Annotated in this window: 128 protein-coding genes and 1 pseudogene; 16 read left to right on the top strand and 113 right to left on the bottom strand. The window is 36.9% G+C overall.

Translation table 11 applies throughout. The features are described from left to right. Positions 1-326 (top strand): IS3 family transposase (locus tag BMX63_RS14025; protein WP_143060161.1); only part of this gene is annotated, 326 nt, incomplete at its 5' end. 92 nt (positions 327-418) lie between these two features. Here the strand turns inward: BMX63_RS14025 and nth are convergent. From nth to BMX63_RS13940, 17 genes are all read right to left on the bottom strand, one after another. Next, entirely contained in the window at positions 419-1,087 is a 669-nt protein-coding gene (gene nth / locus BMX63_RS14020) for an endonuclease III (RefSeq protein WP_093136791.1), read from the bottom strand. A 16-nt stretch (positions 1,088-1,103) separates the two neighbouring features. Next, positions 1,104-1,790: a DnaD domain-containing protein gene (locus BMX63_RS14015; protein ID WP_093136789.1), complete on the bottom strand. Its 687-nt coding sequence runs from the start codon at positions 1,788-1,790 to the stop codon at positions 1,104-1,106. Positions 1,791-1,940: 150 nt separating this feature from the next. Beyond that, positions 1,941-3,236 carry an asparagine--tRNA ligase gene (asnS, locus tag BMX63_RS14010; RefSeq protein WP_093136787.1) on the bottom strand — a complete coding sequence of 432 codons (1,296 nt, stop codon included), beginning with the start codon at positions 3,234-3,236 and terminating at the stop codon, positions 1,941-1,943. A 15-nt stretch (positions 3,237-3,251) separates the two neighbouring features. Beyond that, on the bottom strand, positions 3,252-4,439 hold the full coding sequence (locus BMX63_RS14005; protein WP_093136785.1) for a pyridoxal phosphate-dependent aminotransferase: 1,188 nt from the start codon (positions 4,437-4,439) through the stop codon (positions 3,252-3,254). Then, positions 4,439-4,990, bottom strand: a complete 552-nt coding sequence (locus BMX63_RS14000) for a cell wall elongation regulator TseB-like domain-containing protein (RefSeq protein ID WP_143060167.1) — start codon at positions 4,988-4,990, stop codon at positions 4,439-4,441. Before BMX63_RS14000 ends, BMX63_RS14005 begins: the two co-directional genes overlap by 1 nt. Next, positions 4,944-5,117 (bottom strand): YpmA family protein, encoded by a 174-nt coding sequence (locus BMX63_RS13995; protein WP_093136781.1) that lies wholly within the window; start codon positions 5,115-5,117, stop codon positions 4,944-4,946. The genes BMX63_RS14000 and BMX63_RS13995 overlap by 47 nt, the downstream gene beginning before the upstream one ends. A gap of 302 nt (positions 5,118-5,419) precedes the next feature. Then, positions 5,420-6,220 (bottom strand): ComEC/Rec2 family competence protein, encoded by an 801-nt coding sequence (locus tag BMX63_RS13990; protein ID WP_093136779.1) that lies wholly within the window; start codon positions 6,218-6,220, stop codon positions 5,420-5,422. A gap of 57 nt (positions 6,221-6,277) precedes the next feature. Further along, complete coding sequence (gene dinG / locus BMX63_RS13985; protein WP_093136777.1) at positions 6,278-9,022, bottom strand: ATP-dependent DNA helicase DinG; 2,745 nt, start codon at positions 9,020-9,022, stop codon at positions 6,278-6,280. A 108-nt stretch (positions 9,023-9,130) separates the two neighbouring features. Continuing rightward, positions 9,131-9,517 carry an aspartate 1-decarboxylase gene (panD, locus tag BMX63_RS13980; protein ID WP_093136776.1) on the bottom strand — a complete coding sequence of 129 codons (387 nt, stop codon included), beginning with the start codon at positions 9,515-9,517 and terminating at the stop codon, positions 9,131-9,133. A 28-nt stretch (positions 9,518-9,545) separates the two neighbouring features. After that, positions 9,546-10,415: a pantoate--beta-alanine ligase gene (gene panC, locus BMX63_RS13975; protein ID WP_093136774.1), complete on the bottom strand. Its 870-nt coding sequence runs from the start codon at positions 10,413-10,415 to the stop codon at positions 9,546-9,548. Then, positions 10,412-11,251: a 3-methyl-2-oxobutanoate hydroxymethyltransferase gene (gene panB, locus BMX63_RS13970; protein WP_093136773.1), complete on the bottom strand. Its 840-nt coding sequence runs from the start codon at positions 11,249-11,251 to the stop codon at positions 10,412-10,414. Before panB ends, panC begins: the two co-directional genes overlap by 4 nt. Further along, positions 11,248-12,252: a biotin--[acetyl-CoA-carboxylase] ligase gene (locus tag BMX63_RS13965; protein ID WP_245732837.1), complete on the bottom strand. Its 1,005-nt coding sequence runs from the start codon at positions 12,250-12,252 to the stop codon at positions 11,248-11,250. Before BMX63_RS13965 ends, panB begins: the two co-directional genes overlap by 4 nt. Beyond that, positions 12,216-13,421, bottom strand: a complete 1,206-nt coding sequence (locus BMX63_RS13960) for a CCA tRNA nucleotidyltransferase (RefSeq protein WP_093136769.1) — start codon at positions 13,419-13,421, stop codon at positions 12,216-12,218. The genes BMX63_RS13965 and BMX63_RS13960 overlap by 37 nt, the downstream gene beginning before the upstream one ends. A gap of 92 nt (positions 13,422-13,513) precedes the next feature. Beyond that, positions 13,514-14,647, bottom strand: a complete 1,134-nt coding sequence (gene bshA / locus BMX63_RS13955; RefSeq protein WP_093136767.1) for an N-acetyl-alpha-D-glucosaminyl L-malate synthase BshA — start codon at positions 14,645-14,647, stop codon at positions 13,514-13,516. Positions 14,648-14,680: 33 nt separating this feature from the next. Next, positions 14,681-15,076 carry a methylglyoxal synthase gene (mgsA, locus tag BMX63_RS13950; RefSeq protein ID WP_093136765.1) on the bottom strand — a complete coding sequence of 132 codons (396 nt, stop codon included), beginning with the start codon at positions 15,074-15,076 and terminating at the stop codon, positions 14,681-14,683. Between the two features lie 12 nt (positions 15,077-15,088). Next, on the bottom strand, positions 15,089-15,883 hold the full coding sequence (gene dapB / locus BMX63_RS13945; RefSeq protein WP_093136764.1) for a 4-hydroxy-tetrahydrodipicolinate reductase: 795 nt from the start codon (positions 15,881-15,883) through the stop codon (positions 15,089-15,091). Further along, positions 15,876-16,232, bottom strand: a complete 357-nt coding sequence (locus tag BMX63_RS13940) for a nucleotide pyrophosphohydrolase (protein WP_093136762.1) — start codon at positions 16,230-16,232, stop codon at positions 15,876-15,878. The genes dapB and BMX63_RS13940 overlap by 8 nt, the downstream gene beginning before the upstream one ends. Positions 16,233-16,518: 286 nt before the next feature. Between BMX63_RS13940 and BMX63_RS13935 the strand changes: the two genes are divergently transcribed. Beyond that, positions 16,519-17,388, top strand: coding sequence for a YitT family protein (locus BMX63_RS13935; protein WP_093136800.1), 870 nt, complete (start codon positions 16,519-16,521; stop codon positions 17,386-17,388). A gap of 80 nt (positions 17,389-17,468) precedes the next feature. Here BMX63_RS13935 and BMX63_RS13930 read toward each other — a convergent pair whose 3' ends face one another. From BMX63_RS13930 to BMX63_RS13705, 48 genes and pseudogenes are all read right to left on the bottom strand, one after another. After that, entirely contained in the window at positions 17,469-18,146 is a 678-nt protein-coding gene (locus BMX63_RS13930) for a zinc metallopeptidase (RefSeq protein ID WP_093136799.1), read from the bottom strand. Positions 18,147-18,209: 63 nt separating this feature from the next. Next, entirely contained in the window at positions 18,210-18,995 is a 786-nt protein-coding gene (locus tag BMX63_RS13925; protein WP_093136761.1) for a sporulation protein YpjB, read from the bottom strand. A gap of 65 nt (positions 18,996-19,060) precedes the next feature. After that, a complete protein-coding gene (lhaT, locus tag BMX63_RS13920) occupies positions 19,061-19,639 on the bottom strand; it encodes a lipoprotein heptaprenylglyceryl N-acetyltransferase LhaT (RefSeq protein WP_093136759.1) in 579 nt (192 codons plus the stop codon). Between the two features lie 74 nt (positions 19,640-19,713). After that, on the bottom strand, positions 19,714-20,478 hold the full coding sequence (locus BMX63_RS13915; protein ID WP_093136758.1) for a menaquinol-cytochrome c reductase cytochrome b/c subunit: 765 nt from the start codon (positions 20,476-20,478) through the stop codon (positions 19,714-19,716). Between the two features lie 31 nt (positions 20,479-20,509). Further along, on the bottom strand, positions 20,510-21,184 hold the full coding sequence (qcrB, locus tag BMX63_RS13910; RefSeq protein ID WP_093136756.1) for a menaquinol-cytochrome c reductase cytochrome b subunit: 675 nt from the start codon (positions 21,182-21,184) through the stop codon (positions 20,510-20,512). Positions 21,185-21,187: 3 nt separating this feature from the next. Next, positions 21,188-21,703 (bottom strand): ubiquinol-cytochrome c reductase iron-sulfur subunit, encoded by a 516-nt coding sequence (locus tag BMX63_RS13905; RefSeq protein ID WP_093136754.1) that lies wholly within the window; start codon positions 21,701-21,703, stop codon positions 21,188-21,190. A 171-nt stretch (positions 21,704-21,874) separates the two neighbouring features. Further along, a complete protein-coding gene (locus BMX63_RS13900; RefSeq protein WP_093136753.1) occupies positions 21,875-22,342 on the bottom strand; it encodes a DUF2487 family protein in 468 nt (155 codons plus the stop codon). Between the two features lie 251 nt (positions 22,343-22,593). Beyond that, positions 22,594-23,145 (bottom strand): ReoY family proteolytic degradation factor, encoded by a 552-nt coding sequence (locus BMX63_RS13895; RefSeq protein WP_245732836.1) that lies wholly within the window; start codon positions 23,143-23,145, stop codon positions 22,594-22,596. 35 nt (positions 23,146-23,180) lie between these two features. Beyond that, the gene (locus tag BMX63_RS13890) at positions 23,181-24,434 is read right to left on the bottom strand and encodes a tetratricopeptide repeat protein (protein WP_093136749.1); all 1,254 of its coding nucleotides are present in this window, start codon (positions 24,432-24,434) and stop codon (positions 23,181-23,183) included. Positions 24,435-24,449: 15 nt separating this feature from the next. Then, entirely contained in the window at positions 24,450-25,304 is an 855-nt protein-coding gene (locus BMX63_RS13885; protein WP_093136748.1) for a hypothetical protein, read from the bottom strand. 66 nt (positions 25,305-25,370) lie between these two features. After that, complete coding sequence (aroA, locus tag BMX63_RS13880; protein ID WP_425441491.1) at positions 25,371-26,663, bottom strand: 3-phosphoshikimate 1-carboxyvinyltransferase; 1,293 nt, start codon at positions 26,661-26,663, stop codon at positions 25,371-25,373. A 23-nt stretch (positions 26,664-26,686) separates the two neighbouring features. Beyond that, positions 26,687-27,787 (bottom strand): prephenate dehydrogenase, encoded by a 1,101-nt coding sequence (locus BMX63_RS13875; protein WP_093136746.1) that lies wholly within the window; start codon positions 27,785-27,787, stop codon positions 26,687-26,689. Positions 27,788-27,803: 16 nt separating this feature from the next. Beyond that, complete coding sequence (hisC, locus tag BMX63_RS13870) at positions 27,804-28,886, bottom strand: histidinol-phosphate transaminase (RefSeq protein WP_093136744.1); 1,083 nt, start codon at positions 28,884-28,886, stop codon at positions 27,804-27,806. Positions 28,887-28,901: 15 nt separating this feature from the next. Beyond that, the gene (aroH, locus tag BMX63_RS13865) at positions 28,902-29,264 is read right to left on the bottom strand and encodes a chorismate mutase (RefSeq protein WP_093136742.1); all 363 of its coding nucleotides are present in this window, start codon (positions 29,262-29,264) and stop codon (positions 28,902-28,904) included. Continuing rightward, on the bottom strand, positions 29,261-30,349 hold the full coding sequence (gene aroB / locus BMX63_RS13860) for a 3-dehydroquinate synthase (RefSeq protein ID WP_093136740.1): 1,089 nt from the start codon (positions 30,347-30,349) through the stop codon (positions 29,261-29,263). Before aroB ends, aroH begins: the two co-directional genes overlap by 4 nt. Beyond that, positions 30,350-31,513, bottom strand: a complete 1,164-nt coding sequence (gene aroC, locus BMX63_RS13855) for a chorismate synthase (protein WP_093136738.1) — start codon at positions 31,511-31,513, stop codon at positions 30,350-30,352. It abuts the gene before it with no gap. A gap of 303 nt (positions 31,514-31,816) precedes the next feature. Continuing rightward, positions 31,817-32,590 (bottom strand): CheR family methyltransferase, encoded by a 774-nt coding sequence (locus BMX63_RS13850; RefSeq protein WP_093136736.1) that lies wholly within the window; start codon positions 32,588-32,590, stop codon positions 31,817-31,819. 131 nt (positions 32,591-32,721) lie between these two features. Next, positions 32,722-33,168, bottom strand: a complete 447-nt coding sequence (gene ndk / locus BMX63_RS13845; RefSeq protein ID WP_093136734.1) for a nucleoside-diphosphate kinase — start codon at positions 33,166-33,168, stop codon at positions 32,722-32,724. A gap of 86 nt (positions 33,169-33,254) precedes the next feature. Next, positions 33,255-34,229, bottom strand: coding sequence for a heptaprenyl diphosphate synthase component II (gene hepT, locus BMX63_RS13840; protein WP_093136732.1), 975 nt, complete (start codon positions 34,227-34,229; stop codon positions 33,255-33,257). Between the two features lie 29 nt (positions 34,230-34,258). Then, positions 34,259-34,972 (bottom strand): demethylmenaquinone methyltransferase, encoded by a 714-nt coding sequence (locus tag BMX63_RS13835; RefSeq protein ID WP_093136730.1) that lies wholly within the window; start codon positions 34,970-34,972, stop codon positions 34,259-34,261. 4 nt (positions 34,973-34,976) lie between these two features. Further along, a complete protein-coding gene (locus BMX63_RS13830) occupies positions 34,977-35,753 on the bottom strand; it encodes a heptaprenyl diphosphate synthase component 1 (RefSeq protein WP_177167323.1) in 777 nt (258 codons plus the stop codon). 78 nt (positions 35,754-35,831) lie between these two features. Beyond that, positions 35,832-36,062 (bottom strand): trp RNA-binding attenuation protein MtrB, encoded by a 231-nt coding sequence (mtrB, locus tag BMX63_RS13825; RefSeq protein WP_093136726.1) that lies wholly within the window; start codon positions 36,060-36,062, stop codon positions 35,832-35,834. Positions 36,063-36,205: 143 nt separating this feature from the next. Continuing rightward, entirely contained in the window at positions 36,206-36,478 is a 273-nt protein-coding gene (locus tag BMX63_RS13820; protein ID WP_177167322.1) for an HU family DNA-binding protein, read from the bottom strand. Between the two features lie 424 nt (positions 36,479-36,902). Then, positions 36,903-37,064: a hypothetical protein gene (locus BMX63_RS18125; RefSeq protein WP_177167321.1), complete on the bottom strand. Its 162-nt coding sequence runs from the start codon at positions 37,062-37,064 to the stop codon at positions 36,903-36,905. 32 nt (positions 37,065-37,096) lie between these two features. Next, positions 37,097-37,447, bottom strand: coding sequence for a hypothetical protein (locus BMX63_RS13815; RefSeq protein ID WP_093136723.1), 351 nt, complete (start codon positions 37,445-37,447; stop codon positions 37,097-37,099). 166 nt (positions 37,448-37,613) lie between these two features. Continuing rightward, a pseudogene (locus tag BMX63_RS13810) lies at positions 37,614-37,883 on the bottom strand (transposase); the annotation flags it as partial. Between the two features lie 124 nt (positions 37,884-38,007). Next, positions 38,008-39,486, bottom strand: coding sequence for a stage IV sporulation protein A (gene spoIVA / locus BMX63_RS13805; protein ID WP_093136721.1), 1,479 nt, complete (start codon positions 39,484-39,486; stop codon positions 38,008-38,010). Between the two features lie 264 nt (positions 39,487-39,750). Then, on the bottom strand, positions 39,751-40,497 hold the full coding sequence (locus tag BMX63_RS13800; RefSeq protein ID WP_093136720.1) for a hypothetical protein: 747 nt from the start codon (positions 40,495-40,497) through the stop codon (positions 39,751-39,753). Between the two features lie 23 nt (positions 40,498-40,520). Beyond that, positions 40,521-40,697, bottom strand: a complete 177-nt coding sequence (locus BMX63_RS13795) for a DUF2768 domain-containing protein (RefSeq protein ID WP_342733161.1) — start codon at positions 40,695-40,697, stop codon at positions 40,521-40,523. Between the two features lie 285 nt (positions 40,698-40,982). Then, a complete protein-coding gene (locus BMX63_RS13790) occupies positions 40,983-41,246 on the bottom strand; it encodes a stage VI sporulation protein F (RefSeq protein ID WP_093136717.1) in 264 nt (87 codons plus the stop codon). A 65-nt stretch (positions 41,247-41,311) separates the two neighbouring features. After that, complete coding sequence (locus tag BMX63_RS13785) at positions 41,312-42,349, bottom strand: NAD(P)H-dependent glycerol-3-phosphate dehydrogenase (protein WP_093136715.1); 1,038 nt, start codon at positions 42,347-42,349, stop codon at positions 41,312-41,314. Positions 42,350-42,365: 16 nt separating this feature from the next. Beyond that, entirely contained in the window at positions 42,366-43,676 is a 1,311-nt protein-coding gene (gene der / locus BMX63_RS13780) for a ribosome biogenesis GTPase Der (RefSeq protein WP_093136714.1), read from the bottom strand. 183 nt (positions 43,677-43,859) lie between these two features. Beyond that, on the bottom strand, positions 43,860-44,453 hold the full coding sequence (locus BMX63_RS13775) for a YphA family membrane protein (RefSeq protein WP_093136712.1): 594 nt from the start codon (positions 44,451-44,453) through the stop codon (positions 43,860-43,862). A gap of 56 nt (positions 44,454-44,509) precedes the next feature. Continuing rightward, on the bottom strand, positions 44,510-45,532 hold the full coding sequence (gene fni / locus BMX63_RS13770) for a type 2 isopentenyl-diphosphate Delta-isomerase (RefSeq protein WP_093136710.1): 1,023 nt from the start codon (positions 45,530-45,532) through the stop codon (positions 44,510-44,512). Between the two features lie 15 nt (positions 45,533-45,547). Next, positions 45,548-46,690, bottom strand: a complete 1,143-nt coding sequence (gene rpsA / locus BMX63_RS13765) for a 30S ribosomal protein S1 (protein ID WP_093136708.1) — start codon at positions 46,688-46,690, stop codon at positions 45,548-45,550. A gap of 82 nt (positions 46,691-46,772) precedes the next feature. Next, positions 46,773-47,363 carry a lysophospholipid acyltransferase family protein gene (locus tag BMX63_RS13760; RefSeq protein WP_093136706.1) on the bottom strand — a complete coding sequence of 197 codons (591 nt, stop codon included), beginning with the start codon at positions 47,361-47,363 and terminating at the stop codon, positions 46,773-46,775. 19 nt (positions 47,364-47,382) lie between these two features. Continuing rightward, the gene (gene cmk, locus BMX63_RS13755; protein ID WP_093136704.1) at positions 47,383-48,054 is read right to left on the bottom strand and encodes a (d)CMP kinase; all 672 of its coding nucleotides are present in this window, start codon (positions 48,052-48,054) and stop codon (positions 47,383-47,385) included. A 279-nt stretch (positions 48,055-48,333) separates the two neighbouring features. Further along, positions 48,334-48,492, bottom strand: coding sequence for a DUF5359 family protein (locus BMX63_RS18120; RefSeq protein WP_177167319.1), 159 nt, complete (start codon positions 48,490-48,492; stop codon positions 48,334-48,336). Between the two features lie 22 nt (positions 48,493-48,514). Beyond that, the gene (locus BMX63_RS13750) at positions 48,515-49,204 is read right to left on the bottom strand and encodes a flagellar brake protein (RefSeq protein ID WP_177167318.1); all 690 of its coding nucleotides are present in this window, start codon (positions 49,202-49,204) and stop codon (positions 48,515-48,517) included. Positions 49,205-49,311: 107 nt separating this feature from the next. Further along, complete coding sequence (gene ypeB / locus BMX63_RS13745) at positions 49,312-50,652, bottom strand: germination protein YpeB (protein WP_093136700.1); 1,341 nt, start codon at positions 50,650-50,652, stop codon at positions 49,312-49,314. 15 nt (positions 50,653-50,667) lie between these two features. Further along, positions 50,668-51,573 carry a spore cortex-lytic enzyme gene (gene sleB, locus BMX63_RS13740; protein ID WP_093136698.1) on the bottom strand — a complete coding sequence of 302 codons (906 nt, stop codon included), beginning with the start codon at positions 51,571-51,573 and terminating at the stop codon, positions 50,668-50,670. A 118-nt stretch (positions 51,574-51,691) separates the two neighbouring features. Beyond that, on the bottom strand, positions 51,692-52,381 hold the full coding sequence (gene prsW, locus BMX63_RS13735; protein ID WP_093136696.1) for a glutamic-type intramembrane protease PrsW: 690 nt from the start codon (positions 52,379-52,381) through the stop codon (positions 51,692-51,694). Positions 52,382-52,464: 83 nt separating this feature from the next. Next, positions 52,465-53,427 (bottom strand): asparaginase, encoded by a 963-nt coding sequence (locus BMX63_RS13730; RefSeq protein ID WP_093136694.1) that lies wholly within the window; start codon positions 53,425-53,427, stop codon positions 52,465-52,467. A gap of 11 nt (positions 53,428-53,438) precedes the next feature. Next, entirely contained in the window at positions 53,439-54,425 is a 987-nt protein-coding gene (locus BMX63_RS13725) for a YpdA family putative bacillithiol disulfide reductase (RefSeq protein ID WP_093136692.1), read from the bottom strand. Between the two features lie 92 nt (positions 54,426-54,517). Continuing rightward, positions 54,518-55,798: a Glu/Leu/Phe/Val family dehydrogenase gene (locus tag BMX63_RS13720; RefSeq protein ID WP_093136690.1), complete on the bottom strand. Its 1,281-nt coding sequence runs from the start codon at positions 55,796-55,798 to the stop codon at positions 54,518-54,520. A gap of 270 nt (positions 55,799-56,068) precedes the next feature. Beyond that, on the bottom strand, positions 56,069-56,641 hold the full coding sequence (locus BMX63_RS13715; RefSeq protein ID WP_093136688.1) for a genetic competence negative regulator: 573 nt from the start codon (positions 56,639-56,641) through the stop codon (positions 56,069-56,071). Between the two features lie 79 nt (positions 56,642-56,720). Beyond that, positions 56,721-57,512 carry a metallophosphoesterase gene (locus BMX63_RS13710; protein ID WP_093136686.1) on the bottom strand — a complete coding sequence of 264 codons (792 nt, stop codon included), beginning with the start codon at positions 57,510-57,512 and terminating at the stop codon, positions 56,721-56,723. A gap of 241 nt (positions 57,513-57,753) precedes the next feature. Beyond that, positions 57,754-58,392 carry a CBS domain-containing protein gene (locus BMX63_RS13705; RefSeq protein WP_093136684.1) on the bottom strand — a complete coding sequence of 213 codons (639 nt, stop codon included), beginning with the start codon at positions 58,390-58,392 and terminating at the stop codon, positions 57,754-57,756. 146 nt (positions 58,393-58,538) lie between these two features. Here BMX63_RS13705 and BMX63_RS13700 point away from each other — a divergent pair, with 146 nt between their 5' ends. From BMX63_RS13700 to BMX63_RS13690, 3 genes are read left to right on the top strand one after another with little or no spacing between them, the layout of a single operon-like run. Continuing rightward, positions 58,539-58,763 (top strand): spore coat associated protein CotJA, encoded by a 225-nt coding sequence (locus tag BMX63_RS13700; RefSeq protein WP_177167317.1) that lies wholly within the window; start codon positions 58,539-58,541, stop codon positions 58,761-58,763. Next, positions 58,756-59,019 (top strand): spore coat protein CotJB, encoded by a 264-nt coding sequence (locus BMX63_RS13695; protein WP_093136679.1) that lies wholly within the window; start codon positions 58,756-58,758, stop codon positions 59,017-59,019. The genes BMX63_RS13700 and BMX63_RS13695 overlap by 8 nt, the downstream gene beginning before the upstream one ends. Before the next feature lie 24 nt (positions 59,020-59,043). After that, positions 59,044-59,613 (top strand): manganese catalase family protein, encoded by a 570-nt coding sequence (locus tag BMX63_RS13690; protein WP_093136677.1) that lies wholly within the window; start codon positions 59,044-59,046, stop codon positions 59,611-59,613. Between the two features lie 393 nt (positions 59,614-60,006). Here BMX63_RS13690 and BMX63_RS13685 read toward each other — a convergent pair whose 3' ends face one another. The 4 genes from BMX63_RS13685 to BMX63_RS13670 are packed head-to-tail and all read right to left on the bottom strand — an operon-like array spanning position 60,007 to position 63,520. Next, positions 60,007-60,336, bottom strand: a complete 330-nt coding sequence (locus tag BMX63_RS13685) for a hypothetical protein (protein ID WP_093136675.1) — start codon at positions 60,334-60,336, stop codon at positions 60,007-60,009. Then, on the bottom strand, positions 60,308-60,922 hold the full coding sequence (locus BMX63_RS13680; RefSeq protein WP_245732835.1) for a CPBP family intramembrane glutamic endopeptidase: 615 nt from the start codon (positions 60,920-60,922) through the stop codon (positions 60,308-60,310). The genes BMX63_RS13685 and BMX63_RS13680 overlap by 29 nt, the downstream gene beginning before the upstream one ends. Then, a complete protein-coding gene (locus tag BMX63_RS13675; protein ID WP_245732834.1) occupies positions 60,919-62,463 on the bottom strand; it encodes a RecQ family ATP-dependent DNA helicase in 1,545 nt (514 codons plus the stop codon). Before BMX63_RS13675 ends, BMX63_RS13680 begins: the two co-directional genes overlap by 4 nt. Positions 62,464-62,476: 13 nt before the next feature. Then, the gene (locus BMX63_RS13670) at positions 62,477-63,520 is read right to left on the bottom strand and encodes a YpbB family protein (protein WP_093136673.1); all 1,044 of its coding nucleotides are present in this window, start codon (positions 63,518-63,520) and stop codon (positions 62,477-62,479) included. 180 nt (positions 63,521-63,700) lie between these two features. On the opposite strand from BMX63_RS13670, the gene BMX63_RS13665 reads away from it, so the two are divergent. Then, on the top strand, positions 63,701-63,949 hold the full coding sequence (locus tag BMX63_RS13665; protein ID WP_093136671.1) for a ferredoxin: 249 nt from the start codon (positions 63,701-63,703) through the stop codon (positions 63,947-63,949). A gap of 78 nt (positions 63,950-64,027) precedes the next feature. Here the strand turns inward: BMX63_RS13665 and BMX63_RS13660 are convergent, their stop codons facing one another. From BMX63_RS13660 to BMX63_RS13590, 15 genes are all read right to left on the bottom strand, one after another. After that, the gene (locus BMX63_RS13660; protein ID WP_093136669.1) at positions 64,028-64,858 is read right to left on the bottom strand and encodes a hypothetical protein; all 831 of its coding nucleotides are present in this window, start codon (positions 64,856-64,858) and stop codon (positions 64,028-64,030) included. Further along, a complete protein-coding gene (gene sigX, locus BMX63_RS13655) occupies positions 64,845-65,384 on the bottom strand; it encodes an RNA polymerase sigma factor SigX (protein ID WP_093136667.1) in 540 nt (179 codons plus the stop codon). The genes BMX63_RS13660 and sigX overlap by 14 nt, the downstream gene beginning before the upstream one ends. A gap of 229 nt (positions 65,385-65,613) precedes the next feature. Beyond that, positions 65,614-67,371, bottom strand: coding sequence for an ATP-binding protein (locus tag BMX63_RS13650; protein WP_093136665.1), 1,758 nt, complete (start codon positions 67,369-67,371; stop codon positions 65,614-65,616). Further along, complete coding sequence (locus tag BMX63_RS13645; RefSeq protein WP_093136663.1) at positions 67,371-68,087, bottom strand: response regulator transcription factor; 717 nt, start codon at positions 68,085-68,087, stop codon at positions 67,371-67,373. The genes BMX63_RS13650 and BMX63_RS13645 overlap by 1 nt, the downstream gene beginning before the upstream one ends. 45 nt (positions 68,088-68,132) lie before the next feature. Further along, on the bottom strand, positions 68,133-69,317 hold the full coding sequence (ccsB, locus tag BMX63_RS13640; protein ID WP_093136661.1) for a c-type cytochrome biogenesis protein CcsB: 1,185 nt from the start codon (positions 69,315-69,317) through the stop codon (positions 68,133-68,135). A gap of 24 nt (positions 69,318-69,341) precedes the next feature. After that, positions 69,342-70,970, bottom strand: coding sequence for a cytochrome c biogenesis protein ResB (gene resB / locus BMX63_RS13635; RefSeq protein WP_093136659.1), 1,629 nt, complete (start codon positions 70,968-70,970; stop codon positions 69,342-69,344). Between the two features lie 15 nt (positions 70,971-70,985). Next, complete coding sequence (gene resA, locus BMX63_RS13630) at positions 70,986-71,534, bottom strand: thiol-disulfide oxidoreductase ResA (RefSeq protein ID WP_093136657.1); 549 nt, start codon at positions 71,532-71,534, stop codon at positions 70,986-70,988. A gap of 68 nt (positions 71,535-71,602) precedes the next feature. Further along, positions 71,603-72,337: a pseudouridine synthase gene (locus BMX63_RS13625; protein WP_093136656.1), complete on the bottom strand. Its 735-nt coding sequence runs from the start codon at positions 72,335-72,337 to the stop codon at positions 71,603-71,605. 71 nt (positions 72,338-72,408) lie between these two features. Then, positions 72,409-72,942: a spore maturation protein gene (locus tag BMX63_RS13620; protein ID WP_093136654.1), complete on the bottom strand. Its 534-nt coding sequence runs from the start codon at positions 72,940-72,942 to the stop codon at positions 72,409-72,411. Further along, positions 72,939-73,532, bottom strand: a complete 594-nt coding sequence (locus BMX63_RS13615) for a nucleoside recognition domain-containing protein (RefSeq protein ID WP_093136652.1) — start codon at positions 73,530-73,532, stop codon at positions 72,939-72,941. The genes BMX63_RS13620 and BMX63_RS13615 overlap by 4 nt, the downstream gene beginning before the upstream one ends. Further along, positions 73,532-74,590, bottom strand: a complete 1,059-nt coding sequence (locus BMX63_RS13610) for a D-alanyl-D-alanine carboxypeptidase family protein (protein ID WP_093136792.1) — start codon at positions 74,588-74,590, stop codon at positions 73,532-73,534. Before BMX63_RS13610 ends, BMX63_RS13615 begins: the two co-directional genes overlap by 1 nt. A gap of 214 nt (positions 74,591-74,804) precedes the next feature. Further along, a complete protein-coding gene (locus BMX63_RS13605; protein WP_093136650.1) occupies positions 74,805-75,689 on the bottom strand; it encodes a superoxide dismutase in 885 nt (294 codons plus the stop codon). 235 nt (positions 75,690-75,924) lie between these two features. After that, positions 75,925-76,308, bottom strand: a complete 384-nt coding sequence (locus BMX63_RS13600) for a hypothetical protein (RefSeq protein ID WP_093136648.1) — start codon at positions 76,306-76,308, stop codon at positions 75,925-75,927. A 66-nt stretch (positions 76,309-76,374) separates the two neighbouring features. Continuing rightward, positions 76,375-76,965 (bottom strand): SMC-Scp complex subunit ScpB, encoded by a 591-nt coding sequence (gene scpB, locus BMX63_RS13595; RefSeq protein ID WP_093136646.1) that lies wholly within the window; start codon positions 76,963-76,965, stop codon positions 76,375-76,377. Between the two features lie 22 nt (positions 76,966-76,987). After that, positions 76,988-77,737 (bottom strand): segregation/condensation protein A, encoded by a 750-nt coding sequence (locus BMX63_RS13590; RefSeq protein ID WP_093136644.1) that lies wholly within the window; start codon positions 77,735-77,737, stop codon positions 76,988-76,990. Positions 77,738-77,891: 154 nt separating this feature from the next. Here BMX63_RS13590 and BMX63_RS13585 point away from each other — a divergent pair, with 154 nt between their 5' ends. Further along, positions 77,892-77,990, top strand: a complete 99-nt coding sequence (locus BMX63_RS13585) for a YjcZ family sporulation protein (RefSeq protein ID WP_093136643.1) — start codon at positions 77,892-77,894, stop codon at positions 77,988-77,990. 119 nt (positions 77,991-78,109) lie between these two features. Then, entirely contained in the window at positions 78,110-78,580 is a 471-nt protein-coding gene (locus BMX63_RS13580; protein WP_093136641.1) for a DUF309 domain-containing protein, read from the top strand. Here BMX63_RS13580 and BMX63_RS13575 read toward each other — a convergent pair. The 23 genes from BMX63_RS13575 to BMX63_RS13465 all read right to left on the bottom strand — a co-directional run bounded on the left by BMX63_RS13575 (position 78,575) and on the right by BMX63_RS13465 (position 97,749). Further along, the gene (locus tag BMX63_RS13575; RefSeq protein WP_093136639.1) at positions 78,575-78,949 is read right to left on the bottom strand and encodes a GNAT family N-acetyltransferase; all 375 of its coding nucleotides are present in this window, start codon (positions 78,947-78,949) and stop codon (positions 78,575-78,577) included. The genes BMX63_RS13580 and BMX63_RS13575 overlap by 6 nt on opposite strands. Positions 78,950-79,316: 367 nt before the next feature. Beyond that, complete coding sequence (locus tag BMX63_RS13570; RefSeq protein ID WP_281242759.1) at positions 79,317-79,760, bottom strand: site-2 protease family protein; 444 nt, start codon at positions 79,758-79,760, stop codon at positions 79,317-79,319. A gap of 85 nt (positions 79,761-79,845) precedes the next feature. Continuing rightward, positions 79,846-80,277 carry a peptidylprolyl isomerase gene (locus BMX63_RS13565; protein ID WP_093136635.1) on the bottom strand — a complete coding sequence of 144 codons (432 nt, stop codon included), beginning with the start codon at positions 80,275-80,277 and terminating at the stop codon, positions 79,846-79,848. Between the two features lie 344 nt (positions 80,278-80,621). Then, complete coding sequence (gene lysA, locus BMX63_RS13560; RefSeq protein ID WP_245732833.1) at positions 80,622-81,911, bottom strand: diaminopimelate decarboxylase; 1,290 nt, start codon at positions 81,909-81,911, stop codon at positions 80,622-80,624. A gap of 117 nt (positions 81,912-82,028) precedes the next feature. Then, complete coding sequence (locus BMX63_RS13555; protein WP_093136631.1) at positions 82,029-83,501, bottom strand: spore germination protein; 1,473 nt, start codon at positions 83,499-83,501, stop codon at positions 82,029-82,031. Positions 83,502-83,523: 22 nt separating this feature from the next. Next, the gene (gene spoVAE / locus BMX63_RS13550; RefSeq protein WP_093136629.1) at positions 83,524-83,874 is read right to left on the bottom strand and encodes a stage V sporulation protein AE; all 351 of its coding nucleotides are present in this window, start codon (positions 83,872-83,874) and stop codon (positions 83,524-83,526) included. Beyond that, complete coding sequence (gene spoVAD, locus BMX63_RS13545; RefSeq protein WP_093136627.1) at positions 83,875-84,888, bottom strand: stage V sporulation protein AD; 1,014 nt, start codon at positions 84,886-84,888, stop codon at positions 83,875-83,877. Positions 84,889-84,902: 14 nt separating this feature from the next. After that, positions 84,903-85,352 (bottom strand): stage V sporulation protein AC, encoded by a 450-nt coding sequence (gene spoVAC / locus BMX63_RS13540; protein WP_093136625.1) that lies wholly within the window; start codon positions 85,350-85,352, stop codon positions 84,903-84,905. 17 nt (positions 85,353-85,369) lie between these two features. After that, a complete protein-coding gene (locus BMX63_RS13535; protein ID WP_143060168.1) occupies positions 85,370-85,774 on the bottom strand; it encodes a stage V sporulation protein AB in 405 nt (134 codons plus the stop codon). 1 nt (position 85,775) lies between these two features. After that, positions 85,776-86,390 (bottom strand): stage V sporulation protein AA, encoded by a 615-nt coding sequence (locus BMX63_RS13530; RefSeq protein ID WP_093136621.1) that lies wholly within the window; start codon positions 86,388-86,390, stop codon positions 85,776-85,778. A 317-nt stretch (positions 86,391-86,707) separates the two neighbouring features. Next, complete coding sequence (sigF, locus tag BMX63_RS13525; protein WP_093136619.1) at positions 86,708-87,463, bottom strand: RNA polymerase sporulation sigma factor SigF; 756 nt, start codon at positions 87,461-87,463, stop codon at positions 86,708-86,710. 16 nt (positions 87,464-87,479) lie between these two features. Further along, on the bottom strand, positions 87,480-87,917 hold the full coding sequence (gene spoIIAB, locus BMX63_RS13520) for an anti-sigma F factor (RefSeq protein ID WP_093136617.1): 438 nt from the start codon (positions 87,915-87,917) through the stop codon (positions 87,480-87,482). Continuing rightward, positions 87,914-88,267 (bottom strand): anti-sigma F factor antagonist, encoded by a 354-nt coding sequence (gene spoIIAA / locus BMX63_RS13515; protein WP_177167315.1) that lies wholly within the window; start codon positions 88,265-88,267, stop codon positions 87,914-87,916. Before spoIIAA ends, spoIIAB begins: the two co-directional genes overlap by 4 nt. A 114-nt stretch (positions 88,268-88,381) precedes the next feature. After that, positions 88,382-89,554: a D-alanyl-D-alanine carboxypeptidase family protein gene (locus tag BMX63_RS13510; RefSeq protein WP_093136613.1), complete on the bottom strand. Its 1,173-nt coding sequence runs from the start codon at positions 89,552-89,554 to the stop codon at positions 88,382-88,384. Between the two features lie 369 nt (positions 89,555-89,923). Next, positions 89,924-91,222, bottom strand: a complete 1,299-nt coding sequence (locus tag BMX63_RS13505; protein WP_093136611.1) for a pyrimidine-nucleoside phosphorylase — start codon at positions 91,220-91,222, stop codon at positions 89,924-89,926. 28 nt (positions 91,223-91,250) lie between these two features. Continuing rightward, positions 91,251-92,066, bottom strand: coding sequence for a purine-nucleoside phosphorylase (locus BMX63_RS13500; protein ID WP_425441490.1), 816 nt, complete (start codon positions 92,064-92,066; stop codon positions 91,251-91,253). A 12-nt stretch (positions 92,067-92,078) separates the two neighbouring features. Then, positions 92,079-93,260 carry a phosphopentomutase gene (gene deoB, locus BMX63_RS13495; RefSeq protein ID WP_093136607.1) on the bottom strand — a complete coding sequence of 394 codons (1,182 nt, stop codon included), beginning with the start codon at positions 93,258-93,260 and terminating at the stop codon, positions 92,079-92,081. A gap of 100 nt (positions 93,261-93,360) precedes the next feature. Next, complete coding sequence (gene xerD / locus BMX63_RS13490) at positions 93,361-94,248, bottom strand: site-specific tyrosine recombinase XerD (protein ID WP_093136605.1); 888 nt, start codon at positions 94,246-94,248, stop codon at positions 93,361-93,363. Positions 94,249-94,251: 3 nt separating this feature from the next. Further along, a complete protein-coding gene (locus tag BMX63_RS13485) occupies positions 94,252-94,470 on the bottom strand; it encodes a DUF4227 family protein (RefSeq protein WP_093136603.1) in 219 nt (72 codons plus the stop codon). A gap of 227 nt (positions 94,471-94,697) precedes the next feature. Further along, positions 94,698-95,159 (bottom strand): ferric iron uptake transcriptional regulator, encoded by a 462-nt coding sequence (gene fur, locus BMX63_RS13480; RefSeq protein WP_093136601.1) that lies wholly within the window; start codon positions 95,157-95,159, stop codon positions 94,698-94,700. Positions 95,160-95,265: 106 nt separating this feature from the next. Then, the gene (gene spoIIM, locus BMX63_RS13475; protein WP_093136599.1) at positions 95,266-95,907 is read right to left on the bottom strand and encodes a stage II sporulation protein M; all 642 of its coding nucleotides are present in this window, start codon (positions 95,905-95,907) and stop codon (positions 95,266-95,268) included. A 120-nt stretch (positions 95,908-96,027) separates the two neighbouring features. Beyond that, a complete protein-coding gene (locus tag BMX63_RS13470; RefSeq protein WP_093136597.1) occupies positions 96,028-97,200 on the bottom strand; it encodes an endonuclease Q family protein in 1,173 nt (390 codons plus the stop codon). Between the two features lie 3 nt (positions 97,201-97,203). Next, positions 97,204-97,749, bottom strand: a complete 546-nt coding sequence (locus tag BMX63_RS13465; protein WP_093136595.1) for an NUDIX domain-containing protein — start codon at positions 97,747-97,749, stop codon at positions 97,204-97,206. Positions 97,750-97,870: 121 nt separating this feature from the next. On the opposite strand from BMX63_RS13465, the gene BMX63_RS13460 reads away from it, so the two are divergent. Then, positions 97,871-98,791, top strand: a complete 921-nt coding sequence (locus BMX63_RS13460; RefSeq protein WP_093136593.1) for an aldo/keto reductase — start codon at positions 97,871-97,873, stop codon at positions 98,789-98,791. Between the two features lie 325 nt (positions 98,792-99,116). Here BMX63_RS13460 and BMX63_RS13455 read toward each other — a convergent pair whose 3' ends face one another. Together BMX63_RS13455 and BMX63_RS13450 are read right to left on the bottom strand one after the other, a co-directional pair. Beyond that, positions 99,117-99,638, bottom strand: a complete 522-nt coding sequence (locus BMX63_RS13455) for a YbaK/EbsC family protein (protein ID WP_093136591.1) — start codon at positions 99,636-99,638, stop codon at positions 99,117-99,119. A gap of 176 nt (positions 99,639-99,814) precedes the next feature. After that, the gene (locus BMX63_RS13450) at positions 99,815-101,095 is read right to left on the bottom strand and encodes a Y-family DNA polymerase (protein ID WP_093136590.1); all 1,281 of its coding nucleotides are present in this window, start codon (positions 101,093-101,095) and stop codon (positions 99,815-99,817) included. Between the two features lie 192 nt (positions 101,096-101,287). Here BMX63_RS13450 and coaA point away from each other — a divergent pair, with 192 nt between their 5' ends. Then, positions 101,288-102,217 carry a type I pantothenate kinase gene (gene coaA / locus BMX63_RS13445; RefSeq protein ID WP_093136588.1) on the top strand — a complete coding sequence of 310 codons (930 nt, stop codon included), beginning with the start codon at positions 101,288-101,290 and terminating at the stop codon, positions 102,215-102,217. A 135-nt stretch (positions 102,218-102,352) separates the two neighbouring features. Here coaA and BMX63_RS13440 read toward each other — a convergent pair whose 3' ends face one another. The 3 genes from BMX63_RS13440 to BMX63_RS13430 all read right to left on the bottom strand — a co-directional run bounded on the left by BMX63_RS13440 (position 102,353) and on the right by BMX63_RS13430 (position 105,838). Beyond that, positions 102,353-103,138 (bottom strand): SDR family NAD(P)-dependent oxidoreductase, encoded by a 786-nt coding sequence (locus tag BMX63_RS13440; protein WP_093136586.1) that lies wholly within the window; start codon positions 103,136-103,138, stop codon positions 102,353-102,355. A gap of 12 nt (positions 103,139-103,150) precedes the next feature. Continuing rightward, a complete protein-coding gene (locus BMX63_RS13435; RefSeq protein WP_093136584.1) occupies positions 103,151-104,116 on the bottom strand; it encodes an MBL fold metallo-hydrolase in 966 nt (321 codons plus the stop codon). A 93-nt stretch (positions 104,117-104,209) separates the two neighbouring features. Beyond that, entirely contained in the window at positions 104,210-105,838 is a 1,629-nt protein-coding gene (locus BMX63_RS13430; protein ID WP_093136582.1) for a M20/M25/M40 family metallo-hydrolase, read from the bottom strand. An 84-nt stretch (positions 105,839-105,922) separates the two neighbouring features. Between BMX63_RS13430 and BMX63_RS13425 the strand changes: the two genes are divergently transcribed. The 5 genes from BMX63_RS13425 (at position 105,923) to BMX63_RS13405 (ending at position 111,797) form a co-directional block, all read left to right on the top strand. Further along, complete coding sequence (locus BMX63_RS13425; protein ID WP_093136580.1) at positions 105,923-106,696, top strand: glycerophosphodiester phosphodiesterase; 774 nt, start codon at positions 105,923-105,925, stop codon at positions 106,694-106,696. A 111-nt stretch (positions 106,697-106,807) separates the two neighbouring features. Then, positions 106,808-107,827 (top strand): NADPH dehydrogenase NamA, encoded by a 1,020-nt coding sequence (gene namA, locus BMX63_RS13420; protein ID WP_093136578.1) that lies wholly within the window; start codon positions 106,808-106,810, stop codon positions 107,825-107,827. A 59-nt stretch (positions 107,828-107,886) separates the two neighbouring features. Next, positions 107,887-108,801, top strand: a complete 915-nt coding sequence (gene rnz / locus BMX63_RS13415; RefSeq protein ID WP_093136576.1) for a ribonuclease Z — start codon at positions 107,887-107,889, stop codon at positions 108,799-108,801. A gap of 12 nt (positions 108,802-108,813) precedes the next feature. Then, on the top strand, positions 108,814-110,190 hold the full coding sequence (locus tag BMX63_RS13410) for an aldehyde dehydrogenase (protein WP_093136574.1): 1,377 nt from the start codon (positions 108,814-108,816) through the stop codon (positions 110,188-110,190). 314 nt (positions 110,191-110,504) lie between these two features. After that, a complete protein-coding gene (locus tag BMX63_RS13405; RefSeq protein WP_093136573.1) occupies positions 110,505-111,797 on the top strand; it encodes an NCS2 family permease in 1,293 nt (430 codons plus the stop codon). Between the two features lie 30 nt (positions 111,798-111,827). On the opposite strand, the gene BMX63_RS13400 is transcribed toward BMX63_RS13405, so the two are convergent. Then, complete coding sequence (locus tag BMX63_RS13400; RefSeq protein ID WP_093136571.1) at positions 111,828-112,421, bottom strand: class I SAM-dependent methyltransferase; 594 nt, start codon at positions 112,419-112,421, stop codon at positions 111,828-111,830. Between the two features lie 174 nt (positions 112,422-112,595). On the opposite strand from BMX63_RS13400, the gene BMX63_RS13395 reads away from it, so the two are divergent. Beyond that, positions 112,596-113,312 carry a phosphoadenylyl-sulfate reductase gene (locus BMX63_RS13395; RefSeq protein WP_425441492.1) on the top strand — a complete coding sequence of 239 codons (717 nt, stop codon included), beginning with the start codon at positions 112,596-112,598 and terminating at the stop codon, positions 113,310-113,312. Positions 113,313-113,459 lie beyond the last annotated feature (147 nt).

The raw sequence follows: 113,459 nt of genomic DNA, 5'->3' as shown, positions 1-113,459 counted from the left end.
CAAAAGATTGCCCCTATCGAACTACTATACACTCTGATCAAGGCTGGGGTTATCAAATGAAGAGGTATGTAAAGAAACTAAAAGATAATGGTATCTTTCAAAGTATGTCCCGAAAAGGAAACTGTCTAGATAATTCACCAATGGAGAATTTCTTTGGGCTAATGAAACAGGAAATGTATTACGGTAAAGTTTATAAATCATTTGAAGAGCTTAAGCAAGCAGTAACTGATTATATTTTTTACTATAACAATGAACGGATAAAAGCAAAATTGACTGGCATGAGCCCGGTGGAATACCGTCTGCATACCAGTCAACTAGCTGCTTAAATATTTTGGTCTAACTTTTAGGGTTCAGCACACACAAAACAATTGTGTCAGTCCTTTTTATGGTTTGGAAAGAAGTTGTAAAACGTAAATTCTTATTCCTTTGTTTCTGCTCTTTCCTTTCTTTTCATCCTTTTCTGCCCTTCCCTACACACCTCTAACAACGGGCAAATTTCGCACTGCGGATTTTGCGCCTTACAATGATACCTGCCGAAGAAGATCATGCGATGATGGGTATCCCCCCACTCGTCTTCAGGAACTTTTTGCATCAACGTTCTTTCAACTTCAAGTACAGAATCCTTCCATCGACAAATCCCTAATCGCTTCGACACTCGTTCTACATGGGTATCAACAGCAATGGCCGGCTTATTAAAAGCAACGGAAATGACAACATTGGCCGTTTTTCTCCCCACACCTGGAAGATTCACTAACTTTTCATGTTCATCAGGTACTTGTCCATCATATTGCTCAATTAAAATTTCACAGAGTTTACGAATATTTTTGGATTTATTACGATATAAACCGATTCTTCGGATATCATTTTGCAATTCTTCCAACGTAACAGCTAAATAATCCTCTGGCGTTTTGTATTTTTTAAACAAATCTTCTGTCACTTTATTAACTAATGCATCTGTACATTGTGCAGATAAGACCACTGCGATTAGCAGCTCGAATGGATTAGAATGCGTCAATTCACATTTAGCCTCTGGAAACATTTCCGCCATCTTATCTAAACAAAAACGAATTTGTTTCTTTGTAAGCATCTCATCCCTCCTCTCCCTATTCACCATCTTCTAGCCAATTATAATAAACGGATGTGTCACGTTTTTTCTTCTTTTGAGTACCTGCTACCTGATTGGAATTTTGACGGAAGGATTGACTCACTTTTCGGGCATCCTCAACGGTTTTCACACCCTTTTTTCTCCATTCAATAAGTATTCGGTCTACATAACGGAAATTTAATTTTCCCATTAATACAGCCTCACGAAGAGCAGCTTTAATAAGAGATGGGGCTAAGTTATCTTCATCCAGCCAATGATTAATAGTCTCAATTTCGATCGGTGATAAGGCCCGCCCAAACTCCTGCTCGAACAAATAAAATAACTTACCTTCGTGTTCACCTTCTTCTTCATTCTGCTGAACAGGTTCATAGATTTTATTCCATACTGGCTCTAAAGAATACCATTCATAAATGACATCATCCTCCTGGTGCTGTTCGATTTTTATCAAATCTTTTTGCATAAGCTTTTTCAGCATCTGGGCAAGTTCCTGTTCATTAATGGTCATATGTTCACTTATCGCCTGAATGGAAGGTAAACGATTTCCCTCTAACTGAAGTCGATATATTTGCAGAATTACGACAAGCTCGCCTTCTGTCATCCCTAATGATGTATAGTTAAGTAAAATACTTTTAGGTAATGTCATTTGGTCAAAAAGCAACTGATAAAAAGATGAATTCTTTTGCATGATTATCCCACCTTACTATTATTATAGCATCTAAGCTTGTCGAATCATGTATGAAACGTTTTGTGGGAAAAATATGTCCAATCATATAAGTACATAAAAAGCTCCCTGTCATAAAGGGAGCCTCTTACCGAATTTTTCCTCTTTTAGGCATCATGGATACAAACGATTTAACAAGCGTGGGAATGGGATGGTTTCACGCACATGTTCGATTCCTGCAATCCATGCTACAGTGCGTTCTAAGCCAAGTCCAAATCCAGAATGAGGTACACTTCCATATTTTCTTAGCTCTAAATACCATTCATAGGCCGGTCCGGTTAGTCCATGTTCCTTATAACGCTGCTCCATCAACTCTAAATCATCAATTCGTTGTGATCCCCCAATAATTTCACCATACCCTTCTGGCGCAATTAAGTCGGCACATAAGACTACATCTGGATTGTCTGAATCAGGTTGCATATAAAATGCTTTTAATTTGGTTGGGTAATGGGTAATGAATACTGGCTTATCAAAGCTCTCTGCAATTGCCGTTTCATGCGGTGCACCAAAGTCATCGCCCCATTCTACATCATCAAATCCCTGCTCCTTCAAAAAGCTTAGTGCATCATCATATGTAATTCTCGGGAAGGGTGCTTTAATATTTTCAAGCTTAGAAATATCACGCTCAAGGGCTTGTAATTCCATCTTACAATTCTTTAATACAGCTTGTACAATATAAGACACATACTGTTCTTGCAGTTCCAGACTTTCTTCATGCTCCATAAAGGCCATTTCAGGCTCAATCATCCAAAATTCAATCAAATGTCTGCGCGTTTTGGATTTCTCAGCACGGAAGGTGGGACCAAAGGAAAATACCTTTCCAAATGCCATAGCTGCTGCTTCCATATAGAGCTGTCCACTTTGTGATAAATACGCATCTTCATCAAAATACTTCGTGTGAAATAATTCTGTTGTACCTTCTGCAGATGCCCCCGTTAAAATGGGTGGATCCACTTTAACAAAACCCTGCTGGTTATAAAACTCATAGGTTGCACGAATAATTTCATTTCTGATTTTCATGATGGCATGTTGTTTTTTAGAACGTAACCATAAATGGCGATGATCCATTAAAAACTCTGTTCCATGATTTTTTGGAGTAATTGGATAATCTACAGCCTCATGTATGAGCTCAATATGGTTCACCTGTATTTCATAGCCAAGCGGAGAACGAGTATCCTCCACAATGATTCCTGTCACATACAATGAGGACTCTTGTGTTAATTGTTTTTTAGCTAAATCAAAAATTTCTTCCTCTACATCAGATTTGACAACGACGCCTTGAATAAAGCCTGTACCATCACGAAGCTGTAAAAAGGCAATTTTACCACTCGATCGTTTGTTAGCCAGCCATGCTCCAATGGTTACTTCTTCTCCTACATGTTTATATACTTGATTAATTGTCGTCTTCATGACGCTTCCTCCTAATTATGCTGTTTGATGTTTTTCAATAAAACGTTTAATACGTTTAGCCGCTTCCTCCAATTGATCTAATGAGGTTGCATAAGATAAGCGAACATTATCGGGTGCACCAAAACCAGAACCGGGTACTAATGCAACTTTTTCTTCTTCAAGCAGGGCCTCAACCCAGTCAAATACCTCATCATATCCACATGCATTAGCAGCTTCTTTAACGTTTGGAAACAGATAAAAAGCACCTCTAGGTTTTACACAGCTTACACCAGGCAATTCTGTTACCCAGTTATAAAGTTTATTCAACCTCTCCGCAAAGGCGTTCTTCATTTTGTTTACCTCTTCTTCAGAAGCTGAATAAGCTTCAAGAGCTGCATATTGTGAGATGGAGGCTGGATTAGATGTTGAATGGGAAGCAAGGTTTGTCATCGCTTTAATTAACGTTTCATTACCTGCTGCGTAACCAATTCTCCATCCAGTCATCGAATGAGATTTTGATACACCATTAATAATGATCGTAGCTTCTTTTAAGGTTTCCGAAAGCTGTGCAATAGAAGTATGCTCTTCATTACCATAAATCAATTTTTCGTATATTTCATCCGAAACAATGGTTATATTATGTTTAAGACAAACTTCACCTATGGCTTTTAATTCATCCTTTGTATAAATGACACCTGTTGGATTACTAGGAGAATTTATAATAAGGGCTTTTGTTTTATCGGTCACAGCTTCTTCTACTTGTTCAGGTGTCAGCTTAAAATCATTCTGCTCTTTGGCTTCAACAATCACAGGTTTTCCTTGTGCAAGCTTTACTTGTTCAGGATAACTAACCCAGAATGGTGCCGGCACAATCACTTCATCACCTGGATTTAATAAGACTTGAAATAAGGTAAATAAAGCGTGTTTGGCGCCAATTGTCACAATGATTTCATTTTCGTTATAGTCAAGATTCTGGTCCCGTTTAAATTTAGCTTGAATGGTGTGTTTTAGTTCTGGAAGTCCACCTGATGGGGTATATTTCGTCTTCCCTTCATCCATGGCCTGTTTGGCTGCAGTTAAAATATGTTCAGGAGTATTAAAATCCGGTTCACCAGCTGCCAGACCAATTACATCGTGACCTTCTTTTTTTAACGCCTTCGCTTTAGCTGTTATCGCCAATGTACTCGATGGTGTTAAACTCTGTACACGATCTGCTAATTCCATTAAGATAATTCCTCCTCTTTATGATTCCTCAGCTTTACTTGCTCATATAAATCCCCATTTTCAAATAAGTACGTTTCAAAAACATATTGATTTTCAGTATTCTCATAAACGATTTCCCAGATGACATGCCCATCTTCTATCCCCGGGGTGATACTTACTAATTTACAATCTTGACATTGTTTTTTCCAGTCTGACGACATTTCTTCTTTACTCATTCCGTCCTTGATATCAACATATGTAGTTTCTACATCATCACCAGTTGGGACAAATGCCATTCCCCTACTCTCTTCATCTGTAGTCCCAATAGCCACATCATAAGTGTTTTCTCCATTATAACGAACCATTTTTTCAATTTGTTTAATCGGTGTTTCCTGAAGTGCAATTTGTCTGGATTGTTTAAAAGTCGTTTCTTTACCCTTCATTGCTGTACTATACACATAGAAAAAAGAACAGGCAATAATTAAGAAAAGGATGAAAACAATAAGGGCAATGAAGCGAACCAGTCTACGTCTGGTAAATAGTGAATACTGCTGTGTCTTCATCATCTTCATCCAAAGCTAATCCAAACATTAAATCCTTTTCTTTGAGGGTTCGATTTAAACAATCCACCATTTTATATAAATTATCTGTTTTCGCAATACGTAAAGTAGACAATGTCTCAAGGTTTGATTCAGCCATAGAGTACCTCCTTAACCATCCAAAAGCCTTATATAGAAATTTTTGTACAGTATATCATCATACGATGAGTCCCAAACTAATGAATGTCTGAAAGCTTACTTCGTTATATATTATAACAATAATTTTCAGTCGCAAAATAGCTAATTAAATATTTCCCAATAAAATTTTCCTAACCCATACCAAAATGATGCAAAGGAATCCATTACCAAAGATGAATGAATCGTGTTAACGAAACCTTCCGTTAACACGAGTCTTTTCTTTTAAAGAAGCACATTGTGCTGAATGTAATTTGCTCCACTGTTTTATTCACGTACAAACTCATAATCAGATGGAGTAAAAATAATTTGTACGGTCCCGACCCTTTTTAGATGATATACGTCAATCCACAATTCCGTCATACGCTCTATTAAACCGGCATGAAGCTTTTTATCCTTTAAATCATAAATAATCGCAATATGCGGATCCAACTGGTCCAAAAGCTCTCCACTCGGGAAGTTTTTCTCAGCATAGTCAGGGATTTTAATAATCTCGGTTTGAATAGGTAATTCCTTAATTATGTCTTCAATGGCCTCATTTCCTTCTGACATAAAAACCATGGAATTCTTACCAAACGTTATATAAAAAGACATATTCTCAGCTTGTTGATTCACTTTCAGCACTTTAAAAATTAAACCTGGGCTCGGTTCGTATGTTTGCCCCTTTTCCCATTTCTCCGTTTGTATATTACTTGTCTGTATATTAACACAGGGCTGATTGGTGGAACTTACAACATTTGTCACATTGTACTTATCAATAATGACATCTGTATTTCCACAGGACGTCTCCCTTTTATTCGTCAAAATTAAGTAATCAATTTGTTGAACCTCAAGCTCATCTAATTGACTAACCAAATCCTCTTCACTTTCTTTAGATCCGGTATTAATTAGAATTTTCTTATCTCTCCCAGTAGTGATAAGAAGGGATTCACCATCAGTAAGATGGAAAAAGGTGAATTTCACTTCATCTTCAGATAAAGTTCTTTCCAAGGCTGTTAAAGTTTGGGATGGCACCCATAAAATTACCACAGCCATAAATAGTGTTAACACGAGTCTTAAAATCTGCATATCCTTTCACATCCCATCATCAGTATCCAAGAATAGAATGTGTAACTTTCCGTTAACTTATGAAAACCATTCACGTGCATGGTCTAATAATGTCTGTGCATCATTATATAAAAAAGACGCTTGTGGAATGGACTCAATAAAGTATTTTCCATATTTAGCTTTCATTAAACGACCATCACAAACAAAAACAATCCCTCTATCCTTACTGGATCGTATTAACCTGCCAAACCCCTGCTTAAAACGAATAACTGCATTTGGTAAGGCAAGCTTCATAAAAGGATTCTCTCCTTCTTCTTTTAAAGCTTCTGCCCTTGCACTGTAAACAGGGTGATTAGGAGGTTCAAATGGCAGTCTAACAATGACAACTGATGATAAATCCTCTCCAGGAATATCAATTCCCTCCCAAAAAGAACTGGTACCAAGTAAAATAGCTTTATCGAAGGATTGGAAGTTTTTTTGAAGTCTGGACCTGCTTCCACTTGATATTCCCTGACTTATAATCATAAAATCATCCTGATCAAAGAAACCCTTTAACAATTCATGAGTTTTCTTTAACATTTGATAGGAAGTAAATAAAACGAGCATACGGCCATTTGTGATTTTTGCCAGTTCATAAATGTTGTAACTAATAGCTGACAAAAAATCCTCTTCTTTGTCCTTATTAATTTGAGGAAGATCATTTGGTATCAATAATTGAACCTGTTCCTTATAGGAAAAAGGAGAAGGGAATTTTTTCGTTACCACATCGTTCCTGTTCAAACCATTCCTTTCCAATATATAGTTAAAGGAATTTTTAATGGTAAGGGTCGCACTTGTTAGTACAACACTTGTCTTTTCCTCATAAAATTTTTCTTTTAATAATGAACCAACATCGATGGGCTCACAATATAAATATACTGCGTTTCTGGCTCCTTTAGCTTCAATTTCAATCCACTTTACCATTGATGTTTCATCGTCATATAAGAATAAATTAAGATTCATGATTAGTGTCTCTATCTGTTCCATTTTTCTTTTCACTTCGTCTTCTTTTTCTTCATCGTTATAAGCTTCATGAGAGACTTGTTTTTGTTTATCAAGTTTTACCAGAATATCCTTTAAACTAAAAACAAACCGTGATGCCAAATCCTTTAAGTAATTGAAAGTATCCTCTTTTAATTCAGTACGTTGAAATAATGATTGAATCCGACCGATGTCATTATATGATGTTTGTTTTCTTTGTTGCTGTACTAAATCAAAGAAGTATCGAAAAAGATAATCAGCATGTTCTTTTGACTCTGTGATAAGCTGTATTGAATCTGAATCTTCCAATATTTCTTCTAATTCATTTAGCAAGTACTGAATAGAGACATAATCCACATGCATACCAAAATGTCTAGATGCTGTACGTTCCAGATGATGTCCTTCATCAATAACGGCATACTGGTACTCAGGAAGAAACTCATAATCATGAACAATATCTGTACATAATAGAGCATGGTTTGTAATGATTAGATGAGCCTTTTGTGCACGTCTTCTTATCCGTTGATAATAAGTACGTGAAAACCATGGAGATTTTGGATCAAGTGTACGTTCTGCCTCTGCGCTTATACGTCGCCAAAATATTTGGCCACTTGAAGGTAAATGCAATTCATCAACATCCCCTGTGTCCGTTTCAGTAATCCAAACTAATAACAGGGCTTTCGTTAAAATTACATCATAATTATCGTCCCAGGGGGATTTTTCTAGTTCCTGTTCAAACTTTTTCAGGCTTAAATAGTGACTCTTTCCTTTTACAATAAGTGCATCAAATGAGACAGGAATAATCTTTTCTAATAAAGGAATTTCCTGCTCCAGCAGCTGAGCCTGGAGATGGGTTGTATATGTACTAATTACAACACGTTCATCATTCTGTAGGGCCATAAACAAACTTGGAAGCAGATAAGCCAGTGTTTTCCCCGTGCCTGTTTCTGCTTCAATTAAGGCATGCTTCTCCCTTTGAAAAGAATCAAACAGCATTTCCGCCATTTCCTTTTGTCCAGGACGTGACTCATATTGGTCCATAGCCTCCTTCAGCTTTCCATCAGAATCAAAAACCTCGTCTAAAAACTCTCCAAATGATGGATTCCACTCATGTTCCTCCCGACCTGGTTTCTTTTGCTTTTTCAGTGCAAGTCCTCTATAAACCTCAATATGATGATTTTCCTCTTCAAGTACATATCTTTTATTCTCTACCCATTTCCTAAATAAAGTATAAAAATCACTATTCAATTTCGCCTCAAGGTTTAAAAGCTTCTCGAGCGTTTCCTCAGGCAGTTTACGGGCTTTATCCAATAGTTTAAGAAGAACTTCAGCTGTTACATAGGCATCAGAAAGGGCACGATGCGGGCGCTGATGCTGTATACCAAAATACTCTGCTAACTGTGATAATTTGTATCCTGTAGCTCTTGGAGCCATGATTCGAGCAAACTCTACAGTATCTATCACTTTCTCATTTATCGGGGAAAATCCCGCATCCATTAAAGCCTCATTTAAAAACCCTAAATCAAATTGGACATGATGGGCCACAAAGTATGCATCTGAACATAACTCAATAATATCAGGAGCAATCTCAGAAAAAGATGGAGCAGTTGTTACTTGATCATCTGTAATCCCTGTTAAATGGGATATAAATAATGGGATTTCCTGATTTGGCTTCACATATGTTCCGTATTGTTGTTTTACGATGCCGTCCGCAACGACAACAATACCTACTTCAATAATCTGATCACCTTTTGTAGGATTTTGACCCGTGGTTTCTAAATCAACTACTGCAAATTTCGTCATGAAGTCACCTTCTTACTTTACATACAGAGCACATTCTACATTCATTACGATTATTTAAAAAAATAACTCCCACAAATGCGGGAGCTTTAATGAATCGTTTAGTAAAAGCTAGTTAATACTTGTTAAAGGTGGTTCTGCATGCCTGATTTCATCAATTTCATTATTTTCGTTCATGATTGCAATCACTGGCTGGTGATTGTCAAGCTCACGATCTGATAGAACAGCATATGAAATAATTATAATGACATCATCCTTTTGAAATTGTCTGGCTGCAGCCCCATTTAAACAAATAACACCACTGCCTCTTTCTCCAGAAATGACGTAGGTTTCGATTCTGGCTCCATTATTGTTATTTACAATTTGAACTTTTTCATGTGGTAAGATCCCTACTTTTTCTAAAATACTTTGATCAATCGTTACACTGCCAACATAATTTAAATTGGCTTCAGTAACCCGTGCACGATGGATCTTCGCATTCATCATGGTGCGAAACATGATTATTTCCCCCTAAAACCTTATTCATTTATTCGGTAAAACTTAAATCACCATTTTCCTCTAAGATTACATTATCAATCAGACGCGCTTGATTAAAATAAACAGCTGCCGCAAGGATAACGCGCTGATTCACAGTGTTTATATCCTCTAATTTTGGATAGGTTAATAAATCAACGTAGTCAATTTTACCATGAGTATACGATTTTATGAACTGGGAAACTTCGTTAACAATAATTTCTTTTCGTTTTTCTCCTGCTCTTATCAAGTCCTGTCCCTTTTGTAATCCTTGATAAATATATTTCGCTTTTTCCCGCTCCTCTTCAGATAGATAGACATTACGACTGCTTTTAGCTAAACCATATTGTTCTCTGACTGTAGGAATTCCCCTTAACTCAATAGGAAAATTAAAATCTTCTACTAATGCATCAACAACAGCAAATTGCTGGGCATCTTTGAGGCCAAAATAAGCACGATCAGGTAACACGATATGAAATAATTTTGTCAATACTGTAACAACACCGTCAAAGTGACCTTCGCGGGATTTGCCGCATAATACATTGGCCCGTCTTGCCATGGTTAAACGTAAAGACATTGGCATTGGGTACATTTCGTCTACAGTCGGAATGAAGACAACATCCACCTTTTCTTCTCTTGCAACCTGCTCGTCATGTTCTTCATCACGAGGATAGCGTTCAAAATCTTCATTTGGACCAAATTGAAGGGGATTCACAAAAATACTCGCAACTAAAATATCATTCTCTTTTCTCGCTGAGCTTAAAAGTTTTCTGTGTCCCTCATGCAAGTATCCCATCGTTGCTACAAAACCAATGGACTTATTCTCTTTCTTACATTGCAATGCAAGCTGTTGCATCTCATTTATCGTACGTATAACTTTCATTTTTCTTTTCCTCCATAAAGAGAGGGTATTTCCTCTTCATCCATCTCATAGACATTTTCTTTTGATGGAAAGACCTCATCTTTCACTTCATTTACATATTGTGTTATGGATGACTGAAACCAATCATTGGCATTTCCATAAGGCTTTACAAATTTAGGTAAACGGTCAACGCCGTATTTAAGGATATCGTGGAAAACAAGGACTTGTCCATCACAAAATTTTCCTGCACCAATCCCTATCGTCGGTATGGATACATGTTCCGTAATTAGTCTGGCTAATGGTTCAGGTACACATTCAAGAACTAAAGCCATGGCACCAGCTTCTTCAACCTTCTTAGCATTTTCAATGAGCTCTTCAGCATCTTTCTTGTTTTTCCCTTGAATTCGGTAGCCGCCTATCACGTTCACAGTCTGTGGGGTAAGGCCTAAATGGCCAACCACAGGGATTCCGGCATGTGTTAATTGTTCAATAGTGTTTAATACTTCTCCGGCACCTTCAATTTTTAAAGCCTGTGCACCTGTTTTCTGAAATAATCTTTGCGCATTCTTCAACGTTTCTTCTTTGGAAATATGATAAGACATAAATGGCATGTCAACGACAACGAACGTATCATCCGCACCACGTTTTACAGCCTTGCCGTGATGAATCATATCCTCCATCGTAACTGGTATTGTAGAATCATAGCCAAGAACGACCATTCCTAATGAATCGCCAACCAATATAGTATCTACTCCAGATTCTTGTGATAATTTAGCTGAAGGATAATCATAGGCTGTAATCATTGTGATTTTTTCCTTGTTTTCCTTCATTTTTTGCAGCTTGGCACGTGTTTTCATTCTTCCTTCCCCCGCTTCCAGTCAATTTCAGCTGAATAAAGAACTCTACGGTTTTGTGTTTGATCCTCAACAATCAGTGCTCCATCATCTTGTATACCTACTAATAAAGCATCCCACTTCTGATTTCTCGTTTTTACGGTAATCGTTTCTCCCATTCGATAAGCGGCTTCTTCCCAATGAGACTTAACAGCAGAAAAGCCTTGCTGAATGTATTGGTCATATATTACTTCTAGTTCTTTTAGTATAGACTGAATTAACGTTTCTCTTTTAAATGTTTCTCCAGTTTCTAATTTTAAAGAAGTAGCGATTTCCGTTAGCGAATCAGGGATATCTGTTTGATTTTGATTAACATTTATCCCCATTCCAATGATTACATATTCAATTAAATCCTGCTCGGCTTGCATTTCAGTTAAAATACCAGCAAGCTTACGGTTATGTAAAAAAATGTCATTCGGCCATTTGATTTTTGCATCTACGTGACAAACAGATTTTAGCATTCTTGTAATCGCGACTGCACTCGCTAATGTTAATTGAGGAGCTCGCTGTGGTTCAATATTTGGCCTTAATATAATGCTCATCCAAATTCCTTTTCCTTTTTGAGAATGCCAGGGGCGATGTAATCTTCCTCTCCCCTTTACTTGTTCATCTGCCACAACAACTGTACCATGAACAGCACCATCCCTAGCCAACTGATGAGCGATGGACTGTGTGGAATCCACCTGATTCCTATAATACATCTTTTGACCTAACCATACCGTACGCAAATCCCATTGAATGGTATTGACACTCATTTCTTCTGGAAAAGATACAATTCGATAGCCCTTTCTGGAAACTGCCTCGATTTCATATCCTTCCTGTTCAAGAGCTTTCATGTGCTTCCAAATCGCAGCACGGGAAATACTAAGTTCGTCGGAGAGTCTTTGGCCAGATATAAAAGAATCCTTTGCATCTGCTAACAGGGTGATTAACTTTTTTCTTGTCGATTCCATTTTTTCACCCATTCCTTTATTTGTTGTTTATCATTTGGTAATGAACCATTTATAACCTGCTTTTCAATTCTTTCGATAAATGTACGTAACCATGGACCAGGTTTCTCGTCAGGAAGAAGTGCTAAAATTTCATGGCCATTTATAGCCAGCTCATCTCTATTTTTTATAGGTAAAAGCTTATAGTCATGTTCTACTTCTCCTATCGATAGACTTGAATGGGCGTCTAATATAAGCACTAAATGAACAAACTCGGGTATCATATCGGGGGTTAATTGATATAAAGTCTCCGGTTTTAAGCCCTGATGTTGATAATAGTGATAAACCCGTGTTAGTTGATGACATCTATTTTTTACCGATTTTGAGAGTTTCCAAAGCTTACACCATTCATCAATAGAGACCTCCTGATGCAGCAAATGCATGCACGTAATGGCCTCTGGTAAGGAATGAAATGGCGTTGATATTCTATTTAAACATGCTTCAATAAGAGAATCATGATCTTTAAAAATCGGTAATGATCGCCCAATTTCTGTCTTAATCAGAATTGACAATGCCTGATGAATGTATGAACCTTTCCAAAGCTTTTCCATTTCTGCAGCTATTCGTTCAACGGCTATATTTCTTAATAAGTGTTGATTACGAATGATAGCCTCCTCTGCAGATAATCCAAGTTGAAATCCAATCTGGCTTACAAATCGCAGGGCTCTCATCATTCTAAGTGGATCTTCACAGAATCTTTCATCCGCATCACGAACGGTTTCTATTCTTTTTTCTCTTATATGTGTTTGACCCAGGTAAGGATCAATACATTTTCCGTTTCTATCCATAGCAATAGCATTCATTGTAAAATCACGTCTCGACAAATCTAACTCAATATCTTTTACAAATTCGACTGTTTCAGGGTGACGAAAATCCTGATAATCACTTTCTGTACGAAATGTGGTTACTTCGAATGATTGGTTATTGTACCTGACTAATATCGTCCCATGTTCAATCCCAATCGGTATCGTCTTTTGAAATAATTCCTGCACTTGCTTGGGTGTTGCACTGGTAGCGATATCCACATCATCGATAGGACGGTTCAGGAGACTATCACGGACAGCTCCTCCGACAAAATAGGCTTGAAACCCTTCTTGTTCAAGTCGTTCTAATATAGGGAGTGCATCTTTAAATGGTGGTTTCATACCTCATCATCTTCCTTCTGTAAACAGGGATACTTTCATGTATCTATTCACTGATTTGCACATATATCCAGCCTGATTGTTTTGTAAAAATTTTACTGAGAAGAATCGATTAATTCATGGTATAGCTGTTCATATTGTTCAACAATACGACGTGAAGAAAACTCACATTGCACCCGCATTAAAGAAGCCTTGGAAAATTGTCTCCATAGGTCTTGGTCAGACAAGAGTTTTACAGCCTTTTGGCTTATCATATCAACGTCTGTTACTTGACATATATAGCCTGTTTCGCTATCTTTAATTACTTCTGGCATGCCGCCTGTGTTGGTCCCAATACAGGGTACACCACTTGCCATTGCTTCCAGTAATACAAGACCAAAGCTTTCCTTTTCAGATAAAAGTAACTTAAGATCTGCAATAGATAATAGCTCTGCTACATTTTCCTGTTTTCCTAAAAAGATGACATCATCTTCAATGCCGAGCTCTTTCACTAACTCACGAACCGTAACATAGTCTGGACCATCTCCTATTAGTAGAAGCTTTGAAGGCATTTCTTTAACGATGTTCGCAAATACCCGGATGACATCAGGAACTCTTTTTACTTTTCTAAAGTTTGATATATGAATGACAACTTTTTCATAGTCTTTAATCCCCAGATCTTCCTTCAGTTTCATATCCGTATTTTCTTTATATTCCCGTTCATCTACGAAATTATAAATGACATTCATGTCCTTCTTTACACTAACGATTTCCTCTGTCTGCTTTTTCAAACTTTCAGATACCGTTGTTACACAGTCTGATTCTTCAATACCATATCGAATAATATTTTTCAGACTTAAATCTACACCCAGTACAGTTATGTCAGTACCATGAAGCGTTGTGACAATCTTCACATCACGTGTGGCCATTTGTTTTGCTAAAATGGCGCACACAGCATGTGGTACCGCATAATGGACATGTAATATATCTAATTGCTCCTGATCAATCACATCAGCCATCTTACTTGACAAGGCTAAATCGTAAGGCGGGTGCTGAAAAATAGGATAATTGTTAATCTCCACTTCATGGAAATAAATGTTTGAATATAATTTTGTTAATCGAAACGGCATGTTTGAAGAGATAAAATGAATTTCATGTCCTTTTTCGGCTAATAACTTTCCTAGCTCAGTCGCAATAACACCTGAGCCTCCAACGGTCGGGTAACACGTAATTCCTATTTTTAATCCCATTTTCCTCACCCTATCTATGCTGTCTTTTCTTCTTTACTTTACAATCTCACGCCACTGAAAATCACCACGATCAAGTCCATGAATAAGAATTTCTGCTGCTGCAATATTGGTTGCCAAAGGTATTTTATAAACATCACAAAGACGAAGCAATGCACTAACATCTGGTTCATGAGGCTGTGCGGTTAATGGATCTCTAAAGAAAATAACAATATCCATCTCCTGTTCAGCAATCATGGCTCCGATTTGCTGATCACCTCCGTGTGGACCTGATCGAAAACGGTGAACAGGCACGCCTACTTTTTCTATAACCTGTTCACCAGTAGTTCCTGTTGCATAAAGTTCATGTTTTTCAAACACAGTCTTATATGCCAATACAAAATTTACAAGCTCATTTTTCTTCTTGTCATGGGCAATCAAAGCAATTTTCAATGGTATTCCCCTCTATTCCAATAAATTTTCTAAACCATAAACGAACATATTGATATTTTGCACTTCATCTACAGCTAGTTTGACACCACTCATAAAGGATTGGCGATGATAGGAATCATGTTTAATGGTTAATCCCTGTCCAGTTCCGCCAAAAATAACTTCCTGGTGAGCAATTAAACCAGGTAATCGTACACTATGTATTCTCATTCCATCCTCATTAGCACCGCGGGCTCCTGGTAATGTTTCTTTTTCTTCCGGATGTCCTTGAATTTTACTTGATCTTACTTCTTCAATCAGCTGAGCCGTTTTCACAGCCGTACCTGATGGCGCATCTAATTTCTGATCATGATGCTTTTCAATGATTTCAACATCAGGGAAATATTTTGCCGCCCACTTAGCAAATTGCATCATTAATACTGCACCAACAGCAAAATTGGGAGCAATGACTGCACCCAGCTCTTTTTGCTCTGTTAATTGTTGTATTTCATCTAATTGTTCACTTGTAAAACCACTTGTTCCCACAACCGGTCTTACCCCATTTTCAAGCGCTAAGCGTGTATGCAAATAGCCAACTTCTGGTGACGTTAAATCAATTAATACATCAGCTTTTAATTCCTGAAAAGCCTGTTGAGGTTCTGCATAAATACGAGCATCTAAATTTGGAAGATTTTCAAGGTCATTAATATTCATGCCATCATGTTTTCGATCAATACAACCCACTAATTCATAATTCTCTGTTCGTTCAATTAATCGTAATGCTTCACTACCCATTTTACCACGTGGTCCTGCTACAATAATGTTAACCATTTTGTTCACCGTCCTGTATGTCTTTTTTCGTCCATCTGTCTTTATCTCTTGTTTCGAATTTACTCATAGCTGTATCAAACGATTTTCCCAAATCAATGTTTAAAGAATTGGCAAAACATGCCATGACAAAGAGTAAATCTCCTAGCTCCTCTTCCACTGTATTTTCTTCTTCAGTTTTCTTTTTAGGCTTTTCACCATAATAATGATTTATTTCTCTTGCCAACTCTCCTGTTTCTTCTGTTAATCTTGCCATCAAACTTAATGGTGAAAAATATCCTTCTTTAAATTGAGATATGTATTGATCGACTCGCTTTTGGATTTCCTTTGTTGTATATTCGATATTAGACATACAATTCCCTCTTTCAAAACTTTGTCACATTCATGGTAGCTAAACTCACCAAATTTGACAAATCTTTTAGCTTATAAGAAGAGCGGAGGCGACTGGTTAGGTCCAACTGTATAAGGAGAATACACGGAGTGGCACGCTTTTCGCCACGGAATGGCTTTGGCTTATGTCCACCCAGGAGCCGGAGTTAGACAACAAAAACCGGAAACCGACTGAACATGGTTTGCTCCAATGGTTATCATTTCCTATAATGAGTGTTGGTGACAATGAAGAAAATGAGGTGACTCCCATGATTAACGGGATTAAGGCAAAAAATATTTTATTCATTTTAATAGGCTCAGCCATTTTTTCCTTCGGTATCGTTCACTTTAACATGCAAAATAATTTAACTGAGGGTGGATTTACTGGTGTTACACTCCTATTATATTATCTCTTTAACTGGGATCCTGCAGTTATGAATATTCTATTAAACATTCCTGTGTTTATCGTTGGCTGGAGACTATTAGGAAGAATTACATTTATTTATACAATAATTGGTACAATTGCTGTATCAATCTTTTTATGGATCTTTCAAATCCATACCTTTACCTTTTCACTTGAAAATGACATGACACTTGCAGCGTTATTTGCGGGAACCTTTATAGGTGTGGGCTTAGGGATTATCTTTCGTTATGGAGGTACTACTGGCGGAGTTGATATTATAGCACGACTCGCTAATAAATATATTGGATGGAGCATGGGAAGAGCTATGTTTCTCTTTGATGCATTTGTTATTTTTTCCTCCATTGTTTTATACCTGGAACCGATTGAGGGTATGTATACGTTGGTGGCGGTTTTTATCAGCGCTTGGGTAATTGACTTTCTTCAGGAAGCTGCATATACAGCTAGAGGAGCAACCATTATCTCTGAAAACAGTCAACAAATTGCTGATAAAGTTTTAAAAGACATGGATCGGGGTGTTACGGTTTTAGAAGGTCGTGGGAGCTATACTGGCTCTAAACGAGACGTTTTATATTGTGTGGTAGCCCGAAATGAAATTGTACGATTAAAAAACATTATAAACGCAATCGACCCACATGCTTTCGTGGCTCTGAGCTCCGTACACGATGTCATGGGAGAAGGATTTACCCTTGACGAAGATAAAAACCCGATTAAATAAAAGTTATTGTTTTCGTTAAACAAGAGCTTATAAACCAAACAAAAGCCCTGGTGCTGATTTTCACAGTACCAGGGCTCTGATTATTCTTCATTCATTCCAACGAAAAGTAATACGAATCGCAAAAGCTCTAACAAGGCTGTTATAGCTGCTGCTACATAAGTTAAAGCAGCTGCATTAAGCACTTTTTTTGTTTCCCGATATTCATTGTTTCTAATGACTCCAGTAGAAACTAATTGGTCCATTGCTCTTGAAGAAGCGTTATACTCTACAGGTAAAGTTACTAGTTGGAATAAAACAGCTGCTGACATAAATACAATACCCGTTAAAAGCAAGTTTGCTGAATACATGATTGCACCAGCAATAATAAGAATATATGACAAGTTCGAGCCTAAATTAGCTACAGGCACTATTGCATGTCTAAAGCGTAAAAACGCATATTCTTCAGCATCTTGAATCGCATGGCCAACTTCATGTGCTGCAATAGCTGAAGCTGCCTGAGATTGCCCATGATAGTTATCTGTTGATAAACGAACCGTTTTAGATCTAGGGTCGTAATGGTCCGACATAACACCTCGAACCTCTTCTATCTTAACATCAAACAATCCATTTTCATCAAGTATTTTCCGTGCTACCTGCGCACCAGTCATCATTGAAGAATTTTGGATTTTGGAATGTTTTTTATATGCTCTCTTCACTTTTGATTGGGCCCATAAAGGTAATATGAGAAGGATAGCAAAGTAAATCAGAAATCCACCCATGCCTGCCATTAACAACTCTCCTCCATTAGAATATTTCTATATGGTCAATTATAGTCAATAAGATTACAAATCGTCAACTTTTTTGATTTTTTTCTCTTTCTTTTCACCCTTATATTTTCTAAAACCTACATAAAATAATGTAAAAACAATCACACCACCAACAGTGAAGATTAACCAGGCAAGGGAAGCATCATCATCCTTTTGCTTATCAACAGGTGTTTCCAATGTTTCAAAAGTTTGGAGCATAACATTCAGCGCATGAAGCATATCCTCTTCATTCTGTATTTGATTTAAGTTTATAAATTGTTCATCAAGCTGGGACCAAACCTTCGTATCCTGCTTAATTTTAATGGCAGGGTAAATTATACTATAAAAGTCCATAACCTGATAAAATTCCGTTTGTAATTCTCTTGATTCACTTTGTAAGCCGTTCGTAATTTGATCTGTCAATTGATTTTCCCATTTAACAACCATTTCACTGTTAGGATTTTTAGCACTTTCCATCATTAAAACAAAAGCTAGTACCTTGTCCATTTTCAGCTCATGATTCTCAATACTGGACTCCAGATGTCTTATCGTGTTTTCTGTTACATCTAAAACGTATGCAAGCTTTTCTTCAGATAGTGATAAATGGCCCGTATTAAGAGCGGTCTTGATCTGATTTAATTGCTCTCTTGCTGCTTCATACTTATTTGCATCAGCAAGCTCATAAACTGTGTAAACTTCTTCCAGTAAATCATAGGCTTGTCCTTCTTGATGATGAGCAAATATAGGTATTGACATCGCTGTTAATAAAATAATTAAAAAAATCAGTACAGGTAACTTCGGTTTTTGATTTTTCACTAACATAATACTTGTCCCCTCTCCTCACACACTTCTAATAAACCCTATGCAAGAAAGAGGAATTTTATAACTTATATCTGACGAATCGTTTTTCTTACATTTATGAAATAAACCAGTCCAATTGAGAAGAGGCTTAACCAGAACGTAAAATATCCAACTTCTTTTATGTGTACCATTAAATCTCCATAAATTGGCATCATTTCAAATACATAATCAATCACATCATTATGTAAAGTCCATATGGCAGCCACCATTAGATGTCTTAATCTAATTTTATAAAACGGGGAATAAAGAATGGCTTGTACAGCCATAGCCCCATGAGACAAAATAAGCATGTAAGCAACAGGGCTTAGCGATTCATTCATTAAAAAAGTTAATAAATTCATAACAACAGCCCAAATACCATACTTCACTAATGTAACAAAGGCTAAAGCTTCTATATAAGGAGCGTTTTTATTGATAATAAAAAACAACAAAACAATAACAAAAAAGAGACTGGCCGTGGGACTGTCTGGTACAAAAATTAAAAATATATCAGGAGTTATAGCTAATTGGCTTCCATACCATATATACCCATAGATTGTCCCCAGCAAATTAATGGTAAATAATAATAGCAAAAACCGTTTGTCCATAAACAACATTTTATACATTGAAACATAACTCCTTATGCATAAAGGAAGCTGACTTTAGAAGTCAGCTTCCTTACTATCGATTTCGTAAGCTTTTATTCTTCGCCTAAGCCAGCAATAAAATCAGCTAGCTTCTGAAGTTCTTCATCAGAACCTTCAAATTGACCTGCTGGCATGGAACCAATTCCATTTTTTGCAATATCCTTAATTTCATCAGCAGAGTGTTCGGTACCAATTAATGAAGGTCCGCTAACACCCTCTAAGTTTTCACCATGACAGGACATACAGCTTTGGTCTGAATAAACTTGATACCCTTCACTTTCCTTATCAATTTCAACGTCCTCAACGATTTTATTTTGCTCTGCACGAGTTTCCCAGTCAACATGACTTGAAGCTTCCCAAGTTAAGAAAAAGACAGCCACAATCGCTATAAGCATTAAACTCGTTGCAACCGGACGTCTTGTCGGTCTGCGTTCAGGACCTCGATCTAAAAATGGAGCAAGGAGTAATCCGCCAAAAGCAAGTCCTGGAATAACAACAGTACCGATGACAACATAATCACCACTAGCAAATGGATATTTTAATAGTTGATATAAAAATAAGAAATACCAGTCAGGTAATGGAATGTATCCTGGTGTAGATGGGTCAGCCATTTTTTCAAGTGGAGCAGGTGCCGCCACTGTCAAACATAAAAACCCAACAAGGAAAACAGCTCCAGCAAGCCATTCCTTCAGTAAAAAGTTAGGCCAAAATGGCTCCGTTCGTCCAGGATATTCGGAATAATCCTTTGGTATATGGCGATCATCATTCTCGCGAACACGTGAATCGCCTACAAACTTCATACCTTTTCCTCTATGCACTGGAAATCCCTCCTTTTCCTTCTATTGATTCTTACAATGGTCCAGAAATACCTTGGCGACGAATCATGATAAAGTGAACAGCCATTAATACAAATAATGCAGCAGGAAGGAAGAATACGTGTATGGCAAAGAACCTGGTAAGCGTTTGCGCTCCTACAATATGAGGGTCTCCTGCCAGTAGTATTTTTAAATCCTCTCCGATAAACGGTACACTTTCTGCAATTTGCAGGGTAACTTCTGTTGCGAATAATGCTTTGTTATCCCAAGGTAATAAATATCCAGTTAAACCAAGGGCTAACATAACAAAGAACAATAGAACACCAACAATCCAGTTTAATTCACGTGGTTTCTTATATGCCCCTTGGAAGAATACACGTAACGTATGTAAAAATAGCATAACGATAACAACACTAGCACCCCAGTGATGCATCCCGCGAACAATTTGTCCATGTGCAACCTCTTGTTGCAGATAAAAAACTGAGTTCCAAGCATTTTCAATATCAGGCACGTAATACATGGTTAAAAACATTCCGGATAATATTTGAATTACCGTTACAAAGAATGTTAAACCACCAAAACAATAAACAAATGCAGAAAAATGATGAGCAGGGTTTACATGCTCTGGAACTTCATGGTCCGCAATATCACGCCAAATAGGTGTTATATCAACACGCTCATCTATCCAGTCATAAATCTTTTGCAGCATGTATTACGCCTCCTCTCTTGGTATGGATTTGCCTAAATAAAGAATTCCGTTTTCAATTTTTTGTTCATAAACGCTTAAAGGTGCGGTTGGTGGAGTATTTGGTACGTTTACACCATCTTTTGTGTAAAGTCCACCGTGACATGGGCAATAGAAATGGTCCGGATGATCTTCATTAGAGTCCCAACCAACAATACATCCTAAATGGGTACACGTAGGATCAAGGGCTATAATACTGCCATCCTCCTGTTTGTAAACCCATGCAACTTTTTCAACGGTTGATTCATACCATGCATCAACTTGTTCAACTTTAAATGTGACTCTTTGGGGTTCGGTCGTAATATCCTCTTCAGCAATTTCTGCTGAAACGAAATCTCCACCTGCTTCAGGTTGCAAAACAGGATCAATAGCAAAACGAACCATTGGAGCCAACATTCCAGCAGCCATAAATCCACCAACACCGGTTAGTGTATAATTTAAAAACTGCCGGCGGGAAACTTGTTTATTCTTGTCTTCACTCATTTAGTTTTTCCCCCCTCTACTCATGTATTTCAAGCATTAAGGTCGTTAAAATTATACATGTTTACTAGGACATTACAATGATAGCGCAATCTGGAAATCTGGTCAATCAAATTCACGATTTTGTACGACTTTGTTCAAAAATGATTAGAAAATTGGGGATTTTTATCGTTTTCATTCTACCCAATAAGTTTGAATTAAATCCGTAACCTGCTCCATCTGATCCACTAAAAGCTTCTGGGTTTCTTCGCTATTCAAATCACCATCCTTCATTACTGGTACCCAGAGCAAGTGCCCTCCTAAACCTTTTTCGAATTTCTTCCATTTGGAATCAAATGTTAAATAAAAAACATACTTAAAGGGCTGCTTGCATATTTCTTCATAAAAAGAATTCAGTCGTTCCATTTCATTTTCCAAATTTGATGATTTTGTATATGTATAAGAGGGTAAACGAAAAATTCTCCCCTTATACTCACGTTCCACGCGGTCCACAAATAAATCCATCACTTCATTTTGATACGTCAAAGAAGTTAGCTCATCATCAGTACTCCCCATCGAAAAGGGAACTAAGGGTATGATGGCTGTATCAATATATTCCTTTGCTTTTACATACTGCTCTATATCCTGCTTCTTCCACTTCATACCACACACCCCTATACATATATTTTCTACTACATTTTACTAAAACTATTCATAAAGATAAACATTTTTTAAGCCTCTGTTAAACATAGGATTCATTTCCTCTCCAGTTAACTATGTCTACCCAGGTCAGGAGCCGCAGCTGGACAAAGAAAAGCGGAGGCGACTGATTAGGACAATATTATTTCTTAGACACCCTTTTTAAATATAAAAATTCCAGACATTAAAAAGACTACCCTTATAGGATAGTCCCCTCAAACATGTGACGTTTCATCTGATAATTGATGAAGCTCTTTAATCAATTGATGAAATCTTTCTTTATCCCCTTCATCTAATGCCTGATCAATTTCCTCCTGAATCTTCTTTAATTGAAATTCATAAATCATTCGATTTAATAAATTTTCTGCTTCTTGCTGGTCTTTTTCTGTAATAAAATAATCATTGGGTAAATAAGGATTTTCTTCAAGTACACCTGCATAACGATAGGACTGATTGGCATTTTGAAAGTTCAGCTGAATATAAATTGTTTCGTGATCATTTAACCGGATATCATGGAATGATTTTTCAGGATCAGATGTCATGACTTGTTCTTTATAAAAACGAAAAGGAGGATCATCGACACATTTGCTTGATATGATAACTCCTTTCGGACATAATCTGGCTTCTTCAACAAAATGAACATTTTTGAGAACGCGCTCGTGATTCATCAAATAATTTAAAATCCAGACACTTTCTCTTCTTTTCAATTGATAGTTATTTAAAAACCAATTAATAAATCTCTTTTTTTGAAGAACAGATACAGTCATGAACGAAACCCCTCCTTCCATTTCGGTCCGTCAGCTTACTGGTTTAAACGGAGCACAAATTCCTCCACATATGTGTCAGACGGTTCAATAGATAAGTATTTTGAAAGCACCTCTTTGGCTTCTTTCATCCTCCCTTCTTCAACTAACATATATCCATATTCCTTCAAGAAGTCTGCATCATTTGTAAATGCATTATATGCTTCCTTATAGTTGTTTAATGCTAAATCATATTCCTCTAATTCATAATATGCCTTGGCTAACTCCCATTGATACAAGGGATCGAGCTCATCTTCCTGTTTTAAATTTTCTAATAAATCTTTAATATTCTCATGATCTTCCTCATTCTTATACAGTTCAACTAATGCAACAACAGCTTCCTTATATCCTGGATCAATGGCAATCGCTTCTTGTAAATCTTCAAAAGCCTCATCCAGCTTTCCCAGTTGATTGGCAATCTGTCCTGAAAAGAATAGGAGCTCTTTATTTAATTCATCCTCTTTTAAGCCTTTTTTAGCCGTTTCATAAGCCTTCTCAAGCAGTCCTTCTTGCTCATAGGCCTTTGCTAATAGAGAATATACAGATTGATAATAAGGGTCAGCCTCTAATACCTTTTCCCACATATTGATGGCGATGTCCATTCTTTCGGATTGATAGGCTGTAAAACCATAGCGGAACAGAATATCCGGCGAGTCTGTCTGATCGCTTGTTTGAAAGTATTCTAAAGCCTTTTCCCAATCTCCAATGAGAGCTAGAGCTTCAGCTAACCGGTGCTCAACATTGACATCATTATAGGTAGTGTCACCTTTCAACGCTTTTTCATAATGAGGAATGGATTTTTTATATTCACCACTTACAAAAAATAATTCTCCTAAAGCAAAATCAATCACTGGTTCATTCGGCAGGATTTGCTTGGCTTCTAAAAGCTTATGTTCAGCTACCTCATACAGTCCTTGTGACTGATATAAATCAGCTAATTCCATTAAAGATGGAATATAGTAGTCATCGTCCTTATCAAATTGATTTAGAATCTCAATTGCTTGATCATCTTGTTCTTTATCAACATAAATTTCCGCTAAATATAGCTTAAGTTCACCCTCTTTTGGGTATTTATCCATCAATTGCAGAAACAGCTTTTCAGCCTGTTCTAAGAGTCCCCATTGATGATAAAGAAGTGCAATATTAAACCTTTCATCATCATTTGCCTCTGACTCATATGATTGCAGTAATTTTAATCCTTTCTCTGTATTTCCCTGTTCTACTTGCTGTCTTGCTTCTTCAATGATATGCATTGTAAAACCTTCTTTCTAAAACCTTTGTTTCAATCGAGGCTGTATTGTATGGTTACAAAATTCACCGAATCCTTTTTGATCATAAATGGTTTGATTTAATTTTACCACGTTCCCCCTAATAACTGAAATATACGGGGCTTGAACTTTACGACAATATTCCCTTTTTTGATTACGGTTAACATATAAATTAAAATCTGTGTCCCTGTATAGGTTAATTTCGCCTTTCTTTCTGGAAATTCCTGTCTGGTTAAGGGTGTCTTTTGATAACGGATTAGTTGATATCATTTCGGGGAGTACTTGAAAGGAAAAGTGATTTAACTCCTGCATCATGAATTTGGAAAGAGGGTGCTCCATACAACCAATTGGAATCCTGACTAACGTCTGCATTTGATTTAACCATCCCCATTGGATATCTTTAAGATCACGGGGATGTTCTGCATACACAAGAATGAAAGGGACATGCTGGAGTCCAAAATACCGAATCATATCGGGGGTTAAATATTTGATGTTAACTTTAGGAACAACCAAATAATCAATCGCAATGCCTGATAATTCGTCGCTATAATTATGAAAATCACGCTTCCAATCCATGTGGGGGCGTAAATCGATTGCAGAAATGACAAGAGAGGTTCCTTGATATAAATATCTTCTGACATGATGATCTTGTAAAGACTTTTGGTTTAATGGAAATTCTATATCCACATAAACTTTACCCGGACTCATTTTGAAAACATTTACTTGTATTTTTCTATTTGGCATCCAATCAAGAGAACGAGCAGGGAGAAAAAGGTTTTTCGTAAACACGATTTTCTTCCTTTTCCATTCACCTTCTTGATGAACCATCATATTTTCAAAATAAAAAGCCTTCACATTTTGCCTCCCTTTTTGTGGTTGATACAAAATATGAAGACTTCTTCATTTTTATACGACATTACGTTACAATGGACGACTTAAATTTTGTAAATCCTCAAAGAAGTTAGGATAGGATATGCTTATACAGTTTGGATTTTCAATTTCAACAGCTTCATTTGTAATGAGAGAAGCAATGGCTTCCATCATCCCAATACGGTGATCTCCATAAGAAGAAACCGTTCCCCCTTGTAATTTTGCTCTTCCCTTAATCTTCATTCCATCCTCTAATTCGATAACGTTTGCTCCCAATGTATTTAAGACCTGTACAATGGTTTTGATACGATCAGTTTCTTTAAATCGTAATTCTTTAGCATCTTTTATGAGCGTTTCTCCCTCTGCCTGTGTGGCTAATAGTGCCAGTAAAGGGATTTCGTCAATGACCCTAGGTATCATATTCCCTGAAATGGTTATTCCCTTCAAATTACTGGACTGAACATGAATGCTTCCTACTGGTTCATCACCTATATACTTTGTTGTTTCAACTTGAATATCTGCTCCCATTTCTTCCAGTACATCAATAATTCCGGTTCTTGTTGGATTTAACCCGACTTCTGCAATCGTGATATCACTATGTTCGGCTAGCAAGGTTCCGGCAATATAGAAACTGGCAGAGGATATATCACCTGGTATCGATAATTCTGTACCTTGTAAGCTCTGATGACCATTAATAGAAATTCGATGATTTAAACGGTCAATTTTTCCTCCAAAAGCTTTAATCATCCGTTCAGTGTGATCCCGAGTTGGAATTGGCTCAATAACAGTTGTTATACCATTAGCAAATAATCCTGCCAGTAGTACGGCTGACTTTACTTGGGCGCTATTTACAGGTAATTCGTATTCGATTGGTGAAAGTGTCCCGCCTCTGATACTCATGGGCAACTGCCTGCCATTACTACGGCCATCTGTTCGAGCTCCCATTTGTTGTATAGGCATGGTTACCCTGTCCATTGGTCGTTTTGATAATGAATCGTCACCAGTTAACACGGAATGAAAAGGCCGTCCGGCTAAGACGCCTAATAACAATCTTGCCGTTGTTCCTGAGTTTCCAAAATGGATAGTATCATGAGGCTCGGTAAAATAATGAGCTCCCTTGCTATCAATAGTAACCGTTTGTCCGTCCTGATGTACGTCGACTCCCATTTGTTGAAATGCTTTTATCGTACGAAGGCAATCTTCCCCGGACAAGAAATCATGAATGACTGTTTTTCCTGTAGAAAGGGCACCAAAAATAACAGCTCTGTGGGACATAGATTTATCACCTGGTACTTTAATGTCCCCTTTTAACGCCATATCTTTCAGATGAATGGTTTTTTTCAACTTCACCACACCTTTTTCTATCGTTATTCTTCAAGTGATACTTCATATCCATTGTTCTCCAATACTTTCATTGCTGTCCACTGCTCTTCTTCTGTCTGTAAGGTTACACGAAGCACTCCGGTCATGTTTTCTCTTATTTCAAGAATATTAATATTAATAATATTAACCTCATTCTCGGCTAATTTTTTCATAACCTTATATAATTCCCCAGGTCTATCATATAAATCAACAAAAATATCGTAAAAGTTTGGCAGTGCACCTTTCTTCTTTTTCGGCAATCCATCCCGGTACGTTTTAGCCAGATCCAGGTATTGATGCACATCTTCATGGTTATTGGAAATAAGCAGTTCTCTTACATTTTTCATCTCGTCAATCCACTCTGATAGAAATTGAACCATCTCACCCTTATTTTGGAATAATATATCTTCCCATAAATCCGGATTACTGGAGGCTATTCTTGTAATGTCTCTAAATCCCCCTGCAGCCAGTTTGGGGATAAAAGGATACTCATCCTGCCAATTTCTCGCCTGATGAACGAGAGAGGAAGCAATTAAATGCGGAAAGTGAGAAACAATGCCAGTCATTTTATCATGCTCTTTCTCACTTAGTTCGATAAAATAACTTTTAGTAGGTTTCAATAAGTCTTTCAGTATCTGAATCTGTTTATCGAGTCCAGATGTAACTGGAGTTAAAATATAATAAGCATTTTCAAATAAATGACTTTTGGCTGCCTCAATACCATGTTTATGAGAGCCTGCCATAGGATGTCCACCTATAAATTTTACAGATGAATTCGTTAATTCTTTAGCTACATCCATAATAGGTTTTTTCACAGATGAAACATCGGTTACGATTTTCTCTGTTTGGAGATCTAAAGCATTAAGACGTTTTATATAGTCCAATGTAATTTGAATATGTGTGCCTAAAATAATGACATCCGCCTGATGAACGCCTTGTTCAAAAGAAGGGGCTTCTTCATCGATAATATGATATTTCAATGCATAACGGGTGGTTTCTGAATTTGAATCAAGTCCGATTATGATGGTTTTCGGCTGATTCATTTTAATATTTTTGGCTAAAGAAGCACCAATTAGTCCCAGTCCTACGATGAAAACTCTACTCATCTTTCCTTGACTCTCCTTATTCTAAACATTTTGATAGCACATTCATAAATTCTTTCATATCTTCTTCTTTACCAATCGTAACGCGAATACTCTGTTCAATACCTAATAATTCACCAGCTCTTACAATAAAGCCTTCATCTAATAATTGATCTGATACGTCCAGTCCGGATTTAGGCAGGTGTATTAGTAAAAAGTTTGTCTCAGATGGGTCATAGGCAAGATAATATTGTCTACAAAAAGCTTCCACTTGCCCTTGAATCTTTCGATTTTGCTGCCGGACCTTTCGAATATAATCCTGATCCTCAAGGGCATTCAACGCTGCATATTGACCAATTGACGTTACGTTGAAGGGGCCTCTAATCGTATTTAAATGACGAATGACTTCTTGGGAACTAATACCATAACCCACACGAAAACCTGCTAATCCGTAAGCCTTTGAAAAGGTTCGTAAAATCATGATATTTTGATAGTTTTCTAGTAACGATAAAGAGTCAGGATAATCATCTGCCATAACATATTCGTAATAAGCTTCATCCAATACAATTAATACATGCTCAGGGCATTGCTTGATAAAAGAGAGTAATTGCTCCTCATTAATATAACAACCAGTCGGATTATTGGGCGTACATAACCACACAATCCTGGTGAAATCATCAATAGCTTCCAACATTTGGTCTAGCTGATGATATCCATTCTTAACAGGTATTTCCCGAACTTCTGCTCCTTCAATAACAGCATGATGTTTATATTGGGGAAATGTAGGATGTGCCATTACTGTATTGGAGCCATTTTCTAAATAAGTACGGCAAAGCATCTGAACAATTTCATCTGATCCTGCGCCAAAAATAAGCTGATCCCTATTTACATCTAAATGGTCAGAAACACGTTCTCTCAGTTCTCTTGCATAACCATCTGGATATAGTTGAAAATCCTGTCCAAACTCACGCAATTTATCGAGCACCAGTGGCGAAGGTCCATACACATTCTCATTTGATGCAAGCTTTACAATTTTAGAAAGACCGCGCTCTTTTTTGACCTCATTAATGGTCTTTCCCGGTTTGTATGGTGTAAGTGATGGAATGATGTCTTTTGTTCTCATGATAGATAGCCTCCTCTACTTAATTAAATCAGGACGCAATTGTTTGGCTTCACCATGATAAATATGATGAATGTCCTGTTGCTTCCGCTCTGTACGAGCTGTAACCATTACTCGAATACATTTTTCTAAGGCATTCGGAACGGGAATTTCTGTGGTACACATTACGGGTACATAAGTCCAGCCATTAATCATTCGCATGCCTTTGGCCGGAAAAGCAGCATTCAGGTCTGGTGTAACAGAAATTAACACTGATACAATATCCTCAGGGTAAATTTCATTTTTTTCAGCAACATCCAATAATAAATCCCTTGTTGCGATATGAATTTCTTCTGCCTCATTTGCAGACACTGTGGCAGCTCCTCTAATTCCCCTGATCATTCAATCACCTCATTTATAAAGGTTTTTAATTCAGAAAGTAAACGGTTTTCATTAATGGTATATAGCTCTGGCATACCAACATCCTTTAACAAAACCATACGTATTTGTCCACTTTGATTTTTCTTATCCACTTTCATCCGTTCGATTAATGATTCAATTTGTAGATCTTTTACCATATGTAATGGATAGGCTAGTTGTTTCAGCCAGTTTTTAAAGCGGTTATTTGAAAATGATAGTGATAAATGACTCTCACTTACCTGAAGGGCAAACAACATGCCAATGGCCACCGCTTCACCATGGGTAATACTCCCGTATCCCGCTTCAGCTTCTATCGCATGCCCTAAAGTATGGCCAAAATTTAAATGGCTTCTTATTCCTTTTTCCTTTTCATCCTGTTCAACAATATGTGCTTTTATCTTGATCCCATTGTAAAGAGCATCTTCTAAAATTTTCTGATTGATGGTTTCTAGCGTTTGAACATGCTCCATCAATTGGTTAAGCATGTTTTTGTCTGCAATTAATCCATGCTTAATCACCTCAGCAAAACCGGATCTTTTCTCAACTAAAGGCAGCGATTTAATCGTAGATAGATCATATATAACCCCTTTTGGTGCATGAAAGGCACCGATTAAATTTTTTCCTAATGAATGGTTTATAGCAACCTTCCCTCCCACACTGCTGTCATGAGCCAAAATCGTCGTCGGGACTTGTATATAGTCAATCCCCCGCATAAATGTAGCTGCAACAAAGCCAGTCAAATCTCCTACTACGCCACCCCCTAATGCTACTATTAGTGACTTTCGATCTAACCCTTTTTTAATAGCATCGGTTTGCAGTTGTTCAAATACATCCAGTTTTTTAGACTCTTCTCCTGCTGGAACAGTAAAAGAATAGACTTGTTTCGCATGCTTCTGCAGATCACTTATTACTTCGTTTAAATACCCAAGTTGTTCGACATGACGATCTGTTACAATTAAAATTTTGTCATAAGAGTTGGGTAAATATTTCGACACTTCAAAGCGTAAATCTGGACCTATATAAACGTTATAGGTCCATTGACTGGAGTTAACTTCTAAGGTTCTCATCTAAAATCCCCTTATTTCATCACGATATTGCTGGACAGCTTCCTTTAATTTTGGAAATTGATCATGTGGAAATTGTTCCAGGAGTGTGCGGGCAACCTCCCAGGCTACTACATGCTCCATGACAACAGAAGCAGCTGGTACCGCACATGAATCAGACCTTTCAATACTCGCCTTAAAAGGTTCCTTTGAATCAATATCAACACTTTGAAGTGGCTTATATAGGGTTGGAATAGGCTTCATGACTCCACGTACAACAATAGGCATTCCGGTAGTCATTCCACCTTCAAATCCCCCTAACCGATTCGTTCGGCGATAATAACCTCTCTCCTCATTCCATAGAATTTCATCATGGACTTCACTGCCATTTTTCCGTGCAGCTTCAAAACCAATCCCGAATTCAACACCTTTAAACGCGTTAATACTGGTAACTCCACCTGCAATACGAGAATCTAATTTTCGGTCATAATGAACATATGAACCCACTCCCGCAGGCATACCTTCTACGACCACTTCACAAACGCCTCCAATGGAATCACCGTCTTTTTTCGCTTGATCAATCGCATCCTTCATGGGCTGTTCGACCTTTTGATCCAGAGTCCGAACAGGGGAATTTTCAGACACTTCTGCTTTCTCCTGGCTGGACATTTCCACATCTTCAGCACGTATGCCTGCAATTTCCTTCACATAGCCAACCACATGTATATCTAGTTCTTTTAAAATCTTTTTCGCTAAGCTTCCTGCTGCCACTCGTGCAGCTGTTTCTCTGGCTGATGAGCGCTCCAATACATTTCTCATATCCCGATGTCCATATTTTAAAGCACCATTTAAGTCCGCATGACCTGGTCGAGGTCTTGTGATTTGTCTTTTCACTTCTTGCGTATCGTCTATTGGATCTTCCCCCATAATATTTTCCCAATGCTTAAAGTCATCATTCTCTATCACAAAGGATATTGGGGAACCTAGTGTATATCCATGACGAACACCGCTTTTAATCTCTACTAAGTCCTTTTCGATTTTCATTCTTCTTCCACGGCCATATCCTTTTTGTCTTCTTAATAAAGATTCACTTATATCACTTGATAAAAGAGGTAAATTTGCCGGAACCCCTTCAACAATTGTTGTCAACTGTTTTCCGTGTGATTCTCCTGCCGTTAAATATCGCAAACTAAACCCTCCAATTATGTATACGTCTGTATTTTTATTACTATATCATACACAAACTGATTTGTGTTTGGTTCCTTAAGATATTTTTTAGAAAAACGATGAAAATTATATATTTTATCGTTTTACAAGTTTTTAACATACCTTGTTTTGTTGCTTATTGAATAAAGTGAGATGAGCTAAGGTAGGAAATATAAGTTTCTAGCTGGAATAGTTTGCGATAAACAAATACACTTTTAAAAAACAATAATCTTTATGAAAAGAGCCAATAAAAAAACACTTGAAGCTAAGTCAAGTGTCTTTCATTTAATTCTGTTTTTTGTAAAAAAAGGTATCAACGGTTTGTAGTTGATATTGTTTAGGATTAAAAATCTGTTCTGTACTGCCCACAAACAGTACCCCGTTATCATCCAATGCATGGCTGAATTTTTGATAGATTTCTCCTTTTGCTTTTTCTGTAAAATATATAAGTACATTACGACAAACGATTAAGTCGAATCCCTCACTATAGGTATCCTTTAATAAATTATGCTTTTTAAACGTAATAACTCTCTTTAATGCGGGATCAATTGTATACACATCATTGCTTTCTGTAAAAAACTTTTGCTTTATATCTGAGGGTACTTCCTTTACTGATTTATTTAAATACACGCCTTTTTTGGCTACATTAAGTGCATTTTCATCGAGGTCCGTAGCTAAAATATCTATATTTGATAATGAAGTGTGCTGACTCAGAATCATAGCAATAGTATAAGGCTCTTCTCCAGTAGAGCAGGCAGCACTCCATATTTTAAGACGTTTTTTTCTGCTTAAAAGGTTGGGGATTATTTTCTGATCTAGAATATCCCACCTCTTTTTATTTCGATAAAATTCAGATACATTAATCGTTATGCGATCGAGAAATTCATTGAAATATTCACGGTTATCAACAATAAGGGTGTAATAGTCTGCAAATGAATGACAGCCGCGTTTTTCTTTTAATGAAGATAGCCTTCGCTTCATCTGCTTCTCTTTATACAATGATAAGTCTATCCCCGTCTTTTTATTTACACACTCCATAAATTGTTCGAAATCCCCCATACTCCTTCTCCTTCTATATATAAAATGAACCTTTTTTGAGCAAGGTTCTCTTATCCGCTATAAATAAAATACATAAAACAGGGCTCCCTGAAAATGAAAGAAGGCCAGTGTGCGCTACTGGCCTGTTCAAACTAGTAAATCCACTTTTGATTATCTTTGGTAAACGATAAAATCTCATCATTCTCGAAAAACAGCTGAATTTCACGTTCTGCACTCTCCGGTGAGTCAGAACCATGAATGATATTTTTTCCAACGGTTAATCCGTAGTCACCACGAATCGTACCTGGCGCTGCCTCTTGTGGATTGGTTTTCCCCATCATCTGTCGGGCGGTTGCAATCACATTCTCACCTTCCCAAACCATAGCAAAAACAGGGCCTGAGGTGATAAAGTCAACAAGTTCCCCAAAGAATGGCTTATCCTTATGTTCACCGTAATGTTTTTCTGCCTTTTCATTAGAAATGTTCATTAATTTTGCACCCGATAGTTGAAATCCTTTTTTTTCAAACCTTGTTACGATTTCTCCAATAAGATTTCGTTGTACCCCATCTGGTTTAATCATTAGAAAAGTTTTTTCCATTATTACACCTCTTTTTATAATAGATAGTGAAAACGCTTCAAGCCGTTAAAATTTTATCAAATTTTATGTTTTTTGACAATTCTTCTTTAATAGCTTCTTCGGCCAATATATTTCGCAATATCTGTTAATGCTTTTTTCGCCTTGGACGACGGAAATATTTCCAGCTGTTCATAAGCCTTTTGTAGATATAACTCACTTACCTGAAATGACTTTTTAATGGCATCAGATTGTTTAATTTCCTGTACAATGTTTGCAAGATCTTCGTGTTCCTGCTGCTCTCGGAATCGCTCAAAGCTTTTGGCCAGTCTTTGTTTAAAAGAAGGTTCTTTTAATTTATATAATACTGGCAACGTTATATTTCCTTGAAATAAGTCACTTCCAGCAGGCTTCCCTAATTTTTCGGGTGTGGCAGTAAAATCTAAAATATCATCAATAATTTGATAAGACATTCCTATGTAATAACCATATTTCGCTAAAGCCTTCTCATACTGTGCTGGAGCATTTGCAACAATGGCGCCTAAATGACAGCTGCTTGCAATCAGCAGTGCGGTTTTGCGCTTAATACGCCTTAAATAATTTCTGAAATTCTGATTAAGATTATATTGATCCTTCAACTGCTCAATCTCACCTTGAGCCAGTTCAACGATAGTCTTTGAAAGTTTTTGATGAGCCCGAGTATTTTGTATGTATGAAAGAATTTCAAGAGCCCGGGCAAACATATAATCTCCTGTATACATCGATACACGGCTATCCCATTTTGCATTAATGGTTTCATGGCCTCTTCGCAATTCAGCATTATCAATGACATCATCATGTACAAGGGAGGCCATGTGCATTAGTTCAAATGAGGAAGCAACATGTTTTATTTTATCAAAATCATAATGACCGAATTTAGCGGACAGCAAAACAAAAACAGGACGAATTCGTTTTCCGCCTGCTTTTAATAACTGTGTAGATGCTGCACGTAAAACGGGGTGGTCTGCTTTTACTGTATTTAATAACTCCGATTCGATTTTATCTAAATCATCATCTAAAAATTTGTAAGATAAAGGTAGTTTCATATGATTCACCTGTAATTATAAATATCAATTCATTTTGTTGGTTTTATTCCTAGATGCATGGCTGCAACTCCGCCAGTATAACTTTTGATTTGGATATGGGTCAAACCTGCTTCTATAAATAATTCTTTTAGTGCCTTTCGATTAGGAAAATCTTTTGCAGATTCATGCAGCCAAGCATATTCATTATAGCTTTTGGCAAAGATCTTTCCAAAAAGCGGCATGATAAACTTAAAATAAAAATAATATAATTGCCTATATACGGGGATGGTTGGTTGTGAGGTCTCTAAACAGACTACTTTTCCTCCTGGTTTAACCACTCGTGTCATCTCTTTAAGTACATGTAAGTAATCAGGTACATTTCGTAACCCAAACCCGATTGTTACATAATCAAAGGAGTGATCTTCAAACGGAAGGTTCATAGCATCTCCATGCTTAAAAGAAATTTGAGGAAGGTTATTTTGATCTAATTTATCTTGAGCAATGGAAAGCATATTTTGGCTAAAATCGATACCTATCACTTGTCCTGCTTTTCCGACTATATCTCCAAGGGCAAAAGTCCAGTCTCCAGTACCGCAGCATACATCCAGTGCTTTATCCCCTGGTTTTACATCCATTCTTTTCATTACGTCTTTACGCCAGGCTTTGTGTCTTTGAAAAGAAATGACAGAGTTCATCACATCATATTTATCATAAATCTTTTCAAATACGTTGTGGACTTTTTCTGCTTTTGAGCGCTGATCCATATCTCTATCCTTCCCCCAATAGTATTCCTTGTTTCAATGATAATTCTTTAAGTTCTTTCATTAAATAGGATTTTAATGCCTGAACTTCTGAAGGTAAATCATGAATTAAGGCTTCTAATTTAATCATTATTCTTGGAATCATGTTTTCAACCATACGAATGACATCATGCTCCGTGTATCGCTGACTGAGCAGATTCAGGACTACAGACTTCTTTTCCTTTTGATATGTATAAAGCTCCATCATTAATCGCTTCATTAATAGCCAGTTCTGAATGACCTCATTATACTCATTAATATTAAAATATTGACAGACATGAATGATAAGTGCTGATTCGACTTCTTTCAATTCCTCTACTAAATGATTGATGGAGTGACCATCACTGTAATAAATCACCATTTTTCGTTCATTAATGCTACGAATGGCACTTGCCAGGACGGCAATAAATTCTATATTTTCCAAGTTGGATAAAATTTCATAAAACTTGCCACTATATAGGTCACCTACAAGTACATTCATTTGCTTTCGCGGGATTATTTGATTTTGTTCAATTGAGTGAATCGGTACAAAATCGTGTATATCAAGTGCAGTTTGAACAAACATAATAGCTTGAATATACTTCTCTTTTTTATCATCTGTCATATAAACAGAACCACATAAAATTGTATCTAAAAACAAAATTTTATCCTCGGAAAAAACAGCTTTCTGATTTGTGCTTTCAAATGATTTATCTGAAAAATGATTCAATTGCTCTTTTACTCTCTGTATTAATTTGGGATCCAAATCAATCACCTTGACACTTTCTTACAGAACACCTCATGCTGCGTTTTTATTGCCAAACTCTGTCGGATAAGTTTGTCTTTATTCTTCCTCTGTCTTGACCTCGCCATGACTGGTTTGAACAATAGCTTTTCCCCGAACTTTCACCGCAGAAGTGTGTTCGGTAAACTGGGCAATCATCACTTCTCCTTTATCCAACTTTTCAGAGTGATGAAAACGAGTATCTGAACCTCTAGTTAATCCATTTACATTTACTCCATCTTCTAAAGCCTTTATAACAAAAAAATCCGAACTAGAAGAACTTGTACTCATGTTATGCAGTTCCTCCTCATAAACATTTTAAGGTATGTTCATATTTTAACATTATCATTCCCTATAATCTATTGAAAAATGTTAAAAGAGACATAAAAAAAAGAGGGCAAAAACCCTCTTTTTTTCACAGCCCTATGTATAGCTTATTTCACAGCATCCTTAAGGGCTTTCCCTGGTTTGAATGCAGGAACTTTGCTAGCTGGGATTTCAATTTCATCACCAGTTTGTGGATTACGTCCTTTACGAGCAGCACGCTCACGAACTTCAAAGTTACCAAATCCAATTAGTTGGACTTTATCACCATCAGTTAATGAATCAGTAATGGATTCAAATACTGCATCTACTGCTTGTGCTGCATCCTTTTTGGAAAGATCACTTTTTTCAGCAACTGCATTTACGAGTTCTGTTTTGTTCATATCTTTCACCTCCTCCCAAATGCAAACAATCGAATGAATAAAAGGAATTTTAAAATTCCAATTATCCCATTTGTTAACAATTTTCATACATTTTATACATGTAAGTCATTCAAATGTGATGACAAGCCCTATCATAACCGAATTTTCGAGGAATTTCAATACAATAAGGCAAAATTCTTCTAAATGTGATTTATTTTCCTATCAAATCCGGTATGAAAGATTACTTGCATCTTACCATACGTGGCCAGGCCTTTTCAATAGAAAATCCCTTTTCTCATGCGACTTTTAACGTTTTCATGTTTCTATTAAAATTAAAGTTAAATAATGATTCTGGGCAAAATAAAAGCTGTGTTAAATTTTAATGTTGATATTTTAAAAAAAATTTTGGAAAGCCTAAAATATCAGGGTTTCCTTTTGTTTATATTTAGTTTTCAAACGGAATGTTCTTTTCTACTCCGCTCTGTACAAGAACTACGCTCTCTACTTTTTTAGACATTTCTTTATCAATTTGGATTACAAATGTTCTCGGTGTTGCATCAGTAGTGCATTCATCTTGTCGTTCTAAATAAGACATAGGCACTGTCATAGTATTGTTTTCAGAGCTTAATTCAACCTCTCTTATTGTGTAGGGACAACCTCCAGACTCATGAACTCCAATGAAAAAACGTCTTTCTCGGTAAAGTTAACGTTTGGTATTTTATTTTCAAATCCATATAAGTTCCATGTTTGTTCGAATTCTGATTGATTAACCTCTTTTCTTACCAAGTATTGAAACAAAGGTGTTGTTTCTCTTTCAAATGCAATCTCATGAAAATTAGTAGGCAACGTCTTTTCACTTGCTACCAGACCTTCGTAAATTTGTTCATTTTCAGTATTAGACTGTTTTGTATCATTTGTGTCATTACTACAACCAAATAGTAGCAACGACAAAAGCAAAGCAAGAGCAAGTAATGATTTAGAGATTTTCATATGATATTCTTCCCCTTTAAATAGACGGCAATTGTTTATAAAAGAAAGTTTCACAGGTTAAAGGTTACAAGTTTAACTTAGATAAACGTAAACTATCATAAGTATCTGTTATTTCAAATACAAATGATGATAATAAGAACTCTTTGATATTGTGTTTAGTGCCTTCATTTGTAGTATCGGTGAAGATTTTACTGCAAGCCTTGCAACGATAACGTTGGAGACCATTGTATTTTCCAAATCGAACAACGTGTTCCGACGTACAGTGAGGACATTCAAAACCTTCTTTGAAGCGAGTCTCCCGCATCTCCTCGATTAAACGACCACCAACGGAGGATGTAGGTTCAACATAGCGTTTTACCCATTGATACACTTTTTCCTTTTTAATATGCGTTCGTTTATCAATGTCCTTTAACAATTCGCTAAACGTACTGTTCAACCTTAAAACCCCCGAACGTTTGTTCTCATATTAATTATACTAAGATTTCGAGAAGGTATCAAAAATATCAACATTTACCTTTAACAGAGCCAAATAAAAAAAGCGGCACATTCTGCCGCTTTTTTTATAAAATAATTGCTATTAAGCCACCGCTGCCTTCGTTTATAATTCGTTCCAATGTTTCTTTCAATTTATATCGTGCATTTTCCGGCATTAGGGAGAGCTTAGCCTGAATACCCTCTCTAACAATGGAACTTAATGATCTGCCAAATATATCAGATTTCCAGATCGATAATGGATCCTCTTCAAAATCCTGCATTAAGTATCTCACTAATTCTTCACTTTGCTTTTCTGTCCCAATGATTGGAGCAAACTCAGATTCCACATCAACCTTTACCATATGAATGGAAGGTGCAACGGCTTTCAGTCTCACTCCATACCTTGAACCTTGTCGAATGATTTCGGGTTCATCTAAAACCATGTCTTCCAGTGTAGGGGCTGCTATACCATAGCCTGTTTGCTTCACCATGTTTAGGGCTTCAGAAACTTGATCGTACTCGCGTTTTGCAGTAGCAAAATCCTGCATTAATTCCAATAAATGATCTTTTCCTCTAATTTCTACACCAACAATCTCTTTTAATACATGATCATACAATTCATCAGGTGCCTGGAGATCAATTTCAGCGATACCATCTCCCATCTCCATCCCTGCCAATTGAGCTTGATCTACGAAATCATAGTCATAGAAGTGCCCAACAACCCGGTCAACATCACGAAGACGTTTAATATCTTTAACTGTATCCTGAATCGCTTCTTCATAACGCTGTTTTAACCAGTGTTCATCCTTTAGTACCATGACCCAGCTAGGTAAATTTACATTCACTTCTAATACTGGGAATTCATATAAAGCTTCACGTAAAACGTTATAGACATCGTGTTCTCGCATATTTTCTACACTTACAGCAACAACAGGAATATCATAATGTTCCTTCAATTCTTCTCTAAGCAGTTCAGTCTCCTGCGAATGAGGGTTAACACTATTTAGTACCATAATAAACGGTTTTCCTACTTCCTTTAGCTCATTCACAATTTTTTCTTCTGCTTCTACATAATCATCACGTGGAATATCTCCAATCGAGCCATCCGTTGTAACCACAACACCAATTGTGGAATGCTCCTGTATTACCTTTCTTGTTCCAATTTCGGCTGCTTCAGGAAATGGAATTGGCTCTTCGTACCATGGTGTATTAATCATTCTTGGTCCATTCTCATCTTCGAATCCTTTAGCTCCATCAACGGTATATCCTACACAGTCAACAAGACGTACATTCACATCTAATCCTTCCTCAACATTGACTGTTACCGCCTGGTTAGGAATGAATTTGGGTTCTGTTGTCATAATGGTTCGACCAGCTGCACTCTGAGGCAATTCATCCTGTGCTCTTGATTTTTCACCTTCATCCTGTATATTGGGTAAAACAACAAGATCCATAAATTTCTTTATGAAGGTTGATTTACCCGTCCGAACAGCTCCTACAACTCCCAGGTAAATATCTCCGTTTGTGCGTTTCGATATGTCCTTAAAAATATCGACTCTTTCCAAGTGATCCCCTCCCGATACATGAACTTCACTCCTTGAATCATACAAAACACGAATACAATTCTTTAACACTAAAAGTCTATGATGTTGTCCTATCAAAATATGACTAAAACATTTAAGAAAACGTAGTGTAAGGGTATGTAATATAAATAAGATGGATGAAGCCCTCTTCCCTTCCTGCTTCAGCATTTTTATTCGCTTTAAAACAGCAGGCACGATACACTATATTCTTGCTCATAAAAAAAGATACCTATAATAGGCATCTTTTTATGAATTATTATCATTCTTTTCATCGTTTACAGTTGATTGAAATACAGGCTCATCATCCTGAATTGTAAATGGCATGGAGTATGCCGGTACAAAAGGATAATGTTCAGCTAAAAGATAGCGAATATCATCTCCGGTCTTGTAATCATGCTCATATTCTTGTATGACTTGATATAAATCCTTTCGATAATCAATGACTAATTCACCATTCGTATCCATGTAAATGGGCAGGTTTTGACCTGTATATGGACTTTTAACAACTGGCGGCTGTTCCAGACCCAGTTTATCTATATCAATCTTATACAGGCCTGAGGCTACATCTTCACCAAACGGCGGATAAATATGTTCGTTTCGATAGACTTCTAATTTGAAGCTTAGTTCCCTTAATGTTTCTGATAATCGTAAATCCACTAATTTTACCGTCGCCTTCGTTTCCGGATGGATTATCACATATTGATAATGACCACCTTGCTCAAAAGCATTTCCGGGTGTAGAAGATAAATAACCATTTTGCTTCAAGGTCTTAAAATTGATTGGATACTTAATAAATATAGGAGTACCAGCATCACGTGTTTTAATAGGCAACTGTCCATTATGATCATTTTTATAATTCGTTACAGCTTCCTGTACCATTTCCAACTGCATGTCATCAGGTACTTGATTTTTCTTTAGTTCCTCTTCAGGATATAAGCAGCCTGAAAGAAAAACAATTACCACGAAACTTAGAATGGCCAGCCAAATCTTCATCTCAGATTCCTCCGTTTTAATCACTACGCTGTTGGACCACTAAAAACAATATAGAAAATAATTAAGCTTCCGAAAATAAAACATATGTAAGCTAATAGACCAATTATTCCACTAAAGAAACCCTTAAGTTTATTTCTGCTTAAATAGATTAACCCCATTGCGATCAATAATAACGCCATTCCCACAAAAGATATATACATATTTAGCATGCTCCTGCTCATGATTAACGCTCCTTAAGGACTTCAAATTCGTCCATATTATATCACATCCTTTCCTATAAAGATAGAAAAGGAAGGTGATGAGTGATTATTTTAGTTTTATTGGCCATCTTTCATTATCTGATTACAAAGAAAAGCCGAGGTGAAGGGGCTAGACACCTCGGAAAACTAAATATATCCCTTACCTTGCAGCTCTATAAAGATTTATTGCTGCGGTTTATTGTATGCATTGTTCAAATGAACCGTATCATCAAGTGCCCAAGCAGTCTATTTCTTAAGCATCTGTTGAAGTGAGTTCATATCCATCGGTATATTCTGATTGGTAATCATTTCAACGATTTCATCCTCTTTCGTCTTTGGTAAAGGTCTGTTTGCCATTTTTGAAAGCCTGCGTATTAATTGTCTTACGGTCTTTTCATCAGAGAAATTAGCATTTTTTACCGAATCAGCAACTTTAAATACTTCATCTGAAGAAATGTTTGTATGGTCTTCAATTTGATTAAAGAGATTATTTTCAGATTGTTTCCCCACTGCCCTACCTCCTTGTCAATACGTTTCACCATATTATATGCAATGGAAGTAAGGGTGTGAGCTGATTAAAGGGTGTGATTTCGAAATTCATCAGGCAACTCTTCTACTTCGTGTGTTTTACCTCTATTCATTAATTGATCTACAATATCTTTTGGGCGTTCATGGTTAAATAGTAAGTTGTATAAACCTTTAGTAATGGGCATTTCAACGTTTTCCTCAATAGACAATTGATAAGCAGCTTGAGTGGTTCTTACACCCTCAACTACCATTCCCATTTGCTCTAACACATCTTCCAATTTATAACCCTGGCCCAACTTATAACCTGCACGCCAGTTTCGACTATGCGAACTGGTACAAGTAACAATTAAATCTCCTACACCAGTTAAACCAGCAAACGTCAAAGGATTAGCCCCCATTGCTGCCCCTAACCTGGCAATTTCAGCTAAACCTCGTGTTATAAGAGCAGCTTTAGCATTATCACCATAATCCAATCCATCAGATATACCAGCACCTAACGCAATAATATTCTTTAAAGACCCGCCTAGTTCAACGCCAATAATATCTTGATTTGTGTAAACGCGAAATTTATCATTTATAAATAAATCTTGTGCTTTTTGAGCCAACGCAATGTCCACTGATGAAACGGTTACGGTAGTAGGATGTCGTTCTCCTACTTCTTCTGCGTGACTAGGACCAGATAAAACAACTACTTCGCCGTAAAAATCTCTTGGCAGCTCTTCTTCAATCATTTCAGACACACGCTTTAATGAATTAGGCTCAATCCCTTTACTCGCATGAATAAGCGTTACTTTATGATGTAGATGTTCTTTTAATTGACTGCAAACCTCACGAATCGCCTTGGTTGGAACAACAAGTACAATTGTCTCTACATCTGCAATCGCTTCATTAAGCTGATGATACGCTTTGACATTATCCGGAAGGGAGATTCCTTCTAAATACTTTTTATTCTGTCGTGTTGTATTTATAGTATCTGCTTGTTCTTCACGATGTGTCCATAATCTCACATCGTGCTGATTATCCCCTAACACTAGTGCCAAAGCTGTTCCCCAGCTTCCAGCTCCCAATACCGCAACTTTCCCCATTACAGAAGTCCTCCTTTTATTTCCTTTGTCTGGCATAAATTTTAATCGGTGTTCCTTCAAATCCAAAAGCCTCACGAATACGATTTTCTAAAAATCGTTTGTATGAAAAGTGCATAAGCTCTGGATCATTTACAAAGACCACGAAGGTTGGTGGTTTTACGGCTACTTGAGTCGCATATAAAATCTTAAGCTTACGTCCCTTAATAGACGGGGTTGGATTAAGAGCCAGGGAATCCATAATCACTTCATTCAGTAGGTTTGTTTGCACTCTTTTCGCATGATTTTCACTAGCATCAATAATTTTAGGCAATAATGTGTGCATTCGTTTTTTGGTTAAAGCGGAAAGAAAAACAACCGGAGCATAATCCAGATATTGAAATTCCCTTTGAACTTTTTCTTCAAATTCCTTCATCGTTTTATCGCCTTTTTCAACGGTATCCCATTTATTTACGACGATGACTACTGCTTTTCCAGCCTCATGGGCATAGCCTGCAATACGCTTATCCTGTTCAATAATTCCCGTATCGGCATCCAGGATGGACAGTACGACGTCAGACCGTTCAATTGCTTTTAAAGCCCTTAGTACACTATACTTTTCTGTCTTTTCATAAACCTTCCCGCGTTTTCGCATTCCGGCTGTATCAATAATAACAAATTCCTTATCGTCCTTTTCAAAGCTTGTATCAATAGCGTCCCTCGTTGTTCCGGCAACATCACTTACAATAACACGTTCTTCACCTAATATAGAATTCACTAATGAAGATTTACCAACATTAGGTCTGCCAATTAAACTAAAGTGAATGACATCTTCATCAACATCTTCCATTTCCCGTTCCGGAAAATGTTTTACAACCTCATCAAGTAAGTCTCCCAGACCTAAACCGTGTGCTCCAGATATCGGAAATGGTTCACCAAACCCTAATGAATAAAACTCATAAATACGGTCTCTCATTTCAGGATTGTCCATTTTATTAACCGCAAGCACAACAGGTTTATTTGATTTAAAAAGCATACGAGTTACTTCTTCATCAGCAGCGGTTACGCCTTCCTTGCCATCTATCATAAAAATGATAACATCGGATTCTTCAATCGCAATTTCTGCTTGATTTCGCATTTGGACCATTAATGGTTCATCACCCATTTCGATACCGCCAGTGTCAATCAAATTGAATGTTGTATGTAACCACTCGGCCTCTGCATATATACGATCCCGTGTAACTCCAGGAACATCCTCCACAATAGCTATTCTTTCTCCAACCAGTCGATTAAATATAGTTGATTTTCCAACATTTGGTTTTCCTACAATTGCAACTACAGATTTTTGCATGTCTGTTCATCCTTTATATTTTGCATTTAATAAACGAAAAAAACGGACGTTAAACGATTGAAACATCCAAATTCTTCTTCAACAATATACGAAAACACCCTTCTCTTAAAAGAAGGGCAAGTATATAGCCTTTATATTTTAGCAAATGAAGGTTAAATAAACAACTTTTGCCGAGGTGCTGTTTTACGTTTTCATTCTAAATGCTCCATTTTTAATCCCTTGTTCTATTATTTCACTAAAACGTTTCATTTTAAACCACACCATTAATGTCATCACGATTAGCACAACGTCCGTTAAATATTTCAAATCTCCAATAGATTCCAAAAATCCATAGGAAATCCCAACAAAGCTATATAGCATTTGGCCCATAGAAGTACTAATGAGGGCAATACCTATACGATTTAATGGCTGTTTTATAAATATATAGAATAATATGATACTGATGAATACAGAAAGAAAAGAGCTTGAAACAAATAACCACAGAGGATTAAAGTTTTCCCATATTTGCAGACCACCATAGGCAAAGCTTAAGCAAATTGCTATACTAATCGAGATAAATTTTTGACTGGATTTCGAGAGTACTATTAAGCCTAGGATCAGGTTTATCATTAAGGGGACAAAAAGAATAATCCCTTGAAAAGATATATGAGTATTGGACAGCGTAATAAGTAATAAAACAAAACAAGAGTAATAGAATCTTGTGTTTGTATGAAGATTAAAAAAGTAAACGATAATCCACAATAACCATGCTAACCAGTAAAAAATCCATATTTCCATAAAAAAACACCTACCACTTTTAGTATAGGTGCTTTTTTCATTCTATAAACGTTTATTTACAGTCTCTGATTAATCCAGTCTTTTGTTTTTCCAAACAATACGTGTGGACGTCCTTTTAATTCACTTGGTTTTGAAACCCCAAGAGTCATCATTACAATTTTGATTTCATCATGAATAGAATCAATCTTCTTCAGCAGACCTTCAACCTCCTCGTCAACTAAAGTACGAAGCATAGGGCCTGCCATTCCAAACATATTAGCACCTGAAATCATGGCTTTTACGCCATCTAAACCGTGGCGAATTCCGCCCGATGCTATTAAATGTGCACTGGGATAAGCTGCTTGAACTTCTTTCAAAGAGACAAGTGTTGGTATTCCCCAATTATTTAAGGACTGCAGACGGTCTTCTCGTCTGTTATTTTCAATTTTGGAAAAGCTTGTTCCGCCTCTTCCGCCAACATCTATGTACTCTACGCCAATATTTTTCAATTTTAATGCCGTTTCTTTTGATATACCGAATCCAACTTCTTTAATAATGACCGGAATAGACACATTTTTAATGATCTGTTCAATATTTTGTAAACGATCTGAAAAATCCCGGTCCCCTTCAGGCATAATTAACTCCTGCATTACATTTAAATGAATCTGAAGAGCATTAGCCTCTAGCATATCAATGGCTCTTAAAGCTTGATTAACAGTGGCTTCAGTACCAATATTAGCAATTACAGTGCCATTTGGATGCTCACGTCGAACCACTTCATAAGTGTTTTTTTCCTCTTCATCTTTAAGAGCTGACATTTGTGATCCCACAGCAATAGCTAAATCTTTCTCGTGAGCCGCAATGGCCAATTTTTGATTAATTTCAGTGGTTTTAAATCCGCCACCACCGGTCATAGCATTGATAAAAAGCGGCGAACGTAAAGACAGTTCGCCACATTTAGTTTCTAAAGAAAGCTGATCCCAATTTAAAGGAGTTAAGCTTTGATGAATGATGTCCATCTCATCAAAGCTGCTTGGTTCAAATTGAGTTTGTTTTACGACTTCATTGATGTGCGATATTTTTCTTTGTGCTCTACTCATATTAACCACCAATTTTTATTCTTTTAGCTTGCCTAGCTGTTCTCCGATAACATCACCAAGTTGGAAGGTGCCTTGATCCTGTTCTTTTGTATACTGTTCAATTTCTTTTTTATTCTGGTCGTTTTCTACTTCCCGTATACTTAATGATATTTTTTTATCTTTTTCACTTACATCTAATACTTTAACTTTTACACTCTGACCTACTTCTAATACTTCACCAGGTGTTCCAATATGACGATCTGAAATTTGGGAAATGTGAACGAGACCTTCAATACCTGGTAGTACTTCAACAAAAGCTCCAAAGTTCACAAGACGCTTAACGGTGCCCTCAATGACATCACCTGCTTTCACCTTGGATTCAATACCTTCCCAAGGTCCTGGTAATACATCTTTTACAGATAGAGAGATGCGTTCAGAATCACGGTCAACGGATAAAACTTTAACCTTAATCGTTTCTCCTTCTGAAAGAACATCCGAAACTTTGTCAATATGTTCATGAGAAAGTTGGGAAATATGAACTAAGCCGTCAATTCCGCCAATATCTACGAAGGCTCCAAAATCTGTGAGTCTTTGTACGACACCTTCTACAATATCTCCATCATTTATTTTCTCTAAAACATCTTGCTTTTGTTTAGCTTGCTCTTCCTCTTCGACCGCTTTATGGGATAGAATGACACGGTTTTTTTCACGATCAAGTTCGATTACCTTTAACGTTAACGTTTTTCCTTTATAATCCTCAAAGTCTTCAACAAAATAAGTTTCAACATGTGAAGCCGGTATAAAGCCTCTTAGACCTACATCAGCCACAAGTCCACCTTTAACGACTTCCTTAATTTCTGCTTCAAATACTTCTCCGTTTGCCAATTTATCCTCAAGTTGTTCCCAAACCTTTTCAGCATCAACTAAACGTTTTGATAATATAACTTCGCTTTCATCATCGTTTTCTTCAATTTTTTTCACCTTAAGGGTTACCTCATCTCCTTCAGATATAACATCTGTAATTTTCTCTACATGAAGATTCGATAATTCACTAATAGGTAAAATTCCTTCTACTTTATAATCGATATCCACTAGTGCATGTTTTTCCTCTACCTTTACAACTTTACCTGTTACGACATCTCCTTCAGAAAGAGACTTTCCTTGATTTAATTCATCCATAACCTATAGACCTCCTTCAATACGACACCACAACATAAATGTCCTTTTTTCTAAGTTCTAATATTTTATCTATTTTGTCAAGCTAATTGCTGTTGTTTTTATGTACATCCTTTAATTTTTGAATCTCACTCATGATTTGATCAACCACCTCTTGAGCAGAAGCCTTCCCGGAACGTAAATGATCCATTGGAACTGATTCTCCATAAATCACGGTAAGCCTTTTGAATGGTTTATACTCTCCAATGATTGCACATGGAATTATGGTTGCTTTTGATCGCAAAGCAAAAAATCCTGCACCTGCCAGACCTCTCTTTAATTCACCATTACGGCTTCTGGTTCCTTCTGGGAATAAGCCTAAGGTTTCGTTTTCTTTTAATACCTTTAGCCCATCACGTAATGCTTGCCGGTCTTTCATTCCTCTGCGAACAGGAAAGGCATTTAATCTTCGAAGTAAACCACCAATCCATTTATTATTAAACAACTCCCCCTTTGCCATAAAATGAATTCTCCGGGGACTTGTTATTCCTACAACGGGAGGATCAAAATTAGAAATATGATTCGAACAAATAATGACAGGTCCCTCATTTGGAATGTTTTCCTTTCCAATCACCTTTATTCGGTATAAGGTTTTAAAAATAACCGAACAGATAAATTTGCCAAGACTATAAAGCATTTACGATTTCTCCTCAACATTAAATTTTCTCAGATACGATGTCTAATATACGCCGAGCAACCTCTTGAATCGTTAAAGAAGTTGTATCCATTTCCATTGCATCCGCTGCTTTGATAAGCGGTGATACCTCTCTTTGTGAATCGATTTTGTCCCTTCTTTCGATTTCTTCTTTTAATTCATCTAAGTTTGATGAAAAGCCTTTCTCCAGATTTTCTTGATGCCTGCGCTTAGCTCTCTCGCCAACAGATGCAATCAAAAAAATCTTTACTTCAGCATCCGGAATCACATGGGTACCAATATCACGTCCATCCATCACCACGCCTCTATTCTTAGCTAGTTGTTGCTGCCTGCGGACCATTTCTTCACGAATTTTTTGATGCTTAGATACTATGGATACATGATGAGTGACTTCCTGCGTACGAATATCATTAGTAACATCTTGCTCATCCAGATAGACAAATTGTTGTTCGTTTTCGTGTTTAAAATGAATAGTTGTTTGTTTTAATAATTGAATAACCTGTTCTTCATTCTCTAAGTCCAGCTGCTGATTCAATGCTTTTAATGTTAATGCTCTATACATTGCTCCAGTATCAATATATACATACGATAATTGTTTTGCAACTATTTTTGCAACTGTACTCTTCCCCGCTGCTGCTGGACCATCAATCGCAATAGCAATTTCTTTTGTCATAAAAAATCCTCCTTGCCTAAATCCAATCGAACCTTTATGGATTTACTTCATTATCTATTTTTACAAAAGGCTCTGTTAAACATAAGTGTTGATTTTGCTCCAGTACGCTCCCTTTCCGTGAGCTGTCCCAAAGGAGTCTCGTGAACTTCCGGTCCAACCAAATTAGTAGAAAATCAACAATAAGCTTGTAATCTTTAACATAGCCTTACAAAAAGAAAATAGCAGGCTTAGACCTGCTAACGGCTTCTTAGAAATCATATCATACAGTTAAAAATAGGTCTACGAAATCGTTGGGGATAACTTTTGTACCCCTATGTACTCATAAACAGGATTTAAATATGTATTTAAATCTGTCTGAATCACGACCCATTGTGAAAGTATTAACAAGAGAAAAAGAATAATCAATGAGGCTTTTATCAAACGCTCGATTCTAGCCATAGTCATCCACCTTTTTTCTTAACTATCCCCTACTACTCAATGGTTTATGCCGGTTTCGTGGTAGTCTTTTTTTCTCAATCTGTTTTTGGAAACAAAAACGAATGATTTGTTCCCGGTCATGTGTGGAAATATTATCAAACATCAGGGAAGTAACCAGTAAATCCGTTTGCTTTTTCATTTGACGTATGACTTTAGCCGTAGCATGTACATATTGATATTCCATGTTTTTAAATGGTAATACAATCCACAAATCAAGCTGATCCTTCTCCTCAAATTTTACATTGTTCGGTGTTTGAATGGCTAATCCTCCACCACTAATATCGATTGTACTCGTTGTAAACTTAGGAATGCTTTGTTTTTGTGGATGAATGGATACATCAAGTGCAGTCATTACTCGTACATAATCACGCCGTTGTACTAAAGTAAAGGAGTCTTCTTCGGGTATTAACAGGGCTAAAACAGGGATAGAATTCACTTTTTCACGTTTTATAACCTTTGTCTGAAAAGAATAAACCACTTCATCCTTCCCGACAAACTGTGCCGTAAATCGGCTACCTTCCATAAAAAATGATGTTCTGCCGGTCTCATCACTAATGGGATATTGGATTAAACATTCACGCTCATTCATTTCCATAATTTTACTTGTGTAGCTTTTTATCGATTGCCCGTTTTCTTCCAGGAATGACAGGGACAAAATGGTTCCAATTTCCATCATGCTCTCCTCTTCTCTTTCACTATTAATTTTATTATGACAAATATTTATCCAAATGAAAAGGAAAACGGGAAAAACATACCAAATTCCCATTTTCCTTCTTTTCGTTAAGCAGAGGTATCAAATTTTACTTCGGTTGATTTTAAACGTTCCACCCTTTCTTCAAAGCCATCAGAGGCATTGATATAAATTCGATACGTATCTTCACCCATTGTACCTAAGAATTCATATACTAATACTTCTTCACCTAAATCATTGTCAATCACTGCTAATGACTGCTCCTGAATGTCAACATTAGGATTTACTTCTTTTTTGGCTTCTTCCATCGTGATTTCCGGTTCCTTTATATCCCGGGTTTCATGATTTACTAAGTAATCTCTTGCTGAGAGTCCGATAACATCCCCGTTATCAAGAGCAACCTTGACCTGTACGGAATCAGGATATATACGTACATTATCAGCGCTATAAGCAAAGGAATAAACTCCAACATTACTATATTCGGCACTATTATAAGCTTCCATGTTTTCATACCCAAGCTTAGATAAATATTGCTCCGCTTTTTTCATACCATCGTGTAATCCAATGGATTTATTTCCTATGTCCCGATTCAAGATCATGGAGAATACGTAACCGCCTTTTTGCGTAATATCCATATATCCGTGTTTGTTTTCCTGTTCAAATGACGCACTATACACTTTTATATCTGATCCATCACCAGAGGAAGTAATTTTTATATTGCCGTCTTTAAGCTGAAAAAGATCCTTAGCTATAGATTTAACATCATCCTTGTTAATTTTATCGCCTTTTAATTTAATTTCCTCATCTGCATGCTTTGAAACACCATTTAATTGCTCCTGGAAGCTGCTTTCTGAAAAAGTCTCCACATTCTTCTCGACAGTTTTAAATCCATCAATAATCGTATTGTCTGCAGGCTCATCGTTATTTACCAGTGCTAATTGTACATCCATCCATCTCAAATCATTTTCTAAAGCTAAATGCTGAACATTACGAAGTTCACGTTTAATGTCTCCTGACTGTTGATACAACTTTTCTAACATTTTGGTCTCTTCATCTGTTAACGGCTCTTTATCTAATCCTCTTACAGCTGTTCGATAGGAAAAATCTCCAATATTTGAAAGGAATTCTTCCGTTTTATTAAAAGGTAACAAAGTTAATGGCAACTGTCCTACCTCGGAATGGGCATCTGAAGTTATCCGCCATATTTCAGCTAATTGAGGTGATAAACTACGAGGTGAATTCATTGCTAGTACCGTACCTATTTTGTCATGTAATGAATCGACATGATAGGTTAAGTCATGGAATGATCGCTGATAATTATTTTCGGCTTGAATCAGAATTGCGTTTTTCTCTTGATGTTCCTGGTATCCCCAAAACCCTACACCCACAACTGCAATGGATAAAACTGCGATAAATAGCCAACGTAGCATCCTTTCACTCCTTCCTTATTTACAAAAGATATGCTTTCCAATTTTTTTGATTTGCGGCCTGGACCAAATCCAATCTGAAGTGGCCGTTGCAGGATTGAAATAGTATAGAGCTTCTCCAGTTGGATCCATACCGTTGAGGGCGTCAACAACTGCATCTTTTGCTTGATCATTCGGTGTTAGCCAAATTTGCCCATCCGAGACAGCTGTGAAGGCACGCGGTTCAAAAATAACTCCGGATACAGTGTTTGGGAAGGTTGGACTTTCCACTCGATTCAAAATAACTGCTGCAACCGCAACCTGACCCACATAAGATTCTCCTCTGGCCTCACCATATACAGCATTTGCTAATAATTTAATATCATTTTGCGAATATCCCGATGGAACATTTACAGAAGTAGGTTCTGGCGGGGTATCGTCATTACCCTGATTACCTTGATTTTGCTGTTGGTTGTTTTGCTGTTGATTATTTTGCTGTTGATTATTCTTTTGTTGACCAGTTCCCCCAGTATCCTTCTTCTTCGTTTGCTTATCTAGTGGTGTTCCACCATAATAAGTAAACTCTCTTCCGCTTCGTAGTTGTTCGTGAACCCATTGTTTATTAAACTGACTTGCTTTTTCTAACTTTGCTTTGGTTTCTGAACCTACTAACCCGTCCACATTTAAGCTATATTCATATTGGAAGTTTCGTACTGCCCAATACGTCCCCCATCCGAATAATCCATCAATCTTGCCATTATAGAACCCCAAATATTGTAATCTTGACTGAAGTTCAATGACATCATCTCCTGTAGATCCCTTTTGTAAAACACGGGGACTAAATGCCTCAGATTTCTGAACGGTATCAAAATGTGATAGAGGAATCATCATCATAAGTAAAAAAACGATGGAACATAAAAGAAGCTTTTTACCATTCATCTTCATGCCTCCTGAGATTAAAGCATTTCTTTTTGTCCCCTTTATGTTTTGCCTGAGATTTAACTTTTATTCTAAAAAGATGCATGACGAAAAAAGAAGCAGTTCCCCTAATTAGGACTGCTCCTTAAATCGACTCTTTATGATTTTCATATAATAGAACACGACTATTTTCAGTATGATAATTTGCTAATTTGACTCTGCGCATAGCAAACGCCCACAGAAATACCATAAATGGAATCATGACATATACCCAATTACTTTGAATGGTCTGTAACAAAAAATCATACAGCCCATGTAAAATGGATGGCATAAAAAGGGCTACAAGTATCATTCGATAGGACTTATCTGGATTAAACTTATTTTTACCCATGTAATAGCCCATAATGACACCAAATAATGCATGTGATGAAACGGGAAAAATCGCACGGCTTAAGGCATATTCAATACCGTTAGCTAATAAGTATAAAAGGTTTTCTAAACTGGCAAATCCTAAACTAATAGATACACCATAAACAATACCGTCATAAGGATTATCAAAATGTACATGCTGGTAAATCACATAAAGAAAGATAAACCATTTAAAGAATTCCTCTAACATGCCTGTAGTAAAAAAACTTTGGACAAAAGGGTTTTGACCAATTTCTTCCGCAGAGAAAGCGTATTGTATAAACATAATGGGGAAAACAAGTAAAGCCCCGTAAATAAAAGATTTTAAAACCATAGATAAGGGTTCGGAGCCAAATCGGTCTTTTAAATAAAAGAAAACTAATAATGCCAATCCAGGTGCAATACTTGCAGATATTATTCCGACCATTTTGACCCCCCTATCTCACTACATAATCTTATTTTATCCTATCATGAATACAGGGGGTTGAAAATACTATGCTTATACAGAATTTAGAAATAATCAGGAATATTTTCACATTCAGAAGCAAGCAATACAGCTAATTTCATACGTGCTTTTTTACTGTCATAATCACTACCCAGTATGACTCCTTCTTTCACAAGGTGATGTGCACTACCTTCGTAATCATAAGTTGTGTAAACTGCACCTTCTTCAGAACTTGTAGTAATCACAACTTTCATTCCTTGATCAATGCTGGTTATGATTTCATTCATCATTAAAGGAGGAACTTGTCCTCTCCCTACTCCTTCAAGAACGATTCCCTTTGCCCCATTTTCTCTTGCGGCTTTGATAAATATCCCATCTCCATTTATATGGCATTTAATGATATCTACACGTGGAAGAGAGTGTACTAGCGAATAGCTTTCATGCTTAATTGGTTTTTGATATATATATACTTCATCGTTATCGATAATGCCTAAATATCCAAACCCAAATGCATTAAAACCCTGGATATTTGAAGCATGTTCCTTTTTTACATATTTAGCAGCAAAAATTCGTTCATTAAAAACGACCACTGTACCTGCATTTCGTAAATCCTCACTTTGCGCTGTATAGATAGCATGGCGTAAATTAACATATACATCGCTGCCTAGTTCGCCTGGAGAACGTTGAGAACCGGTTACTACAACAGGTCTTTCATCCTGAATAGTAAGGTCCAGAAAATAGGCCGTTTCTTCAAGAGTGTCTGTACCATGTGTAAGGACAATACCGTCTACTTCTTCATCCATGAAGTAATCCGTTATCCTGCTTTTAATATCCATATAATCATCAAATGTCAAATGCATACTGGGCTTTTGCAGCATCGAATCGACTTCAACATCAATATCTTTCGGCAAATCACACAAACCCGCTAATTGCTCACCCGTTAATGCTCCTGAAGTTAATTTGCCTGATTCTTCATTTACTGCGCTTGCAATGGTACCACCAGTTGTAATTAAGACGACTTTACTCATAACATTCTCTCCTAGTACATCTTTTCTTTTACTGCTATAGATTTAGCTATTTGCTCCCCATGAAAACGACCATTTTCAATAAAAATCTCATTATTATTATAGCCTGCAGCAATAACACCTGCTATATATACATTATCAATATTACTTTCCATCGTATTCTCCTGGAAGCTTGGCCGGCCAGTCTGATCATCAATTGTAATTCCCATGGATTTTAAAAATGTATGATCAGGATGGTAACCTGTCATCGCAAATACAAAGTCATTTTTGATAATCTTTTCTTCATCGTTAACGAAGTAATAAACTTCATTTTCTGTAATTTTATTGACATGACTATTAAAAATCATATTCACTTTGCCTTTTTGAACTAACGAATTAAATAAGGGTAATATCCATGGTTTTACACTTCTAGAATATTCCTGGCCGCGATATATAACGGTTACTCTTGCTCCGGCCTTAACTAATTCCAGCGTAGCATCTACTGCTGAATTTTTTCCTCCAATGACAACGACATCCGTATCAAAGTAGGGATGGGCTTCTTTAAAATAATGGGTAACCTTCTCTAATTCTTCCCCTGGAATACCAAGATAGTTAGGATGGTCATAATATCCTGTTGCAACGATCATATACTTAGCCTGATATTCACTCTTTTTACCATCTCGCTTTATCGTATCAATAGAAAAACCCTCATCTATTTTTGTTATGTTTTCGACCTTTTCAAAAGTGTTGATTCTAAGGTTTTCTCGTTCAGCTACGGTACGATAATAGGTTAATGCTTCATTACGAACTGGCTTTTGCTTTTCTGAAATAAAGGGGATATTCCCAATTTCCAATCGATCACTTGAACTAAAAAATGTCTGGTGTGTTGGAAAACGATATAAGGATTGTACAACATTTCCTTTCTCAATAATTAATGGATCCATGCCATGTTTTCGCAAGGATAATGTAGCCGCTAAACCACATGGTCCCGCTCCTATAATGACGATTTTCTCTCTGTTCATTATGATTCCACCTTCTCTTAACCGTAAATAAAAAAACATCTCCTACCATGTATATAATAGGAGATGCACATTTGTTAATCAAATGTTTTCGTTTATATCCATCCACGGAATCGTGCTGCTTCAGCCATTTTTCTAACACCAACCATATAAGCTGCCAGCCTCATATCAATTTTTCGATTCACAGATGTTTCATAAACATTATGGAATGATTTCACAAGTACTTTTCTCAGTTTTTCTTCGACTTCTTCCTCAGTCCAATAATAGCCTTGATTATTTTGTACCCACTCAAAATAACTTACGGTTACTCCACCTGATGATGCTAACACATCAGGCACTAGCAAAATTTCTCTATCCGCTAAAATTCTTGTCCCCTCTAATGAAGTTGGGCCATTTGCTGCTTCCACTACAATTTTTGCTTTGATATCATGGGCATTCTTTCCTGTAATTTGATTCGAAATAGCAGCAGGTACAAGAATGTCACAATCCAATTCAAGCATTTCTTCATTTGAAATCGTATTTTCAAATAAATTGGTAACCGAGCCAAAACTGTCTCTACGATCTAATAAGTAATCTATATCGAGACCATCTGGATCATAAAGCGCACCCTGTGCATCTGAAATGGCTACCACTTTAGCACCTGCATCGTTCATAAATTTGGATAAATAACCTCCCGCATTTCCAAATCCCTGAATAATAACACGGGCTCCATTTAAATCTATACCTTTTAATTTAGCAGCTTCTTCAACGCTTATCGTAACACCTCTTGCTGTTGCTGTGTCTCTTCCATGAGATCCGCCTAAAACAAGAGGCTTTCCTGTGATAAAACCTGGATTATTGAATTCATCAATTCTACTATATTCATCCATCATCCATGCCATAATTTGAGAATTGGTAAATACATCTGGTGCAGGAATATCCTTTGTTGGTCCTACTACTTGACTAATTGCCCGGACATATCCTCTACTTAAACCTTCTAATTCGCGGAAAGACATTTCACGTGGATCACAAACAATTCCACCCTTTCCACCACCATATGGTAAATCCACAATCCCTGCTTTTAAACTCATCCAAATCGATAATGCCTTTACTTCTTTTTCATTAACATCTGGATGGAACCGAACCCCACCTTTTGTTGGTCCCACTGCATCATTATGTTGAGCACGGTAGCCTGTAAAAACTTTAATTTGACCATTATCCATTCGTACGGGAATTCGCACAGTCATAATTCGAACCGGTTCACGTAATAGTTCGTAAGCTTCTTCTGGATACCCTAATTTATCCAGTGCCTTTTTGATAACCGTTTGTGTAGATTGTAGCATATCTAGATTTTCGCTTTTTTCATTTGACGATTCTGCTGGCTTGTCGGCAACCATTTGCTTACCTCCTATGAATAATCGATAACATCATCATACCAATACTTTCAGAAATTAGTATACACATTCATATTTTATATGCAACCGTTACTAGAACATTTTCAAAATTAAAATAGAAATTGTTTTGAAAGCGATTACATTATAGATGAATTTCTTTATGAATTCAATGCTTTTTTTAAAAAGTTTTTTCCTATTCATGTTCTTCATCAGTTGATTAGTTACCCTTATTTTCGAATAAATAAACCTGAAAATATACTCTCTAATCGATTGTTATAAAAAATATTTCTTTATCTCCTGAATAGCATTAAACTCTAATATTGTCTTTCCATATTCCTTTAGTCGGGCAGAGGTAACTGTACTTGGTGATGAAAACTCGGACATAACAGCTATAACATTTTCTTTATTCAGATAATGTATATCCTCATCAAATAACTTTATATAATACTGGTCATTCCAATAATAAACAGAAGCCTTTTGAACGCCTAATTTAGAAAGGTGGCCTGTTACTTGAATAACGGATTCAAAATCCATAAAGCTATACATAAATTCTTTGTTTTGATCAAGGGTCACTTTCATTTCGATATAATCTTCATCAATATATTCTAAATCTTGCGTTACGACAATTAACATTCCTTGTGCGTGTAATAAATGAACATTCACGAGTAAATTCCCGTCTATTTCCATTCCAATTTCATCACTTGCCTCAAACAACATATCTTGAAACATTTTGTGTGTCTTAGGAAAGTTATACCAAAGTTCATCCTTTGTGAAACCACGTTCCATTAAATCATCAAAGGTTAAAAATATTTTAAATCGGTTTGAATCGAGACGTTCAATACGCATACAACCACCTCCATATACGACCATAAATTAAATACTATTTATTTTTAGTTTATGTATTCTCTTCCAGGAAAGTTTCTTTTTATTGCTTTTTGTACTTTAGATTCGTTATTTTGATGAAATGGCACTCTGCTTTAGTACCTAATCTTAATGGTAAAGTAGTCGTACCATAACCTTCACTCACTAAAAATCGCTTGTTTCCAAACTTCTTCCATCCTCCCTTACTTCTTAACCCGAATCCAAATATTCGAATTTGTCCTCCATGTGTATGACCGCTTAAAACTAAATTCACACGTTCTTTTTGTTCCTTGTTTAGTAAATCATAGGACTCTGGTTCATGATTTGCAAGAATTGTGTACGTAAATTCCGGAAGCCAAAACTGATTGAAATATTCGCTTGTTAATATTTCTCTAAAATATAAGGACTGAAGACCGACAAGCTGTATTCTTTCCCCAGAACATAAGATAAACCGTTCTGTTGAATCGGCCAATACACTAACGTTATGCTTGCTCAACAGATCTTTAAGCTTATAAGGGTTTACTTCATAATCATTATTTCCCCATACAAAATATATGGGTGCTTTTAACTTTTTTAGTCTCTTTATATTTTCCTCCACTTGACCTAGCGGAACATCTTTTTCACATAAATCGCCACCAATGATTGTCATGTCCACATCTTCCAGAGTATGTAACGTAGCATGATTAATCAGTCTTTTGTGAACGTCTGATATAAAAAATATGTTTAAGCTTTCAGAAGAAGAAGGAAAATTTTCATCAGCAATCGTTACTATCTCTAATCTATCTTTATGAGCGAGATTGTACATATACCATAATAAAAGAAGGCAAGTAGCAACTAATATAATTAAAATAAACATCTCCAGAGTCCCTTCTGCAAGTAATTCGAGATTTGACAGGATAGGAAAGCCCTTGTCAATCTCTCCGTTCTATTGACAAGGGCTGAACTTTATAAGGTTAAACATTCATTCAAAAGCAAGAATCTTATTTTTATCTGCTGATGCGTAACTTTAACAAGTCACAATCGTTAAAGTCTATACTTCCGGATATTCTGTATCCATTCACACTACCATTAATCTCCGTTTTTTCATAAGATATACGCTATGTGTTTTTTACATCAAGAATTCGAAAACCAGATTTTTCTAAACGTTTTAAAAATCTATCAATATTCTCGTGGTTTTCCAGCTTTAAGACAATTCTTCTGGCAAGTTTATCTGTTTCATCAAACGTAGCTAATGAAATGATGTTTCCGTGATGATTTCTAATTAACTCGGCTAATTTGGCGATTCTACCTTCAGCTTCTATAGAAGCAAAAGCAATTCGAACTCCCTTCTTTTTCATACCGAATGCACTTTCAAACTGTTCCAGGACATCATACCTGGTTACAATTCCCAGAAAGTTTTTATCATCGTCTGTCACCGCTAAAATTGGAAAGCCTTTAAATGTTGTCAACGTACTCTCGAAAACATCCTGTTCTGTGATATGTAAATCCTCATAATCCACAATATCTAATGCTTTCTTAGAATTTAAGAAAGTTTCTTTATTCATTTCATCTCCGTAATGAAAATAACTTTGATAAATCATTTGTTTGCTTATCATTCCAATGAACTTCTCTTCATCAACGACAGGTACACCTTGAATATCTTTTGCTAAAAGAATGTCTAAAATCGTTTTTAAACGATCGCTTTTTTCTGCCACAACACAATGATGTTTAGGAATCATAATTCCCTTGACAAACATAGTGACCACCTCACTAACTATAATCTATAAGAATGATATTCAACAAACGTAAAATAATCCCTTTATTTAAAAATAACATATTTTATTGAATGAGACATGTTATACGGGAATAGAAATAAAGTGACATCATGAAAGGAGGAAACATTTTGCATACGGAATATAAATACTGGTATCCCTACATTAGCCCTTTAGATCCATGCCCACCAATAAAAGTAAAAAGCTATAATACCCCTCCAAATTTATATTTGGGCTTTCAACCTCCATCCTTACCACAATTTCAGCCTAGAGAAGCGCTGTTTCACGGTACACTATGGCCTGCATTATTTAGTCCTTATCCCAACGGAAGGGAGGATGAAGTAACAAATGAATAAAACCATGCCTCCTGAATTTTATAAGCTAATGGAAGACATACAAGCGGTTGATTTTGTATTAGTGGAATTAAGCCTGTATCTGGATACCCATCCTGACGATTACGAAGCTGTTCAGCAATTTAACTATTACGTGAAACAAAGTAAGGAATTAAAGAAACAATACGAAAAGCAATTTGGTCCTTTAAAAGAATATGGTGCCAGCTATTCCACATACCCATGGTCTTGGGATGATGTACCTTGGCCATGGCAAATATGATTTCACGAAGGAGGAATTCTACTCATGTGGTATTACGAAAAGAAGCTCGAATACCCCGTGAAAGTAAGCACTTGTAACCCTACCCTTGCCAAATATCTTATCGAACAATATGGAGGTGCTGATGGGGAATTATCGGCTGCATTAAGATACTTAAATCAGCGTTACAGCATTCCTGATAAAGTTATTGGTTTACTTACTGATATTGGTACTGAGGAATTTGCCCATTTAGAAATGATTGCTACAATGGTATATAAATTAACCAAGGATGCTACACCGGAAATGATGAAAGAGGCAGGTCTCGCCCCGCATTATGCTAACCATGATAATGCTTTGTTTTATCATAATGCAGCAGGTAATCCATGGACCGCCACGTATATTCAGGCAAAAGGAGATCCAATTGCTGACTTATATGAAGATATAGCTGCAGAGGAAAAGGCGAGAGCAACCTATCAGTGGATTATTAACCTATCCGATGATTCCGATTTAAATGATGGATTAAAGTTTTTACGGGAAAGGGAGGTTGTACATTCACAAAGATTTAGAGAAGCCGTAGAAATCTTAAAAGAAGAAAAAGATAAGCAAATCTATTTCTAGGGAGATGAGGCTGGGACAAAAATTTCTTATCAAAGAAATATCCGAACGAAATCAAACTTATGGATAAAGCATAAATCCGCTCTGGAAATATCCTTCCCTTTCCGTGGGTGGCTTGGCGTGATTCCTCGTGTTGCCTTACTGTGGAGTCTCTGTGTATTTCATCTAGTTGTCACGCTATCAATTTATTAACTTTTTGGCTGTGTTAAAGCTTATGGTTGATTATTTACCAAGTTGATTAGATCCTGCGGGAAGAGCGGTATACGGGAGACCCTGCAGACGTTTGCTGAGGAGGCTCCCGGACCGCCCTCGGAAAGTGAGTGCACTGGAGCGGAAATTAACACCTATGTTTAACAGAGCGAGCTTTTATTGACAACAATCTTTTAGAAAACTGTTTTATTCAAAGAAGATCCTTTCTCCCATAGGATGATTAATATCCTGTTCAGGAATGATAGGCTGCTTCAGGTCTTCCCAATAATAATAGACAGGAATCGACAGAACTAACAGTACAAATAAAACAAGTAAAATTCGAAGCATCCATACATTCCTTCGAACAGACTTCTTGTCTTGTGTAGGTTGATTGTCCTGCTGTTGTTTTGCTGGTTTACTAGGTGATCTTCTTTTTTTATGTACAGCGCTTCGTGGGGGTAATTGGTACACATCCACTTCTTTTTCGTTAATTTCCTCTGGTGAAGCTTCATGTGTTTTCCCGGTATTTATTGTCATCCATGACACCCCGTTTGTATTTAATCATAAGCGCAAGAATAAAGTCTACGAAAAAGTGAGCAATAATGGTGATAGCTAAGTTCCCTGTTAATTCATACATGTAACCAATGAAAAAGCTGATTAGTACGATTGAAATCAATAATACAGGCTTATGTAAGTAGCGAAAATGAATCAGGGCAAAAAGGAGACTCGCTATAAAATAACCAAACTCATACTGAATGACTCCCCTAAAAAGCATTTCCTCAGATATAGCAATAAGTAATGTAATATAAAGGATTTGTAAAAAACTTCGATGCTGAAAAATTCGTTCATTTACCCCACCATCATCATAATAGGATTCGGGTAAGAGCTTCATCAGGATAAGGTCAATCGATACAATAATTAATGCTGGTAAGAGTCCATACCAAATGAAGTATGCTGGATTCCACTGGACTTGCTGAAACCATTCATTCATCGAATCAAATAAGAAAAAACTACTCAAGATGGCTAATACTATCATTAGTCCCTGTGAGAAATATAAGTTAAGTAAAAGCTCTTTATCCGTCATTTTTTTGATGATTTCAGCTTGATTCATTTGTTTTTTCACATTATTGCCTCCTGGTGAAAAATCCTCTTTAATTCTACTTCCCAACCCTCTACCTTTTCCTCTATTTGATTCATTGGCGGATTCCATTTTGAGAACGAAAAATCACAATGATCACAGCAATAATAGACTGGACTTTGATAACCTTTCTGAAAGGTTTGATATAAATCCTTCCTTCTACAGCCTGGCGTTTTCACCCATCTTATGAATTCATATAATTTTTTTATTTTTATGGTAGTACGTTCCCTTAAAAGGAAAAGAATCTGTTGAAAAGTATCCTCTAGTAATTTAGAATCCAGGTGAAATTGCTCGTTATGTACCATTTGCTGTTTCTCAAATTGGTATTGCAAAAAATTCCACTGGGTTTCGGTTAACTCATTTTTAAAAATCAATTCTTCTTTTACTTTTTTTAGTGGTAGTGAAGATGTTTTGCACTTATTTATATCCTGAAATATATTCTCTGTTTGTTTTTCAGTTGGCAATTCCTGTTCAATTAAGCGTAAGGGAATCTGCTCATCTCCATCTGTATACAAAACTAAACTTACACTCTCTTTTCCATCTCGCCCCGCTCGGCCTGCCTCCTGTATGAAAGATTCCATTTGAGCAGGTAAATGAAAATGAATAACAAGACGAATATCCTGTTTATCCACTCCCATCCCAAAAGCGCTAGTACAGCAAATAACATCCAATTGATGGTTCATAAATTGCTGCTGAATTAATAGGCGATCATCTGCTTCCATTCCACCATGATAATAAGCGATCCGCAATGAACCTAATTCCTTTTTTAATATCTCACTAACTTTTTCACACCATTTCCGACTTGAAAAATAAATCATTGTAGGTACTGGCTTATGTTGTAATATATCTGTTATTCTATTAACCTTTTCCTGCCAATTACTTACATGCTCTATAGAAAAGGCAATATTAGGCCGGTCCATATAATAAATACGTTTTTTCATATTTGGTTTGTCTAAAAAGTACTGAATATCATCCTGTACTTGTGGAGTGGCTGTTGCACTCAGCGCTAGAACAGTCGGATTACCGAGCTTTTTTATACTATCCTTAAGCTTTAAATAATCTGTTCTAAATTCATGTCCCCATTGTGATATGCAATGGGCTTCATCCACAACAAACAGTGAAATTGTTAAGGTTTTTAAATGCTTAAAAAAGAAAGGATTTTGTAGCATTTCAGGAGAACAATAGATTAACTTATACTCATTTAAATGGGCAAATATGTTATCTCTTTGATTATGGTCTAATAAACTATTGATGGCCGTCACACGTTTAAAGCCTTTTGCTTTTAGCTTTTTCACCTGATCTATCATTAGTGAGACGAGCGGAGAAATAACCACTGTAACCCCTTCAAATGAAAAAGCAGGAAGCTGATAGCACAAAGACTTTCCCGTACCAGTTGGCAAAATCCCTAAAACGTCCTCTCCACAAAATATATCCTGGATAATGTCATATTGACCTTCCCGAAATTCATCAAAGCCAAATTGATGCTGCAATGTGTCTAATAATTCCTTTTGATTCATCTTATTCATAGACCTAATCCCTCTACTGATAATTTTTAGCCATAACCATACGAATCATAAAATAACTAACAGAATCTGGTAAATGGTCTTTTATTACTTTTAACCGTTTGGTATTTAATTCATCTATCGTTCGATTAATCATTTCCTTGTCCTCTTTAGCAACATATGAATCAATAGAGAAGGATGAATCAACATAAGTGATTTCAATCAAATGATCCTGAATAGTATTTATTTTAAGCCTTCTCTTTTTAGCAATATGTTCTATTGAATACCCCTGTTTTAACCAGTAATAGGTTTTAGCAGCTGAATCTGTAAGTGGTAACTGCTTCAATTTTTCAGGTATGAATGCTAATAATGCAGGGAATTCGCTTTGATTCTGACATACCTTATTAACGATGAAATGGATGGATGACTGTATGTACATTTCTACATCCTCTATGGGAAGCTTCCATTTTTCCGCAATTTGTTGTTTGCTTAAACCAATTTTTTTATAACCGGTGAGCCTTGAAACCACTATATCAGCATGAAATGAACGATGGAGCTTTAATAAGCTATATAGCTCTTGGTATAGATTCGTAAAATGACCCTCTAAATCTTTCTTTTTATTCCGGTAAAACTGTCTCACCCAATCTACGGATTCCCATTGATCATGTACAGGAATAAAGTGTGACTCATCTTTTAGCAAATTGGATCCTGTTTGAATCCATAAAAGAAGTCTTAACCAGAATTGCGGGGCAATATGGTGGACATTAAATCCATCCAACCAGTCCAATTCCGGCGATTCTTCCATATCAGTTTGAAGAGATATTCTGCCCGCTTCTGTTATCATTAATTGATCGTCATCCAGCCACGTGATAAGATTCTCTTTTTGCAAAATGGACAGGCTGTTCTGAAATTGTTTTTTCGATAGCGTTTTATAGATGCCAAAAAAGGGGGAGAGACCATACGCTTTTGCATCCTGAATGGTTTGCGATGAGCGTTTTCCTTTTAGTAAATGATAGATAGAAGAAGGACTTCTCTCATTTTGCAATTTTGTAATACATTTTAACAATATGGCTGAATACACTGCCTCCCCTCCTTTCAGCAGGTTATGATAATATTCTGCAAAATTCCTTCCTTCTTGCTAATATACATGATATCAGTTGAAAAGTTAATTTAACAGTTTTAAAATTTAACATGATAAGTAGATGGAATAATCGTTTTTCCTTATAAATTTATTAAGACTAGGTGATAGGGAGGACAGTAAATGCCAAAATACACCATAGTTGATCGGGAAACATGTATCGCATGCGGGGCATGTGGAGCAACTGCGCCAGAAATATATGACTACGATGAAGAGGGACTTTCCTTTTGTCTATTAGATAACAATAAAGGGATTTCAAAGGTTCCAGTAGATTTAATAGAGGATTTGGAGGATGCTCATGATGGCTGTCCAACAGATTCTATTCGTATTGCAGATGAACCATTTAATGGGGATCCGGATAAATTTGAATAAATTAAGCAATTCAGGATTGAATAATGAATTGATCAACTGGCAGGTTTTCACTGGAAAAGTCCTGCCAGTTGATTATTTTTAACGATTATCCTGCCTTAACAATTTTATATATTCAATATCCTCATGGTTCCAGGATGTTCGTATGATAATTTGATAGCCACCGCTAACTGAATAAATAAATTCTTCACAGGTCGCATTTTCAAAGCAACTTACTGATTCTACTTCCCCAGGTTCACCTAATAATGACTTTATTTCATCAATCGTCTCCGATAAAAATAGTTTATCCAGTGTAAGCCTATCTGGTGCATTTTGAAGAAATTGCGGTTTAAATGTAAATTCTTCTACTGTTTGCTGGTCGCTATTCATTTTTAACTGAACTCCATAACCTTCCCCAGAATATTTAAGGCTCCTCTGATTATCGGTATCCTCATATTCAATTGGCGAACCGATAACCTCAATCACTTCCTCATAGGTCATTCCTGTTTTCAAACCTGAAAAAGCTTCAGATGCCAGGTCTTTGGATTTAGGTAAGGATGAAGACTCTCCATTCGCCGTACTTTCACTATTTGCTTCAGGAGTCATCATTGTCGAGTTATTTACGGACCCATCCCCATTTTCAACAGGCGAGTTTTCGTCTCCTCCAGTGATGGAATTCTCTTCATTTTGAACGTATTTACCGGGGTGGTTCTGATTTTGTATAACAGAAATCACTATAATGGCTAAAAGGATTAATGCAGCAGAAGTCAACGCAGGAATCTTCCAAAAATGTTTCTTTGGCGTCTCTTCCTTTTGGTTCTTTAATTGACTCTGTACTTTGCTATATAGTACATCTTCATCCTGGTGATCCTGGATTTTGGGCATTTGCTTTAAAAGGGACTCTATTTCATTGTTGTTTTCATTTTCCTTCATGCTTTATGCCCTCCTCCCGCTTTTTCATCTGTTTTCTCAACCGTTTAATTGCTCTATGTTGCGTGGTTTTAACCTTACTTTCGCTCCAATTTAAAATTTCTGCGGTTTCTTTTATAGATAAAGATTGAATATATCGTAAAATAATTACGGTTTGCTGATCAAAACTACAATTCTTCAAACACTGATACATATTGCGAATATCCTCATTCTCTAGAGCGATTTCATCTGGCATTTTGCCTTTGTCCTGTATAAAATCACTTTTCTCCTCCACTGTAAAAGAGGGAATCATTTTCTTTTGTTTTCGCTTCTGTTTTCTGAAATAATCAATTGCTACATGTCTCGCAATCGAAATAAGCCAGGTCTTCTCAGAGCTGTCTCCTTTAAATTTATGATAAGATTTCAGTACCTTAACATAAACTTCCTGAACAAGATCCTCTGCTAAACTACGATCTTTTACCATATAAAATAAAAACTGAAAGATATCCTGATGATATTTATCATATAAATTATGAAAGACTTCCTTCATCCTTAAAGCCTCCCGCTTCTACCCTTATAGTCGAATGATACCGTGAAACGTTACAAAAACCTTTGAAAAACGTCCATCATATTTTAACATAACCAAAGCTTAAACCAATCAAAAATAAAAAAACCTTTGCCTATTTGAGACAAAGGTTTTCATATGAAACAAGATTTATCAGCACTATTATCAACATTGTGATGTTTTCAGCTAAAAAATGCTTACTTTCTATATATTTTTACAAATTTCTTGGAATAACAAAGATAAAAGTTGTTCCTTCATTTTGTTTACTATGCACATCAATGCTCCCTTTATGAGCCTCTACAATATTTTTTACTATTGCTAACCCTAAGCCTGTGCCATTACTACCTTTTCTTTTCACTCGGGATTTATCACTTTTGTAAAAACGCTCAAATACAAAGGGTAAATCTTCTTCAGGAATGCCACTTCCTGAATCTTTAACACTAAACTTCATATGCTCCCCATTTGAAATCACTTGTAATTCAACATTACCTTCTTTATAGCTGTGGCGAATTGCATTATCAATCAGATTGGTTAATACTTGTTCCATTCGATCCGGGTCAAAACGAACGACAGGCTCTTCTAATTGAAATTGAGGCTTAAGCGTGATTTCTTTCTCATTTGCCATTCCCTTAAACTTATTTAACACTTTATTTAAGAATGGTTCAAGTTCAACCTCTTGAACATTCAATTGTATATGACCTGCTTCCATCCTGGCAATATCAAGTAGTTCATTAACAAGACGGCCCATTCGCATGGATTCATCGTGAATAATTTGCGCCAGTTCATTTTTTTCCTCTTTGGAATCAGCAACTCCATCTACAATCGCCTCACTGTATCCCTGCAGCATCGATATAGGTGTCCTCAATTCGTGGGATACATTAGCGATAAAATCTTTTCTAAGTTTGTCGAGCTTTCGTTCCTCTGTCATGTCACGAATAACAGCAACAGCACCACGAATATAGAGCTGATCATATAAAGGAGACATTATGACAACAAAGGTCCTGCCTTGAAGCTGAATTTCCTGAGTAACCTCTTCCTCAGATGCAATGACCCGTTCCAATGTAGATTTCAATTCTAAAGGAGTGACCTCTTCCTCCTGATTATCGCCTTTTTCAAAGGTGCTCAATGATAAAAATCGATCGGCGGGCGGATTGGTCACAAGCATTTCACCGCTACGATTAAAGGTGATAACCCCGTCAGCCATTGATGAAAGGATACTGGACAATTGTTCTTTCTCCTGATTTAGTGCTTGAATGTGGTATTTTAATTGCCTTCCCATTCGGTTAAAGGCAATGGCTAACTCACCAACTTCATCACGTGTTAATATCGGTACTTTTGTATGGAATTCTCCTTTAGCTAATTCTAATGCTGCCTTACGCATTTTTATAAGAGGTGCGGTTATTCTTGTTGATAAAAAGAATGCAAAAAAGGTTGTTAAAACAATAGCAATACCAGCTGCTATAAATATAAGTGTTGTTGTCTGGGACGTTGTTTCTTTTACAATATCTAAGGATTCGTAAAGAAACACGGCTCCATTTTGGTTTTCTAAAGGTTGTCCCACAATTAAAATTTCCCGGTCTGTATCAGGTAATGTTGTCTTTTGATAAGTAGAATCTTCATGATTTAGAACCTGCTTGAACTCCTCATTGGAATAAAACCAATTAATATCAAGGCTCTCAAGCTCCTGATCCTTACTTGATGATTTCCAATAGTCCTCCCTGTTAAAAACTAAAACGACACGTTTGGATGGATCTGTAATTTGTTCAATGGTTGTCGTCATTAATTGACGGTCATCTTGTCCATTAATCACACTAATGATTTTGTTCGCATCCTGTTCCAATTCTTCTCTAGCCTGTGTTTCATGGAAGTTTTGGAAGAATTGCAGTAAAAAAATAGTTAGGGTGAGGAGAACAAATGAGAAAAATAGTAAAATGGTAAACCATAGTTTAACAACAACACTTCTCCAGAACATTACTCTTGTTCAACCTCGAATTTATATCCAACACCCCAGACCGTAACAATCATTTTCGCAGCATCCTTAGACACTTTATTCAATTTTTCCCTTAGTCTTTTTACATGTGTATCGACTGTTCTTAAATCGCCAAAGAATTCATAGTTCCAAACTTCTTTTAATAAATCTTCACGAGCAAACACTTTATCCGGTGATTTGGCTAAAAAGAATAGCAGCTCATATTCTTTAGGTGTTAAGCTGACTTCTTTATCATCAGCGGTAACCCGATGGGCGTCCTTTTCAATCGTTAGATGTGGAAAAACAAGTACATCACTTGTTTTCGTCTGTGTCTGTACAAACTTTGTCGTTGAAGATCTTCTTAATAATGCCTTTACACGCAGGACGACTTCTCTTGGGCTGAAAGGTTTAACAATATAGTCGTCTGCACCAACTTCCAAGCCATGAACGCGATTTGCTTCTTCTCCTTTAGCGGTGAGCATCATAACAGGCGTGCTTTTCTTTTCACGAATCTGTGTACAAACCTCTTCTCCATCCATACCAGGCATCATTAAGTCAAGTAAAATTAAATCATAATCCTCATCTAACGCCTTCTGCAGAGCTTCCTTTCCATCTTCTGCTTCCTCAATCAGAAAATCTTCCCGTTCTAAGTACATTTTTAATAAACGTCTAATTCTTTCTTCATCATCTACGACCAAAATCTTTGCATTTTGTTCCACACTCAAATCCCCCTTAATACGCAGCTTAAAAATCCTAACTGTTTTCTAAGATGCATAAGAATGCATACCAGAAATAACCAGATTCACAACAACTAAGTTAAACATAATAATCGCAAAACCTATAACGGTTAGCCATGCTGATTTTTCTCCATGCCAACCCCTTGATAAACGCAAATGTAAGAAGGCAGCATAGAAAAACCAGGTAATAAGAGCCCAGACTTCTTTAGGATCCCATCCCCAAAAACGATCCCATGCCTCTTGTGCCCAAATAGATGCAAATATAAGTCCGCCTAAAGTGAAAACAGGAAAACCAATCGTAACAGCGCGATAAGCTACTTCATCTAACAAATCTGGATTAGTGTTCTTTACTAATGGTTGAATGGCTGCACAAATTCTTTTTCGTAATACTAGTCTAATTACACCGTATAAAACAAGACCTCCAAGCAATGACCAAAGAAGTGAGTTCAGCTTGCGCCCTGCTTCAGCACCATTCATCCATCCCGGCGCTTTAAACCAAGCAGACATCTTGTCATCTGTCATCATTTCACCGTCGTTTGGGCCAGCAATAGCTGGCATATGATACTCTACCGTGGTCTCTGTTTCGGAATGTTGGAATTCAACCGTATAATTCATAGAACTAAATGTAGTAGATATCACAACAAATGCAATAACACTTAAAATCGAATACATAATAAATTCAAGCCAGAATGTTTTCTTACTTTTTACTGTCTGGTCTATTTGTCGAATCAAATAAATCAAGCCTGCGCCAAAACTTACTGCCAGAATACCTTCTCCAAGCGAAACGGTCGTTACATGAATATATAACCAATGAGACTTTAATGATGGAACTAAAGGTGATATCTCCTGTGGGAAAACACTGGCATATCCGATTACGACAACAGCTACTGGTAAAATAAATAGTCCTAATAGATTCACCTTGTATATGAAATACAAAATAATGAACGCAAAAACCAGCATCATACCAAAGAATGTCATGTATTCAAACATATTACTGACAGGTGCATGCTGACTTGCTATCCAACGGGTTATAAAATACCCAACTTGGGATAAAAAACCAATAATCGTAATGATAATCCCGATTGTTCCTGCTTTTGATGTTTTATGTGGTTTGTTTTTATCTCTTATAGTAAATGCAAAGAAAAAGATAGCCACCATATAAATAATAAATGAAGCAAATAAAAAGTTACTACTCAGTGAAACATAATCCATAATGAACCTCCTTAGATCAATCTGCTATTTCAATTCCTGTTGATCATCTGGTATTTTGATTTCTGTACCTTCTAAAGAATATTCAAGATCCTTTTTCAAGCCAAACCAGTTTTTATTTGTGTGAGCAGCAATCCAGACACCCTCTTCTTTAGGATGAATCCAAATCCTGCGGTGATACCAGTACATCCCCTGGATAACTCCAAGCATAAAAATAATAGCCCCAACGATGAAAAGAGGAATGGTATGATCCCTTTTTACAGTCAATCCTGTTACATCTCTCATATCTACACCGGTTACACTTATTTTGTATTGGTTATTATTATGAGGATTCAAGTTTGCTCCTATCGTTAAAAAGTTCACTTCATAATCTTCCATATCCGGTCCATAGACAAAGAATATAAATGCAGGTTTTTTTGGATATTTAGATTTTGTATCAGGCACACCATCATCCATAAAAAATTCCGGGTAATATTCGTCGACTTCGACACGATAACCATTTCCCAGATCATACTCTTTTTTAGGGTCGCTCATATCAAAGGTAAATTCCCCTAGAGGTGTTTCATCCTCATCATCACTACGATGAAGCTTAAAAGACATCTTTTGAAACTCATTAAGCTGATAGCTCGCCTGATATAGTGAAATGTCATCAATTTTTAAGGGTTCATTAACACGGATCTCTCCCTCATTTATTTTTGTCAACTCAGGGTCCTGTCCGGCAATGGTTTCTCCTTTTACTTCATAAATTTCAGCCTTCGTTTCGTAATTACTTGGAATCATTTCGCCAGTTTTTTCTATAGCTTCTGCATATCGTTCATCTTTTTCATCATATACATCCATTAAGAAGTCATTATTTTTAATATAGTACTGTCCATCGGTTTGAGGGATAACCTTAGTCTCCCCTTCACGGACCCATACATAATCCTCGATATAAAAGGTGGACATAGATCTGAGTAATGCAGCTATTAATACGATAATTAAACCAATATGATTAACATAAGGACCCCATCTTGAAAAACGGCCCTTTTCACCTAAAATGTGACCATTTTCCTCAGAAATCTTATAACGTTTCTTTTTTAATCGAGAAACAGCCTTATTAATATCTTCGCTTTTGACTGCTTCTGTTTTTCCAAACAAACGTTGTCTGCGAATAAAATTACTATGACGTTTTGGTTTTTGTCTTTTTAAAGCTCGATATAAAGGAACGAATCGGTCTATACTGCAAATCACTAACGATACCCCAATGGAAGCAATAAGAAGGATATACCACCATGAGGAGTATAGATTATGAAATCCCATTTGATAATAGATTTGACCAAAAAGACCATATTGATCTCGATAATGCTGGGCTGGTTCAACATTTTGTGGTATGTACATTTCCTGAGGTAAAAGAGTTCCAATTATTGATGCTATCAAAGTTAGGACAATTAACCAGACCCCTACTTTAACAGAAGAAAAGAAAATCCAGATTTTGTCTACTATGTTTCTGTTTTTGGTTTGGGACCTTCTTGCACTTCCTTCATAACGCATATTTAATAGCTTATTTTTTTCATTGCCATCAATATGCTGATTACGCTCAATCGGTTTTCCGCATGCCTCACATAAGACAGTACCTTCAGGATTAACATGTCCACATTCACATTTAATTTTTTCCATCCATACTCATCCTTTTTATTTCTCACTCTCTGGTACAATCTCATCTAAATACCCTTCAAGCCGGTCTAATGTTAATGGACCTTTAACTTGCCGTTCTACAGTTCCATCCGGATTTATAAAGAACGATGCTGGAAGGTCAAAAACGCCATATGTATCCATTACGGCACCGCTTTTATCATGGACAATAGGAAAAGTAAGGTGATTATTGTCAATCCAGTTTTTAATTCGCAGTTTAGTAGCATCCAGGCTAACAGCTACGATTTCCACCCCTTTTTCCTTATACTCAGGATAAAGACTCTGCATAAAAGGCATTTCTTCCTTACAAGGATCACAATAAGTAGCCCAGAAATTAACCATAACTCCCTTTCCTTCCAGATTCTCTGATAAATTTAACACACCATTTCCATTTACTTGTTCAAGTTCAAAAGGTGGTGCCTGTTCTCCTACTGCAACGACTTCCTCATCATTCATAATATTCGAAACTAGTGCAAAAACAACAGCACCAAGTAAAATGGCCAAAACAATAGATCTAAAAATAAAGCGCTTTTGTTTTTTGTCAGACATGAAACGACCACTCCCTTTGGGTCATTATACGATGAAATGAATACCTTTTTTTTATGAAATTATGAATATTATTTAACATTTTTTTCTGCATATGTTTTGAGTTGCTTCACTTCATGTGGAGTGAGCTCCCTGTAATCACCAGGATTCATACTATGAAGGTTTAAAAAGCCATACCTTTCCCGTTTTAATTTTAACACCGGATATCCAAGCGCTTCCATCATCCTTCTTATTTGTCTGTTTTTCCCTTCATGTAACGTAATTTCTAAAATAGCCCGGTTTTTCTTATGGTCAACCGATAATATACGATGTTTGATAGCTTTTAGGTTCTCACCATTATCCATAATTCCCGTTTTTAATGGCTTTAAATCTTCTGGTGCAGGTATCCCCTCTACTTTTGCAATATATACCTTGTCCAACTGATATTTCGGGTGCATAAGAAGCTGAGCAAAATCACCATCATTCGTTAAAAGCAATAATCCCGAAGTATCATAGTCAAGTCTGCCTATCGGAAAGATTCGTTCTTCAATTTCAGGGAGAAGATCTGTCACTACTTTTCGATTTCGATCATCTTTCACACTGGAAATGACACCTCTTGGCTTGTAGAGAAGTAGATAAACCGGTTCTTCCTTTTCAAGAGGGATGTTATTCACCTCAATTTTATCATCAGGCTTTACTTTTGTCCCTAATTCCGTTACCGTTTTTCCGTTTACTTTAACTTTCCCTTCAACAATTAAATTCTCAGCTTTTCTTCTCGATGTATATCCGCTTTTCGCAATGGCTTTTTGAAGTCTTTCCTGTTCCATTTTTAGGTCACCTGCCCTTGATGTGAGAATGGTTTTTGATACGTGACAAAAGCGTTAACCTCAGTTAACGCTTAAAATCCGAATATATAGCTGCAAATCATAATCGATGCTATTATACCAATAAGATCAGCTAAGAGTCCAACTTTAAGTGCATCACCCATTTTTTTAATACCTACAGCACCAAAGTAGACCGTTAATACATATAAAGTAGTGTCTGTACTCCCTTGCATTGTAGATGCAAGCTTTCCAATAAAGGAATCCGGACCAAACTCCTTAATTAAGTCTGTTGTAACTGCCAGGGCAGCCGTCCCTGAAATCGGACGAACCGCAGCTAAAGGAACAATTTCACTAGGTATTCCAAGTATTTGCAAAATAGGAGAGATTAATGCCACAAATCCTTCCATTGCTCCTGAAGCTCTAAAAATGGAAATCGCTACAATCATTCCTAATAAAAAAGGGAGAAGAGATATAGCCATTCGTACCCCTTCTTTCCCTCCTTCTACAAACGTTTCATAGGTTGGAACCTTCTTTAACGTTCCTGCAACCAATACAATGAGTATAATAAATGGAATAATCCAGGTACTAATTGTCGTAATAATACTCATGATTTATTCCTCCGCACTCTTCGGTAATAAAAGAAACGATCAATACAAAGAGCACCTATTGTTGAAATACTTGTCGCGATAATGGTTGTCCCGACTATTTCTGTAGGATTTGCCGAGTTATACTGCATTCGGATAGCGATTACGGTTGTAGGAATTAATGTAACACTTGACGTATTAAGAGCTAAAAAGGTTACCATAGACCTTGATGCCACAGATGAATGGTGGTTTATTTTTTTCATTTCCTCCATAGCTTTTATCCCTAATGGTGTTGCTGCATTCCCTAATCCGAATAAGTTAGCAGAAAAATTGGATAATATATATCCCATCGCCGGATGGTCTGGCGGTATTTCGGGGAAAATGCGTTTAAAAATCGGCTTGAATAAATTGGCCAGACCTTTTAATAAACCTGCCTTTTCCGCAATTCTCATAATTCCAAGCCAAAATACCAGCACACTTATTAAACCAATAGTAAGCATTACCGCTTCATCCGCACTTTCAAAAATAGCTTCATTTACCTCATCCATTGTTCCATTAAACATTGCGTACACGATACCTGTTGCAGCTAAAAAAACCCATATTAAGTTAACCATTATAAAACCCCATTTAATTGATGAAATAGACCCTTTACCTTATCAAAAAGACTTTCTTCTTTTGGGATAGTAGGCTCTTTAATAATGTTTCGTTCAGCAAGTACTTTATCGTTTAAGGTATATATCTGTTTGCCAATTACGGAATTGTCCGTTAATTGAAAGTTTTCTTTTATGTATGTTTTATTTTCTATTTTTTTCCATTCTGATTCGGATAAGGGTAAAAGAACAGGATTGATAATTTCACCAGACACTGTGTTTCCTCCAGGAAGAGGAATATCAATTTGACCCATATCCCGAATCAGTTGTAAATCAAATGAATCAAATCCCCATTCAAACAGACTGGTGTGGTCATCCCAATCTTTTGGATCATTTAACGTTACTGCGATTAGCTTCATATCATCTTTTTCCGCACTTGTCACAAGCGTTCTACCTGCCTTACTTGTATAGCCTGTTTTCCCCCCCGTACAGTATTGATAATATTTTGTTAACATTTTGTTTTTATTGTGCCAGGGGTATTGTTCCGTTTCCGCTTTATACTCTTTTGAACCTGATATTTTTGCAAACGTCTCATTATGCATCGCGTATCGCATCAATAAGGCCATGTCATACGCTGTGGAATAATGCCCCTCTTCCTCTAAACCATGAGGATTAGTAAAATGTGAATTGGTCATCCCTATCCATTTTGCTTTTTCGTTCATTAAATGGGCAAATCCTTCTGTACTCCCTCCCACATGTTCAGCAATGGCAACCGCAGCATCATTTCCTGATCTGAGCATTAACCCATAAATTAAATCAATAAGCTTTACTTTGTCACCCGCTTCTAAGTAGATGGATGACCCCTCTGTTCTTACCGCCTTTTCACTCACTTTAACCGTATCGTTTAAATGACCATTTTCAATGGCTACGATTGCCGTCATGATTTTAGTTATACTGGCTATACTCTTTTGTTGATGTGGCTTCTTCTCAAAGAGTACTCTTCCAGATTCATACTCCATTAAAACGGCATTCTGTGCTGAAACACCTGGCTCAGCATGTGCAGTAATCGGTAACCAGGACATATATAGAAAGGGAAGGATTAATAAAATAACGACGATTCGTTCTTGGATTGTTTTCAAAGCAAGTCCTCCATTTCGTGGTGTTTGTACTAAAATATGAGGAATCGGACGGGCTTATGACAAAAATAGATTTAAGCCATCAAATGAAGTATATTTCATAAAAATATCCCTATCCATTCTATAGATAGGGAAGCGTTTACTTCGTGTAAGAATGTCCTTATGCAAATGTCCACGTTACATTTTTTGCCTTGTTAAAACGGTTTTGAACGTCACGCCAATTAACCACTCTCCACCAGTTGTCTATATATTTAGCCCGATCGGTTTTATATTGCAGATAGTAAGCGTGCTCCCATACATCTAACACAAGAAGCGGAATAACATCCCAAAGGGCATACATGTTGTGTTTTTCAATAGACTGAATGGCTACTCTACCTGAACGAAGCTCCCAAACCAGCATCGCCCATCCTGTCCCTTGTACTGATTTTGCTGCATTGGTAAACAATTTTTTAAATCGATTAAAATCACCAAATACTTCATTTATATGTTCAGCTAATTCACCAGATGGTTTTCCACCACCTCTCGGGGACATATTGTTCCAAAAAATCGTGTGAAGAAAGTGTCCACTTCCATTAAAGGACTGTTCTCTCATCCAATGTCTTAGCATTTGGCTATTTTGTGATTCACTCCACTTATCAATCATTTGTTCAGCTTTATTGAGGCCGTCTACATAGCTTTGGTGGTGTACATCATGATGGAGTCTCATAATTTCTTCAGATATTACCGGTTCAAGTGCATCGTAATCATAAGGTAAAGGAGGAAGTTTGTGTTCACCTATAGGAACGCCATCTAAAATCTGCTTATTTCCACGCTCTAATAAAATTTCTTCAATCATTTCTCTACCATTATTCTGAATTTGTTCCAGATCTTGCTGAGTAATGCTTTGATTATTTGTTATATACTTTTGTATATGATTTCTCCAATTGGCCAGTTTGCTTTTTACAAGTGGTAAATTTGTATTTCGCTGATTACTTTTTACTTTTTCTTCTATTTCGTCAGCCCAATTTAAAAGAGCGTATAAATATTGTTTCGTTTGTGCATTCATATTCATCACCTCGACATCATCATATGCCTAGGTACTCCAAACGTGAAGAAGCTCCCTCAATTATGAGGAAGCTTCTTTGTTTTATATATCTGTTTCCTAATACTCTAAATCCTCACGAACATATGGAACGTCTGAATACATTCAGCATTGCTTTTGGTGAAAAATTTCCCATCTGTGTTTTAACACCTGGGTTCGCCCACCAGAAATCCTCTTTTGAAACACAGATTAGAGTAATTTACTGATTTAAATACTCCTGTGACTCCTCCTGTATGATCGTTTCCACGGTGTTCCACTGAACTTGATTTAATAATGAAACAAATTGATCCCAATCAGGAACATATAATCTTTTTTGATGTTTATATTGCGGGTATGTTAAAAGTACGGCTAATGCTGCGACATCTTTAAATTCATACCGGTAATTATGAAATGAAATAATAGGATTGTTTTCATATGGTGTAACCTCCGAAAATTTCTGGTCAAAATATTCCAGATAAACCATATGAAATTCTTTCTCAAAGCCATTGTCTATATAAGCAACTTCTGAACGAATAAATCCATCCTCTGGTGATGCAGGAACACTTTTTTCCAACTGACGACCCTTAAAACCTTTTATTTCCAACCCCCATCCCCCTATTGATTTCATTTATTTCTATCATATCATATTTTGTTAGAAAAATCAGATAAATTATAGATCATCATCTTCTTCATTCTTAAATTTCTCAAAAAACAAATCTGCTTCAAGTTCAATATTTTCATCAAGTAATTCCTCAGGTAATGGTGGTAATTCATCTAAAGAGGTTAGACCAAAGAAGGATAAAAATTGGGTTGTTGTAATGAAAAGAATCGGTCTTCCACTTGTTTCTTTTCTACCTGCCTCTTCGATTAATTGTCGTGATATGAGCGTTTGGACAGGTCCATCACTGTTTACTCCTCTGATCTCTTCAATTTCGGTACGTGTAATCGGCTGATTATAAGCGATAATCGCCAATGTTTCAAGAGCTGCCTGAGAAAGACGGGAGGAGGATGGGGTTTGCACAAGTCTCTCAAAATAGGGTGCATGCTCAGGCTTTGTTGTTAAATGAAAATAATCAGCTGATTGCATAATGGTTATTCCCCGTTGTTCATGCTCGTAATCATATTTTAGTTCATCAACAATGACATCAACTGTTGTTTGATCAACATCCAGTACTTTTGCTAATTGCTTTTTACTTAGACCTTCTTCCCCTGAAGCAAATAATAATCCTTCTGTTGCGGCTTTTAACTTCTGTAATTCCATTATGATCCTCCATTTTATCAGCTTATTCGTCTTCTAAATTCTGATAAATGACGATGTCTGAAAAGTTTGATTCCTGTTCACAAATAACCATTCTCTTTTTCATTAATTCCAATAACGCAATAAAAGAAACGACAATATGTGTACGTACAGGGGAAGGAAACAATTCACCAAACAATACCTTCCCATTCGCACGTTTAATATAGTCAAGCATTTGATCCATTCTTTCCTGTATCGGAATATCCTGTTTTTCCACTTTTGTCTCTAAGGGTTCGTTCCACTGCTTTTTCTTAAAAAGCTTTTGTAAAGCCCCTATCATATCAAAAATGGTTACTTCCCCATGATTTTCAATCAGGTTATTATCATCTTTATAATCATCTAAATTAATGGGCGGGCGTGTGTAGATTTGATTGGTATCTAATTCACGTTCTTTAAGATTTTGTGCAGCTTCTTTATATTTCCGATATTCAATTAATCGTTTCATAAGATCTTCTCTTGGATCTTCCTCTTCATACTCATCCTCTTCCAATTCCAGTTCTTGATTAGGAATGAGCATTTTACTCTTAATTTCTATTAAAGTTGCTGCCATCACCAGATATTCGCTGGCGATGTTAAGTTCTAACTGTTGCATAGTATGGATGTAACTCATATATTGCTCAGTAATCTGTGCTACAGGAATATCATAAATATCTATTTCGTATCGATTAATCAAATGCAATAATAAATCTAACGGTCCTTCAAATGTATCTAACTTAACAAAATATGCTTCGCCCATTTTTCATCTGAATTCCTTCCCTGAAAAAATTGGTTTAATTCTATATATCCGCCTATACAACAAATGCTGTGAACACATAAAGTATTAACGTAAGAAACATGGTAAAAGGCTTAAAGCCCTTTTATCATTGTAATCTAAAAAAGGAGGATTTACTATGAGTTCATATGGATATGGCGGCGGTTTCGCGTTAATTGTAGTATTGTTCATTCTTTTAATTATTGTTGGTGCAAGCTGGGGTTTTGGCGGTTATTAATCCCAGGAACCGGCGCTAAGCTCATCTGCTTAGCGCTTATTTTTTATAAAACATATATTTTTCTATTACAAATCTCCATGATAAACTATTTATAAAAGGAAAAAAAGGAGAAATAGCATATGTATGATGATGCATACATAACCTATCTGGCTCACTTTTTAGGAACCAGAGATTACTTTGAATGCCATGAGATTTTGGAAGACCGATGGAAAATGGAGAAGCCACTAGATCGAGACTCTATTTGGGTAGCCTTCATCCAGCTAGCCGTATCGTTATATCATCAACGAAGAGGAAATGATGTGGGAGCTTTACGTTTAATTCAAAAATCAAAACAAAAATTTTATCTACATCATATGATGATTGCAAAATTTGGCCTAAATAAAAAAGAACTACTGCAAACCCTCAATTTATTGGAAGAAAATATTGTAAACAAAAAGCCTTACCAAAGTATATCATTGCCATTTCAAGACCCTCATCTTATCGATTTAGTAAAACGTAAATGCGGCGAATGGAATTGTACCTTTAATTCTAAAAGTGATTTATCCAATCCCTATATTGTTCATAAACATATTTTGCGTCATTCGTTATAACCTAGATTGATCCTTTTGTACAATTTCTTCGCATTTCTTTACAAATGATTCAGTCTTTTCATCCCCACACACTATATATTGATTAGCATATTGAGAGTGTACAGCATCAATCATTTTTTTTCCAATACCTTGATGACGATGAGATGGGTTTACTGAGACATGTTGAATGACTGCTTTTTCCTCATCTTCAATCCGAACTCCAATAGCTCCCAATAAGTCTTCTTCCTTCCATAAGTATAAATGCCAATTTTCATTAGCTTCATATTCCTTAATGGTTTGCTGCAGCTTTTTAACATCCTTTTCTTCTGGCATAAAGGAAAGTAAACCCATAGCTATTTTTTCAAATGCTTTTTTATAACGAATTAACATAATAATCCCTCATTATTAGAAAAAATCAATATCTTTAAAATGACCTTACAACGCTAACTACATAGACTCACTTATCTAAAATTCGCACATATGTTATTTTTTCCAATTTTATCTAATTTTAATCCTTTATTTTCCATCTGTGTTATGGTATTGGATTCTATAAAATTTATAACTTTCCTGCTTATTTTCAGTTACAATTCATTACACGATAAAAAACCAATAAATGATTCCCCAAATCAAACCAAAGCTAACCAGTAAAAGAAATAATCGCATATTTTTCTTTCGCATATTCTTAATCCTCCAAAAAGGATATCACTTCTTTATTATTATAATTGCTTTTTATTCTTGTGCAAATGGTATCAATTAATTAATTTAACCAATTCTTAAAAGATTTCATTAAAACTTCTACACATATATAACCATCAGATTTTTTCTTCTTAAATCGAAACGGAAAAATATTTAGGATGGCGAGCCACAAATTGAACCAAAAAGATAACCGCACCGCCATAGAATCATGTGAATAATGAAATAATATCCAGGCTATTAATCCATTGAATAATGGTCCGGCTACTGATATTAACACTTTTTCTCTGTCTTTAAAATCATTCTCTTTTTCACTTACCGAAACACCACCCATAAATAAAAGAGTATGTATATGTATCCTCATTCTTCCAACTTGCATGTATGCTCTCTCTTTGCCACTTCCAACAAAGAAATGAATGAAATCCGCTTTAAAAACATATGCCATGAATGCATGGCCAAATTCATGAAGTAGAATGGAGAGTGGGACTATAAATAGAATAAATATCATATAGCTTATCATAGCAATCTCCTCTAACGTCGGTAAATGAAACAAATGAGGAGGGAAAGAAAATCTTCCCCTTCTCAGGGATAAATTACTTTACTTTCACTTCTTTCATGACATCTCCATTCTTCATAGCCTTTGCTGTATCAAGTCCTGATGTAACCTGTCCAAAGACTGTGTGTACTCCATCTAAATGGGGCTGTGCTTCATGTACAATAAAAAATTGACTAGAACCGGTATCTTTTCCTGCATGAGCCATAGACAAGCTCCCCGGAACATGTTTATGAGGGTTGCCATCAGTTTCACATTTAATGGTATATCCAGCGTCACCAGTGCCATCTCCCTTAGGACAGCCTCCTTGACTTACAAATCCTGGTATAACTCGGTGGAAGGTTAGACCATTATAAAAACCTTCATTAGCTAGCTTCTCAAAATTCGCTACGGTACCAGGGGCTTCGTTCGGATATAATTCAAACTCTATTTCATTTCCATTATCCATAAGTATATAACCTTGCTTTGTCAAAACAATCATCTCCTTTTCCGGCAATTAAAATAATCATATCATAAAGTCAGTGGAATTGCTTCAGATTCACTAGAGATCCATAACCGGGCGCCTCCGCTTTTCTTTGTCCGGCTGCGGCTCCTAGGCCTGGGCGGACAGATGCCAAAGCCATTCCGTGGCAAAATCCATGCACTCCATGTCTTTGTCTTATCTCGCCAGACCTAATCAGTCGCCTCCGCTTTTCTTTGTCTAGCTACGGCTCCTAGGCCTGGGCGGACATAAGCCAAAGCCATTCCGTGGCAAAATCCATGCCACTCCATGTCTTTGTCTTATCCCGCCAGACCTAATCAGTCGCCTCCGCTTTTCTATTCATAAAAAAGGTCATTCTGGGTTAGGGATTGGTAGGTTTCTCTTTTGACGACTAATTGGCTTTTTCCGTTTTCAACAAATACGACAGCAGGTTTTGTAAAGCGGTTATAGTTATTCGACATCGAGTATCCATAAGCTCCTGTTGAGAAAATGCCTAAAATGTCACCTGCTTCTATTGATTCAGGTACTTGCTCATCCCAAATCAGCATATCGCCTGTTTCACAACATTTTCCTGCAATCGAAACCGTTTTTGTAGATTCTTCATTTGATTTATTCGCTACAACAGCATTATATTTTGCGTTATATAACGCCGGCCGTATATTATCTGTCATACCACCATTTACAGATACATAAGTTCTTACATCCGGAATTTCTTTAATCGATCCAACTGAGTATAACGTCATACCTGCGTCTCCCACGATTGCTCGACCAGGCTCTATCCATATTTCCGGAATAGGGAGTTCATATTGCTTTGCCTGTTCCTTAACCTCATGAACTAATGCCTCTACATATTGTGCAAGGGGCTGGGGTTCATCTTCTTCTGTATATTTAATGCCAAATCCTCCACCTAAATTTAAAACTTCTGGCACATATTGGTGAAGTGTATTCCATTTGTTCATAGTTTGATAGAGTTTTTGCACAGCCATAATAAAGCCTGTGGTTTCAAAAATTTGTGAACCAATGTGGCAATGAATGCCAAGCACATTAATCTCCTTATCATCTAAAAGCTTTAATAGTGCCTGCTCCGCTTGTCCATTTGAGAGGTCAAAACCAAATTTAGAGTCTTCCTGGCCTGTCAGAATATAGTCATGGGTATGAGCTTCAATCCCAGGTGTAACTCTAAGTAAGACGTTTACGGTTTGATTATACTCTTTTACCAGGCCTTCCAATAATTCAATTTCATAAAAGTTATCTACTACAATACAGCCAATATTATGTTTTAATGCCATTTCTAATTCTTCTGTACTTTTATTATTACCATGGAGGTGAATTCGTTCAACAGGAAAACCTGCTTGTAGCGCTGTATATAATTCACCCTGTGAAACGACATCTAAACTTAACCCTTCTTGTTTAGCCACTTGAAGCATAGCAATAGATGAGAAAGCTTTACTGGCATAGGCAACTTGAAAAGGGATTTGCATGTTTTTAAATGTGTTCACAAATGCTCTGGCATTTTCTCTGATTTTATGAACATCATAGACATATAAAGGCGTATCATAAATCCTGGCCAGTTCAACTGTATCCAAACCGCCAAAATGTAAATGATCCGATTTAACATTTTTCATCATTTTCACCCCTGTTTTTTGAAAAAAGAAAGGAGACAGATTAACTGCCTCCGGAGCTTTTTTAGTTCCCGATAAAGTATAGCAATACTTTATCATATCCCTTCTATGGTTTCAATATTAATTCCAGGGTTGCCGGTGATCATTCTTTGGTCGAACAATGCTTGGACGACGGTTTGTAAGTGGGACAGATACTCTAAACAATATCTGGAAAACCCCTTGTGCATCAAACGGGATAAATGGCCACATATATGGCGTATTAAGAGAGTTTCTGCTAGCCAGAAACAAAACATAAGCGGTTGCTCCTATAACTAATCCGTTATTTCCGAATAGAGCAACAGTGATTAATAATATAAGTCTTGTCATTTTATTTGCTACACCTAATTCATAGCTTGGTGTTGCAAAAGCGCCGATTGCACAAATCGATACATATAAAATGACCTCTGGCATAAATAATCCTACATCAATGGCAATTTCACCAATAAGTACAGCAGCAATCAACCCCATAGCTGTAGATAAGGGGGTTGGTGTATGAATGGCGGCCATTCGTAAAAATTCAATCCCTATATCAGCTAATATTAGCTGGATTACAACAGGAATATTCCCTTCTTCTTTCGGACCAATAAATTCTAATCCTGATGGTAATAAAGTAGGATCTAAAACAAATGTAAGCCATAATGGTAACAAAAAAATCGATGCGAATATCCCTAAGAAACGAATCCACCTTACAAATGAACCTGCAGCAGGTGATTCCCGATATTCTTCGGCGTGCTGCACATGGTGAAAATACGTAGTAGGTGTAATAATCATACTAGGTGATGTATCCACCATTACAATAACATGTCCTTCTAATAAGTGAGAAGAAGCAACATCCGGCCGTTCTGTATACCGGACCATTGGAAAGGGATTCAATCCCTGATGCACTAAAAACTCCTCAATGGTTTTGTCAGCCATGGAGATACCGTCAACCTCTATCTTTTCAATTTCATTTTTTATTAAATCAACGAGACCTTGATCTGCAACATCTTTTAAATACATAAATACAATATCTGTTTTAGAACGTTCTCCCACCTTGGTAATTTCAACACGGAGCCGTTCATCTCGAATTCTCCTGCGTGTCAGAGAAGTATTTTCAATGATATTTTCTGTATAACCATCTCTTGAACCTCTTACTACTTTTTCTGTATCAGGTTCTTGTGGGGCGCGCCCTGGATATGAACGAACATCAACAATAAATGCTTGTTTCTCGCCATCTACAAATATTACAATAAGACCAGAAAGAAGTTCATCAACTGCCTCATCCATTGTTTTGACTTCGGTTACCTGCTGATGAACCAACCGGTTATGGATGACTTCTTTTACCTTTGAATAGTTTGATTCAAAATCATTAATTTCCACCAGCTTTTTAATAATTTCAATAATATAGGCTGTATCACACATGCCGGTTAAATAGTAAATGTCAACATCCTTTTTTAATACCTTAATCTGTCTGAACCCAAGGTCAAAGGATGTACCAACACCAACACGTTCCTTCATATATTTTTGATTTTCGGTTAGTTTTTCTGATACAGCAACCTTCTGTGATTTCGACATAAACTATAATCTACCCTTTCCCTTATCCTTTTGGTTTGAAGAATACTGCAACCAAAAATCCAAATAAAATGGCTGAGGCAATACCAGCAGAAGTTAATTGAAATATTCCAATAGAAACGCCAATAAAACCATGATCCTGGGCTTGCTCCATAGCCCCATGCAGTAATGAATGTCCAAAACTCGTTATGGGCACTGTAGCTCCTGCCCCAGCAAATTTAATTAATTTATCATACAAACTGAACCCATCTAAAACCGCACCAGAAACCACAAATATCGAAAGTACATGTGCAGGGGTTAACTTAGCTACGTCTAATAAGATTTGTCCAATAACACATATTCCTCCCCCAACAAGAAAGGCCCATAAATAATCCATTTAACTCAACTCCTCTCTCGTTAACACAACACCATGAGCGATACAAGGAATCGTTTCTTTTTGTTGAATCATTGTGGGACTGTGTAAAGAACCAGTAGCCGCAATAAACACACGGTTTAAATTCCCTTTTCTTAGTTCTGATACAACATGACCATAAGTAACAACGGCAGAGCAGGCTGTCCCACTCCCCCCTGCAAAAACAGGCTGATCACTGTTATAAATCATTAAGCCACAATCATTGTGAACATCATCAATATTAATCCCATCCTCTTTTAACATATCTTTAAGAATAGGACTTCCAATAGAAGATAAATCGCCCGTTAAAATTAAGTCATAATCCTTAGGAGAACGTCCCAGGTCAGCTAAGTGCGTCTTAATCGTGTCATAAGCTGCTGGTGCCATCGCTGAACCCATATCAAAAGGATCACCCATTTGATAATCCATAATTTTACCGATTGTGGCAGATTCAACACGGATATCTGACGGTTTTTTCGAGACTAAAGCACTCCCTCCGCCTGTAATTGTCGTAGTTGTTGTAGCAGGTTTCTGGCCACCATATTCTGTGGGATAGCGAAATTGTCTTTCAGCCGTTGCGTTATGACTACTGGTAGCTGCAACAGCATTATCTACAAAGCCTGCATCCACTAATGCAGAGCCAACAGCCAAGGTTTCCATGGAAGTTGAACAAGCCCCAAACATATTTAAGATAGGTATCGAAAGGGTACGCGCTGCATAGTTTGATGTTACATTTTGATTAAGCAAGTCACCACTTAGCATCAAGTCAATTTGATCCGATTGTAATTTCGCTTTTTGTATACAGGTCTGGATAGATTGCTGGAGGATTTTTCTTTCTGCCTTTTCCCAATTATCCTCATGACAATGTAATTCATCATAGGTTATATCAAAGGTTTCCTTCAGGGGACCCTGAGCTTCCATTGGTCCTCCAATCGTTGCGGTTTCATTAATGTATACCTTATTTTGAAATATCCATGACTGCTTTCCTTGTTTTCCCATGCAAATCCTCCTACTTATTGCGTTATTAAATATCGGATAATACCGACAATATAAGCAGAGACCGTACCATAAACAATAACAGAGCCCGCCAATTTAAACATGTTTCCACCTACCCCTAAGACATAACCCTCACTCTTATGCTCTAAGGCCGCACTGGTTATCGCATTGGCAAAACCAGTAATAGGTACAGCTGAACCAGCCCCGGCAAACTGAGCTAATTTGTCATAAATGCCTAAGCCCGTTAATAGCGCAGATATCAAAATTAAAGTAGCGGCTGTAGGACTTGCTGCATCTTTTTCACTATATCCAAACACATTGATATAAAAGTCTGTTAATGCTTGACCGATTACACAAATTAATCCCCCAATAATAAAAGCTTTTATACAATTGAGAAAAAGGTTTGGTTTTGGCTGGTAGGATTTCACTGTATTCTTATAGTTTTGCTTATCAAATTTATTACTCATATCATCACTCCATTTACTCATTTCACAAAAATAACCCATTGAAATAGGGAACCAACTATTTTACCTAACACTAGAGCCATTAAGAATCCTAGAATATAACCATCCATCCCTATCCTCTTGGCCAAAATCGGAAATACATTCAGCACCTCGGTTAAAGCAGCTGCCAGCATACCAATAAATACGCCATGAAATAATCCCCACACCATTTCCACAAGAATGGGGAGATGAAAAACCAGGGAACTAAAAGTTAATAAAGTACCAAATAACACACCCATAACTACACTTGTTTCATAATACTGAATAAAAGAATGGGTTTTACTTAACTGAATAAGTCTGGGAATAACACCCAAAATGGTTAAAAAGGCTACAAATCCCGCTCCTACTGCAAGCCCTGAAGCAAGCCCAATTATTGCTTCGAGCATTTTAATCATCATCTTTTTTACTCATTTCATTTTCATGCAGAATAACGTAATTATCCAATTCCTGCTGATATTTATGGATTTCAACTTCTAATGGGCTTGGTTCTTCATTTATTCGCTTCTTAAAGACATGGTTAAAAAACAATATCATACCTAACCCCAAACCAATAGAGTATGGGATTTGCAGCCAAAGAGGATATGGATCATTATTTCCAGTCAAAAGAAAATGAAGATGTTGCTGAACCTCCTGCATACTTACATCATAATGAAAGTTCATAATGGTCATACCAGAACCTATAAATAACAATAACCAGATTAAGCCTACAATAAATATCCGAGGGTTCTTAGAAGAAACACCTACATAAGCAATAGTCTGATTAGGTCCAATCGATTGAAAATCCAAATTCGGATGGTGATTCCTTAAAATTCGAATGACTGAATAAATATCCAAAACAACTATGTTTTTATCTTCTTTCTTAACTTGATAGATAAACGTATTTTCGATAAGCTTCCGCCAATTTTCATTAGCTGTTATATATGCGATGTCTTTAAGCAAAAGCTTCTTTTCCTTAGGGATTTTTATCTTATGTCGCAATCGGATGTAGACCTGATCCCCCATACCACAACACTCCTCTCTGGATGAGAAGTTTATGTTTATTATGTGTAAGGAACCGTCGATTCATTCAAAAAGGATGTTCCATAACAACTATAAATTAAAAGCGGAAAGGTGTCGTTTAGTGTTGTGTACAGACTAAACTAATGTTAGAGGAGATAAAAACACAACAAAATTAGTCGAGACTCACGTATCATACGGAGGTGAGGGAAGGCTTGGGGAATCGCTTTTGTTGAAGGTTGACGTGGGCAAGTTCTAAATTTTTTCTGTACCTCAACATATATTTTAGAGCCCAAAAAAAATGCCAGCTATTTAGCTGGCATTTAGGTTTTCATCTGGTCTCTTATATGATCCAATATCTTTTTTTCCAATCTCGAAACTTGTACTTGTGAAATATCCAGTCGATGGGCAACTTCTGACTGGGTTTGATCTTTATAATATCGTAAGTAAATTATTAATCGCTCCCGATCGTCCAAGTTTCTAATAACTTCCTTTAAAGCGATTTTATCAAACCATTTTGCATCTTCATCTGACATTTGATCTAAAAGTGTTATCGGGTCTCCATCATTTTCATAAACCGTCTCATGTATGGAATGAGGAGATTTGGACGCTTCTTGTGCAAATACGATATCTTCTGGTGAAATATCCAGTTCGTCAGCGAGTTCCTGAACGGTAGGCGACCTGCCAAATTCTTTTGATAGTTCATCCCGCTTTTTCCTAATTTTATTTCCTGTTTCTTTTAAAGACCTGCTTACCTTAACGCTCCCATCATCTCTAATGAAACGTTGAATTTCACCAATAATCATAGGAACTGCATAGGTGGAAAATTTTACATCATAAGCAAGATCAAATTTATCAATCGATTTTAACAGACCTATACTTCCAATCTGAAACAAATCATCCGGATCATATCCCCGATTAAGAAACCGCTGAACAACGGACCAAACAAGTCGTGTATTCTTTTCGACCAGAAAATCTCTTGCATCCTGATCCCCTTGTTGACTTTTGTGAATTAACTTTTTTACCTCATCATCAGACAACGGCTTGTCCTTATTGGAATGTTTTAGTTCTACATCCATAGACATATCCCCTTATTTACACAAGGTTTTCGCTTTTTTGAAAATGCTTCTTAAGCTTAACCGTTGTGCCTCTTCCTTTTTCGGATTTAATGTCAACATCATCCATAAAATTTTCCATGATGGTAAAACCCATTCCAGAACGCTCTAATTCTGGTTTAGATGTAAACAAAGGCTGTTTTGCTTCATCTAAATTTTCAATTCCAACACCTTCATCCCGTATGGTAAGTTCTACAAATTGATCATGTAGTGTACAATCTATATACACTTTGCCATCTACATCATTTTCATAGCCATGAATGATGGCATTTGTTACCGCCTCGGATACCACGGTTTTAATCTCTGTTAGTTCATCCATAGTTGGGTCCACTTGTGTAATAAATGAAGCTATTGTAACCCTGGCAAAAGATTCATTCTCACTTAACGCTGAAAATTCGAGGTGCATCTCATTCTTCATGATGCCACCCCCAACTTTTTAAGAGCTGCATCTTCGTTTTCTTCCAGTCGAACAATCTTAAAAAGCCCCGATAATTCAAACAGCCTTCTAACAGATTGTGAAAGGGAACATACAACCATTTCTCCGCCTAATTCCTGAACTTCTTTATATCTGCCAAGCATTACTCCCAAACCTGAACTATCCATAAAACTAAGAGATTCCATGTTTACAATGACATGCTGAATATCAGCCTTTTTCATTTCTGATTGCCACTGGTGTTTTAAGTCTTCAGAGGTATGGTGATCTAATTCACCAGATAATCTGACTAGTAGTACGTGATGTTTACTTTCAAATTGTACTGAAAGACTCAAGATTGAATGCCTCCTTTTTATCATGCTTACTTTCTCCTTGAGTCTTTCTTCTTTACCCTTTGTATTTCCTGCTTCATGACAAAAGAAGTGCAAATTCGTCAAAAATAGTCCCTATTAGTAGGAATTATAAAATTTTTTCATGGATCTTTTTAATAACGTCCAAACGCCTGCTTCCTTAATATCCTGATTAACAATAAGAGGGGTTTCAGACAATACCTTTCCTTTGTTTACCAGCTTAAGCGTGCCAATTTCTTCTCCCTTTTTCATCGGTACAGATAAATTTTCCCTATATTCGATAACTTGCTTTAAATCGTCAACCTCTTCACCTTTTTTCGTTAAGATGGATACTTTATCACCTGTTACTACTTTTATTTTTTCCTGATTAGCCTTAAACATTTTCATTTCATCTACTTGATCAAACCGGTCATAGACAGGTTTTGTATCATATTGCTGAAAAGCATAATCCAGCATGGTGGTTATATCCTGATTTCTCTTTTTCGTAGAATCAGCCCCCATAGCTACAGCGATGACTCTCATATTGTCCCGCTTAGCTGTTGCCGTCAGACAATATTTTGCTTCACTTGTATAACCAGTCTTTAATCCATCTACACCTTTATAGAACTTTACCAGTTTATTTGTGTTTACTAGCCAAAATTCATCTTCCGTTCCCTTGCGTAAATAATCATCATAAATACTTGTATATTCCGTTATTTTTTCATGCTTTAAGAGCTCCTTTGCCATCATAGCCATATCATGTGCTGTACTATAATGCCCTTTTGCAGGTAACCCCGTTGTATTTTTAAATTGGGTGTCATTTAAGCCTAATTCTTTTACTTTTTTGTTCATTTGCTTTACAAACGCCTTTTCTGAACCAGCTATCCGCTCTGCTAAAGCGACTGAGGCATCATTTCCTGAAGCGACTGCAACTCCTTTTAGCAGATTATCAACAGTCATTTCTTCCCCTTCCTCAAGGAAAATTTGAGATCCCCCCATGGAAGCTGCATGCTCGCTTATTCGTACCTTGTCTTTTAGCTTAATTTGGCCACTTTCTAATGCTTCCATAATTAATATCATGGTCATAACCTTTGTCATACTGGCCGGTGGAAGGCGTTCATCAGTATTTTTTTCATATAAAATTTCTCCTGTATCCTTTTCCAATAATATGGCTGATTTGGAATTTTCGGCTAAATCTACATCTGCTTGTTCCGTTTCTTTAGCATATACAGGTAAAACCATCGTTGAAGTAAGTAAACAAAAAATCAATAGCATTGTTGCTAATTTTCTCATAAGTGTCCCTCCATACCTGTTGCATAGGAATTTTTAGGATATGCTTGTTTGGCTGCTTCTTATGAAACTAAGAATATAAACAAGCTCTTCACGATTCCTTTCATATTTTTTCCATGATTGCTTGAAATTATAAGTATAAAAAAAGAAAATTCCTGAATTAAACATCGAATCGAAACCATTACGAAATTTCATCAAAAAAAATGAGCAAATTCCCTATCGGAAAATGCTCGTTTATGATTAAACTCAGATTACTTATAAAGTTTGTTTACTATTTACATATAAAACAGCAGTTCAATTAAGGGAAAGAAAATCTATTTTTATCCCAAAACTGAACTGCTTAAATTATGTGATACTATTCGTTATCCCTTATTATAGTATATCGCGGATTAGTTTAGGTTTTTCCACTTTCTCTTTTTGGATTTGGATATTGGCATATAAGAGTTCCTTTACTTCATCTACATATTCGTTATTTGTATGAATAGTGACTAAGGATTCCCCTGATTGTACGTAATCACCGATTTTTTTATTAAGGATTAATCCAACAGCCAAATCAATTTGTGATTCTTTCGTTGCTCTTCCAGCACCTAAATGCATAGCAGCCTTTCCGATTTCATCCGCTACCATTCCACTGACATAACCACTTTCTTGGGCAGGAAGTTCAATTTTATATTTAGCCTGTGGTAGTTTTGCTGGATCTTCTGCAACTTGATCATCCCCGCCTTGTGATTTTAAGAAGGTACGAAACTTTTCAAGTGCTTTACCATTATTGATATTTTCTCTTAACTTCTCCCTTGCCTCTTCAAGTGAGTCGGCCTGATTTCCAAGAACCACCATTTGACTACCTAAAGTTAAACATAGTTCAGTTAAATCTTCCGGTCCTTCTCCTTTAAGTGTATCAATGGCTTCCTGGACTTCCAGGGCATTCCCGATAGCATAACCCAAAGGCTGATTCATGTCGCTTATTACTGCCATTGTGTTTCGGCCAACTTCATTTCCAATTGAAACCATCGCCTGAGCTAATTCCCTGGAATCCTTCTCATTTTTCATAAAGGCTCCGGCACCTGTTTTCACATCTAAAACAATAGCATCTGCGCCAGCTGCAATTTTCTTACTCATAATGGAACTGGCTATTAACGGAATTGAATTCACGGTTGCCGTAACATCCCGTAGTCCATACAGTTTTTTGTCAGCAGGAGTTAAATTTCCTGATTGACCAATGACAGACACTTTATTTTCATTCACAAGCTTAATGAATTCATCTTTTTCAATCTCAACATGAAAACCAGCAACAGATTCTAATTTATCAATGGTTCCTCCTGTATGGCCTAATCCCCGGCCACTCATTTTCGCCACAGGGACGTCTAAAGATGCAACAAGCGGGGCTAATACCAAAGTAGTGGTATCCCCTACTCCACCAGTGGAATGTTTATCCACTTTTATACCTTCAATAGAAGAAAGATCAATTGTATCGCCCGAGTTCACCATAGCCATGGTTAAATGAGCACGTTCTTCCTTTGTCATATCCTGAAAGAATACAGCCATACATAAAGCACTAGCTTGATAATCTGGAATATTCCCTTTTGTATATTCTTCAACAAAAAAGTCAATTTCCTCTTTTGTTAACGCTTCTCCATCTCGTTTTTTTGTAATCACATCATACATTCTCATAGTAAGACAACCTTTCATAAGGTAGGAATTAGGGTAATGAACGAACTATTTCTTTTACAAAAGCTAAAAAGTCCTGTTTTACTTTTTCCGTAGTTTCGATTACCTCGTGATGGGACAGAGGCTGATCTAAAATTCCGGCAGCCATATTGGAAATGCAGGAAATACCTAAAACCTTTAATCCAGCGTGATTGGCAACAATAACTTCCGGTACTGTCGACATCCCTACTGCATCCCCTCCAAGCGTACGGAGCATACTTATTTCAGCGCCCGTTTCATAGGATGGTCCAGTATTTCCAACATAAACACCCTTTTGTACGTTTAAATGGAGCTTTTCGGCACACTTTTCGGCATGGGTAATTAGTTCACGATTGTAAGCCTGAGACATATCCGGAAAACGCGGACCCATCTCTTCTTCATTCGGACCAATTAGCGGATTATCCCCCATCATATTGATATGATCCTGAATGAGCATTAAATCACCGGGATTAAAAGATTCATTAATGCCGCCTGCAGCATTAGTGACAATTAATTTTTCTACTCCGATTTCCTTCATGACCCTTACAGGAAATGTAACTTGTTCCATACGGTACCCTTCATAATAATGAAAGCGTCCTTGCATGGCTATAACTTGTTTGCCTTCTAACTGTCCTATTACAAGCTGACCTTTGTGACCCGCAACGGTGGATTGAGGAAAATGCGGGATGTCTCCATACGGAATGACAACAGGATTTTCAATTTCATCCGCCAATACACCCAGGCCAGAGCCTAAAATCAGCCCTAAAGCTGGTTTATCTCCTGTTAATTTAGTTGCAATAAATGAAGCAGATTCTTTAATTTGACTCACCTTTATATCCTCCTACTCATCAATATCCTTCAAGAAACTTTCGCCATGTTTAGGCATTTTAATTTGATAGTTTTCGGCAACGGTTGCACCTATATCAGCAAATGTCTTTCTGACAGGAAGTTCTTTACCTTGCTCAATATGATTGTGATAAACAAGGAGTGGTACAACTTCTCGAGTATGGTCTGTACCGTGGTGAACCGGGTCATTACCATGGTCTGCCGTAATAATGAGCAGGTCATCATCTTGTAATTTATTTAAAACCTCTGGAAGTCTTTTATCAAAAGCTTGCAGGGCTTCACCATAGCCTTCCGGGTCACGGCGATGACCGTATTTAGCATCAAAGTCGACTAAATTTAAGAAGTTCAAACCATGAAAATCTTCATCCATGGATTCAACCAATTTATCCATTCCATCCATGTTGTCTTTAGTTCGAATAGCCTTTGTTACACCTTCTCCATCGTAAATATCAGAAATTTTACCTAATGCAATGACGTCATAGTTTTGATCCTTCAACTCATTCATAACAGTTCGGCCAAAAGGTTTTAATGCATAATCGTGGCGGTTGGAAGTTCGTTCAAAGGCACCTGGTTCTCCAACAAATGGACGAGCAATCACGCGGCCAACCATATATTTTTCATCTTTCGTTAATTCACGAGCGATTTCACAGATTTCATATAATTCATCAATGGAAACCACTTTTTCATGAGCAGCAATTTGAAGTACAGAATCCGCAGAAGTATAAACAATAAGCGCTCCTGTCTCCATATGCTGTTCACCAAGTTCTTTAATGATTTCTGTACCTGATGCTGGTTTGTTTCCAATCACCTTGCGTCCGGTTTTTTCTTCTAATTGCTGAATGAGCTCCGCCGGAAAACCATCGGGGAAAGTACGAAATGGTTTATCAATATACAACCCCATAATTTCCCAATGACCAGTCATGGTGTCTTTCCCGTTTGAGGCCTCTTGCATAGTTGTATAGTGCGCACCCGGCTGATTAGTCTTATCTATCCCTTGAATTTCCCGAATGTTACTAAGACCAAGCTTTCTCATATTTGGCATATGGAGTCCATTCATACGTTCAGCAATATGACCTAATGTATCTGCGCCTTTATCATTAAATTGTTCTGCGTCAGGTGCTTCTCCAATTCCTACTGAATCCATAACAATTAAAAACGTTCGTTTAAAAGTTTTCATCAAAAATCCCTCCTATATTAGGACATTCCCTATTTCCTGCTGGTTTATAAATGGGGACGGGTTGTTAGATGTCAGACAACCAAACCGAAAATAAAAGTAGTCATGCTCTTGGATGATAGTTTTTATAAATGTCTTTCAGTCTTGCTTTGGTTACATGGGTATAGATTTGCGTGGTTGAGATATCAGCATGTCCAAGCATTTCCTGAACCGCACGTAAATCAGCACCATTTTCCAATAAATGAGTGGCAAAGGAATGACGCAGTGTATGAGGCGTAATTTCTTTTTGAATTCCTTTATCTCTTGCAATCGCTTTAAGAACTTTCCAAAAGCCCTGCCTTGTCATCGGTTTGCCGCGATGATTTAAAAACAGTGCTTCCTCTTTTCTTCCTTTTAATAAATGGGTACGTGATTGATGAATGTATGTCTCAACTGCCTTTTCCGCATGGGAACCCAGTGGAATGATACGCTCTTTGGATCCTTTCCCAAAACAACGCACAAATCCCATCGTTAAATGCAAATCATTTAAAGTTAGAGACAAAAGCTCTGTAACACGTAAACCAGTAGCATATAACATTTCCAGCATAGCTCGGTTGCGTATGGTTAATGCATCATTGCCTTTTAAATCGAGTAGGCTTTCAACTTCTTTACTGGATAAAATTTTCGGTAATTTTCGTTCCTGCTTCGGCGTTTCTATATGTAAACTGGGATCATGCTCTACATCTGTTTCCCGAATCAAAAATTGATGAAACGCTCTAATGGTTGAAAGAATACGTGCTGTGGTTGAAGCTGTACGGCCTTTACTATGTAAATCACTTAAAAATTGCATAACATGAATACGTTGGATTTCCTTCAAATCTGTTACCTGACACTTCTCATTCAGGAAGGTTACATATTGCTTTAAATCTCTCTCATAGGATTTTAATGTATTTTCCGATAAACCTCTCTCGATTTGTAAATAGTGTAAGAAATCCTTAGATTCATGTCTCATATTCTATTCTCCTAATCGAAAAAAGATAGATAAACGATCCAACCAATGCGTATCCTCCGGTTGAAACACCTCTACTGCATTTCCTCCTGGTTGGTCGTAACGATGAAAGTTCTCATATTCTTCATGCATTAACCTTAAACCATAATAAAAGAAAAATGTACAAAGCACGAAAATCAGGAAAACCTTTAGAAATTCCTTAAAATATTGATACCATCTTGTCATAACTAAATCTCCTTTTTATAGCAACAAGTAAAAAGAAACCTAGTACAAGATATGCCAATATATATATGTTTTATACGAGTTTTCAAAGATTTCCCCTACAATTCTAACCTAACTGAAAAACGAGTATTTGTAAATAGAAGAAATGCTTTTTACCACTGTGTAATTTATAGTCTACCAACAAACGAAAAACCTCTTTCCACTGCAGGAAACAGGTTTACATTTACCTTTTATGATGAAACCGTTGCTTTGGTTTTTGTTTGACAAGTTCGGCAAATTCCATGGAAAGTTAAGCGATGATCTTTCACCTTAAAACCCCAGTCACTTTCTACAATGCGCTCAACATCATCCAGCAAATCATCCTCAATTTCTTCTACTGAACCACATTCAACACAAACGAGATGATGATGAAAATGCTGGGCTCCTTCTTTACGAAGATCGTACCTGGACACTCCATCACCAAAATTAATTTTATCTACTACCTTCAATTCTGATAATAATTCCAATGTTCGATATACAGTAGCCAGACCTATTTCTGGTGCCTTTTCTTTTACGAGGAGGTATACATCTTCAGCACTTAAATGATCCTCTTCATTTTCTAATAAAACAAGTACAGTTGCTTCCCTTTGTGGTGTTAGTTTATAGCTCTGGGAATGTAACTGCTTCTTTATCTTTTCCAGGCGATGTTCCATAGGTATCTCCCTCCCTCGTAATTCCACTTTTATTATAAGCAGACATGTAAAAAGTGTCAAATTAAAATCATTATAATCTGCAAAGAATAATGATTTTAATTTGGAATTATAAAACCCATTGAGACACCATTCTCATCGTATAAGGGGAAATAAATGTTTCGACTAAGGTTCCAATTAAGGCAATGGCTAGTACAATAAGAAGAACAGTACTATATTGTGTGAAAAGATTTCGTATTGATTTCTTGTGCATTCTGGTAGAGAAAAGTCTTCTGATTAAATGGAGTGAAAAAATCATTCCAAAGCTACCTGCTATGATATATGCAGGGATAATGAACAAATTTTGCGGAGCGACTGAAACAGTAGCCATTAGTAGACCATACCATCCCAATTGGTTGACAAGAAATCCTACCGAAAAACCAATAACAATTCCTTTCATAAAGATGAAAATCCAAATAATCGGAATTCCGATAATCGATAATCCAAGGATAAAAATGAGCAAAATGTATTTAAAATGATAAAAGAAGCTGGATTGAAATAAATCCTTTGTTTGAAGAAGACGATCCCCCTGGATGTCCTCAAAAAATTGATGGAGGTAGAAAAATAAATCCTGCTTCTGAATAAAATTCATACTATTCACTAGTATAGCACCAAACACAATGCCGATTAACAACAATATAAATACAAATAAATAGATACTGCTGTATTCGCTTATTTGAATATTTGATCGTATTTGTTTTCTTTTCCCCATGTTTATCCTCCGTTCAATTGATTTAATAACTCTATCTAATCTCTTGCTAGTTCTACTCTATGAAAAGAGGCAAGAAAATAGACCAATTGAATAGAGGATTTTATTTAGTATAATCCGTATTTACTTTTCCGTATTTACCTTTCCATATTTCCCTCCACCGCCTGCTAATAGGGAAAGGTTTCCTTTTCTCATTTCTTTTATCATTTGAACAATGGTTTCAGAACAGACCTCTCGTAATTCTTGATCTGTTGCCTTATGAAGAATATACATTTCCGTTCCAATATTTTTTATCATATTTTCAAGCGTTTTAGGTCCAAGCTTAGGTAAATATTCTAAAGGAACCTGATGAATATAGGGGGGTCTTTCAGGCATATACGTATTTGAGTCAGCCAGCTCTTGAATCCGCTCTGAAACACCTTTAATAACTTTTTTACGGCCACAATGGGGACAAGCTTCGCCAAAAGTGGCTGGATGTAAGCAATTTGCACACACGGTAGAATGGTATTTTCCAAGCAGCGGATTCATCCCATAGTTCGCTTCGATTGTACGGCCACCTTTTGATTGCAAGGCCAGCCGTAATTCATTAAACGTTGGAGCCTCCAACTTTATTTTCTGATACTCTCTTGCTATTTTTCGTAACGAGTGGGCGTCTGAATTGGTTAAAAAGGTATAGCTGTGCAATTCAGAAATTTGATCAGCCATGCTTGTATCAGAGCTTAATCCAAGCTCAACAGCATCAATATACTTTGGATGAAGAATCTCAGTTAGGCTTTTCTCTACCCCTTTTCCATATACACTTTTAAAAGGGGTGAAAATATGGGCAGGAATAAACAGGCCATCAAGCTCGATTACTTTTTCCTGCAGGCCCCGGGCATTTTCATATATCCTTTGCGAACTAAGGGTGCTATTTTTCACCCTATCCTGGTACCACTGTGTAAACGTTAGCATCTTTTCAAGTGTCCCAAAAAAGCAGAGCACATGAATAGGACCTTTACAATTCTCATCATAGATTTCAATCTCAGATCCTAAAATGAGTGTGGCCTGTCCATATTTTATTCCTCCGCCTTCAAGCGGATAGGCTTCACCATTCTCCATAAGCTTTACTAATTCTTCCTGAACTTCAGGAACATGTCCATCGATAATTCCAATCATATTTAAACCCTTGCGTTCTGATGCTTCATATAAAATATTGGTTAATGTTAACGAATTCGAAGCAGTAATCTTAACAGGTTTACCATATATCGTTCGACCAATATGTACATGTAAATCAACAAAATATTCCTGAAATGTCATCGATTATTCCATCCCTTGTGCCGTTAAATAAGTCATTGCATAGGCTGTTTTAGCATCATAAATTCTTTGTTCTTTTACTAGTTTGTTCGCTTCTTCTAATGTACATTCCATTAATTCAACAAATTCATCCTCATCAGGTGATGCAGGGTTTTCTACTTTTTCAAGCTCCTTGGCTACATAAATATGAATTAGCTCATCTGAAAAACCAGGTGAGGTATAAAAGGAAGTAACATGAGTTAACTGTGGTGTCCGATATCCTGTTTCTTCCTCCAGTTCGCGTATAGCTGATTTCTCCGGTTCCTCACCTTTTTCCAATTTTCCAGCTGGAATCTCAACTAGGCTCCGCTCCAAAGGCTTTCGATACTGCTCAACCATTACGATTTTGTTCTCCTTTGTTATCGGAATAACAGCTACTGCACCAGGATGTTTTACAATTTCTCTTTTTGAAGTTTTTCCATTAGGAAGCTCCACATCCTCGTGGAAAACATCAATAATTTTCCCTTCAAAAATGGTTTCTGAACGAATCGTTTTTTCTTCAAATTTTCTCATTTTACCATCTCCTCGTTCTTTTATACCTCTTTACTGTATCATTTCTTCTTATACATCTAAAAGATTTGTCATAGCAGTTTTACTTTTTTAGAATAAATAGAAAGAGGGAAAGGAGGATTTGATGAAAAAACGTCAAATTGGAACTTCGGATTTGTTTGTATCAGAAATTTCACTTGGCTGTATGTCTCTTGGTACAGATGTAAAAAAAGCATCTGAAATTATTGACTACGCCCTTGATGCCGGTATTAATTATTTAGATACTGCTGATTTATATGATCAGGGTATGAATGAATCAATTGTAGGTTCAGCTGTAAAAGGAAGGCGCGACCAGGTCATAATCGGAACAAAAGTAGGAAACCATTTCGAGCCTGGTAAAGAAGGATGGTATTGGGATCCTTCAAAAGCCTACATAAAAGAAGAAGTCAAGGAGAGCTTAAAAAGATTAAAAACAGATTATATTGATTTATATCAGCTGCACGGTGGAACGATTGATGACCCCATCGATGAAACGATTGAGGCTTTTGAAGAGCTCAAAAAAGAAGGACTCATTCGTTATTATGGAATTTCATCTATCCGTCCTAATGTGATACGGGAGTATATGAAAAAATCTAATATTGTAAATGTCATGATGCAATATAGTTTACTCGACCGCCGCCCTGAAGAAAATATATTAGACCTGCTGCATCAAAACCATATCAGCGTAATTGCACGGGGACCTATGGCAAAAGGGATGCTTACACAAAAAGGATTAGAACAGGTCGAAAAGAAGGGACAAAATGGCTATTTGGGTTACAGCTATGAAGAACTAAAAGAAATCGTATCAGGCTTTTTAAACCTATCCAATGAAAATATGACACCAAACGCCCTTGCCCTGTCTTATGTGTTACATCATCCGGCTCTGGCAACTGCTTCATTTGGTGCAAGCTCTGTTGACCAACTAAACACTAATCTGACCTATACCGATCAAAACAAATGGGATGATGCTTTATATAAAAAGCTCCAGGAGTTAACGAAGCCCATCCAATATGATAAACATCGTTAAAGTAGAGGGGTGGCGGCACTGCAACATCTATTAAATGAAGTGACTCTAGAGGTTTTTTAATAAGCACTAGTATTTTCAATACGTTTCCTGCTCCATTCGTAATTTTGAAAATGTAACAAAATAAGGCTGGGACAAACGTGTTTTATTAAAGAAACATCCGAACGAAATAGAAATGATGGTTGGTATATAAACACGCTCCGAAAATATACTTCGCTTAAATCGTTCATTGTTCTTCTTTAGAGTTGATTGTTTTGTTATGTCCCAGCCCCTTTATTTCCTCTTCTTTTATTCTCTTTCTTAGTAACCGGGGACACTATGTATTAGGTTACTCCGAATCATGTTGAGCAGCAGATACGGCTTCCTCCTCTATAGTCTCTTCCCAGCCCTTACATACATCAACCCAATCTTTAGCAAAAGAGTACTCATATAATTCTGAAATGGTGAGCTTAATTGCCGAATTCGTACTGCCACATGCCGGAAATACTGTTGTAAATCGCTTCATCGAGACATCCAGATAAACATCAAGCTCCTGTTTCAATCCAAATGGACAAACACCACCGATCGCATGTCCCGTTTGTTCTAAAACTTCATCTGGACTTAGCATACGGGCTTTATACCCAAAGGTTTGACGGAACTTTTTGTTATCAATTTTTGCATCTCCTGCTGCTACAACAAGAATAGCTTTTTCATCTTTCCCCCGGAAGGATAACGTTTTAGCAATTCGAGCCGGTATAACCCCTATGGTTTCTGCGGCTTCCCCAACCGTTGCACTAGAGGTATCAAATTCCATCACATCCTGCTTACGATCCCATTGGTTAAAATGAGCTTTGACGCTTTCAATAGACATCGATTTCACCCTTTCCTATATTTATATAGCATCATAACACAATATAAATTCGAAGGTTAAATAAATTGTTTTAATTGGGGGAAATTTCGAACATTTACCAAAGGAACATTGCTTTTTACTATAACGTCCCTATATGATTTTTCAGGAATAATCAGTCATCTAAATACGCCACTTCCCTAATGATTTTCACCCGCATAATGGCCTCCAACAAGTCCGCTTCGATGGACAGCAGTCCCGGCCTTCGTATAGGAAACAGCTCTTAATAAAGAAGCACTTCCATATTTATTTCGAATTCCATCCATTGTATACGCCAATGCCCGTTTTTTCTCACGATCCTTATCAAATAGACTCAGTTGAATGTAATCATCTTCCATAATATTGGATAACGCAATGGAAATTTTTCTAACCGTTTTTTGTTCATAAAATTGTTCAAAAAGCTGCATGCATACCGAAAAGATATCGGAAGTAATATTGGTCGGTTCATCCATCGTTCGGGAACGATAAAAGCCTCCCCCTTCATTTTTGCTATACCCGATGCCTAAACTTACCGTTCGTCCAATTTTACGGCTTTCCCGAGCTCGTTTGGCTACCTCTTCACACATCTCTAAGAGGACATAACGCACTTCTTCAGGATTAGTATAGTCGCGCAGTAAAATTTGACTTTTCCCAAAGCTGATCTGGCCATCTAATATCGGAGCTCCTAATTCAGATAAATCTACACCATTGGCATGATAAAACAGCTGATTTCCCATTACCCCAAATGTCTTCTCTAACTTTTCAAGGGGATAATGGGCAAGCTGACATACATTTGTAATCCCCATACGATTTAATCGCTTCTCCAATCTTGAGCCAATTCCCCACATCCGGCTCAATGGTGAAACCGGCCAAAGCCTTGATGGAATATCTTTATAGGTCCACTCGGCAGTTCCTGCTTTTTTCGCATCTAAATCCAGGCATAGCTTTGCCATTAGCATATTAGGTCCAATTCCTACAGCCGATGGAATTTGGAACGTCTCAAGTAATTCATCTTTAATCCGCTCGGCCAATTCCTTTGCACTTCCCCACATTTTTTCTGTCCCCGTCACATCCAGGAAGCTTTCGTCCACACTATAGGTGTGAATGGACTCTTTTGGAACAAAGTGATGGAACAGACGCGTGATTTCCACAGAGATTTCCAAATACATCTTCATTTCTGCGGTCACAACCACAATTCGCGGGTCATCCGGAATTTCAAATAGCCGGTTGCCTGTTCGGATCCCAAAATCTTTTTTTAAAGCAGGAGATGCAGCCAAAATAACACTTCCAGGCCGATTTGTATTTCCAACAACAGCAAGATGACAGGTTAACGGATTAAGTCCACGAGCTACAGCAGCACAGCTTGCATAAAAGCTTTTCATATCGATACATAAAATTTTACGCTCTGGAAAAGCACTATAATCAATGGCTGGATTGCCCATAAAAAACCGCTCCTTCGTAAATCATTATATGTTTATTATGCGAATATACGTTCGGTTTATCAAGTGTAGTTTTTTCCAATTTTATGTAAGCGTTATATCAAGTAGTTGATGAATGAACAAAGTTTGTATTATGATAGATTACAAGTATCATAAATTTGACAAAAAAATGACATAGATAAACGAGGTATATTTATGGAAAACTACTCACCTTACATGACATTTTCGAAAGAGGAATGGGCTAAACTCCGATTTAACACACCGATGACTTTAACCGAATCTGAAATTGAGGAATTACAAGGTGTCAATGAACAGCTATCTATGGAAGAGGTTTCAAACATTTATTTGCCACTAACCCGCTTATTTAATTTATACATAACCGGGTCTCAACAGCTTCATTCCATTACAGACACCTTCTTTGGGAAACAAACGAACAAAGTACCATTTATTATTGGCATTGCAGGAAGTGTTGCAGTTGGAAAAAGCACAACCGCCCGTATTATCAGAGCTTTATTATCCAGATGGCCAAATCATCCAAAAGTGGAAATCATTACAACTGATGGGTATCTTTATCCGAATGCGGTTTTAGAAGAAAGAGGGCTTATGAATCGTAAAGGATTTCCTGAAAGCTATAATACAAGAGCACTGGTTGATTGTTTAATTAAGTTAAAATCTGGAGCTAAACAAGTAAAAGTCCCGATTTATTCACACTTAACCTATGACATTATTCCAGGTCAGTACAATACGATTGAACAACCGGATATTGTGATTGTAGAAGGTATTAATGTTCTGCAGACACCTAAGCCATCCAAACACAGTGTATTCGTTTCGGACTTTTTTGATTTATCCCTTTATGTCGATGCAAGTGAAGCTGATTTATTAAGATGGTATGTAGATCGATTTAAAAAGCTTCGTTCTACAGCCTTTGCGGACCCAAAATCCTATTTTAACCGCTATGCAAACATTTCAGATGAAGAAGCAACCATAACAGCTACCCAAATCTGGAACAACATCAATAGTGTAAACTTACAAAAGAACATCAAACCAACCAAGAATCGGGCGGATATTATTTTAAGAAAAGAAGATAATCATGTCATTAAGACCATTAAACTTAGAAAAATCTAAGACCCATAACAAAATAAAGAACGTAGTCGCATTCTATAACTTGTTAGCTGGTTTCAATAATCGGAATCGATTCATTTGTACGAAAACTATACAGGGAGGCTGCAAATTGTGATACGACTTGCAGCCTCTCTGTAGTTATTTTTTTCGAAATTGTCTTTTTAATAGCTTTTCCGTTACATGAGGAAACAGTTTATGGATTCGGCTTCCCAGCTCCATCCATAAAGGTAAATTAATTTCCCGTACAGGTGTATTCATTTTTTGCACAATTTTTCGGGCTACTTTATCCGCATCTAACATAATGCGATCCACAGACTGAGCGTAGCCCCCATCCGGATCAGCTGTTTCAAAAAAGTTTGTTTTTACAGGCCCTAAGTTGACTGCTGTAACAATAATCCCCTGTTGCTCCATTTCCATACGAAGACCATGTGTAAATCCTAAAACCGCATGCTTCGTGGCCGCGTATCCAGCTGCTTTTGGTGTGGCCATCTTTCCTGCCTGGGAGGCAATGTTAATAATGTGCCCTTCACCAAACTGAACCATATGTGATGCAAAAAATTGTGAGGATTGAATTAAAGCATGCACATTTACCCGGTACATTCCTTCAAAGTCCGCTAATGTCATATTAGATACAGGTTGAAATAAACCAAACCCCGCATTGTTAATGAGCACATGAATTTGCTGAAAGTCCTTAACAATTTGGTTCATCGTGCGTTGCCATTCAACCTCATTACCCACATCACAAACATAGTAACCAGCATCAATGGAAAATTGACGATGAATATCGGCGGCGATTTTATTTAATTTTTCGCGAGAACGGGCTACAAGGATAGGTGTTCCTCCATTTTTAGCCACATACCATGACAACTTGCTGCCAATCCCGCTCGAAGCTCCTGTAATAACTATATTCTTTCCATTCAACATGTTACCTAACTCCTACTGTTTTACTCGCATATAGGTCAATCTATTACCATTACGCTCTACTTTTACCCTGCCAGTGGATTCTAAATAATCTAACTGGGCCATCGTTTCAGATAAAGTTAACTCAAATTGGGATTCAAATTTTCTTGGGAATAGCTTTTGGCAAACTTCAAAAGGAGTTAATGGCCCGTCTGCTAAAAAGGAAAACACTTTTTCTGCCCGTTTTTCCTGTTTATTAATACGTTCCTTTATTAAGTAATCAACTTTATGAAACAAAGGACCATGCCCCGGATAAACCTGGTTTACTTCGTAGGACAGCATTTTTTGCATAGATTCTCGGTATTGTAACATAGGCTTTGGTCTTGGCTGTCCTTTATCCATTGGCGGCTCTAATAAAGGATTGGAGGAGATATGATATAACATGTGATCCCCAGCTAGTAGATCGTGATTATAAGAATGATAAAAGGATAAATGACTTTGCGCATGACCAGGGGTTTCGATTACGGTCCATCCCTCATGACCTGGTAATGTATCATGTTCCTGAAGATAACCTGTTAACGCCCCTTCTCCCGCTAAATGTCGATTTTTTTTCATGGTTTTAAGTACGTCCTGAAAATGTTCAGGTACTCCCCATGCCTGATAATAGTCTTCAAAAAATTGAAAATAACGATCAAAATATTCCTGATCCCTTGTCAACCATTTTTCAACAAGAGGATGGGCATAAATTTGCTGAACATGCTCGAGGCGACTAACCAGTCCAGTATGGTCCGGGTGATGATGAGTTAAAATAATCTGCTCAATATCCTTTACATCATAACCCAATTCTTTCAATTGATAATGTAATGTTTCCCAGGCTTCATCTGTATTTACACCTGCATCGATTAAAGTTAGTACATCACCTTTTAATAGGTACATATGAACATCGCCAACCGGAAATGGTGTTGGTACGGTTATTTGATATACTTTCTCTGTTTTAAGCATTTCGATTTCCTCCAAACAAAACTGAATGAGTATTCATTTACATACATTTTACTCTTCCTGAATCGATTTGTCATACCTTTTAGCTAACATGATTTATTCGTTTGGTTGAAAAAGGCGAACTAAAGCCTGGTGCAATACATTTGGAAGGATTTCAAATGAATAGGTTAGCTCCAGACGCTCGGTCCATTGATGAGCATCCTTGCCTAAAGGCCCAATATTTATAATGGGCATCGTTACTGCATGTAATGCATCATGATCAAATGTATAGCCTTTTTTATCGATAGGCATGTTCTGTTTTAGCAGACCCGTTTTTTGTTCAGATGTCATTGGGCCAATAAAACTTAAATCAGAAAGACCTGGAAAAAATTCAACCAATTCTATATCAATTTCTGCTGTATCCTTAAGTGATTTTTGAACAAAACCTAAAACGTCCTGAACTTGCGGATGATTCTTCGATGAAACAGATGGATAGAAGGGCGGGCTGTAAAACAAGACAATCATAGGTGCTAAATCCTTACACAAATAAGCCAAATCCTGAACCAATAATGTTGAAAAATCCCTATCACCTTCTTCGCGATTAGTAATGAGTAAATTTTGGCGTCTTTGTACCTCCTGTTCTCCATGCCTTTTAGCCGCTTCTTTATATAGATCCTCATACAACATAACTTTGACATCTATTGTGGAATCAAAACTGATTCTGGCCCTCTCCATAAAAGCTTTTACCTTTTTTCGGTGATGCTCTTCAATTCGGATTTTTGCACGGTTGGATGCCTGCACGAGTTTATTTGTGATTTCCTGAATGCTTTGCTTCATAAATAAAATATTATACATGGATATGGCTGATATAGGTGTTTGTACTGAATATTCTTCCTTTAAATCCCGATTCATCAAACTCACAGGCGGTGGAGTCGTTTCCTCTCCTGCCTGTTCAATAAAATCCTCCTGAAGCTCAAGCTCCTGATTTAAGTAACTAATCATTACATTGGCATTCAAACCATTAAAAGGTTCACCAACATGAGTTTCCTTTCCATAACAATAAAAACCAGGCAATACTTTACCGATAGAGCCCATATACATGTAATAATTCTCATCACCAGGATGCTTACGGAAAACAGGTTCACTATTTAAACAAGCTAAGTATGTAAGGTCCTCGTTTTCCTTCCAGCGATTTAATACAGGTAATGAAGCAAGCATTCCCGAAGAATTCACTTCTTCATCTGGAACTACAAGCAAAAGAAGATTGCCTGGAAACTGACCATTCATAGCTCTTTCCAGCATTGATAATTGTAAAGTTAAGCCAGCCTTCATATCCATTGTCCCTCTTCCAAATAACCACTCGCCAGATTGAAGGTCTTTTTGAGCATCATTTGGCAAATGGCCTAGGTTTTTAAGTAATTCAGTTGTTAATTCTTTAGGACGGAATGCAAGATTAATAAATGGTCCATAATCTTCCACATCTACTACGTCAATATGACTGACTAAAACAACGGTTTCTTGTGTGGTTTTATCAGCTTTGACCAGTGCAGATAGCAGTTGTCTGCCATCATCAAGGGGATCTAATGATAAATGCTCAGGATTTTCCTTAAAATAGGAACGTTCAGATAATAGATGCTCGATATACTGTATAATTGCGATTTCCGCATCTGTACCCGTTATACTTGGATAATCCACCAGGGAACAAAGCAACTCAACTAATTCGTCCTTTGTTTGCCATTTATTCATGTCACGCTCTCCCTTCAAAATGATATTGACTTTTTCTTTAAAATCTACCACAATCTAAAAAGAGTTTAAGAAAGGATGAAAATCATGAGAACCAGGATTTTTGCGCATAGGGGCGCTTCTCAATATGCTCCTGAAAATACAATGCCAGCTTTTCAACTCGCCTATGAAATGAATGCAGACGGAATTGAAACCGATGTACAGCTGACAAAGGATGAGATTCCTGTTTTAATTCATGATGAAAATGTGAGAAGGACAACTAATGGAACCGGTTTTGTGCAGGACTATACCTTAAATGAATTAAAACAGTTAGATGCTGGATCTTGGTTTTCATCATCATACACGAATACTTCTATTGTAACATTAGAAAAATTCCTGCAATGGATTTCATCCAAAACTTTAGAGTTAAATATAGAATTTAAAAATAACGTTATCGATTATAAAAACTTGGAAAATATTGTATATCATATGGTAAGAGATTATGGTGTATTAGATCGAACCACTTTCTCAAGTTTTAACCCAAGAAGTATGGAACGTATGAATAAACTGGATCCTAATGTAAACACTGCTTTTCTCACAACAAGTAAAGTACGGCGTTTAACTCAATTTGTTCAATCCATCGGCTGTAATGGTTTACATGTGAAATATCGGGTCCTTTCAACACAATTAGCTGAAGAGAGTGACAAATATGGGATTGATTTGCGGGTGTTTACTATTAATCGTCCAGCACAAATGTCACGCTGTTTTAAATTAAATTGTGCCGGTATATTCACTGACGTACCAGATCTGGCCATGTCCAAAAGAGCAAACTATCCGAACAATCATAATCCTATACGTATCCATCCTTTCCAAAGAAGATGAGCAAGACCTTTTATCATTGTCCATTTTTTCAGTAAAATGAAACCATGTGGGCTTCTCTTTTAAAAAGGGATCCAATCATCTTGATTCAGAAAAAATACAGGAGGTTATTATATGTCTAATAAGCTATTTTCACCATATACCATTAAGGATGTTACATTAAAAAACCGGATTGTAATGTCTCCTATGTGCATGTATTCAGTAGAGTCTGAGGATGGTAAGGTTCAGCCTTTTCATATCACACATTATGAAAGTCGTGCAGTCGGGCAGGCCGGATTAATTATGGTTGAATCAACAGCTGTTACCCCAGAAGGACGTATTTCTACATATGACTTGGGAATTTGGGAAGATGAACATATAACCGGTTTACGTCAAATTACTGAAGCTGTTCATGGTCACGGTGCTAAAGCAGCGATTCAATTAGGACACGCAGGACGCAAAGCTAATCTCCCATCCAAAATCTACTCTGCCTCACCTCTTGCGTTTAGTGATCAATATCAAACCCCGATTGAAATGGATCAAGATAAGATTAATGATACGATTAAAGCCTTTCAGGATGGTGCACAACGGGCGAAAGAAGCCGGCTTCGATATTATTGAAATGCATGGGGCGCATGGCTATTTAATTAATCAATTTTTATCCCCATTAACGAATAAACGAAAAGATGAATACGGAGGTTCTGCAGAGAATCGTTATCGTTTTCTCCGTGAAGTCATTGAAGCTGTAAAAGAAGTGTGGAATGGACCGCTCTTTGTGCGAATTTCGGCTAATGAATATGATGAAAACGGCAACCATCAAGAAGACTTTTTATATTTTGCCAGCGAAATGAAAAAACAGGGCATTGTTCTTATCGATTGCAGTTCTGGTGGCGTGATTCCGGTAAAAGTACCTTCTTATCCTGGTTATCAAGTTACGTATGCTGAACAAATACGTAAGGAGGCTGAAATCGCTACTGGTGCAGTTGGGCTTATTACCAGTGGAATTCAGGCAGAGGAAATACTTCAAAATGGACGTGCAGATCTTGTGTTTCTAGCTCGTGCCTTTTTACGTAATCCATATTGGCCAAAGCAAGCCGCTGATGAATTAGGTGAAACGATTGAAGCCCCTGTACAGTATAAACGGGGTTGGCGTTAAAAGATTTCATAAATTGCCTATGAATGTGTGAAGAAGTCCTAAATGGAGGAGGTTTTTGTATGGATTTATTTTTTCTTGGAACCGGTGCCGGCGTTCCCTCAAAACAGCGAAATGTTACATCGATTGCCTTACAGCTCCTCCAGGAAAGGGGATCCATTTGGCTATTTGATTGTGGGGAATCCACTCAGCATCAAATTTTGCATACCCATATCAAACCGCGTAAAATTGAAAAGATCTTTATTACCCATCTGCATGGAGATCATATTTTTGGTTTGCCTGGACTTCTTGGTAGCCGCTCCTTTCAGGGTGGTGTAGCACCTGTTGAGATTTATGGCCCACCAGGAATTAAAGAATTCGTTACAACCTCTTTAAAGATTAGCCAAACACGTTTGAAATATAAAATACATTTTATTGAAATTGAAGAAGGCGTACTATTTGAGGATGATCAATTTAAAGTTCAAACAACTAAACTTGATCATGGCATTCCTTCCTACGGTTATCGTATTGAAGAAAAGGAAAAAATAGGCGAGCTGATTCCGGGGAAATTAAAGGATGCTGGTATTCGACCAGGCCCCATTTACCAGCAAATCAAAGAAAATCCGACTATTACACTTGAAGATGGCCGTACGATTCATCGTAAGGATTTTGTTGGTGCACCGAAAAAAGGAAAAACGATTTGTATATTTGGGGATACTAGATATTCAAACCAATATGCGACTTTTGCCCAAAATGCGGACATACTTGTTCATGAGGCTACCTTTGGTGCAGCAGATGAAGAGCTTGCATATGAATATTATCATTCTTCAACCAAGCAAGCCGCAACCCTTGCATTAGAAGCAGGGGTTAATCAATTGCTGTTAACTCACATTTCATCACGGTATCTTGAAGAAGACATCCCTCACCTAATAGCAGGGGCAACAGATATTTTTCCGAATACGAGAATTGTTAATGATTTTGACCAGGTGAACGTTTAGGAGGGATACCCAATGGAAATTACGACAATAATCCAAAAGCAAAGGGAAATGTATGAAGGGAGCAAGACCTTTACCTATACTTTTCGAATACATCAGCTTGAAAAGTTAAAGCGTATGCTTGAACGATATGAAAAGGACATGTATCATGCGTTAAAGCAGGATTTAAATAAATCTGAATATGAGGCATTTGTTACAGAAATAGGTTTTCTTTTCACAGAACTCACAGAGACAATGAAGTACTTAGGTGAATGGATGCGACCAAAAAAAGTAAAGACTCCCCTCACTCATAAAGGATCGAAAAGCTTTATTTATAAGGAGCCCTATGGGGTTTCCCTTATTATGGGTCCCTGGAATTATCCAATCAATTTAACTCTTGCACCCTTAATTGGTGCTATTGCTGCAGGAAATTGCGCAGTCATTAAGCCATCTGAGTTTACTCCTAACGTTTCAAGCCTGCTTCGTCATATGATAAAAGAAACCTTTGATGCCAATTTTGTCACGGTTATAGAGGGAAATAAAGAAATTGGTGAGCAGCTTCTTAATGAACGCTTTGATTATATCTTTTTTACTGGCAGCGAACCGATTGGAAAAATGGTCATGGAAAAAGCGAGTAAGCATTTAACCCCTGTAACGTTAGAACTAGGTGGAAAAAGTCCTTGTATCGTTGACCGTGATGCAAAGCTTGATTTAGCTGCAAAACGAATCGTCTGGGGAAAGTTTACGAATGCAGGACAGACATGTGTGGCTCCGGACTATTTATATGTTCATGAAGATATTAAAGATGCGTTTATCGAGAGGTTTAAAAACGCCGTTAAAAAAATGTACGGAGAAAAACCACTTGATAATAAAGACTATACACGTATTGTCAATAAGAGGCATTTTAATCGCTTAAAAGGGCTTTTGGACAATCAGTCTATTGTTTTCGGTGGAGAAGCTGATGAAAGTAAGTTGATGATTAGCCCAACATTGATAGAAAACCAAACATGGGATGATCCTGTTATGCAGGAGGAAATTTTCGGACCTATCCTCCCTATCTTTACATTTAATGATTTGAGTGAAGTAAAGGAAGAAGTTCGTAACGCACCAAGACCTTTGGCCCTGTATTATTTCTCAGAAAACACGAAAAACCAGGAATGGATGATTAAGAACATTACTTATGGTGGTGGGTGCATTAATGATACACTTATGCATCTTGCCAATCCTTATTTACCATTTGGCGGAGTTGGAAGCAGTGGAATGGGCAGTTATCATGGAAAAGCAACCTTTGATACCTTTTCACACCATAAAAGTGTCTTGAAGCAAACCACAGCTTTTGATTTAGCCTTTCGTTATCCTGGTTCAAAGCTGGGAGTAAGAATTTTACGGAATTTGATGAAGAAAAAATCATAATAACTAAATAAAGAAGATGCAAATAGAGAAGACGTTTAAGGAAGATAAATGGCTTCTCTATTTATTTTGGCTATTTTCTGTTTTACTGGATTTTTATATGTGTTTTAGCCGAAATTATCATTCATTTCCAGTATGATCTTCTTGTCGATTAAAATCCGTGATTTCCCATTCTTATACTTCATATGTATTCCCCTTTTCTCTACCAACATGCACAAAAATGAAAGATGCATATAATTTTTCCTTGAAAAAACAATAGAAAACGAATATTATAGTAAACGTTGGTTAAAATTATACGGAAAAAGATTGGTGATACGATGAATAAATACTTTAAACTTGAAAAAAATGATACAAATATTCGAACAGAGGTTACAGCTGGTTTCACTACCTTCCTTACAATGGTCTATATTATCTTTGTGAATCCCGGAATTCTGCAAGCAGCAGGGGTTCCATTTGATCAAGTATTTATGGCCACCATTATTTCTGCTGGATTAGGTACCCTAATCATGGCACTTTTCGCCAATTACCCTATTGCCCTTGCACCAGGAATGGGATTAAATGCTTATTTCGCTACGATTGTTGGAGCTCAAGGCCTATCTTATCAATCGGTATTTGGCACTGTATTTCTAGCTGGAATTTTATTTATACTATTAAGTTTAACGAAAGTAAGAGAAACTCTGATTGAAGCTATTCCAACATCATTAAAATTTGGAATTACCGCGGGAATAGGTTTATTTATTGCATTTCTTGGCTTACGAATGTCCGGGATTGTCGTAGCAAATCCAGAGAATTTAGTTTCTTTAGGAGATTTGATTCAACCTATTACTCTATTGAGTATTGTCGGGCTGTTAGTTACATTAATTTTAATTGCACTTGAAGTAAAGGGCGCACTGTTTTTAGGGATGATTTTCACAGGAATTACCGGATTTTTTACGGGACACTTAGAATTTCAAAATGGTTTCTTTTCCTTACCTCCCACTCCTGTATTTTTTGATTTAGATATAGCCAGTGTCTTTAGTCAGGGATTGTATGCAATCGTCTTTGTTTTTCTTCTTATTACATTGTTCGATACTACCGGAACACTAATTGGTGTGTCGGAACAAGCGGGTCTGATGCAGGATGGCAAACTTCCGAATGCCAAATCTGCTTTCATGGCAGATGCTGTGGCAACTACAGTAGGTTCAACATTTGGAACAAGTCCTTCGACTGCTTATGTTGAATCAGCTTCCGGAGTTGGGGCTGGGGGACGAACGGGATTAACGTCCTTGGTAGTAGCCTTGCTGTTTTTTGCTGCTATGTTTTTCTCCCCTGTTGTTGAAGCTGTGGCAAATCTATCAGCTATCACAGCACCCGTCTTAATCATTGTAGGTTTTTATATGATGCAGGGACTGGCACAAATTGAATGGAAGAATTTCATTGAAGCCTTTCCTACCTTTGCTATTATTTTAACGATGCCTCTTACGTCCAGTATTGCAACAGGAATAGCTGTGGGCTTTATCACGTACCCACTTCTAAAACTTATAAAAGGACAAGGCAAGGAAGTTCATTGGATTCTTTATGTATTTGCTGTCCTATTTATCATCCAATTAACCTTTTTCCCTATGCATTAAACAACAAGTAGCGCTTGGATAATCCAAGCGCTACTTGTTATTTAAGCATGTAATGGTTAAAAAGAGACCTTTATAATATTCATGCACATCCTCTATTGTAAAATCAAACATTTTAATTAAACCTAAAGTATCACGATTTAAATGGCAGCCGTCGCATATTTTTTTCCAAAAAGGAGTAAGGATATCCTGTGCTTTGGCCAGAAATGGCTGTTTAAGCATTACATGCTCAAAAAACAGAATATTTGCCCCCGGCTTACTGACCCTTAATATTTCTTTTAGTGCCTGCTGAGGTTCGGGAATCGTACAAAAGACAAGCGTTGCAACTACCGTATCAAATGTATTGTCAGCAAATGGAAGGCTTTCTGCCCCTACTATATACGTTTGGATATTTGCTTTTGATTTCTTTACTTTTTTGCCAGAACGTTTACTCATAAGAGGGTTTGGTTCGATGGCATCGACTTGATCAGCGTGTTGATAAAAGGGAAAATTCACCCCTGTCCCTGATCCAATTTCCAGTACTCTTCCTTCTGCTTTTGATAATAACTGTCTTCGAATTTTCTTAAACTTATATTTTTCAAGGGGATTCATTACTAAATCGTATAATTTTGGAAACCACTTCCCCATACCAAATCACCTCTACCATAAATTGATTCAACGCTTTGTACTAATTATATCATTTTCTAAAGAAAACATATTATATTAAGATTGTAGTATATGTTTTATTTGACAGACCATGAAAGTAAGAGATATCTTAATTGAAAAGAATAATGCGGTTATTTTAGAAGGGGTGTCATTGTGATACAGTCCAATTCTTTTTCATATGATTCACTTAAAGACTCAGATTACCAGGAGATTCATCAATGCTTTAGTCAAAAAACAACGCTCGATCTGATTCACTGGGCCTATCATACATTTGGAGATGACTTGGTTTATTCCTGTAGCTTTGGAGCAGAATCTATGGTTCTAATTGATTTAATTTATAAGGTAGAACCGAAAGCAAAACTTGTATTTTTAGATACAGACTTTCATTTTCGAGAAACCTATCAATTAATAGAAAAAGTAAAAGAAATATACCCTGAGTTGAATATTGAATTTATTAAACCTGAATTAACACCTACGGAACAGGCTAAAGAATATGGAGATAAATTATGGGAAACAAACCCTGATTTATGTTGCCAAATTCGAAAAATTGATCCTTTAAAAAAGGTATTATCGAATACCAGAGCCTGGATTTCAGGATTAAGAAGGGATCAATCTCCTTTAAGAGCAGGAACCAATTTTGTTAATAAGGATGATAAATTTCAATCCATCAAAATATGTCCGCTTATCTATTGGACGTGGGATGAGATTTGGGATTATATTAAAGCACATCATCTTCCATACAATGAACTACACAATCATCATTTCCCAAGCATCGGCTGCACGTATTGCACTATCCCAACCACAAACCATGCAGACTCCAGAGCAGGCAGATGGGCAGGCCAAACCAAAACCGAATGCGGCCTACATTATTAACAGAAAAGCGAAGGCGACCGATTAGGCCCTACAACATAAGCAAAATCCACGGAGTGACACGCCCTTTTGTCACGTAGTGGATTATGCTTATGTCTGCTTGGGCCTGGGAGCCATAGCTGGACAATAGAAAAGCGAAGGCGACCGATT

Origin of the sequence: Salinibacillus kushneri (assembly GCF_900111405.1) — a bacterium.
GTDB classification, from domain to species: Bacteria; Bacillota; Bacilli; order Bacillales; family Alkalibacillaceae; genus Salinibacillus; species Salinibacillus kushneri.
The sequence above is the reverse complement of the archived record's forward strand: the minus strand, read 5'-3'. Positions and strand labels throughout refer to the sequence as shown.

Bases quoted from the DNA above. Each gene is read 5' to 3' on its own strand.
- BMX63_RS13730 (WP_093136694.1), bottom strand. From the start codon at position 53,427: ATGAGTAAAGTCGTCTTAATTACAACTGGTGGTACCATTGCAAGCGCA.
- BMX63_RS13710 (WP_093136686.1), bottom strand. From the start codon at position 57,512: ATGTTTATTTTAATTATATTAGTTGCTACTTGCCTTCTTTTATTATGG.
- BMX63_RS13650 (WP_093136665.1), bottom strand. From the start codon at position 67,371: ATGTTCTGGAGAAGTGTTGTTGTTAAACTATGGTTTACCATTTTACTA.
- BMX63_RS13750 (WP_177167318.1), bottom strand. From the start codon at position 49,204: ATGGAAATTGGAACCATTTTGTCCCTGTCATTCCTGGAAGAAAACGGG.
- BMX63_RS13775 (WP_093136712.1), bottom strand. From the start codon at position 44,453: ATGGAAATATGGATTTTTTACTGGTTAGCATGGTTATTGTGGATTATC.
- BMX63_RS13705 (WP_093136684.1), bottom strand. From the start codon at position 58,392: ATGTTTGTCAAGGGAATTATGATTCCTAAACATCATTGTGTTGTGGCA.
- BMX63_RS13835 (WP_093136730.1), bottom strand. From the start codon at position 34,972: ATGGATCAGCGCTCAAAAGCAGAAAAAGTCCACAACGTATTTGAAAAG.
- mtrB (WP_093136726.1), bottom strand. From the start codon at position 36,062: ATGAGTACAAGTTCTTCTAGTTCGGATTTTTTTGTTATAAAGGCTTTA.
- BMX63_RS14015 (WP_093136789.1), bottom strand. From the start codon at position 1,790: ATGCAAAAGAATTCATCTTTTTATCAGTTGCTTTTTGACCAAATGACA.
- scpB (WP_093136646.1), bottom strand. From the start codon at position 76,965: ATGGAATTACAGAAGTTAAAAGCCGCAACAGAAGGATTATTATTTGCT.
- BMX63_RS13685 (WP_093136675.1), bottom strand. From the start codon at position 60,336: ATGACAATAAATACCGGGAAAACACATGAAGCTTCACCAGAGGAAATT.
- hisC (WP_093136744.1), bottom strand. From the start codon at position 28,886: ATGAGAACAAAAGACATCATTCCATCACTTACACCATACAAACCGGGA.
- BMX63_RS13785 (WP_093136715.1), bottom strand. From the start codon at position 42,349: ATGGGGAAAGTTGCGGTATTGGGAGCTGGAAGCTGGGGAACAGCTTTG.
- nth (WP_093136791.1), bottom strand. From the start codon at position 1,087: ATGCTTACAAAGAAACAAATTCGTTTTTGTTTAGATAAGATGGCGGAA.
- BMX63_RS13795 (WP_342733161.1), bottom strand. From the start codon at position 40,697: ATGTATATATCTTTTGTGGGAATGGCGTTATTATTGATCGCAATGGGG.
- coaA (WP_093136588.1), top strand. From the start codon at position 101,288: ATGGAAAACTACTCACCTTACATGACATTTTCGAAAGAGGAATGGGCT.
- BMX63_RS13400 (WP_093136571.1), bottom strand. From the start codon at position 112,421: ATGGGGAAGTGGTTTCCAAAATTATACGATTTAGTAATGAATCCCCTT.
- BMX63_RS13610 (WP_093136792.1), bottom strand. From the start codon at position 74,590: ATGTCCTGGTTACCGATTACTGCACATGCTGAGCCAGGTGTTTCAGCA.
- BMX63_RS13665 (WP_093136671.1), top strand. From the start codon at position 63,701: ATGCCAAAATACACCATAGTTGATCGGGAAACATGTATCGCATGCGGG.
- BMX63_RS13410 (WP_093136574.1), top strand. From the start codon at position 108,814: ATGGAAATTACGACAATAATCCAAAAGCAAAGGGAAATGTATGAAGGG.
- BMX63_RS13895 (WP_245732836.1), bottom strand. From the start codon at position 23,145: ATGACTGTATCTGTTCTTCAAAAAAAGAGATTTATTAATTGGTTTTTA.
- BMX63_RS13580 (WP_093136641.1), top strand. From the start codon at position 78,110: ATGTATGATGATGCATACATAACCTATCTGGCTCACTTTTTAGGAACC.
- spoIIM (WP_093136599.1), bottom strand. From the start codon at position 95,907: ATGGGGAAAAGAAAACAAATACGATCAAATATTCAAATAAGCGAATAC.
- BMX63_RS13620 (WP_093136654.1), bottom strand. From the start codon at position 72,942: ATGAGTATTATTACGACAATTAGTACCTGGATTATTCCATTTATTATA.
- resB (WP_093136659.1), bottom strand. From the start codon at position 70,970: ATGGAAAAAATTAAATGTGAATGTGGACATGTTAATCCTGAAGGTACT.
- spoIIAB (WP_093136617.1), bottom strand. From the start codon at position 87,917: ATGAAGAATGAGATGCACCTCGAATTTTCAGCGTTAAGTGAGAATGAA.
- BMX63_RS13965 (WP_245732837.1), bottom strand. From the start codon at position 12,252: ATGGGTGAAAAAATGGAATCGACAAGAAAAAAGTTAATCACCCTGTTA.
- BMX63_RS13570 (WP_281242759.1), bottom strand. From the start codon at position 79,760: ATGATATTTATTCTATTTATAGTCCCACTCTCCATTCTACTTCATGAA.
- dapB (WP_093136764.1), bottom strand. From the start codon at position 15,883: ATGGTTAACATTATTGTAGCAGGACCACGTGGTAAAATGGGTAGTGAA.
- ccsB (WP_093136661.1), bottom strand. From the start codon at position 69,317: ATGGATTATGTTTCACTGAGTAGTAACTTTTTATTTGCTTCATTTATT.
- BMX63_RS13535 (WP_143060168.1), bottom strand. From the start codon at position 85,774: ATGCTCGAAGCAATAATTGGGCTTGCTTCAGGGCTTGCAGTAGGAGCG.
- rpsA (WP_093136708.1), bottom strand. From the start codon at position 46,690: ATGGATGAATTAAATCAAGGAAAGTCTCTTTCTGAAGGAGATGTCGTA.
- sigF (WP_093136619.1), bottom strand. From the start codon at position 87,463: ATGGATGTAGAACTAAAACATTCCAATAAGGACAAGCCGTTGTCTGAT.
- BMX63_RS13800 (WP_093136720.1), bottom strand. From the start codon at position 40,497: ATGAAGATTTGGCTGGCCATTCTAAGTTTCGTGGTAATTGTTTTTCTT.
- spoVAC (WP_093136625.1), bottom strand. From the start codon at position 85,352: ATGAGTAATAAATTTGATAAGCAAAACTATAAGAATACAGTGAAATCC.
- BMX63_RS13530 (WP_093136621.1), bottom strand. From the start codon at position 86,390: ATGGGGGATCAGGTCTACATCCGATTGCGACATAAGATAAAAATCCCT.
- aroB (WP_093136740.1), bottom strand. From the start codon at position 30,349: ATGAGAACCTTAGAAGTTAACTCCAGTCAATGGACCTATAACGTTTAT.
- BMX63_RS14005 (WP_093136785.1), bottom strand. From the start codon at position 4,439: ATGGAATTAGCAGATCGTGTACAGAGTTTAACACCATCGAGTACATTG.
- hepT (WP_093136732.1), bottom strand. From the start codon at position 34,229: ATGAAACTACCTTTATCTTACAAATTTTTAGATGATGATTTAGATAAA.
- BMX63_RS13990 (WP_093136779.1), bottom strand. From the start codon at position 6,220: ATGCAGATTTTAAGACTCGTGTTAACACTATTTATGGCTGTGGTAATT.
- BMX63_RS13430 (WP_093136582.1), bottom strand. From the start codon at position 105,838: ATGAATAAATGGCAAACAAAGGACGAATTAGTTGAGTTGCTTTGTTCC.
- cmk (WP_093136704.1), bottom strand. From the start codon at position 48,054: ATGACAAAAGAAATTGCTATTGCGATTGATGGTCCAGCAGCAGCGGGG.
- spoVAD (WP_093136627.1), bottom strand. From the start codon at position 84,888: ATGGGAAAACAAGGAAAGCAGTCATGGATATTTCAAAATAAGGTATAC.
- ndk (WP_093136734.1), bottom strand. From the start codon at position 33,168: ATGGAAAAAACTTTTCTAATGATTAAACCAGATGGGGTACAACGAAAT.
- BMX63_RS13585 (WP_093136643.1), top strand. From the start codon at position 77,892: ATGAGTTCATATGGATATGGCGGCGGTTTCGCGTTAATTGTAGTATTG.
- BMX63_RS13450 (WP_093136590.1), bottom strand. From the start codon at position 101,095: ATGGGCAATCCAGCCATTGATTATAGTGCTTTTCCAGAGCGTAAAATT.
- BMX63_RS13925 (WP_093136761.1), bottom strand. From the start codon at position 18,995: ATGTTAGTGAAAAATCAAAAACCGAAGTTACCTGTACTGATTTTTTTA.
- BMX63_RS13935 (WP_093136800.1), top strand. From the start codon at position 16,519: ATGATTAACGGGATTAAGGCAAAAAATATTTTATTCATTTTAATAGGC.
- BMX63_RS13605 (WP_093136650.1), bottom strand. From the start codon at position 75,689: ATGAATGCACAAACGAAACAATATTTATACGCTCTTTTAAATTGGGCT.
- BMX63_RS13625 (WP_093136656.1), bottom strand. From the start codon at position 72,337: ATGGAACAGGAAAGACTTCAAAAAGCCATTGCGAAAAGCGGATATACA.
- resA (WP_093136657.1), bottom strand. From the start codon at position 71,534: ATGTCTGACAAAAAACAAAAGCGCTTTATTTTTAGATCTATTGTTTTG.
- BMX63_RS13820 (WP_177167322.1), bottom strand. From the start codon at position 36,478: ATGAACAAAACAGAACTCGTAAATGCAGTTGCTGAAAAAAGTGATCTT.
- BMX63_RS13690 (WP_093136677.1), top strand. From the start codon at position 59,044: ATGTGGTATTACGAAAAGAAGCTCGAATACCCCGTGAAAGTAAGCACT.
- BMX63_RS13675 (WP_245732834.1), bottom strand. From the start codon at position 62,463: ATGAATAAGATGAATCAAAAGGAATTATTAGACACATTGCAGCATCAA.
- dinG (WP_093136777.1), bottom strand. From the start codon at position 9,022: ATGACGAAATTTGCAGTAGTTGATTTAGAAACCACGGGTCAAAATCCT.
- BMX63_RS13455 (WP_093136591.1), bottom strand. From the start codon at position 99,638: ATGTCTATTGAAAGCGTCAAAGCTCATTTTAACCAATGGGATCGTAAG.
- BMX63_RS13510 (WP_093136613.1), bottom strand. From the start codon at position 89,554: ATGAGAAAATTAGCAACAATGCTATTGATTTTTTGTTTACTTACTTCA.
- BMX63_RS13425 (WP_093136580.1), top strand. From the start codon at position 105,923: ATGAGAACCAGGATTTTTGCGCATAGGGGCGCTTCTCAATATGCTCCT.
- xerD (WP_093136605.1), bottom strand. From the start codon at position 94,248: ATGAGACATGAATCTAAGGATTTCTTACACTATTTACAAATCGAGAGA.
- BMX63_RS13850 (WP_093136736.1), bottom strand. From the start codon at position 32,590: ATGGGGGATTTCGAACAATTTATGGAGTGTGTAAATAAAAAGACGGGG.
- BMX63_RS13890 (WP_093136749.1), bottom strand. From the start codon at position 24,434: ATGCATATCATTGAAGAAGCAAGACAGCAAGTAGAACAGGGAAATACA.
- sleB (WP_093136698.1), bottom strand. From the start codon at position 51,573: ATGAAGATGAATGGTAAAAAGCTTCTTTTATGTTCCATCGTTTTTTTA.
- panB (WP_093136773.1), bottom strand. From the start codon at position 11,251: ATGAAAACACGTGCCAAGCTGCAAAAAATGAAGGAAAACAAGGAAAAA.
- BMX63_RS13725 (WP_093136692.1), bottom strand. From the start codon at position 54,425: ATGAACAGAGAGAAAATCGTCATTATAGGAGCGGGACCATGTGGTTTA.
- BMX63_RS13435 (WP_093136584.1), bottom strand. From the start codon at position 104,116: ATGCTTAAAACAGAGAAAGTATATCAAATAACCGTACCAACACCATTT.
- BMX63_RS13660 (WP_093136669.1), bottom strand. From the start codon at position 64,858: ATGAAGGAAAATGAAAACAACAATGAAATAGAGTCCCTTTTAAAGCAA.
- BMX63_RS13590 (WP_093136644.1), bottom strand. From the start codon at position 77,737: ATGGGCGAAGCATATTTTGTTAAGTTAGATACATTTGAAGGACCGTTA.
- BMX63_RS18125 (WP_177167321.1), bottom strand. From the start codon at position 37,064: ATGACAGTGCCTATGTCTTATTTAGAACGACAAGATGAATGCACTACT.
- prsW (WP_093136696.1), bottom strand. From the start codon at position 52,381: ATGGTCGGAATAATATCTGCAAGTATTGCACCTGGATTGGCATTATTA.
- deoB (WP_093136607.1), bottom strand. From the start codon at position 93,260: ATGAAAACTTTTAAACGAACGTTTTTAATTGTTATGGATTCAGTAGGA.
- sigX (WP_093136667.1), bottom strand. From the start codon at position 65,384: ATGAAGGAAGTCTTTCATAATTTATATGATAAATATCATCAGGATATC.
- BMX63_RS13440 (WP_093136586.1), bottom strand. From the start codon at position 103,138: ATGTTGAATGGAAAGAATATAGTTATTACAGGAGCTTCGAGCGGGATT.
- panC (WP_093136774.1), bottom strand. From the start codon at position 10,415: ATGAAAGTTATACGTACGATAAATGAGATGCAACAGCTTGCATTGCAA.
- BMX63_RS13930 (WP_093136799.1), bottom strand. From the start codon at position 18,146: ATGGGTGGATTTCTGATTTACTTTGCTATCCTTCTCATATTACCTTTA.
- BMX63_RS13815 (WP_093136723.1), bottom strand. From the start codon at position 37,447: ATGAAAATCTCTAAATCATTACTTGCTCTTGCTTTGCTTTTGTCGTTG.
- lhaT (WP_093136759.1), bottom strand. From the start codon at position 19,639: ATGTATAAAATGTTGTTTATGGACAAACGGTTTTTGCTATTATTATTT.
- ypeB (WP_093136700.1), bottom strand. From the start codon at position 50,652: ATGCTACGTTGGCTATTTATCGCAGTTTTATCCATTGCAGTTGTGGGT.
- qcrB (WP_093136756.1), bottom strand. From the start codon at position 21,184: ATGCTGCAAAAGATTTATGACTGGATAGATGAGCGTGTTGATATAACA.
- BMX63_RS13720 (WP_093136690.1), bottom strand. From the start codon at position 55,798: ATGGTTGCCGACAAGCCAGCAGAATCGTCAAATGAAAAAAGCGAAAAT.
- BMX63_RS13555 (WP_093136631.1), bottom strand. From the start codon at position 83,501: ATGTCGAAATCACAGAAGGTTGCTGTATCAGAAAAACTAACCGAAAAT.
- BMX63_RS13615 (WP_093136652.1), bottom strand. From the start codon at position 73,532: ATGGTTAACTTAATATGGGTTTTTTTAGCTGCAACAGGTATCGTGTAC.
- fni (WP_093136710.1), bottom strand. From the start codon at position 45,532: ATGAGTAGAGCACAAAGAAAAATATCGCACATCAATGAAGTCGTAAAA.
- der (WP_093136714.1), bottom strand. From the start codon at position 43,676: ATGCAAAAATCTGTAGTTGCAATTGTAGGAAAACCAAATGTTGGAAAA.
- BMX63_RS13995 (WP_093136781.1), bottom strand. From the start codon at position 5,117: ATGGCTGAATCAAACCTTGAGACATTGTCTACTTTACGTATTGCGAAA.
- BMX63_RS13905 (WP_093136754.1), bottom strand. From the start codon at position 21,703: ATGAGTGAAGACAAGAATAAACAAGTTTCCCGCCGGCAGTTTTTAAAT.
- namA (WP_093136578.1), top strand. From the start codon at position 106,808: ATGTCTAATAAGCTATTTTCACCATATACCATTAAGGATGTTACATTA.
- BMX63_RS13485 (WP_093136603.1), bottom strand. From the start codon at position 94,470: ATGACAAGATGGTATCAATATTTTAAGGAATTTCTAAAGGTTTTCCTG.
- BMX63_RS18120 (WP_177167319.1), bottom strand. From the start codon at position 48,492: ATGGCTAGAATCGAGCGTTTGATAAAAGCCTCATTGATTATTCTTTTT.
- BMX63_RS13575 (WP_093136639.1), bottom strand. From the start codon at position 78,949: ATGTTAATTCGTTATAAAAAAGCATTTGAAAAAATAGCTATGGGTTTA.
- lysA (WP_245732833.1), bottom strand. From the start codon at position 81,911: ATGAAAAATGTTAAATCGGATCATTTACATTTTGGCGGTTTGGATACA.
- BMX63_RS14000 (WP_143060167.1), bottom strand. From the start codon at position 4,990: ATGAAGATGATGAAGACACAGCAGTATTCACTATTTACCAGACGTAGA.
- asnS (WP_093136787.1), bottom strand. From the start codon at position 3,236: ATGAAGACGACAATTAATCAAGTATATAAACATGTAGGAGAAGAAGTA.
- aroH (WP_093136742.1), bottom strand. From the start codon at position 29,264: ATGATCAGGGGAATTAGAGGAGCTGCCACAGTGTCTGCAAATGAGGCA.
- BMX63_RS13940 (WP_093136762.1), bottom strand. From the start codon at position 16,232: ATGTCTAATATCGAATATACAACAAAGGAAATCCAAAAGCGAGTCGAT.
- BMX63_RS13960 (WP_093136769.1), bottom strand. From the start codon at position 13,421: ATGAAACCACCATTTAAAGATGCACTCCCTATATTAGAACGACTTGAA.
- spoVAE (WP_093136629.1), bottom strand. From the start codon at position 83,874: ATGGATTATTTATGGGCCTTTCTTGTTGGGGGAGGAATATGTGTTATT.
- BMX63_RS13460 (WP_093136593.1), top strand. From the start codon at position 97,871: ATGAAAAAACGTCAAATTGGAACTTCGGATTTGTTTGTATCAGAAATT.
- BMX63_RS13465 (WP_093136595.1), bottom strand. From the start codon at position 97,749: ATGAGAAAATTTGAAGAAAAAACGATTCGTTCAGAAACCATTTTTGAA.
- BMX63_RS13900 (WP_093136753.1), bottom strand. From the start codon at position 22,342: ATGAAGTGGAAGAAGCAGGATATAGAGCAGTATGTAAAAGCAAAGGAA.
- BMX63_RS13470 (WP_093136597.1), bottom strand. From the start codon at position 97,200: ATGACATTTCAGGAATATTTTGTTGATTTACATGTACATATTGGTCGA.
- rnz (WP_093136576.1), top strand. From the start codon at position 107,887: ATGGATTTATTTTTTCTTGGAACCGGTGCCGGCGTTCCCTCAAAACAG.
- BMX63_RS13760 (WP_093136706.1), bottom strand. From the start codon at position 47,363: ATGCTTTATAGTCTTGGCAAATTTATCTGTTCGGTTATTTTTAAAACC.
- BMX63_RS13405 (WP_093136573.1), top strand. From the start codon at position 110,505: ATGAATAAATACTTTAAACTTGAAAAAAATGATACAAATATTCGAACA.
- fur (WP_093136601.1), bottom strand. From the start codon at position 95,159: ATGGAACATCGCCTGGAAAAGATAAAGAAGCAGTTACATTCCCAGAGC.
- bshA (WP_093136767.1), bottom strand. From the start codon at position 14,647: ATGGGATTAAAAATAGGAATTACGTGTTACCCGACCGTTGGAGGCTCA.
- BMX63_RS13695 (WP_093136679.1), top strand. From the start codon at position 58,756: ATGAATAAAACCATGCCTCCTGAATTTTATAAGCTAATGGAAGACATA.
- BMX63_RS13875 (WP_093136746.1), bottom strand. From the start codon at position 27,787: ATGAGTAGAGTTTTCATCGTAGGACTGGGACTAATTGGTGCTTCTTTA.
- BMX63_RS13715 (WP_093136688.1), bottom strand. From the start codon at position 56,641: ATGCGTATTGAACGTCTCGATTCAAACCGATTTAAAATATTTTTAACC.
- BMX63_RS13505 (WP_093136611.1), bottom strand. From the start codon at position 91,222: ATGAGAATGTATGATGTGATTACAAAAAAACGAGATGGAGAAGCGTTA.
- panD (WP_093136776.1), bottom strand. From the start codon at position 9,517: ATGTTTCGCACCATGATGAATGCGAAGATCCATCGTGCACGGGTTACT.